106 protein-coding genes and 1 tRNA gene (1 of these 107 running past the window's edge) are annotated in these 112727 nt (G+C 72.2%); 64 read left to right on the top strand and 43 right to left on the bottom strand.

Going from position 1 to position 112727, the window contains the following annotated elements; all coding sequences use genetic code 11:
• From zwf to tkt, 4 genes are all read right to left on the bottom strand, one after another.
• Positions 1-970, bottom strand: partial view of a glucose-6-phosphate dehydrogenase gene (gene zwf, locus BGP79_RS09705; protein WP_076695331.1) — the 5' portion only. 581 nt of this gene lie to the left of the window's left edge; the window shows 970 of its 1551 coding nt (coding positions 1-970); the start codon lies at positions 968-970; its stop codon lies off the left edge, out of view.
• Between the two features lie 71 nt (positions 971-1041).
• Positions 1042-2706, bottom strand: coding sequence for a glucose-6-phosphate isomerase (locus BGP79_RS09700; RefSeq protein WP_076694999.1), 1665 nt, complete (start codon positions 2704-2706; stop codon positions 1042-1044).
• On the bottom strand, positions 2703-3860 hold the full coding sequence (gene tal / locus BGP79_RS09695) for a transaldolase (protein ID WP_076694997.1): 1158 nt from the start codon (positions 3858-3860) through the stop codon (positions 2703-2705). The genes BGP79_RS09700 and tal overlap by 4 nt, the downstream gene beginning before the upstream one ends.
• Before the next feature lie 56 nt (positions 3861-3916).
• Positions 3917-6142: a transketolase gene (tkt, locus tag BGP79_RS09690; protein ID WP_083701764.1), complete on the bottom strand. Its 2226-nt coding sequence runs from the start codon at positions 6140-6142 to the stop codon at positions 3917-3919.
• A gap of 409 nt (positions 6143-6551) precedes the next feature.
• On the opposite strand from tkt, the gene BGP79_RS09685 reads away from it, so the two are divergent.
• The 3 genes from BGP79_RS09685 (at position 6552) to BGP79_RS09675 (ending at position 8321) form a co-directional block, all read left to right on the top strand.
• Positions 6552-7520, top strand: a complete 969-nt coding sequence (locus BGP79_RS09685) for a heme o synthase (RefSeq protein WP_083701763.1) — start codon at positions 6552-6554, stop codon at positions 7518-7520.
• 79 nt (positions 7521-7599) lie between these two features.
• A complete protein-coding gene (locus BGP79_RS09680) occupies positions 7600-7833 on the top strand; it encodes a hypothetical protein (RefSeq protein ID WP_143588371.1) in 234 nt (77 codons plus the stop codon).
• Positions 7834-8027: 194 nt separating this feature from the next.
• Positions 8028-8321 (top strand): DUF503 domain-containing protein, encoded by a 294-nt coding sequence (locus BGP79_RS09675; RefSeq protein WP_076694992.1) that lies wholly within the window; start codon positions 8028-8030, stop codon positions 8319-8321.
• A gap of 429 nt (positions 8322-8750) precedes the next feature.
• On the opposite strand, the gene BGP79_RS09670 is transcribed toward BGP79_RS09675, so the two are convergent.
• Genes BGP79_RS09670 through BGP79_RS09660 form a run of 3 tightly spaced genes read right to left on the bottom strand, consistent with a single transcriptional unit; the run spans position 8751 to position 11504 of the window.
• On the bottom strand, positions 8751-9734 hold the full coding sequence (locus BGP79_RS09670) for a heme A synthase (RefSeq protein ID WP_076694990.1): 984 nt from the start codon (positions 9732-9734) through the stop codon (positions 8751-8753).
• Positions 9735-9792: 58 nt separating this feature from the next.
• Positions 9793-10536 carry an ABC transporter permease gene (locus BGP79_RS09665; protein WP_076694988.1) on the bottom strand — a complete coding sequence of 248 codons (744 nt, stop codon included), beginning with the start codon at positions 10534-10536 and terminating at the stop codon, positions 9793-9795.
• Positions 10533-11504 (bottom strand): ABC transporter ATP-binding protein, encoded by a 972-nt coding sequence (locus tag BGP79_RS09660; protein ID WP_076694987.1) that lies wholly within the window; start codon positions 11502-11504, stop codon positions 10533-10535. Before BGP79_RS09660 ends, BGP79_RS09665 begins: the two co-directional genes overlap by 4 nt.
• Positions 11505-11596: 92 nt before the next feature.
• Here BGP79_RS09660 and BGP79_RS09655 point away from each other — a divergent pair, with 92 nt between their 5' ends.
• From BGP79_RS09655 to BGP79_RS09630, 6 genes are all read left to right on the top strand, one after another.
• The gene (locus BGP79_RS09655; protein ID WP_076694985.1) at positions 11597-12487 is read left to right on the top strand and encodes a metalloregulator ArsR/SmtB family transcription factor; all 891 of its coding nucleotides are present in this window, start codon (positions 11597-11599) and stop codon (positions 12485-12487) included.
• 116 nt (positions 12488-12603) lie between these two features.
• Positions 12604-14070: a Fe-S cluster assembly protein SufB gene (gene sufB / locus BGP79_RS09650; RefSeq protein ID WP_076694983.1), complete on the top strand. Its 1467-nt coding sequence runs from the start codon at positions 12604-12606 to the stop codon at positions 14068-14070.
• Between the two features lie 2 nt (positions 14071-14072).
• Positions 14073-15614: a Fe-S cluster assembly protein SufD gene (sufD, locus tag BGP79_RS09645; RefSeq protein WP_233121343.1), complete on the top strand. Its 1542-nt coding sequence runs from the start codon at positions 14073-14075 to the stop codon at positions 15612-15614.
• A complete protein-coding gene (locus BGP79_RS09640; RefSeq protein WP_076694982.1) occupies positions 15614-15955 on the top strand; it encodes a non-heme iron oxygenase ferredoxin subunit in 342 nt (113 codons plus the stop codon). Before sufD ends, BGP79_RS09640 begins: the two co-directional genes overlap by 1 nt.
• 67 nt (positions 15956-16022) lie before the next feature.
• Positions 16023-16784 (top strand): Fe-S cluster assembly ATPase SufC, encoded by a 762-nt coding sequence (gene sufC / locus BGP79_RS09635; protein ID WP_076694980.1) that lies wholly within the window; start codon positions 16023-16025, stop codon positions 16782-16784.
• 5 nt (positions 16785-16789) lie between these two features.
• Positions 16790-17146 (top strand): metal-sulfur cluster assembly factor, encoded by a 357-nt coding sequence (locus BGP79_RS09630; protein ID WP_076695328.1) that lies wholly within the window; start codon positions 16790-16792, stop codon positions 17144-17146.
• Positions 17147-17234: 88 nt separating this feature from the next.
• Here the strand turns inward: BGP79_RS09630 and BGP79_RS09625 are convergent, their stop codons facing one another.
• On the bottom strand, positions 17235-18134 hold the full coding sequence (locus tag BGP79_RS09625) for a neutral zinc metallopeptidase (RefSeq protein WP_076694978.1): 900 nt from the start codon (positions 18132-18134) through the stop codon (positions 17235-17237).
• Between the two features lie 142 nt (positions 18135-18276).
• Between BGP79_RS09625 and BGP79_RS09620 the strand changes: the two genes are divergently transcribed.
• On the top strand, positions 18277-20274 hold the full coding sequence (locus BGP79_RS09620) for an acyl-CoA dehydrogenase family protein (RefSeq protein WP_076694977.1): 1998 nt from the start codon (positions 18277-18279) through the stop codon (positions 20272-20274).
• Between the two features lie 35 nt (positions 20275-20309).
• On the opposite strand, the gene BGP79_RS09615 is transcribed toward BGP79_RS09620, so the two are convergent.
• Genes BGP79_RS09615 through BGP79_RS09605 form a run of 3 tightly spaced genes read right to left on the bottom strand, consistent with a single transcriptional unit; the run spans position 20310 to position 22352 of the window.
• A complete protein-coding gene (locus BGP79_RS09615; protein WP_076694975.1) occupies positions 20310-20972 on the bottom strand; it encodes an energy-coupling factor transporter transmembrane protein EcfT in 663 nt (220 codons plus the stop codon).
• Positions 20969-21682, bottom strand: coding sequence for an energy-coupling factor ABC transporter ATP-binding protein (locus BGP79_RS09610; protein ID WP_076694974.1), 714 nt, complete (start codon positions 21680-21682; stop codon positions 20969-20971). Before BGP79_RS09610 ends, BGP79_RS09615 begins: the two co-directional genes overlap by 4 nt.
• A 19-nt stretch (positions 21683-21701) precedes the next feature.
• Positions 21702-22352: a biotin transporter BioY gene (locus tag BGP79_RS09605; RefSeq protein ID WP_076694973.1), complete on the bottom strand. Its 651-nt coding sequence runs from the start codon at positions 22350-22352 to the stop codon at positions 21702-21704.
• A gap of 99 nt (positions 22353-22451) precedes the next feature.
• Between BGP79_RS09605 and BGP79_RS09600 the strand changes: the two genes are divergently transcribed.
• The gene (locus BGP79_RS09600) at positions 22452-24050 is read left to right on the top strand and encodes an ABC-F family ATP-binding cassette domain-containing protein (RefSeq protein ID WP_076694972.1); all 1599 of its coding nucleotides are present in this window, start codon (positions 22452-22454) and stop codon (positions 24048-24050) included.
• A 54-nt stretch (positions 24051-24104) separates the two neighbouring features.
• On the opposite strand, the gene BGP79_RS09595 is transcribed toward BGP79_RS09600, so the two are convergent.
• Genes BGP79_RS09595 through BGP79_RS09585 form a run of 3 tightly spaced genes read right to left on the bottom strand, consistent with a single transcriptional unit; the run spans position 24105 to position 25739 of the window.
• A complete protein-coding gene (locus BGP79_RS09595) occupies positions 24105-24980 on the bottom strand; it encodes an SURF1 family protein (RefSeq protein WP_076695326.1) in 876 nt (291 codons plus the stop codon).
• Positions 24973-25239 carry a hypothetical protein gene (locus BGP79_RS09590; protein ID WP_076694971.1) on the bottom strand — a complete coding sequence of 89 codons (267 nt, stop codon included), beginning with the start codon at positions 25237-25239 and terminating at the stop codon, positions 24973-24975. The genes BGP79_RS09595 and BGP79_RS09590 overlap by 8 nt, the downstream gene beginning before the upstream one ends.
• Positions 25236-25739, bottom strand: a complete 504-nt coding sequence (locus BGP79_RS09585) for a DUF3099 domain-containing protein (protein WP_076694970.1) — start codon at positions 25737-25739, stop codon at positions 25236-25238. The genes BGP79_RS09590 and BGP79_RS09585 overlap by 4 nt, the downstream gene beginning before the upstream one ends.
• A 108-nt stretch (positions 25740-25847) precedes the next feature.
• On the opposite strand from BGP79_RS09585, the gene BGP79_RS09580 reads away from it, so the two are divergent.
• Positions 25848-26636 (top strand): beta-ketoacyl-ACP reductase, encoded by a 789-nt coding sequence (locus BGP79_RS09580; protein ID WP_083701761.1) that lies wholly within the window; start codon positions 25848-25850, stop codon positions 26634-26636.
• Positions 26637-26688: 52 nt separating this feature from the next.
• Positions 26689-27468 carry an SDR family oxidoreductase gene (locus BGP79_RS09575; protein ID WP_076694967.1) on the top strand — a complete coding sequence of 260 codons (780 nt, stop codon included), beginning with the start codon at positions 26689-26691 and terminating at the stop codon, positions 27466-27468.
• Positions 27469-27471: 3 nt separating this feature from the next.
• On the opposite strand, the gene serB is transcribed toward BGP79_RS09575, so the two are convergent.
• Positions 27472-28449 carry a phosphoserine phosphatase SerB gene (gene serB, locus BGP79_RS09570; protein ID WP_233121341.1) on the bottom strand — a complete coding sequence of 326 codons (978 nt, stop codon included), beginning with the start codon at positions 28447-28449 and terminating at the stop codon, positions 27472-27474.
• A gap of 86 nt (positions 28450-28535) precedes the next feature.
• On the opposite strand from serB, the gene BGP79_RS09565 reads away from it, so the two are divergent.
• The 6 genes from BGP79_RS09565 to BGP79_RS16175 all read left to right on the top strand — a co-directional run bounded on the left by BGP79_RS09565 (position 28536) and on the right by BGP79_RS16175 (position 34988).
• Positions 28536-29321: an ABC transporter ATP-binding protein gene (locus BGP79_RS09565; protein WP_076694966.1), complete on the top strand. Its 786-nt coding sequence runs from the start codon at positions 28536-28538 to the stop codon at positions 29319-29321.
• Positions 29321-30118 (top strand): sulfite exporter TauE/SafE family protein, encoded by a 798-nt coding sequence (locus BGP79_RS09560; protein ID WP_076694964.1) that lies wholly within the window; start codon positions 29321-29323, stop codon positions 30116-30118. The genes BGP79_RS09565 and BGP79_RS09560 overlap by 1 nt, the downstream gene beginning before the upstream one ends.
• Before the next feature lie 13 nt (positions 30119-30131).
• Positions 30132-30956 carry an RNA methyltransferase gene (locus BGP79_RS09555; protein WP_076694962.1) on the top strand — a complete coding sequence of 275 codons (825 nt, stop codon included), beginning with the start codon at positions 30132-30134 and terminating at the stop codon, positions 30954-30956.
• Positions 30957-31048: 92 nt separating this feature from the next.
• Positions 31049-31303 (top strand): type B 50S ribosomal protein L31, encoded by a 255-nt coding sequence (locus tag BGP79_RS09550; protein WP_076694959.1) that lies wholly within the window; start codon positions 31049-31051, stop codon positions 31301-31303.
• Positions 31304-31402: 99 nt separating this feature from the next.
• On the top strand, positions 31403-32479 hold the full coding sequence (locus BGP79_RS09545) for a biotin/lipoate A/B protein ligase family protein (RefSeq protein WP_076694957.1): 1077 nt from the start codon (positions 31403-31405) through the stop codon (positions 32477-32479).
• A 169-nt stretch (positions 32480-32648) separates the two neighbouring features.
• A complete protein-coding gene (locus tag BGP79_RS16175) occupies positions 32649-34988 on the top strand; it encodes an HNH endonuclease signature motif containing protein (RefSeq protein WP_143588370.1) in 2340 nt (779 codons plus the stop codon).
• A 129-nt stretch (positions 34989-35117) separates the two neighbouring features.
• Here BGP79_RS16175 and pepN read toward each other — a convergent pair whose 3' ends face one another.
• Complete coding sequence (gene pepN / locus BGP79_RS09535; RefSeq protein ID WP_076694954.1) at positions 35118-37727, bottom strand: aminopeptidase N; 2610 nt, start codon at positions 37725-37727, stop codon at positions 35118-35120.
• 73 nt (positions 37728-37800) lie between these two features.
• Here pepN and BGP79_RS09530 point away from each other — a divergent pair, with 73 nt between their 5' ends.
• The 3 genes from BGP79_RS09530 to BGP79_RS09520 all read left to right on the top strand — a co-directional run bounded on the left by BGP79_RS09530 (position 37801) and on the right by BGP79_RS09520 (position 41205).
• Positions 37801-39357, top strand: coding sequence for a circularly permuted type 2 ATP-grasp protein (locus BGP79_RS09530; RefSeq protein ID WP_076694953.1), 1557 nt, complete (start codon positions 37801-37803; stop codon positions 39355-39357).
• 79 nt (positions 39358-39436) lie between these two features.
• Positions 39437-40354, top strand: coding sequence for an alpha-E domain-containing protein (locus tag BGP79_RS09525; RefSeq protein WP_076694951.1), 918 nt, complete (start codon positions 39437-39439; stop codon positions 40352-40354).
• On the top strand, positions 40351-41205 hold the full coding sequence (locus BGP79_RS09520) for a transglutaminase family protein (RefSeq protein ID WP_076694950.1): 855 nt from the start codon (positions 40351-40353) through the stop codon (positions 41203-41205). Before BGP79_RS09525 ends, BGP79_RS09520 begins: the two co-directional genes overlap by 4 nt.
• Positions 41206-41258: 53 nt before the next feature.
• Here the strand turns inward: BGP79_RS09520 and glgC are convergent, their stop codons facing one another.
• On the bottom strand, positions 41259-42494 hold the full coding sequence (gene glgC, locus BGP79_RS09515) for a glucose-1-phosphate adenylyltransferase (protein ID WP_076694948.1): 1236 nt from the start codon (positions 42492-42494) through the stop codon (positions 41259-41261).
• Between the two features lie 123 nt (positions 42495-42617).
• Between glgC and glgA the strand changes: the two genes are divergently transcribed.
• Positions 42618-43811, top strand: a complete 1194-nt coding sequence (glgA, locus tag BGP79_RS09510; RefSeq protein WP_076694947.1) for a glycogen synthase — start codon at positions 42618-42620, stop codon at positions 43809-43811.
• Positions 43812-43890: 79 nt separating this feature from the next.
• Here glgA and BGP79_RS09505 read toward each other — a convergent pair whose 3' ends face one another.
• Together BGP79_RS09505 and BGP79_RS09500 are read right to left on the bottom strand one after the other, a co-directional pair.
• Complete coding sequence (locus tag BGP79_RS09505; protein ID WP_076694945.1) at positions 43891-46005, bottom strand: acyl-CoA dehydrogenase; 2115 nt, start codon at positions 46003-46005, stop codon at positions 43891-43893.
• Complete coding sequence (locus tag BGP79_RS09500) at positions 46002-46715, bottom strand: TetR/AcrR family transcriptional regulator (RefSeq protein WP_233121338.1); 714 nt, start codon at positions 46713-46715, stop codon at positions 46002-46004. The genes BGP79_RS09505 and BGP79_RS09500 overlap by 4 nt, the downstream gene beginning before the upstream one ends.
• A 62-nt stretch (positions 46716-46777) precedes the next feature.
• Here BGP79_RS09500 and BGP79_RS09495 point away from each other — a divergent pair, with 62 nt between their 5' ends.
• From BGP79_RS09495 to BGP79_RS09480, 4 genes are read left to right on the top strand one after another with little or no spacing between them, the layout of a single operon-like run.
• Complete coding sequence (locus BGP79_RS09495) at positions 46778-48142, top strand: acetyl-CoA C-acetyltransferase (RefSeq protein ID WP_076694942.1); 1365 nt, start codon at positions 46778-46780, stop codon at positions 48140-48142.
• A 28-nt stretch (positions 48143-48170) separates the two neighbouring features.
• Positions 48171-49508, top strand: coding sequence for a 3-oxoacyl-ACP reductase (locus tag BGP79_RS09490; protein ID WP_076694940.1), 1338 nt, complete (start codon positions 48171-48173; stop codon positions 49506-49508).
• Positions 49508-50428 carry a MaoC/PaaZ C-terminal domain-containing protein gene (locus BGP79_RS09485; RefSeq protein ID WP_076694938.1) on the top strand — a complete coding sequence of 307 codons (921 nt, stop codon included), beginning with the start codon at positions 49508-49510 and terminating at the stop codon, positions 50426-50428. The genes BGP79_RS09490 and BGP79_RS09485 overlap by 1 nt, the downstream gene beginning before the upstream one ends.
• Positions 50429-50487: 59 nt before the next feature.
• Positions 50488-52053: a glycosyltransferase family 39 protein gene (locus BGP79_RS09480; protein WP_076694936.1), complete on the top strand. Its 1566-nt coding sequence runs from the start codon at positions 50488-50490 to the stop codon at positions 52051-52053.
• 100 nt (positions 52054-52153) lie between these two features.
• Here the strand turns inward: BGP79_RS09480 and BGP79_RS09475 are convergent.
• Positions 52154-52238, bottom strand: a tRNA-Leu gene (locus BGP79_RS09475).
• A 90-nt stretch (positions 52239-52328) separates the two neighbouring features.
• Here BGP79_RS09475 and BGP79_RS09470 point away from each other — a divergent pair.
• Entirely contained in the window at positions 52329-53522 is a 1194-nt protein-coding gene (locus tag BGP79_RS09470; RefSeq protein WP_076694934.1) for an acyl-CoA dehydrogenase family protein, read from the top strand.
• A 44-nt stretch (positions 53523-53566) separates the two neighbouring features.
• On the opposite strand, the gene BGP79_RS09465 is transcribed toward BGP79_RS09470, so the two are convergent.
• Positions 53567-53800 (bottom strand): DUF5703 family protein, encoded by a 234-nt coding sequence (locus tag BGP79_RS09465; RefSeq protein ID WP_076694932.1) that lies wholly within the window; start codon positions 53798-53800, stop codon positions 53567-53569.
• 40 nt (positions 53801-53840) lie between these two features.
• Here BGP79_RS09465 and BGP79_RS16755 point away from each other — a divergent pair, with 40 nt between their 5' ends.
• The 3 genes from BGP79_RS16755 to mshC all read left to right on the top strand — a co-directional run bounded on the left by BGP79_RS16755 (position 53841) and on the right by mshC (position 56488).
• Positions 53841-54149 carry a hypothetical protein gene (locus tag BGP79_RS16755; protein ID WP_076694931.1) on the top strand — a complete coding sequence of 103 codons (309 nt, stop codon included), beginning with the start codon at positions 53841-53843 and terminating at the stop codon, positions 54147-54149.
• Between the two features lie 79 nt (positions 54150-54228).
• Positions 54229-55062 (top strand): undecaprenyl-diphosphate phosphatase, encoded by an 834-nt coding sequence (locus BGP79_RS09455; RefSeq protein WP_076694929.1) that lies wholly within the window; start codon positions 54229-54231, stop codon positions 55060-55062.
• 49 nt (positions 55063-55111) lie between these two features.
• Positions 55112-56488 (top strand): cysteine--1-D-myo-inosityl 2-amino-2-deoxy-alpha-D-glucopyranoside ligase, encoded by a 1377-nt coding sequence (mshC, locus tag BGP79_RS09450; protein ID WP_076694927.1) that lies wholly within the window; start codon positions 55112-55114, stop codon positions 56486-56488.
• Between the two features lie 3 nt (positions 56489-56491).
• Here the strand turns inward: mshC and BGP79_RS09445 are convergent, their stop codons facing one another.
• The gene (locus tag BGP79_RS09445; RefSeq protein WP_076695322.1) at positions 56492-57361 is read right to left on the bottom strand and encodes a PAC2 family protein; all 870 of its coding nucleotides are present in this window, start codon (positions 57359-57361) and stop codon (positions 56492-56494) included.
• A gap of 179 nt (positions 57362-57540) precedes the next feature.
• On the opposite strand from BGP79_RS09445, the gene BGP79_RS09440 reads away from it, so the two are divergent.
• The 18 genes from BGP79_RS09440 (at position 57541) to BGP79_RS09355 (ending at position 78314) form a co-directional block, all read left to right on the top strand.
• Complete coding sequence (locus BGP79_RS09440; RefSeq protein ID WP_076694926.1) at positions 57541-58239, top strand: HAD family phosphatase; 699 nt, start codon at positions 57541-57543, stop codon at positions 58237-58239.
• Positions 58236-59420, top strand: coding sequence for a site-2 protease family protein (locus BGP79_RS09435; protein WP_076694924.1), 1185 nt, complete (start codon positions 58236-58238; stop codon positions 59418-59420). Before BGP79_RS09440 ends, BGP79_RS09435 begins: the two co-directional genes overlap by 4 nt.
• A 77-nt stretch (positions 59421-59497) precedes the next feature.
• Positions 59498-60622 (top strand): tRNA (adenine-N1)-methyltransferase, encoded by a 1125-nt coding sequence (locus tag BGP79_RS09430; protein ID WP_083701804.1) that lies wholly within the window; start codon positions 59498-59500, stop codon positions 60620-60622.
• Positions 60623-60700: 78 nt separating this feature from the next.
• Positions 60701-62422: a proteasome ATPase gene (gene arc, locus BGP79_RS09425; protein ID WP_076694922.1), complete on the top strand. Its 1722-nt coding sequence runs from the start codon at positions 60701-60703 to the stop codon at positions 62420-62422.
• A 40-nt stretch (positions 62423-62462) separates the two neighbouring features.
• Complete coding sequence (dop, locus tag BGP79_RS09420) at positions 62463-64088, top strand: depupylase/deamidase Dop (RefSeq protein ID WP_076694919.1); 1626 nt, start codon at positions 62463-62465, stop codon at positions 64086-64088.
• 4 nt (positions 64089-64092) lie between these two features.
• Positions 64093-64293 (top strand): ubiquitin-like protein Pup, encoded by a 201-nt coding sequence (locus tag BGP79_RS09415; RefSeq protein WP_076694917.1) that lies wholly within the window; start codon positions 64093-64095, stop codon positions 64291-64293.
• Between the two features lie 6 nt (positions 64294-64299).
• The gene (gene prcB / locus BGP79_RS09410; protein WP_083701759.1) at positions 64300-65193 is read left to right on the top strand and encodes a proteasome subunit beta; all 894 of its coding nucleotides are present in this window, start codon (positions 64300-64302) and stop codon (positions 65191-65193) included.
• Positions 65194-65197: 4 nt separating this feature from the next.
• Complete coding sequence (prcA, locus tag BGP79_RS09405) at positions 65198-65929, top strand: proteasome subunit alpha (RefSeq protein WP_076694914.1); 732 nt, start codon at positions 65198-65200, stop codon at positions 65927-65929.
• Between the two features lies 1 nt (position 65930).
• Positions 65931-67415: a Pup--protein ligase gene (gene pafA / locus BGP79_RS09400; protein WP_083701758.1), complete on the top strand. Its 1485-nt coding sequence runs from the start codon at positions 65931-65933 to the stop codon at positions 67413-67415.
• Positions 67416-67478: 63 nt separating this feature from the next.
• On the top strand, positions 67479-68456 hold the full coding sequence (locus BGP79_RS09395; protein ID WP_076694912.1) for an FKBP-type peptidyl-prolyl cis-trans isomerase: 978 nt from the start codon (positions 67479-67481) through the stop codon (positions 68454-68456).
• 51 nt (positions 68457-68507) lie between these two features.
• Positions 68508-68903 carry an FKBP-type peptidyl-prolyl cis-trans isomerase gene (locus tag BGP79_RS09390; RefSeq protein WP_076694910.1) on the top strand — a complete coding sequence of 132 codons (396 nt, stop codon included), beginning with the start codon at positions 68508-68510 and terminating at the stop codon, positions 68901-68903.
• A 90-nt stretch (positions 68904-68993) separates the two neighbouring features.
• The gene (locus tag BGP79_RS09385) at positions 68994-71060 is read left to right on the top strand and encodes a YafY family protein (protein ID WP_076694908.1); all 2067 of its coding nucleotides are present in this window, start codon (positions 68994-68996) and stop codon (positions 71058-71060) included.
• 127 nt (positions 71061-71187) lie between these two features.
• A complete protein-coding gene (locus tag BGP79_RS09380; RefSeq protein ID WP_076694906.1) occupies positions 71188-71442 on the top strand; it encodes a hypothetical protein in 255 nt (84 codons plus the stop codon).
• A 27-nt stretch (positions 71443-71469) separates the two neighbouring features.
• Positions 71470-71799, top strand: coding sequence for a Sec-independent protein translocase subunit TatA (gene tatA / locus BGP79_RS09375; protein WP_076694904.1), 330 nt, complete (start codon positions 71470-71472; stop codon positions 71797-71799).
• A 6-nt stretch (positions 71800-71805) separates the two neighbouring features.
• Positions 71806-72645: a twin-arginine translocase subunit TatC gene (tatC, locus tag BGP79_RS09370; protein WP_233121336.1), complete on the top strand. Its 840-nt coding sequence runs from the start codon at positions 71806-71808 to the stop codon at positions 72643-72645.
• Between the two features lie 78 nt (positions 72646-72723).
• Positions 72724-75831 (top strand): RNA helicase, encoded by a 3108-nt coding sequence (locus tag BGP79_RS09365; protein WP_076694900.1) that lies wholly within the window; start codon positions 72724-72726, stop codon positions 75829-75831.
• Positions 75828-77009: a hypothetical protein gene (locus BGP79_RS09360; RefSeq protein WP_076694898.1), complete on the top strand. Its 1182-nt coding sequence runs from the start codon at positions 75828-75830 to the stop codon at positions 77007-77009. The genes BGP79_RS09365 and BGP79_RS09360 overlap by 4 nt, the downstream gene beginning before the upstream one ends.
• Before the next feature lie 561 nt (positions 77010-77570).
• Positions 77571-78314: a polyprenol monophosphomannose synthase gene (locus BGP79_RS09355; protein WP_076694896.1), complete on the top strand. Its 744-nt coding sequence runs from the start codon at positions 77571-77573 to the stop codon at positions 78312-78314.
• Between the two features lie 93 nt (positions 78315-78407).
• Here BGP79_RS09355 and BGP79_RS09350 read toward each other — a convergent pair whose 3' ends face one another.
• From BGP79_RS09350 to BGP79_RS09330, 5 genes are all read right to left on the bottom strand, one after another.
• On the bottom strand, positions 78408-78755 hold the full coding sequence (locus tag BGP79_RS09350) for an RNA polymerase-binding protein RbpA (RefSeq protein ID WP_076694893.1): 348 nt from the start codon (positions 78753-78755) through the stop codon (positions 78408-78410).
• A gap of 128 nt (positions 78756-78883) precedes the next feature.
• On the bottom strand, positions 78884-79882 hold the full coding sequence (locus tag BGP79_RS09345; RefSeq protein ID WP_076694891.1) for an SPFH domain-containing protein: 999 nt from the start codon (positions 79880-79882) through the stop codon (positions 78884-78886).
• Positions 79879-80346, bottom strand: coding sequence for an NfeD family protein (locus tag BGP79_RS09340; RefSeq protein ID WP_076694889.1), 468 nt, complete (start codon positions 80344-80346; stop codon positions 79879-79881). The genes BGP79_RS09345 and BGP79_RS09340 overlap by 4 nt, the downstream gene beginning before the upstream one ends.
• A 124-nt stretch (positions 80347-80470) precedes the next feature.
• Entirely contained in the window at positions 80471-81937 is a 1467-nt protein-coding gene (locus tag BGP79_RS09335) for a PLP-dependent aminotransferase family protein (protein ID WP_076694887.1), read from the bottom strand.
• A 172-nt stretch (positions 81938-82109) separates the two neighbouring features.
• Positions 82110-83009, bottom strand: coding sequence for an alpha/beta fold hydrolase (locus BGP79_RS09330; protein ID WP_076694885.1), 900 nt, complete (start codon positions 83007-83009; stop codon positions 82110-82112).
• 71 nt (positions 83010-83080) lie between these two features.
• Between BGP79_RS09330 and BGP79_RS09325 the strand changes: the two genes are divergently transcribed.
• A complete protein-coding gene (locus BGP79_RS09325; protein WP_076694883.1) occupies positions 83081-83668 on the top strand; it encodes a YitT family protein in 588 nt (195 codons plus the stop codon).
• Between the two features lie 64 nt (positions 83669-83732).
• On the opposite strand, the gene BGP79_RS09320 is transcribed toward BGP79_RS09325, so the two are convergent.
• Positions 83733-84740: an SAM-dependent methyltransferase gene (locus BGP79_RS09320; RefSeq protein WP_143588369.1), complete on the bottom strand. Its 1008-nt coding sequence runs from the start codon at positions 84738-84740 to the stop codon at positions 83733-83735.
• 117 nt (positions 84741-84857) lie between these two features.
• Between BGP79_RS09320 and BGP79_RS09315 the strand changes: the two genes are divergently transcribed.
• The 4 genes from BGP79_RS09315 to BGP79_RS09300 all read left to right on the top strand — a co-directional run bounded on the left by BGP79_RS09315 (position 84858) and on the right by BGP79_RS09300 (position 91230).
• The gene (locus BGP79_RS09315) at positions 84858-87023 is read left to right on the top strand and encodes a S9 family peptidase (RefSeq protein WP_076694881.1); all 2166 of its coding nucleotides are present in this window, start codon (positions 84858-84860) and stop codon (positions 87021-87023) included.
• Positions 87024-87193: 170 nt separating this feature from the next.
• The gene (locus BGP79_RS09310; RefSeq protein ID WP_076694880.1) at positions 87194-87979 is read left to right on the top strand and encodes a DeoR/GlpR family DNA-binding transcription regulator; all 786 of its coding nucleotides are present in this window, start codon (positions 87194-87196) and stop codon (positions 87977-87979) included.
• On the top strand, positions 87976-88944 hold the full coding sequence (locus tag BGP79_RS09305) for a 1-phosphofructokinase family hexose kinase (protein WP_076694878.1): 969 nt from the start codon (positions 87976-87978) through the stop codon (positions 88942-88944). The genes BGP79_RS09310 and BGP79_RS09305 overlap by 4 nt, the downstream gene beginning before the upstream one ends.
• Before the next feature lie 93 nt (positions 88945-89037).
• Complete coding sequence (locus BGP79_RS09300) at positions 89038-91230, top strand: fructose-specific PTS transporter subunit EIIC (protein ID WP_076694877.1); 2193 nt, start codon at positions 89038-89040, stop codon at positions 91228-91230.
• A gap of 75 nt (positions 91231-91305) precedes the next feature.
• Here the strand turns inward: BGP79_RS09300 and BGP79_RS09295 are convergent, their stop codons facing one another.
• From BGP79_RS09295 to BGP79_RS16415, 5 genes are all read right to left on the bottom strand, one after another.
• Positions 91306-91638, bottom strand: coding sequence for a DUF3140 domain-containing protein (locus BGP79_RS09295; RefSeq protein WP_076694875.1), 333 nt, complete (start codon positions 91636-91638; stop codon positions 91306-91308).
• A complete protein-coding gene (locus BGP79_RS09290; protein WP_076694873.1) occupies positions 91635-92162 on the bottom strand; it encodes an SRPBCC family protein in 528 nt (175 codons plus the stop codon). Before BGP79_RS09290 ends, BGP79_RS09295 begins: the two co-directional genes overlap by 4 nt.
• Positions 92163-92208: 46 nt before the next feature.
• Complete coding sequence (locus BGP79_RS09285) at positions 92209-92868, bottom strand: aspartate/glutamate racemase family protein (protein ID WP_076694872.1); 660 nt, start codon at positions 92866-92868, stop codon at positions 92209-92211.
• A 149-nt stretch (positions 92869-93017) separates the two neighbouring features.
• Positions 93018-93221: a hypothetical protein gene (locus tag BGP79_RS09280; protein ID WP_143588368.1), complete on the bottom strand. Its 204-nt coding sequence runs from the start codon at positions 93219-93221 to the stop codon at positions 93018-93020.
• Between the two features lie 261 nt (positions 93222-93482).
• On the bottom strand, positions 93483-93722 hold the full coding sequence (locus tag BGP79_RS16415; RefSeq protein ID WP_076694869.1) for a hypothetical protein: 240 nt from the start codon (positions 93720-93722) through the stop codon (positions 93483-93485).
• Positions 93723-93800: 78 nt separating this feature from the next.
• Between BGP79_RS16415 and BGP79_RS09270 the strand changes: the two genes are divergently transcribed.
• A complete protein-coding gene (locus BGP79_RS09270; RefSeq protein ID WP_198928460.1) occupies positions 93801-94325 on the top strand; it encodes an O-acetyl-ADP-ribose deacetylase in 525 nt (174 codons plus the stop codon).
• A 94-nt stretch (positions 94326-94419) separates the two neighbouring features.
• Here BGP79_RS09270 and ybaK read toward each other — a convergent pair whose 3' ends face one another.
• Positions 94420-94914, bottom strand: a complete 495-nt coding sequence (ybaK, locus tag BGP79_RS09265; RefSeq protein ID WP_076694866.1) for a Cys-tRNA(Pro) deacylase — start codon at positions 94912-94914, stop codon at positions 94420-94422.
• Between the two features lie 67 nt (positions 94915-94981).
• Here ybaK and BGP79_RS09260 point away from each other — a divergent pair, with 67 nt between their 5' ends.
• Positions 94982-96094 (top strand): low specificity L-threonine aldolase, encoded by a 1113-nt coding sequence (locus BGP79_RS09260; RefSeq protein WP_076694864.1) that lies wholly within the window; start codon positions 94982-94984, stop codon positions 96092-96094.
• A 154-nt stretch (positions 96095-96248) separates the two neighbouring features.
• On the opposite strand, the gene BGP79_RS09255 is transcribed toward BGP79_RS09260, so the two are convergent.
• Positions 96249-98645 carry a CAP domain-containing protein gene (locus BGP79_RS09255; protein ID WP_076694863.1) on the bottom strand — a complete coding sequence of 799 codons (2397 nt, stop codon included), beginning with the start codon at positions 98643-98645 and terminating at the stop codon, positions 96249-96251.
• A 438-nt stretch (positions 98646-99083) separates the two neighbouring features.
• Between BGP79_RS09255 and BGP79_RS09250 the strand changes: the two genes are divergently transcribed.
• Positions 99084-100781: a thiamine pyrophosphate-binding protein gene (locus tag BGP79_RS09250; protein WP_076694861.1), complete on the top strand. Its 1698-nt coding sequence runs from the start codon at positions 99084-99086 to the stop codon at positions 100779-100781.
• A 27-nt stretch (positions 100782-100808) separates the two neighbouring features.
• On the opposite strand, the gene BGP79_RS09245 is transcribed toward BGP79_RS09250, so the two are convergent.
• Together BGP79_RS09245 and BGP79_RS09240 are read right to left on the bottom strand one after the other, a co-directional pair.
• Entirely contained in the window at positions 100809-101216 is a 408-nt protein-coding gene (locus tag BGP79_RS09245; RefSeq protein WP_076694860.1) for a VOC family protein, read from the bottom strand.
• A 13-nt stretch (positions 101217-101229) separates the two neighbouring features.
• A complete protein-coding gene (locus BGP79_RS09240) occupies positions 101230-101868 on the bottom strand; it encodes a maleylpyruvate isomerase family mycothiol-dependent enzyme (protein WP_076694858.1) in 639 nt (212 codons plus the stop codon).
• Between the two features lie 141 nt (positions 101869-102009).
• On the opposite strand from BGP79_RS09240, the gene BGP79_RS09235 reads away from it, so the two are divergent.
• The 4 genes from BGP79_RS09235 (at position 102010) to BGP79_RS09220 (ending at position 106036) form a co-directional block, all read left to right on the top strand.
• Positions 102010-103347, top strand: coding sequence for a sugar ABC transporter substrate-binding protein (locus BGP79_RS09235; RefSeq protein WP_076694857.1), 1338 nt, complete (start codon positions 102010-102012; stop codon positions 103345-103347).
• Between the two features lie 72 nt (positions 103348-103419).
• The gene (locus BGP79_RS09230; RefSeq protein WP_083701755.1) at positions 103420-104376 is read left to right on the top strand and encodes a carbohydrate ABC transporter permease; all 957 of its coding nucleotides are present in this window, start codon (positions 103420-103422) and stop codon (positions 104374-104376) included.
• 58 nt (positions 104377-104434) lie between these two features.
• The gene (locus BGP79_RS09225) at positions 104435-105361 is read left to right on the top strand and encodes a carbohydrate ABC transporter permease (RefSeq protein WP_083701754.1); all 927 of its coding nucleotides are present in this window, start codon (positions 104435-104437) and stop codon (positions 105359-105361) included.
• 6 nt (positions 105362-105367) lie between these two features.
• Entirely contained in the window at positions 105368-106036 is a 669-nt protein-coding gene (locus BGP79_RS09220) for an alpha/beta fold hydrolase (protein ID WP_076694853.1), read from the top strand.
• On the opposite strand, the gene BGP79_RS09215 is transcribed toward BGP79_RS09220, so the two are convergent.
• On the bottom strand, positions 105990-106343 hold the full coding sequence (locus BGP79_RS09215) for a VOC family protein (RefSeq protein ID WP_076694851.1): 354 nt from the start codon (positions 106341-106343) through the stop codon (positions 105990-105992). The genes BGP79_RS09220 and BGP79_RS09215 overlap by 47 nt on opposite strands.
• Positions 106344-106432: 89 nt before the next feature.
• Between BGP79_RS09215 and BGP79_RS09210 the strand changes: the two genes are divergently transcribed.
• The 3 genes from BGP79_RS09210 to BGP79_RS09200 all read left to right on the top strand — a co-directional run bounded on the left by BGP79_RS09210 (position 106433) and on the right by BGP79_RS09200 (position 108002).
• Complete coding sequence (locus tag BGP79_RS09210) at positions 106433-106690, top strand: type II toxin-antitoxin system Phd/YefM family antitoxin (RefSeq protein WP_076694849.1); 258 nt, start codon at positions 106433-106435, stop codon at positions 106688-106690.
• Entirely contained in the window at positions 106687-107079 is a 393-nt protein-coding gene (locus tag BGP79_RS09205; protein WP_198928459.1) for a PIN domain-containing protein, read from the top strand. The genes BGP79_RS09210 and BGP79_RS09205 overlap by 4 nt, the downstream gene beginning before the upstream one ends.
• Before the next feature lie 467 nt (positions 107080-107546).
• Positions 107547-108002 carry a hypothetical protein gene (locus tag BGP79_RS09200; RefSeq protein WP_076694847.1) on the top strand — a complete coding sequence of 152 codons (456 nt, stop codon included), beginning with the start codon at positions 107547-107549 and terminating at the stop codon, positions 108000-108002.
• Positions 108003-108273: 271 nt separating this feature from the next.
• Here BGP79_RS09200 and BGP79_RS16610 read toward each other — a convergent pair whose 3' ends face one another.
• From BGP79_RS16610 to BGP79_RS09180, 5 genes are all read right to left on the bottom strand, one after another.
• Positions 108274-108420: a hypothetical protein gene (locus BGP79_RS16610; RefSeq protein WP_158067169.1), complete on the bottom strand. Its 147-nt coding sequence runs from the start codon at positions 108418-108420 to the stop codon at positions 108274-108276.
• A gap of 20 nt (positions 108421-108440) precedes the next feature.
• Positions 108441-108737, bottom strand: a complete 297-nt coding sequence (locus BGP79_RS09195; RefSeq protein WP_076694846.1) for a hypothetical protein — start codon at positions 108735-108737, stop codon at positions 108441-108443.
• 65 nt (positions 108738-108802) lie between these two features.
• Positions 108803-109171: a DUF6573 family protein gene (locus BGP79_RS09190; RefSeq protein ID WP_076694844.1), complete on the bottom strand. Its 369-nt coding sequence runs from the start codon at positions 109169-109171 to the stop codon at positions 108803-108805.
• 455 nt (positions 109172-109626) lie between these two features.
• Entirely contained in the window at positions 109627-110658 is a 1032-nt protein-coding gene (locus BGP79_RS09185; protein ID WP_076694843.1) for a DUF4192 family protein, read from the bottom strand.
• A 451-nt stretch (positions 110659-111109) separates the two neighbouring features.
• On the bottom strand, positions 111110-112432 hold the full coding sequence (locus BGP79_RS09180) for a ParB/RepB/Spo0J family partition protein (RefSeq protein WP_076694841.1): 1323 nt from the start codon (positions 112430-112432) through the stop codon (positions 111110-111112).
• Positions 112433-112727 lie beyond the last annotated feature (295 nt).

Below are 112727 nucleotides of genomic sequence, written 5' to 3'. Positions count from 1 at the left end.
CGCCCTGCCAACCGCCGGTGTACTGGCCGAGCGCGGAATGCGCCCCCAGGTCCTCCGGCAGCCGCACCGCGGCGAGGATCTTCTCCTTCTCGGCCCGCAGGTGCTCGGCGTCGAAGGAGATGGGCTCCTCCATCGCGGTGAGCGCGAGGAGCTGCAGCAGGTGGTTCTGGATCACGTCCCGGGCCGCGCCGACGCCGTCGTAGTACCCGGCACGGCCGCCGATGCCGATGTCCTCCGCCATGGTGATCTGCACGTGGTCCACGTACCGGGCGTTCCAGAGCGGCTCGAACAGCTGGTTCGCGAAGCGCAGCGCCAGGATGTTCTGGACCGTCTCCTTGCCCAGGTAGTGGTCGATCCGGAACACCGCGTCGGGCGGGAACACCCGCTCCAGGACGTCGTTCAGCTCGCGGGCCGACTCGAGGTCGTGCCCGAACGGCTTCTCGATCACCACTCGCCGCCAGCCGGTCTCCTCGTCGGTGACCGCGCCGTCGGCGCCGTCGTCGTCGGCGAGAGTGGCCTTGCCCGCGAGACCGCGTTCGGAGAGCTGCTGGCACACCTGCTCGAAGGAACCCGGCGGGATCGACAGGTAGAACGCCGTGTTGCCGCGGGTGCCGCGACTGCGCTCGAGGTCGGTCAGGGTGTCCTTGAGCCGGTCGAAGCCGGCGGGGTCGTCGAAGGCGCCCTTGACGAAGCGGATGCCGGCGGCCAGTTGCTGCCACACGTTCTCGTCGAACTTCGTGCGCGAGTGCTTCTGCACCGACTCCTTGACCAGGCCGGCGAACGTCTCGTCGTCCCAGTCCCGGCGGCCGAAGCCGACGAGCGCGAAGCTCGGCGGCAGCAGCCCCCGGTTGGTCAGGTCGTAGATGGCCGGGAGCAGCTTCTTCTGCGCCAGGTCACCGGTGACGCCGAACAGCACGAGCGCGGACGGACCCGCGATCCGGCTGATCCGGCGATCCCGGCTGTCCCGCAGCGGGTTGCCGTTCTCCCCGCCGGTGGAGCGCCGGTCGACACCGACGTCCTCGGGCGTGTCCGTCCTGATGCTCATCGTGCTCCGTGTCCTTCCGAGGGATCGGTCGCCGTGCCCGAGCCCAGTCCGTCCACGACCTGGCGCAGCTGGGCGACGCCGGCCGCGCGGTCGGTCAGGTTCAGCCGCAGGACCGGGCGATCGTGCTCGCCGAGCACCTGGGCGTCGCCGGCGGCCTGCGCCGTGATCAGCTGACCGAAGGTGTACGGACGGTCCGGGATCGCGACGTCGTCGGCGGGCTCGGTGGTGGCGGTGATCTGCAGGTACACGCCCTGCGCGGGCCCGCCCTTGTGGTACTGGCCGGTCGAGTGCAGGAACCGGGGACCCCACCCGAAGGTGACGGGGCGGCCGGTCACCGCGGCCAGGGTGTCGCGGACGTCGGCGAGGTCGCCGTAGGCGAGCCGGTCCAGGTAGGCCATCACGGCGAGGTAGCCGTGCGCGGGCAGCGCCGTCAGCAGGGCACCGAGCGCGTCGGCCACGGTGGTGGCGTCGCCGAGGAGGGCGGCGTCGCCGCGGACCTCGATGGCGCCGTCCGTGTAGGCCGGGTCACCCGCGTCGGGCCGGGAGTCCAGCATGCCGCGTGCGGCCACCTTGGCGGACTCGACGTCGGGCTGGTCGAACGGGTTGATGCCGAGCAGGCGGCCCGCGACCGCGGTCGCGTACTCGAAGGTGAGCATGAGCGCGCCGAGCGAGCCGGAGACCGCCACCTGGTCGCCCGCGGGGGTGCCGGAGGCCGTCTCGTCGTCGCTCACGAGCCGGACGACGAGCACGTCGTCCGCGCCGGAGGTCACCTCGGGGGAGTCCGGGCCGGCGACCACGGGCAGCACACCGCGGCCCAGCTTGCCGGTCGACTCGGCGATCAGCTGCTCCGCCCAGTCGGCGAAGCCGGTGATGCCCGAGCCCTCGTCGACGAGCACGATCTTGTCGCGCAGCGGGCTGGTGCCGCCGAGCGCGGCACCGAGCTGGAGCCCGATGTTGTCGTCGGTGTCCTCGCGCAGGTGCTCACCGGCCTCCTCGGCCTCGTCGAGCAGACCCTCGATGTCGACGCCGGCCAGGCCGGAGGGGACGAGGCCGAACGCGGTCAGCGCGGAGTAGCGGCCGCCCACGGCGGGGTCGGCGTTGAAGACGTGCCGGTACCCGGCGGCGCGGGACGCCTCGTCCATGGGCGAGCCCGGGTCGGTGACGACGACGATGCGGCTGGCCGCGTCGATGCCGGCGTCGGTGAACGCCTGGACGAAGGCGCGGCGCTGCGAGTCGGTCTCCACGGTGGAGCCGGACTTCGAGGAGACCACGAGGGCCGTCTCGGTGATCCGGTCGCCCAGGGCGGTCGCCACCTGCTGCGGGTCCGTCGCGTCGAGCACCGTCAGATCCACGCCCGCGGTGCGGGTGATGACCTCGGGCGCGAGCGAGGAACCGCCCATGCCGGCGAGCACGATGTGGGTCACGCCGTCCGCGGCGAGCTCCTCGCGCAGGGCGAGGATCTCGGGGACGAGCGGGCGGGAGGTCTCGCCGAGGGACACCCAGCCGAGTCGCTTGCTCGCCTCGGACTCCGCGTCCGGGCCCCACAGGGTGGCGTCCTTCGCGGTGATCTTCGACGCGATCTGCTCCTGCACCAGGGTCGGCACGTGCGCCTGGACGGCGTCGGCCGCGGCCCCGGAGGCCTGGAAGCCGAGGGAGCTCATCGCGTTCCCTCCGAGCGCGAGCCGACCTCGGCATTCGCGCTGGTCTTGCCGGCTGCGCCGTCGAGGGCATTCTTGACGGTCTCCAGCAGCTCGCCCCAGCTGACCTCGAACTTGCTGACGCCCTCGTCCTCGAGCACCTTGACGACGTCGTCGTACGAGATGCCGAGCTTGTCGATGGCGTCCAGGGTCGCGTTCGCGTCGTCGTAGGTGCCGCGGATGGTGTCCCCGGTGACCTCGGCGTGGTCGGCGGCGGCGTCGAGCGTCTTCTCCGGCATCGTGTTCACGACGCCCTGGGTGACCAGCTCGGTGACGTACAGCGTGTCCGGCAGGTTCGGGTCCTTGACGCCGGTCGAGGCCCACAGCGGCCGCTGCGGCTTCGCGCCCGCGTCCGCGAGGGTCGCCCACCGCTCGGTGGCGAACTGCTGCTCGAAGATCTGGAACGCCAGGCGGGCGTTGGCCAGGCCGGCCTTGCCCTTGAGCGCCTTCGCCTCGTCGGTGCCGACGGCGTCGAGTCGCTTGTCGATCTCGGTGTCCACGCGGGAGACGAAGAAGGAGGCCACCGAGTGGATGGTGGACAGATCCTTGCCGTTCTCCTTCGCCTGCTCCAGGCCGGTCATGAACGCGTTGATGACGGCGCGGTACCGCTCGAGGGAGAAGATCAGGGTCACGTTGACGCTGATGCCGGCGGCGAGCGTCTTCGTGATCGAGTCCAGGCCCTCGAACGTGGCCGGGATCTTGATGTGGACGTTGTCGCGGCCGACCTTCTCGGACAGCCGGGCGGCCTCGGCGACGGTCTTCTCCCCGTCGCGAGCCATCCGGGGGTCCACCTCGAGGGAGACCCGACCGTCGACGCCACCGGTCGCGGCGGCGACCGGGGCGAACAGGTCGCACGCCTCGGCGACGTCGGACGTCGTGATCTCGAAGACGGCGGTCTCCACGTCGGCGCCGGCAGCGGCCAGCTCCTCGACCTGCTGGTCGTAGGCCTCGCCCTTGGCCAGTGCCGAGGCGAAGATCGTGGGGTTGGTGGTCACCCCGACGACGTTCTTGCTCTCGATCAGCTGGCGCAGCGAGCCGTCGTTGAGTCGTTCGCGGGACAGGTCGTCCAACCAGATGGATACACCGGCGTCGGACAGTGCCTGGGTCTGGGCAGTCATCGTTTCATCTCCTTGTCGAAGACCCGGCGGCTCGGCCGGGTGAGTCGGTGGTGGTTTCAGCCCTCGGAGGGCGCGTCGCCCTGGGCGACGTCACCGGGCTGGGCCCGCTCGCCCGAGGTGCCGGTGTCGGCGGCGACGTTCAGGGTCGTGGCGGTGTCGGAGGACGCGGAGTCCAGCGAGTCGTGGGCGGCCGAGACGACCGCGTCCGCGGTGATGCCGAATTCGCGGAACAGCGTCGTGAAGTCCGCAGAGGCGCCGAAGTGCTCGAGCGAGATCGCCCGGCCGTGGTCGCCGATCAGGCCGCGCCAGCTCTGCTGGACGCCGGCCTCGACGCTGACCCGTGCTCGCACGGAGGACGGCAGCACCGACTCGCGGTACTCCTCGTCCTGCGCGTCGAACCACTCGAAGCACGGCATCGAGACGACGCGAGCGGCGACGCCCTCGGCCTGCAGCTTCTCGCGGGCCTCGACGGCCAGCTGCACCTCGGAACCGGTGGCCAGCAGCAGCACGTCCGGCGTCACCGTGGCACCGTCCCTGCTGGCCTCGGCCAGGACGTAGGCCCCGCGGGCCGTGCCCTCGGCCGAGCCGAAGGTGTCGCCGCTGGCGTCGCCGTCGCCGCGCTCCCAGACCGGCAGATCCTGCCGGGAGAGCACGATGCCGGCCGGGTGATCGGTCAGGCCGGCGATGGCACGCCAGGCGTGAGCCACCTCGTTGGCGTCCGCGGGCCGGACGACGTCCAGGCCGGGAATGGCGCGCAGCGAGGTGAGCTGCTCGACGGGCTGGTGGGTCGGGCCGTCCTCGCCCAGGCCGATCGAGTCGTGGGTCCACACGAAGATCGACGGGGCGCCCATCAGCGCGGCCAGCCGCAGCGCGGGGCGCTGGTAGTCGCTGAAGATGAGGAACGTGCCGGCGAACGGCCGGGTGGGGAAGTGCAGCGAGATGCCGTTGACGATGGCCGCCGCGGCGTGCTCGCGGATGCCGAAGTGCAGCACCCGCCCGTACGGGTTGCCCTGCCACATCCTGGTCTGCCGGCTCTCGGGCACGAACGAGGGCGCGCCCTCGATGGTCGTGTTGTTGGACTCGGCCAGGTCGGCCGAGCCGCCCCACAGCTCGGGCATGACCTCGCCGAGCGCGGTGAGGACCTTGCCCGACGCCTTGCGGGTGGACACGGCCTTGCCGGCCTCGAAGGACGGCAGCGCGTCGTCGACGCCGTCGGGCAGCTCGCGGGCGGAGATCCGGTCGAAGAGTGCGGCCTGCTCGGGGTGGGCCGAGCGCCACGCGTCGTACGTCGTGTTCCAGGCGGCGTGCTCCTCGGCGCCGCGCCGGGCGACCTGCCGGGCGTGCTCGAGGACCTCCGGCTCGACCTGGAAGGTCTTCTCCGGATCGAAGCCGAGCAGCTCCTTGACGGCCTTGATCTCATCCTCGCCGAGGGCCGCGCCGTGGGCCTTGCCCGTGTTCTGCAGGGTCGGGGCGGGCCAGCCGATGATGGTCCGCAGCGCGATGATCGAGGGCTTGCCCGTCTCGGCCTTCGCGGCGGCGAGGGCGTCGTGCAGCGCCTGCGTGTCCTCGACGTACTCGCCCGTGGCGGTCCAGTCGACGCGCTGCACGTGCCAGCCGTACGCCTCGTAGCGGCCGAGGACGTCCTCGGAGAAGGCGACGTTCGTGTCGTCCTCGATGGAGATGTGGTTCTGGTCGTAGATGACCACGAGGTTGCCGAGCTCCTGGGTGCCGGCCAGCGAGCTCGCCTCGGCCGTGACGCCCTCCTGCAGGTCGCCGTCGGAGGCGATCACCCAGACGGTGTGGTCGAACGGGCTCTCACCCGGAGCGGCCTCGGCGTCGAGCATGCCGCGGACGCGACGCTGCGAGTAGGCGAAACCGACGGCGGAGGCAAGACCCTGGCCCAGGGGACCGGTGGTGATCTCCACACCCGCGGTGTGCCGGTACTCGGGGTGGCCCGGCGTCTTCGAACCCCACGTGCGCAGCTGCTGCAGGTCCTCGACCTCGAGGCCGTACCCGCTGAGGAACAGCTCGAGGTAGAGCGTCAGGGAGGTGTGCCCGGCGGAGAGGACGAAACGGTCGCGGCCGATCCACTGCGGGTCGGCGGGATCGTGACGCATCACGTTCTGGAACAGCATGTAGGCGGCCGGTGCCAGGCTCATCGCCGTGCCCGGGTGACCGTTGCCCACCTTCTGGACCGCATCAGCGGCCAGCACCCGGATCGTGTCCACCGCCCGCCGGTCGAGATCGTTCCACTGCAGGGGCTGAGAGCTTGACGTCGGCACGAAGACCGCCCTTCTGTTCGGGGGATGCCGGTCGTCGCCGTCCCCTCGGGGAACGGCATCGACCGGAACGCTTGCTTGACCTGGCCCGCGGCGACCACCGGTGGTCGATCCGGCCACCTGGGAGAGGCTTCGTCGCCGCGGTGGACCTGTCTTCCACCTTAGCCCGCACGAAACCTCATCGTCAGGCTGCTGCGTCACGATGGCGAGCGTTCGTCACGAATCGCTGCCGGCCGGTCCATGCCGAGGTCGCTGGCCCGGTGGGGACCTCGACGCCGGTACACTGGAGAGGAACGCGCGCGTCCTCGTGACGGCGCGTTCCGCGACCGCCGCCCCGGGTCCTGGACCCGGGCGCCGCACGTACTGGGACTGGGTGAGGACTTCGTTGAACACCGCTGACGCGCCGTCGTCGATGCCGGAGCCGGCTCTCGCGCCGGAGGAATCGGGGGGACGCTCCTCGTCCACCGGCACGACGCCACGGAATCCGGTGCTGCGCAAGCTGCGCGCGTACGTCGCGCTCACCAAGCCCCGCGTGATCGAGCTGCTGCTGGTCTGCACGCTGCCGACGATGATCTTTGCGCAGGGTGGCCTCCCACCCCTCGGCTTGATCGTGACCACGATGATCGGCGGCGCGCTGGCGGCCGGTGCCGCGGGCGCCTTCAACTGCTACATCGACCGGGACATCGACCGCGTCATGAAGCGGACCGAGAAGCGTCCGCTGGTGACCGGTGAGGTCACCGATCGGGAGGCGCTCGTCTTCGCATGGGTGCTCGCAGTGGCCTCCGTGGTCCTGCTCGGCGTCGGCGCCAACGCGCTCACGGCGTTCCTCGGCGTCGTCGCCATCGTCTTCTACGTCGTCATCTACTCGCTGCTGCTCAAGCGCCGCACCCCGCAGAACATCGTGTGGGGCGGAGCGGCCGGCTGCATGCCGGTGCTGATCGCCTGGGCCGCCGTCACGAACACCCTGTCCTGGTCCGCCTGGATCCTGTTCGCCGTCATCTTCCTCTGGACGCCGCCGCACTACTGGCCGCTGTCCGTGAAGTACGGTGAGGACTACCGGCGCGCCAACGTGCCGATGCTCGGGGCGATCGCCGGGACCGCGACCGTATCCGTGCAGGTCGTCCTCTACGCCTGGGCCATGGTGGTCTGCTCGCTGCTGCTCGTCCCCGTGGGCGGGGCCGGCTGGGTCTACCTCGTCACCGCCGTCCTCGCCGGTGCCTGGTTCCTGGCGCAGAGCCACCGGCTGCACGCCGACGCGATGGCCGGCCGCGCCACCCCGAAGGGCACCATGAAGGTGTTCCACGGCTCCATCAGCTACCTGACGCTGCTCTTCCTCGCCGTCGCGATCGACCCCTTCATCGGCGGCGCCGTCCTCGGCTGAGGCCGACCCGTCCCGCTGTTCGAGGGACACGCCGCGCGCCCTGCCCGTGGATCGGGCCGCCGCGGAGTAGACCGGGTGCATGAGTGCGATGCTGCTGGAATCCGTCGACCCGACCATGCCGTCCGCCTCGTTCGCCGAGACGCCGGACGGCGCCTGCACGCTGTGCTGGGCGGAGATCACCGACGACCACGGCTTCGACGGCCTGTGCAGCGCCTGCCTCACGGACGCCTGCTCCGACTGCCTGGCGGCGCTGACCGGCGACGAGGGCGTGGACGACGGCCGCTGCCACGCCTGCGTGGACGCGGCGGCCTGATCCTTTCGGGGCGCTGCTGTGCTGCTGGTCTCGATGGGGTGGTATCAGGGCGTCAGCTGGACGGGTCCGGCCCGTCCTCGGTGTCGTCCTGATCGTCGGGGTTGGTCGTCATCTTGCGCGACATCGCCGGACGTCGTGAGTGCCGGTGGCCGACGCTCCGCTCGTCGTCCGCTGCCCGGCCTAGCATGACCGGTATGTGGATCGGGTGGATCGAGTTCGACCTGCTGCTCGGCGACGTGCACTCCCTCAAGGAGAAGCGTTCCGTCGTCCGGCCGCTGGTGGCCGAGGTGCGTCGCCGGTTCGACGTCTCCGTCGCCGAGGTCGACCACCAGGACCTGCACCGCCGCGCCGGCCTCGGCGTCGGGCTCGTCGGGGCGGATCGGGCCCATCTGGTCAGTGTGCTCGACGGCGTCGAGCAGTTCGTGGCCTACCGCCCGGAACTCGAACTCCTCGAGGCGCGACGCCGACTGATCAGCTCCGAGGACTGACCGTCATCGTCCCGACTGGGCGCGCCCGCCCGACGTCATTGCCCCCACTGTGAGTCCGTCACTCTTGCCCGTGAGCCCGGGTCTTTGACCGGGGCGGCCGGGCGTAACTGACGGACTCGCGAGGCACACGGCGCGAAACCGACGTACTCGTAAGTCAGCCAGGGGAGCGCGCCGCTATCCTGCCTGAGTCAGCGGTGCGCGCCCGAATACAGGGCTCTTTGAGCGTGGCTTTCGGGCGTCAGGCGCTAACTCATGAGATGGGCGGGGCGCTTTCGTGCGGTAACCGCTAACTCGCGGGAGGGGAGCGGCGCTTTCGGGCGTTAGGCGCTAACTCACGGGTCAGTGACGGCGCTTCCGAGCGGAAACCGCTGACTCACGGGAGGGGAGCGGCGCCGACGGCGGGAACCGCTCCCGCCCGCCGGGCCGCCGCTACCGCGTCGACAGTGCCGTGTCGCGCTGCACCGGCGAACGCACCGGCCGCGCCCTGACCTCGTCGACGATGTTCGTGGCGGCCGCGACGGCCAGGCACGCGCCGAGCATGTGCAGCGCGACCAGCAGGACGGGCAGGCCGGTGAAGTGCTGGGTGAAGCCGATGGCCGCCTGCAGCACGGTGACAGCGTCGGCAATCAGCAGGGCACGACGAAGGCGCGGGCTCACCTCGGGCCGGCGGAAAGCGAGGACCGTCGCGATCACGAGCGAGGCGACCAGCAGGTACACCGGGAACGCATGCAGCCGGGTGACGATGTCGGGGTCGAAGGGGTGCCGGATGGCCCCGTGGTCGCCCGCGTGCGGCCCCGTGCCGGTGACGATGGTGCCGAGGTAGACGGCGATGCCGGTGAAGACGGCGATCGCCACCGCGAGCTGGCGCAGCGTCCGGCCGGCTCCGGATGCGGGCCGGGCCACGCCCCGTTCGGCGTCCCGCACTCTCCCGGTCCGCTTGACCAGGACCGTGGCCGTCGCGACCATGACGGCCGAGACGATGAAGTGCAGGCCGACGATCCAGGGGTTCAGGTTCATCCACACGCTGATGCCGCCGATCACCGCCTGCGCCGGGATGCCGGCCAGCAGTCCGACCGCGAGCCGGAAGATCATCGGCTGACGCCGCCGCAGCCGCCACACCCCCACGAGCGTCGCGATCGCCACCGCGGTGAGCACGAACGTCAGCAGGCGGTTGCCGAACTCGATCACGCCGTGCACCCCCATCTCGGGCGTGCTGATGAACGAGTCGGCGGTGCAGCGTGGCCATGTGGGGCACCCGAGACCGGAGGCGGTCAGCCGGACGGCTCCACCGGTGACGACGATGCCGATCTCCGAGACGAGGGACGCGATCGCGAGGGCGCGGACCGCGGGGGTCACCGCGGGACGGTCGTCCTCGGCCGGGTGATCGGCGACGGCGGGCTGCTGGGTGGTCATCGGGTGGAACCTTCGGGTCGGGGTCGTTCGGGAGGGAGGGCGAGGGGCCGGGACGCGGTCAGTCCCAGCGGAACCAGCGGACGGCGGCGAGCGACGCGGCGACGGTCCAGACCAGCAGCACGAGCAGCGGCCCGACGTCGAGCGCGCCCGTGGTCAGCGCCGTCCGCAGCGCGTTGCCGAGAGCGGCGGAGGGCAGCGCGTCGACGACGCCGTTCAGCCAGCCGGGCAGCCGCCCCGTGGGCAGCAGCAGGCCGCCGGCGCCGGCGAGCAGCACCCACAGCAGGTTGGTGATGGCCAAGGTCGCCTCGGGTCGCACGGTACCCGCGACCAGCAGGCCGAGCGAGGTGAAGCAGGCGGCGCCGAGCACGAGCAGCACGACGGCGATCAGCAGCCCCGCCGGGTCCGGTCGCCAGCCGAGCAGCAGGGCGACCGCCCCGATCACGACGGCCTGCAGGATGAGGACGGCGAGGACGGCGATGGCCTTGCCGGCGATCAGCCCGCCCCGGCCGAGCGGCGTCGTGGACAGGTAGCGCAGCACCCCGTAGCGGCGGTCGAAACCGGTGGCGATGCCCTGCCCGGTGAACGCGGTGGAGACGACGCACAGGGCGAGCACGCCCGGCGTCGCGAGGTCGACCCGGCGGGATCCGTAGCCGTCCAGCAGGTCGACGAACGTCAGACCGATCAGGGCGAGGAGCGGCAGCACGACGGCGAGCAGCAACTGCTCCCCGTTGCGGAGCATGCTCACGGTCTCCCAGCGGCCCTGCGCGGCGACGCGGGTGCCGAGGCCGGCGGGGGCGCTCATCGGTCTGCTCCCGCGGCCGCGCCGCCGGCGAGTTCGAGGAACACGTCCTCGAGGGTGGGCGTGGAGAGGGTCAGCCCGGCGGGCATCACGTCGCGGGCGGCGAACCAGGCACCGATCGCCGCCAGGTCGGCCGGGGTCAGGGCGCCGTCGAGCACGTAACTGCCGGGAGAGACCTCGGCCAGGGCGACACCGTCGCGCCCGGCGAAGGTGCCGGCCAGACCGCTCGGCGCCTCGAATCGCAGCCGGCCGGTCCCGGCCGAGCGCGCCGAGTGGTCCTGCAGCAGCTGCGGGACGGTGCCCTCGGCGACCGATCGCCCGGCGTCGATGATGTAGACGTAGTCGGCCAGCCGCTGCGCGTCGTCGAGCAGATGGGTGGTGAGCACGATGCCGATGCCGTCCCGGCGGAGCTGGTCGATGAGTTCGAAGACGACGGTGCGGGACTGCGGGTCCAGCCCGGCCGACGGCTCGTCGAGGAAGACGACCTCCGGCCGGCCGACGAGCGCGGCCGCGAGCGCGACCCGCTGCTTCTGCCCGCCGGAGAGGCGACGGATGCTCGTCCGGTCGAACGCGTCGATGCCGAGCCGTTCGACGAGGTCGTCGACCGGCAGGGGATCGCGGTAGAGGCGGGCGAGGTGCTGCAGCAGGGGGATCGGTCGCCAGGACGGGGGCAGGCCGCCGTCCTGGAGCATGACGCCGACGCGGGCCCGCAGATCCGGACCGGCGATCTCGGGGTCGGTGCCGAGCAGCGTGACGGCTCCGCCCTGACGGGTGGCGAGGCCCTGTGCGCACGCGAGGGTGGTGGTCTTACCGGCGCCGTTGGTGCCGAGGAGCACGGTGACCTGCCCGAACGCGGCCTGCAGGCTCACGTCGTGGATCACGCGGAGCATCCGGCCCTCCAGGGCAGGCACCGGGCCGACATCCTTGACCAGGTGGTCGACGACGAGGGCGGCGGTACTGCGGTCGGGCACCGCCCCAGTCTACCGGGGCGGCACGGGGCCGCCCGACCGGTCTGAGGACTGCCTTACTGGCTTCACGGAACAAATTACGAAATGATCATGTTGTGCAACACGTGCAGTCCGAGACCGTCGTTCCCTCGCTGCCGGCCGACCGGCCGGCGTCGTCGGCGCGTCCGGACACCGCCGCGCCCGTCACGACGCCGTCGAGCGCCACCCGGGGGTTCTCCGGGACGCAGGGCTTCGCCGGCTCGCCACACGGGCGTCGCGGACCGGCCGGTTCGACGCACGGCACCGGCACCGCGTCGACGGGGACCACGCTCCCGGAGACGGAGTCCCGCACCCGCGACCGGGTGCTGCAGATGGTCCTCGAACTCGGGCCCGTCAGCGCCGCCGACCTCGCCAAGCGACTCGGCCACACCCCCACCGCCGTCCGGCGCCACCTGGACGGCCTGCTCTCCGACGATCTCATCGAGGTCAAGCTCGTGCGCAGCCCCGGCACCCGCGCCGGGCGGCCCGCCCGGCAGTTCGTGCTCAGCCGCGCCGGCCAGGCCACCCTCGGGGACGACTATCTCGGCATCGCCCGCATCGCGATGCGCGAACTCGACCGGATCGGCGGCGAGGCGGCGGTCGACCGGTTCATCGGCGACCGCGTCGACGACCTCGGCCGCCGGCTGGCCCCCGCCGTCGACGCGGCGGGTGACGACATCGCCGACCGCGTGCGCGCGCTGGGCGCCGCCCTCGCCGACGAGGGCTTCGCCGGCTCGTCCACCACGGTCAACGCCGGCCCCATGACCGTCATGCAGTTGTGCCAGGGGCACTGCCCCGTGCAGGAGCTGGCCGCCGAGTTCCCCCGGTTCTGCGAGGCGGAGACCGAGATGTTCGCCGGGCTGCTCGGCGTCGACGTCCGGCGTCTGTCGACGCTCGCGGCCGGCGGCCACATCTGCAACACCCACGTCCCCACCGGGCGGGCGGCGGTCCGCGTCGCCCCCCGATGACGACGACGGATCCAGCACCGCGGACCACGCGCGGTGAGCAGTCTCACGCCGAGCCGGGGCCGTCCCCGGCACCGACGGCGACGAGGATTGAGAAGCTAGCAGGAGGAGGAAGGTCGATGACGGAGCAGATGGCCCGTGACCGCACGGGCGAGCGCGACACCACGATCACCGAGGTGCTCGAGAAGAACCCACAGCTGAAGGGTCTGGGCGCCTACGAGTACGGCTGGGCCGACACGGACACCGCGGGCGCTTCGGCACGCCGCGGCGTCGACGCGGACGTCGTGCGCGACATCTCGGGCAAGAAGAACGAGCCCCAGTGGATGCTGGACCTGCGGCTGAAGGGTCTGAAGTACTTCGACCGCAAGCCGATGCCGCTGTGGGGGTCGGACCTCTCGGGCATCGACTTCGACAACATCAAGTACTTCGTCCGGTCCACGGAGAAGCAGGCCGGCTCCTGGGAGGAGCTGCCCGAGGACATCCGCAACACGTACGAGCGCCTCGGCATCCCCGAGGCCGAGCGGAACCGGCTCGTCGCCGGCGTCGCGGCGCAGTACGAGTCCGAGGTCGTCTACCACCAGATCCGCGAGGACCTGGAGCAGCAGGGCGTCATCTTCATGGACACCGACACCGCGCTGAAGGAGCACCCCGAGTTCTTCGAGGAGTACTTCGGCACGGTCATCCCCGCCGGTGACAACAAGTTCGCGTCGCTGAATACCGCGGTGTGGTCCGGTGGGTCCTTCGTGTACGTGCCCAAGGGCGTGCACGTCGAGATTCCGCTGCAGGCCTACTTCCGGATCAACACCGAGAACATGGGCCAGTTCGAGCGGACGCTGATCATCGCCGACGAGGACTCCTACGTCCACTACATCGAGGGCTGCACCGCCCCGATCTACCAGTCGGACTCGCTGCACAGCGCCGTCGTCGAGATCATCTGCAAGAAGGGCTCCCGGGTCCGGTACACGACCATCCAGAACTGGTCGACCAACGTGTACAACCTGGTGACCAAGCGGGCCATCGCCCACGAGGGCGCCACCATGGAGTGGATCGACGGCAACATCGGGTCCAAGGTCACCATGAAGTACCCGGCCGTCTACATGGTCGGGGAGCACGCCCGCGGCGAGACCCTGTCCATCGCCTTCGCCGGCGAGGGTCAGCACCAGGACACCGGGTCGAAGATGGTGCACATCGCGCCGAACACCTCGAGCTCGATCGTCTCCAAGTCGGTCGCCCGCGGCGGCGGCCGGGCGGCGTACCGCGGCCTCGTCCAGGTCCGGGAGGGCGCCAAGCACAGCAAGAACTCCGTGGTGTGCGACGCCCTGCTCGTGGACACGATCTCCCGCTCCGACACGTACCCGTACATCGACATCCGGGAGGACGACGTCACCCTCGGTCACGAGGCGACGGTGTCCAAGGTCAGCGAGGAGCAGCTGTTCTACCTGATGTCCCGCGGCATGCCCGAGACCGAGGCGATGGCGATGATCGTGCGCGGCTTCATCGAGCCGATCGCGCGGGAGCTGCCGATGGAGTACGCGCTCGAGCTGAACCGGCTGATCGAACTGCAGATGGAAGGGTCCGTGGGCTGAGGATGGCCGAGACGAACACCACCGATATCACCACCGAGAACGACATCGACACGGAGGCGGCCGAGCAGGTCGACGGCGTCGAGGTCGGGGATGCCCGCGTGGCGATCCCCGGCATGAGCCTGGAGGGCGAGAAGCTCGCCGACGACGTGGTCCTCGCCGAGGCCGGCGAGGGCACGGCCGTCACCGGGGACGAGGCCGCCGTCGTCGACGGCACCGCAGACCAGGGCACCGACCCGTCGTTCGGGACGGACTCCGCGCCGCTGGCGGAGGAGGATCACGGCACCGAGCAGCACGGCGCGAAGAAGCACTCCCACGGGGGCGGTTACGGCATCCCCGACTCGTCCCGCGCCGGACGGCTCACGTCCTACCGGGTCGAGGACTTCCCCGAGCTGACCGGCCGCGAGGAGGACTGGCGGTTCACGCCGCTGCCCCGCCTGCGCGGTCTGGAGAAGGCCGAGCTGACCGGGCCCGCCCCCGAGGTCGTCGTGACCGGGCGCCGGACCGACGTCGTCGTCTCCGGCTCGGACGCCGACCCGGACACCGCGGCGCTCGACGCTGCGGTGCTCGACGCTGCCGTTCTGGACGCTGCTGTTCTGGACTCCGTCCGGGTCGAGACCGTGGGCCGTGACGACACCCGCATCGGCATCGGCGGGGTTCCCGAGGACCGGGTCTCCGCCAACGCGTGGAGCGCCTTCACCGAGGCCACCGTGCTCACCGTGCCGGTCGAGACCGAGGTCGCCGGCTACCTGCACGTGCAGGTCACCGGGTCCTCGCTCGACCCGGCCGCCTCCCACCTGGTCATCGACGCGGAGCGGCACTCCCGTGCCGTCGTCGTGCTCGACCACCAGGGCTCCGCCACGCTCGCGCAGAACGTGGAGATCCGGCTCGGGGACGGGGCGGACCTGACCGTCGTGTCCCTGCAGGGCTGGGCCGACGACAGCGTGCACGTGAGCTCGCAGCAGGCCCGCGTGGGCCGGGACGCCCACCTCAAGCATGTCGCGGTCAGCCTCGGCGGCGACGTCGTGCGGCTCACCCCGTCCACCCGGTACGCCGGTCCCGGCGGCGACGTCGAGATGTACGGCCTGTACTTCGCGGACGCCGGGCAGCACCTCGAGCAGCGGCTCTTCGTCGACCACGCGCAGCCGAACTGCAAGTCGCGGGTCACCTACAAGGGCGCGCTGCAGGGCAAGGACGCGCACACCGTGTGGGTCGGCGACGTGCTGATCCGGCCCGAGGCCGAGGGCACCGACACCTACGAGATGAACCGCAACCTGGTCCTCACCGACGGCGCCCGCGCCGACTCGGTGCCGAACCTGGAAATCGAGACGGGCCTGATCGAGGGTGCCGGCCACGCCAGCGCCACCGGCCGGTTCGACGACGAGCAGCTGTTCTACCTGATGGCCCGCGGCATCGACGAGGCCACCGCACGGCGGCTCGTGGTGCGTGGCTTCCTCAACGAGATCGTCCAGCAGATCGGCGTCGCCCAGATCGAGGAGCGCCTGATGGCGGCCCTCGAGGACGAACTGAACGCCGGGAATCTCTGATGCCCGCCGGTGAGCTCGTCGCCCGCGCCGAGGACATCGCGTCCGGTGCCGCGGTGCGCGTGCTCGTCGGCGGCTACCCCGTCGTCGTCGCCCGCGACTCCGACGGGGATCTGCACGCCCTCGCCGACACCTGCTCCCACGGGCAGGTCTCCCTCGCGGAGGGCGACGTCGAGGGCTGCGCGATCGAGTGCTGGGGCCACGGCAGCCAGTTCGACCTGCGCACCGGAGAACCGTTGAGCCTGCCGGCGTACGAGCCGGTGCCGGTCTTCGCCCTCGCGATCGAGGACGGCGCGGTGTGGGTCGACACGGCCACCATCACCAACGACGCCGCGCTCACCTGAGACATCCGGGCCCCGCGCCCACCCAACGCCACTGAACCACCGAGACATCAAGGAGACAGCGAACCCCATGTCCACTCTCGACATCCGGGATCTGAAGGTCAGCATCGAGACCGAGCAGGGCACCAAGGAGATCCTCAAGGGCGTGAACCTGTCCGTGACGACCGGTGAGACGCACGCCATCATGGGTCCGAACGGTTCCGGCAAGTCCACCCTCGCCTCGACCATCGCCGGCCACCCCCGCTACCACGTCGACGGCGGCTCGATCACCCTCGACGGCGAGGACGTCCTCGCGATGAGCGTCGACGAGCGCGCCCGCGCCGGTCTGTTCCTCGCCATGCAGTACCCGGTCGAGGTGCCGGGCGTGACCATGACGAACTTCCTGCGGACCGCCAAGACCGCGATCGACGGCGACGCGCCGTCCCTGCGGACCTGGACCAAGGAGGTCCGCGAGGCGATGGGCCAGCTGCGCATCGACGCCGACTTCGCCCACCGCAACGTCAACGAGGGCTTCTCCGGCGGCGAGAAGAAGCGTGTCGAGATCCTCCAGCTCGAGCTCTTCAAGCCGAAGTTCGCGATCCTCGACGAGACCGACTCCGGCCTCGACGTGGACGCGCTGAAGGTCGTCTCCGAGGGCGTCAACCGGGCCCAGGCCGCCGGCGGCATGGGCACCCTGCTGATCACCCACTACACCCGCATCCTGCGCTACATCAAGCCCGACTTCGTCCACGTGTTCGTGGACGGCCGGGTGGCCGAGGAGGGCGGCGCCGAGCTCGCCGACCGCCTCGAGGACGAGGGCTACGACCGCTTCCTCACCCCGGCGGGGAAGTGACCGGCATGACCGAGACCCCGGCCACGCCCGCCGCTCCCGCCGCTCCCGCCTCCCAGACGAGCCTGGAGGACGTCGAGGAGGCGCTCAAGGACGTCATCGACCCCGAGCTCGGTGTCAACGTCGTCGACCTGGGCCTGCTGTACGGCCTCAAGTACGCCGACGACGGCGCCCTGCTCATCGACCTGACGCTGACCACCGCGGCCTGCCCGCTGACCGACGTGCTCGAGGAGCAGGTCGGGCAGGCGCTGGACAGCATGGTCGACGAGTGGCGGCTGAACTGGGTCTGGATGCCGCCGTGGGGTCCGGACCGGATCACCGAGGACGGCCGCGATCAGATGCGGGCCCTCGGCTTCAACATCTGAGACCGACGCACGAACGACGACGCCCCGGTGCGGTCCCTGGACCGCCCGGGGCGTCGTCGTGTCCGGGGCCGGGACGCCCGGACCGGCGCTACAGCTGCGAGGCGCGGAGCGTGTCGCAGCGGGTGATGTCGCCGGTCTGGTAGCCGGTCGTGAACCAGCGCTGCCGCTGCTCGCCGGTGCCGTGCGTGTAGGTCTCGGGCTGGGTGTAGCCCTGGGCCTTCGTCTGGATCTTGTCGTCGCCGATCTTGCCCGCCGCGTCGAGTGCCTGCGCGAGCTGCTGCTGCGAGATGGGATCGAGGGAGACGGGACCGGAGTTCTGGTCGCTGGAGGCGTGCCGAGCCCACAGGCCCGCGTAGCAGTCGGCCTGCAGCTCCACCCGGACGGCACCGGACTCCGCGCCCTGCGGGTCCCGCTGGGCATAGTCCAGGGTGCCGAGCAGGTCCTGGATGTGGTGCCCGAACTCGTGGGCGACGACGTATTCCTCGGCGAGCGGGCCGCCCTTCGTGTCGAACTGCTGCTGGAGCAGGGAGAAGAAGCTCAGGTCGAAGTAGGCCGTCTTGTCGGTGGGGCAGTAGAACGGCCCGGTGGAGCTGGACGCCGTGCCGCAGCCGGTGCTGACCCGGTTGGTGAACAGCTGCGCCTTCGGCCGGGTGTAGTTCACGTCGTACTTCGGCAGGTAGGCCGCCCAGAACTGGTTGAGGCTGTTGACGGTGGCCACGACGCGGCAGTCGCTGCGCTGGTTGGCCTGCTGGCCCGTCTGGCAGGAGGAGAGCGACGAGCTGACGGCGCTGGGCTGGTCCTGCGCGGGCGCGTTGTTGGTGCCCTCGATGTCGCCGGGGTTGAGGCCCAGCATGACGGCGATCAGCGCGATCACGAGCCCGCCGATCCCGCCGCCGGCCACCAGGCCGCCACGGCCGATCCCGCCGCCCCCGCCGCGGGAATCACTGACCTGGGACGGGTCCAGCTGGGACCCCGCATCGAAGCTCATGAGCACACCCTAGTGGGCAGGCAGCGGCCCGGCACCGGTACCGGCCTCGCGCCCTCCCGTGCCCTGTCGCGCACTGTCGGTCCGTGCGTAGCATGGGGCCACGCCGGCGATCCGGGCCGGCCCCGAGGGAAAGGGGCACGCCATGGGCGTGCAGACCCAGCGATCGTCCCAGGACGGACACGACCAGCGCGGCCCGGGTGAGCAGAGCCCGGACGGCGAAGCACCGGTCACCGAGAAGCGGGCCCGCGCCGTCGCGGAGGCGGCCCGGGAGACCCGCTGGGACCGGCCGAGCTTCGCCCGGGGCCTCTACCTCGGCCACCTCGACCTCGGGCTGATCCACCCGTTCCCCACGGGAGACCCGCGCGCCGACGAGGAGGGCGCGGAGTTCCTCGCCCGGCTGCGGGTGCTGTGCGAGCAGCTCGACGGGCAGCTGATCGAGCGGGAGGCACGGATCCCGGACGAATACCTGCGCCGGCTGGCCGAGCTCGGCATGTTCGGCATGAAGATCCCCCGCGAGTACGGGGGCCTCGGCCTCAGCCTCACCGTGTACGGGCGGGCGCTGACGCTGGTCGGCTCCGTGCACCCGAGCCTCGGCGCCCTGCTCTCGGCCCACCAGTCCATCGGCGTCCCGGAACCCGTCAAGGTGTTCGGCACCGAGAAGCAGAAGCAGCGGTTCCTGCCGCGCTGCGCCCGGGGCGCCGTCACGGCGTTCCTGCTCACCGAGCCCGACGTCGGATCCGACCCGGCGCGCCTGGGCACCATCGCGACGCCCACCGGGGACGGGGACTACCTGATCGACGGCGTCAAGCTCTGGACCACCAACGGGGTGATCGCCGACCTCGTCGTCGTGATGGCCCGGGTCCCCCCGCACACCGATGCCACCGGCGAGCACCCGGGCGGCATCAGCGCCTTCGTCGTCGAGACGGACGTGCCGGGTCTCACCGTGGAGCACCGCAACGCCTTCATGGGCCTGCGCGGCATCGAGAACGGCGTCACCCGGTTCCACCGGGTCCGGGTGTCGGCGGCCGACCGGCTCGGGGCCGAGGGGCAGGGCCTGAAGATCGCGCTGACGACGCTGAACACCGGGCGGCTCTCCATCCCGGCGATCTGCACCGCGGGCGCCAAGTGGTCGCTGAAGATCGCGCGCGAGTGGTCCGGGGCGCGCGTGCAGTGGGGCCACCCGGTGGGGGAGCACCAGGCGGTCGCCGGGAAGGTCGCGTTCATCGCCGCCACCACATTCGGCATGGAGGCGACGTGCGAGCTCTCCGCGCGGCTCGCCGACGCCGGGAGCCGGGACATCCGCATCGAGGCGGCCCTGGCCAAGCTGTGGTGCAGCGAGATGGCGTACCGGATCGCGGACGAACTGGTGCAGATCCGCGGCGGGCGGGGGTACGAGACGGCGGCGTCGCTGGCCGCCCGCGGGGAGCGCGCGGTGCCCGCCGAGCAGCTGCTCCGTAACACCCGCATCAACCGGATCTTCGAGGGATCGACCGAGATCATGCACCTGCTGATCGCCCGGGAGGCCGTCGACGCGCACCTGAGCGCCGCCGGCGACCTGGCGAACGTGGACGCGGACCTGGCCGCGAAGGCGCGCGCCGCCGTCGGTGCCAGCGGCTTCTACGCGTCCTGGCTCCCGCGCCTCGTCGTCGGGGACGGCACCCTGCCGACCGGGTTCCGTGAGTTCGGGCCGCTCGCCCGGCACCTGCGCTATGTCGAACGCAGCTCGCGACGCCTCGCGCGGCAGACGTTCTACGCGATGGGCCGGTGGCAGGCCGGGCTGGAGAAGAAGCAGGTGTTCCTGGGCCGGATCGTCGACATCGGCGCCGAACTGTTCGTGACGGCTGCGGCCTGCACGTGGGCGAACCAGCTCGAACGGACCCGTCCCGATCGCGGGCCCGGCGCCGTCCGGCTCGCCGACGCCTTCGCCGCGCAGTCCCGGATGCGGGTCGAACGCTTCTTCGACGAGCTGTGGCAGCACACCGACGACGGCGACGCCCGCCTGGCCGCCCGGGTCCTGGCCGGTGACGTCACCTGGCTGGAGGAGGGCATCATCGACGCCTCGGAGGGCACCGGCCCGTGGATCGCGGACGCGTCCGACCACCCGAGCCGAACCGAGAACCTGCTGCGGCACGTCGACTGACGACGCTCGTCGTCGTCACCGGTCTCCGGTCGCCGTCAGGTCCGGTCGGTCGGTGACGACTCGTCGGGTTCCGGGTCGCCGAGTCCGCGCGCCGCCAGTGCGAGCCCGGTGCGCTGGGCGTGGTCGACGGTCCGCAGGATCACCGGCAGGGTCCGGGCGCGTATCGAGTGCTGCAGACCGCGGGCGACGGCGGCGTCCCGGGCGTCGTCGAAGGCCCCGGCGATCCACGTGATCGACCGGAGCACGATCAGGGTGGTGAGGGCGAACCGGTCGGGGTCGGCGCCGAGCCGGCGCAGGGGGCGCACGGCGGTCACGACCCCGTCGAGCAGCCGCCCGGTGGGGGTCGTGGCGGTGAGCAGCTGGGCGGCCGTCATCGCGGCGAGCAGGACGGCGACGACGGCGACGGCCTGCGCGACGCTCGCGGTGCTGCCACCGCCGGCGAGCACCTGGTACGCCCCGATGATCAGCAGGATCAGCCAGCCGGCGCGGACGGGCGCGAGCACGCGTCGGGCGGGCACCCGGGACAGGCCGGCGACCAGCAGCACCGCGGCGAGCAGCACCAGCGCGGACACCGGATCGCGTGCCAGGACCGCGGCGATCGAGACCAGCACCATCGCCACCGCCTTGACCCGCAGTCGTGCCCGGTGGACGGGGGAGTCGCCCGGCCAGTACGCGCCGAGCTCGCGGGCGGCGCTCATGCGGCTGTCCCGGACGGGCCCGGCCGGAGTCCCTCGTCGCAGCGCCGGCGGTAGAACGCGACGGCGGCCGGCCCCGCGTCGTCGGCGATCACCCGACCGCCCTCGAGCACGAGCACCCGCTCGCACGAGGCGGCCAGATCCAGGTCATGGGTGCTGAGCAGCACCTGCTGATCCAGCCCCTCCAGGGTGCGCCGCAGCAGCAGCGTGTTGCGTAGGTCCAGTAGGGTGGACGGCTCGTCGAGCACGAGGACCGCGGGGTCGACGGCGAGGACGACGGCGAGGGCGCCGAGCTGCCGTTCTCCGGCGGAGAGGTCGAAGACGCTGCGGTCCGCCAGGTCCGTCAGGCCGAACCGGGCCAGCACCTGGTCGGCTCGGGTGGCCCGGTCGCGGCGGGGGACCGAGCGGCGCAGGGAGAGGACGACGTCCTCGCGCAACGTCGGCATGATCAACTGGGCCGCCGGGTCGGTGAAGACGAAGCCGACGCGGGCGCGCACGGCCGCGGGTGAGGCCCGGGTGTCCAGGTCGTCGACGCGCACGGTTCCGGCGGTCGGCTCCTGCAGGGCATCGACCAGTTTGAGCAGTGTGGACTTGCCGGAGCCGTTGGCGCCGATCACGGCCACCCGCCGCTCCGTCAGGTCGAGCGTGAGCGGGTGCAGCAGCACCCGGCCGCCGACCTCGACGGTGGCGGCGTCGAAGGCGATCCGGGTCATCGCCGGGTCGGTGACCCGCTCACCGCCGCGGCCCGAGCAGCGCCGGGAACGCGCGGTGCACGGTCAGGGCGACGGCCACGGCCACGGCCCCCTTGAGCAGGTCCACGGGCAGGAATGCGACGTCGGCGGTCACCGCGGCCGGGAAGGCGAGCCGCGCGTTGAGCATCAGGCCGGCGATCCCGGCCGGATGGACGATCAGCACCGTCCCGGCCAGGACGGCCCCGAACAGGGCGAGCGCGCGCAGGGCGGGGGATCGGGGCCCCCCGCGGCGCAGCACGAGCGCGGCGAGCGCGCCCGTCAGGGCGGCAGCGAACGGGAACGCGATCAGGTAGCCGGCCGACGGTCCGGCGAGGACGGCCAGGCCACCGCGGAAACCGGCCAGGATCGGCAGCCCGGCCAGACCGAGCAGCACGTAGAGCCCGACGGCCGCGAACGCGCGGGTGGGGCCGAGGAGCAGCGCGGTGAGCATGATGGCGAACATCTGCAGGGTGATGGGCACGCCGGCGACCAGCGGAATGGCCGGGGCGAGGGAGGCTGCCGCCACGAGCGCGGTGAAGACGCCGATGAGGGAGAGGTCACTGGCGTCCCACCGGCGTCGCGCGCGCCGTCGCGGCTGCTGCGCGGCAGATCCGGTGTCCGGAGTGGGACGTCGGTCACGAGTCGCGGGCATGGGGGCACTCCAGTGGCTAGAATGGATCGGCTCTCTCAGGCATCGTGCCACATCCAAGGATGCGACCGCCGAGCCACCGTCAAGTTGGGACTTTCATCTGTGATCAGCGTTCAGGACCTGGAACTACGAGCCGGAGCTCGCCTGCTCATGGAGTCGGTGACGTTCCGCCTCGATGCCGGCGACAAGATCGGCCTCGTGGGCAGGAACGGCGCCGGCAAGACGACCCTGACCAAGGTGCTCGCCGGGCAGTCGCTGCCCGCCGGCGGCACCGTCACCCGTTCGGGGCAGATCGGCTACCTGCCGCAGGACCCGCGCTCCGGTGATCCGGACCAGCTCGCGCGCAACCGCATCCTCTCGGCCCGCAACCTGGACGACGTGATCACGCGCATGCGCAGGGCCGAGACGGACATGGCGAGCGAGAAGGACGCCGTCCGCGACAAGGCCATGGCCCGCTACGGCCGTCTCGAGGCGGAGTTCCTCGCCGGCGGCGGCTACGCGGCGGAGGCCGAGGCCGCATCGATCGCCTCCAACCTCTCCCTGCCGGACCGTATCCTCGCCCAGCCGCTGCGCACCCTCTCGGGTGGTCAGCGTCGCCGCGTCGAGCTCGCGCGGATCCTCTTCTCCGGCGCGGACACGATGCTGCTCGACGAGCCCACCAACCACCTCGACGCCGACTCCATCACGTGGCTGCGCGACTTCCTGTCCGCCCACCAGGGCGGCCTCCTGATCATCAGCCACGACGTGGGACTGCTCGAGCAGACGGTCAACAAGGTGTTCCACCTGGACGCGAACCGTGCCGTGATCGACGTCTACAACATGGGCTGGAAGACGTACCTGACCCAGCGGGAGACCGACGAGCGCCGCCGGCACCGCGAGCGGGACAACGCGCAGAAGAAGGCCCAGGTCCTCATGGACCAGGCCAACAAGATGCGCGCCAAGGCGACGAAGGCGGTCGCGGCGCAGAACATGGCCAAGCGCGCCGAGAAGCTGCTCGCCGGGATCGAGGGACCGCGCGTCGCCGACCGGGTGGCCGCCCTCCGCTTCCCCGAGCCCGCGCCCTGCGGGAAGACGCCGCTGACGGCGGAGCACCTGAGCAAGTCCTACGGCTCGCTGGAGATCTTCACCGACGTGGACCTGGCCATCGACCGCGGGTCCCGCGTCGTGATCCTGGGGCTGAACGGCGCCGGGAAGACGACCCTGCTCAAGCTCCTCGCGGGCACGGAGGATCCGGACACCGGGGGCATCGTCCCCGGGCACGGCCTGAAGCTCGGCTACTACGCGCAGGAGCACGAGACGCTCGACGTGAACCGCACGGTGCTCGAGAACATGCGCACCGCGGCCCCGGACATGAAGGACGCGGAGGTGCGCGGCGTCCTCGGCTCGTTCCTGTTCTCCGGTGACGACGTCTCCAAGCCGGCCGGGGTGCTCTCCGGTGGCGAGAAGACCCGGCTCGCGCTGGCGACCCTGGTCGCCTCCTCGGCGAACGTGCTGCTGCTGGACGAGCCCACCAACAACCTGGACCCGGCCAGCCGCGAGGAGATCCTCGGGGCCCTGCGCAACTACGCGGGCGCGGTCGTGCTCGTCACCCACGACGAGGGCGCGGTGGAGGCGCTGAACCCCGAGCGGGTCGTGCTGCTGCCCGACGGCATCGAGGACCACTGGAACGCCGACTACCAGGACCTCGTCTCCCTGGCCTGACGCACCGGGTACCGGGCTCGGGCCGGCGCGGGAGCGGGAGCGGCGGCGCTGCCGTCAACGCCAGCCGGCGGCGTCGAGCAGCGCGTCCTCCTCGTCCTCGGCGGTGGTTCGGGTGCGGCGCCGCGGGCGCTTGCGGATCGCACCGGAGCGCAGGTGCGCCGGGATGTCCTCGTCGTCGTCGAGCCCGCCGTTGCGGTTGACCCACGCCTGCTGGCGGGCGGCGTAGCCGAGCCCGACGAAGCCGAGCAGGCCGAACGCGAACCATTGCATGGCGTAGGAGAGGTGCGGCCCCTCGTCCAGGGACGGCCGCGGGAACGCGGTGGGGGACGTGGCCGGTGCCGGCTTCTCCTCGTCCAGGGCCCCGTAGGCGCCGGTGGCCAGCGGAGCGCCGAGCGCGCCGTCGACCTGCGCCGCATAGGTGGTGAGGTCGATCGAGGCGAGCTGCCCCGCGGGCGCGCCCCGGTCGAGCGGACCCTCGGCGTGCTTGAGCCGGGCGACGACGTCGACGGTGCCCGACGGCGGCGCGGGGACGGCGGAGGGATCGCCGTTGCTGCCCAGCGGCAGCCACCCGCGGTCGATCACGACGATCGGGCCGTCGGTGGTGCGGAAGGGCACGAGTACTTCGAACCCGGGCAGGCCGTTCAGCGGCCGGTTGCGCACCACGCGGGTCTGGTCGGCCAGGTAGCGGCCGGTCATCTGGACCGGCGTCCACTCCCGGGCGGAGTCGAACTGCCGGAACTGTCCGGCGGCCTGGGCGAAGGGCAGCGGGGTGTGGTCGTAGTTCTGCTCGATGGTGTCGATCGCGGCGACCGTCTCGGTGCGGCGGTCCAGCTGCCAGTGACCGAGGAACGCGCAGACGATCGCGAACAGCACGGCCAGGCCGAACCAGCCCAGCCACTGCGGGGAGAAGAGGAAGCGGTACTCACGCACGCGCGTCACCGGTCCCGTCGGCCCCGTCCAGCGGCAGCGTCTCGCGCCACAGTCCGCGTTCGGTCAGGTAGGTCTGCAGCCAGTCACGGTGCTCGCCGCAGGCGAGCCACTCCTTGCGCCGCTCGGGTGGATGGATCCGCGGGTTGTTCCAGCGCAACCGCCACCGGGCGGACGCCCGGCAGCCGCGTCGCGAGCACTGCGGTGCCTCCGGCCCGGCGGGGCCGGTCGACCCGGAGAGACTGCCGAGCAGGTCGGTCATGCCGGCGGTCCCGGCCGGTACCCGCCCCGGTGATGGTCCGGGTGCTGATCCTGCGGTGGCCCGCCGGCCCCCGGCTCGCCGTCGTCGGGCGCGGCCGCGTGGGATCCGGAGCCGGCGCGCGGCGCGTCGTCCATCACCTCGCCGTCGAGCACCTCGTCCTCGACCCGGTCGGGGCCCCGGGTCAGAGCCGGGCGCGCGGGCTCCGTGACGGTCGACGAATTGCCGTTGCTGACGTCGACCGTGCCGCCGGCATTGGCGATCACGACGGCGACCCACGGGAGGATGACCGCGCCGGCGATCATGACCCAGCGCAGCCAGTCGTCGAACACGAACGCGAGCACGATGCACACCAGGCGGATGCCCATCGAGATGGCGTACCGGATCATGCGCCCGTTCATGTCCGCGGTGTGGGACTGCTGGGCATCGGTGATGGTGTGGACGTCGGGGGTGCCGGAGCGGCGATGCGATCCGCGGCTCTCGGAGTGATTCTGCGTCATCATGTCTCGTCTACCGATCATTCTCCCACCGTGGACGCACGGGCGGAAACGACGCCCGCGGCGGCGCCCCCGTAGGATCGGAGGGATTGTTTTCCAGCTGCGGAGGTACGGATGTCACAGGGTGAGCAGGCGACGAGCGGTCAAGCGACGAAGGAGCAGTCGACCACAGCGCAGTCGACGACAGCGCAGGCGCCGAGCGGGCGCAGCGTGCTCGTCACGGGCGGAAACCGCGGCATCGGCCGGGCCATCGCCGAGGAGTTCCGGGCGAACGGGGACCGGGTGGCCATCACCTACCGCAGCGGCGAGCCGCCCGCCGGCTTGCTCGCCGTGCAGGCGGACGTGACCGACGCGGCGTCCCTCGACGCCGCATTCACCACGATCGAGGCCGAGCACGGCCCGGTCGAGGTGGTCGTCGCCAATGCCGGCATCACCCGCGACACCCTGCTGCTGCGCATGTCCGAGGAGGACTTCACCTCCGTCCTCGACACCAACCTCACCGGCGCCTTCCGCGTGGTCAAGCGGGCCGCCCGTGGCATGATCCGGCTGCGGAAGGGCCGGGTCGTGCTCATCTCCTCGGTCGTGGGCCTCTACGGCTCGCCGGGGCAGATCAACTACGCCGCGTCGAAGGCCGGCCTGGTCGGCATCGCCCGCTCGCTCACCCGCGAGCTGGGCTCCCGCAACATCACCGCCAACGTCGTCGCCCCCGGCTTCGTCACCACGGAGATGACGGCGGAGCTGCCGGAGAAGCAGCAGCAGGAGTACAAGGCGTCCATCCCGGCCGGCCGGTTCGCCGAGACCGAGGAGGTCGCGAAGGTGGTCCGCTGGATCGCCTCGGACGAGGCCGCCTACATCTCCGGCGCGGTCATCCCCGTCGACGGCGGCCTCGGTATGGGCCACTGACGGCCCGATCCTCCGACACCCCCTCGCACCCGCCCACCCCAAGGAGCACCCCGTGACCGAAGAGCACCCCGCCACCCCGACGGATTCCCAGACCGGCGCCCTCGCCGGCAAGACAGCCATCGTCACCGGTTCGTCCCGCGGCATCGGCGCCGAGGTGGCGCGCCTGCTGGCCGCTCAGGGCGCGAGCGTCGTCGTCAACTACCGGCAGAAGGCGCCGCGCGCCAACAAGGTCGTCGCCGGCATCGAGGCCGCGGGCGGTCGCGCCGTGGCCGTCGGGGCGGACCTGACCGCCGAGGGCGGCGCGCAGGCCCTCGTCGACGCGGCCCGCGAGAACTTCGGCAGCCTCGACCTGCTCGTCCTGAACGCCTCCGGCGGCATGGAGGCGGACCTCGGCGAGGACTACGCCATGCGCCTGAACCGCGACGCCCAGGTCGGCATGCTCGAGGCCGCGGTGGCCGCGATGCCCACCGGCTCCCGCGTCGTCTTCGTCACCAGCCACCAGGCGCACTTCATCGAGACGGTGCCGACCATGCCCGAGTACGAGGCGGTCGCCCGGTCCAAGCGGGCCGGCGAGGACGCCCTGCGCGAGCGGCAGCCGGACCTGACCGGCCGGGGCATCAGCCTGGTCGTCGTCTCGGGCGACATGATCGAGGGCACGGTCACCGCGACCCTGCTGGACCGGGCCCGTCCCGGCACCCTCGACGAGCGGCGCAGCGACGCCGGCAAGCTGTACTCCGTCGAGGAGTTCGCGGCCGAGGTGGCGAGGATGGCCACCGCGGACGTGCCGACCGGCTACACGGAGTACGTGGGCGGCGCCGAGCACATGAAGTAGGGCTCAGAAGCCCGGGAAACCCGCGAGCGCGCCGACGGCGTCGAGCCGCGGGAGGTTGAGCTGGGCGTCGGCGGCGTGACGCAGGGCCGGTTTGGCGTTGTAGGCCACCGCGAGGCCGGCCGCGGCGAGCATGTCGAGGTCGTTCGCGCCGTCCCCGACCGCGATCACGTGGTCGGGAGCGATGTCGCCCGCCGTCGCCCACGCGCGCAGGCTCGCCGCCTTGACCGCGCGGTCGACGACGTCGCCCTCGACCCGCCCGGTCAGCACGCCGTCGCGCACGCCGAGCCGGTTCGCCCGGTGGTGGGTCAGATTCAGACGCTCGGCGAGCGGGGCCAGCACCTGGGTGAACCCGCCGGAGACGGCCGCCACGTGGTGACCGCCGGCCAGCAGGGCCGCGACGAGGCGCTCGGCGCCGGGGGAGAGGCGCACGAGGGCGACCACCTCGTCGATCACCCGCACCGGGAGCCCGGCCAGCGCCTCGACCCGAGCGTGCAGGGACTGGGCGAAGTCGAGTTCCCCGCGCATCGCCGCATCCGTCACCGCGGCGACCTCGGCCTCGCGACCGGCGTGTGCGGCGAGCATCTCGATCACCTCCTGCTGGATCAGCGTCGAGTCGACGTCCATGATCAGCAGCAGCCGCCCGCCGTCGTGCAGGGCGTCCGGCACCACCGCGAGGTCGACGCCGGGCACCGCCTGGGCCACCGGGTCGGGGCGCAGCACGGACCGGAGCATCGCGGCGGCGGCGGGGGCGTCCTCCAGCTCGCCGAGCGGCCAGCGCGTCCAGGCGTACCCGGTGCCGTCGGCGTCGTCGGGCCGGCCGCCGTGCACCGGCGCGGGCAGGTCGAGCCCGGTCTCGGCCACCGCACGCTCGACCAGAGCAGCGGCGCGCTGCAGGGGGACGGCGGGGCCGTCGGTGGGGTCGGTACCGGCGTGCGCCGGGGTGGTCGGGGCGAGGGCGATCACGGAGAAGGCGGGAGACACACCCGGGAGTCTAGCCAGCGGGTGCGGCCGCCCGGGCGGCGTCCCGCGTCGTCGAACGCCGTCGGCGTGACCTAGGCTCTTGACCCATGGGTGATGTGCTGGAACTGGACGCGGTGACCATCGTGCGGGGCGAGAAGACCCTGCTGGACGCCGTGGACTGGGACGTCTCCGACGGGGACCGGTGGATCGTGCTCGGCCCCAACGGAGCCGGGAAGTCGACGCTCCTGCAGATCGCCGGCGCCCGGATGCACCCGACGTCGGGAACCGCCGAGATCCTCGGTGAGCGGCTCGGCGCCGTGGACGTCTTCGAGCTGCGCCCGCGGATCGGCATGACGTCGGCGCTGCTGGCCGGCCAGATCCCGGCCGACGAGAGCGTCGTCGACACCGTGGTCACCGCGGCGTGGGGCGTCACCGGGCGGTGGCGCGAGCGCTACGAGGGTTTCGACGAGGACCGCGCCCGAGAGCTGCTGGGCGAGTGGGGCATGGGCACCCTGGTCGACCGGCGCTTCGGCACGCTGAGCTCGGGGGAGCAGAAGCGCGTCCTGATCGCGCGGGCCCTGATGACGGATCCCGAACTGCTGCTGCTCGACGAGCCGGCCGCGGGCCTGGACGTCGGCGGCCGGGAGGACCTGATCGGTCGCCTCGCGGACCTGCTGGCCGACCCGTACGCGCCGGCCATCGTCATGGTCACCCACCACGTCGAGGAGATCGCTCCCGGCTTCACCCACGCGCTGCTCCTGCGCGACGGCGCCGTCGTGGCGGCCGGGCCGCTGGACGAGGTGCTCACCAGCGAGAACCTGAGCGAGACGTACGGCGTCGATCTGCGGCTGACGCGCGACGGCGATCGCTGGCACGCGGTCGCCGCCCGCTGATGGGCATCCTCGAGTCCGCTCTCATCGTCATCGCCGGCCTGTGGGCCGGCGCGATCAACTCGATCGTCGGCTCCGGCACGCTGGTCACGTTCCCCGTGCTGGTGGCGCTGGGCATCCCGCCGGTGACGGCGACGATCTCCAACGCGATGGGCCTCATCCCCGGCAACGCCGCGGGAGCGCTGGGGTACCGGGCCGAGCTGAAGGGCATGGGCAGGCTCGTGGCCCGGCTGCTGCCGGCGTCCCTGCTCGGTGGCATCACGGGCGCCACCCTGCTGCTGCACCTGCCCGAGTCGGTGTTCGAACTCGTCGCCCCCTTCCTCATCGTCATCGCCCTCGCCTTCGTCATCCTGCAGCCCCGCCTGCAGGCGTGGGTGCGCCGCCGCGCGGAGGCACGCCGGCAACCCGCCGCGGGTGAGGAGGGCCTGCACCAGCCGCCCGTCCTGTACGTGCTCGTGTTCCTCGCCGGGATCTACGGCGGCTACTTCGTCGCGGCCCAGGGCATCCTGCTGGTCGGCATCCTCGGGGTCTTCATGGTCGGCAGCCTCCAGGCCGCCAACGCGATGAAGAACGTGCTGGTGCTCGGGGTCAACATGATCGCGGCGATCTCCTACCTGATCTTCGCGTTCGGTCGGATCGACTGGTGGGCGGTGCTGCTCATCGCCATCGGCTCCACCGTCGGCGGCCTCGTCGGGGCGCGCATCGGCCGGCGGCTCAAGCCCGTGGTGCTGCGGAGCGTCATCGTCGTGCTCGGCCTGGTCGCGCTCGGCGTGATGATCGCCCGCCTCGTCACCGGCTGAGGGGGCGACCGTCATGAGCGTCGTCCGGATCACCGACCCGGCGGATCCCCGGGTCCACGACTACACGAACCTGACGGACGCGGCCCTGCGCCGGCGCCGCGAGCCGGTCGAGGGCCTCTACATCGCCGAGAGCCCCACCGTGGTGCGGCGAGCGCTGGCCGCGGGACACCGGCCGCGGTCGTTCTTCCTCGCCGACGCGTGGCTGGACGACCTCGGGGACGTCCTCGACGCCCACCCTGAGGCGCCCGCCTACGTGGGGGCGCCCGCGGTGCTCGAGGCGATCACGGGCTTCCACCTGCACCGCGGCGCGCTGGCGGCCATGCACCGACCCGAGCCGGTGCCGGTCGACCGCCTGCTGGCCGGCGCACGCCGGGTCGCGGTGGCGGAGGACATCGTCGACCACACCAACCTGGGGGCGGTGTTCCGGTCGGCCGCCGCGCTCGACGTCGACGCGGTGCTGCTCTCCCCGCGGTGCGCGGACCCGCTGTACCGGCGCTCGGTCCGGGTGAGCATGGGCACCGTGTTCCAGGTGCCGTGGGCGCGGCTGACGGCGTGGCCGGACGGTCTCGCGTCCCTGAAGGACGCGGGATTCGCGACAGCGGCGCTGGCGCTCGACGATCGAGCGCAGGACCTGGACGTCGCCGTCGTCGACGGCACGCCACTGCCGCAGCTGGACCGCCTGGCCCTCGTCCTGGGCACGGAGGGGGCCGGCCTGAGCACGGACGCGATCGCGGCGTGCGACGCCGTCGTGCGCATCCCGATGAGCGGGGGAGTCGACTCGCTCAACGTCGCTGCTGCCGCCGCCGTGGCGTTCTGGCACACGCGCCCGATGCGGTAGAGTGGAGCGCTGGCCCGTGCTTCGGCGCGAGTCCCCACGAACCATTCAGGGTCTGGCCAAATCCAGCCCCGCACAGCGAAGGTATCGAACCCATGAAGACTGAGATCCACCCCCAGTACCAGGCCGTCGTGTTCCGCGACCTCGCCTCCGGCACCTCGTTCCTGACCCGCTCCACCGTGGGCTCGGACAAGACCACCGAGTGGGAGGACGGCAAGACCTACCCCCTCATCGAGGTCGAGATCTCGTCGGCGTCGCACCCGTTCTACACGGGCAAGCAGCGCATCATGGACTCCGCCGGCCGCGTGGAGCGCTTCAACCAGCGGTTCAAGAACTTCGGCAAGAAGTAAGCACCGCAGCAATGCTCGTCGCGGGCCCGCATTCCGGAAGGGATGCGGGCCCGTCGTCGTTGACACCCGGAGAACGCATCCGGCGATGAAGGAGAGGTCATGACGGACGGAACGCCCGCGCTGAAGCACGGGGAGTACAAGGTGCCCGGGGGCAAGCTCGTCGTCGTCGACCTGCAGGTGGTGGACGGCCGGCTGGCCGACGTGTCGATCAGCGGCGACTTCTTCCTCGAGCCGGACGACTTCCTGCCCGTGCTCAACGGGGCGCTCAAGGGGCTCGACGAGAACGCCGCCCCGGCGGCGCTGACCGCTGCTCTGGACGCCGTCGTCACCGAGGACACGCTCCTGCACGGCTTCTCCACCGGGGCGATCACGGTCGCCGTCCGGCGGGCCCTGGGACGCGCCACCGGGTGGGCGGACCACGAGTGGGAGATCATCACCGACGCGGCCTTCCCCACGCTGACGCACGTCGCGCTCGACGAGGTGCTCACCGAGGAGGTCGGCAAGGGCACCCGGCGCCCGACGCTGCGTTTCTGGGAGCTCGCGGAGTCGCCGAACGTGTTCATCGGCAGCTTCCAGTCGCTGCGCAACGAGGTGGACCCCGAGGGGGCGCGGGCGACCGGCACCCACGTGGTGCGGCGCATCACCGGGGGCGGTGCCATGTTCACCGAACACGGCAACGCGATCACCTACTCCATCTACGTGCCGCAGACCCTCGTCGACGGGCTCAGCTACACCGACTCCTACGCCTTCCTCGATTCCTGGGTGATGGCGTCGCTGGAGAAGATCGGGGTGACGGCGTTCTACCAGCCGATCAACGACATCGCCACGCCCCAGGGCAAGATCGGCGGGGCCGCGCAGAAGCGGCTGGCCAACGGGGGACTGCTGCACCACGTGACGATGTCCTACGACGTCGACGCGGACAAGATGGTCACGGTGCTGCGGATCGGCAAGGAGAAGCTCTCGGACAAGGGCACCCGCAGCGCGAAGAAGCGGGTGGATCCGCTGCGCCGCCAGACGGGCATGACCCGCGAGGCGATCATCGACGTCATGGCGCAGACCTTCATCGAGCGCACCGGAGCGGTGCGCGGTGCGGTGACCGAGGAGGAGCTGGCCGAGGCGCAGCGCCGCATCGACACCAAGTTCGGGACCGAGGAGTGGCTCACGCGCGTGCCGTGAGGGCGGTCCGGTCCGGACCGGTCGACGGCAGCGTGGCGCAGCTTTCGCGACGAACCATTCGGTGGGACCGCGGGCCGTGTTCTCGCTGAGGTCGAGGCTCGCGAGGCGCTTGATTTCTCCAGGTCCGATGGCCGCGCGTTCTGTCGGTGGTGGCTGGTTGAGTGAGGTCATGGAAGCCCTCGCGGGTTCGTCGCTCCTCACGCAGCCACCGACGCCGATGGCTACGGCGGCGACGTTGCCCGGCCTGGAGACCATTCGGCCGTCCACATCTCAGCTCGTTTCGACGGACCCCGAAGCATCGGCCGACGACGTTTCGCGCCTCACCGGGGTGGTCACCAGGGGCGCGGGCGCACTGTCCGCCTCCGCACCGCGCGGCGGTTCAGGCGATGGTCCCAACCCGGCGCCGACGATCGAGGTCACCGCTTCCTCGGCCGTGCTTGACCGCGTTGATCGATCGGCCGTGAGTTCTGTCGGTGGCGGCTGGTTGAGTGGGTTCATGGAAGCCCTCGCGGGTTCGTCGCTCCTCACGCCGCCACCGTCGCCCGTGGCTGGGCCGGCGACATTGCCCGGGTTGGAGACGGTTCCGCCGTCGGTGTCTTCGGAGTGTCCCGCTATCCCGGAGGTATTTCCCGACGACATGTCCCGGGCCGTCGGGAGGCTGACCAGCGATGCGGGCGCAACGTCCGCCTCCGTACCGCGCGGGCGTTCGGGCGATGGTCACGGCCCGGCACCGACGACGGATGTCACCGCTGCCTCGGCTGCCCTCGACCGCGTTGATCGATCGCCCGCGAGTTCTGTCGGTGGCGGCTGGTTGAGTGGGGTCATGGAAGCCCTCGCGGGTTCGTCGCTCCCCACGCCACCACCGTCGCCGGTGGCTGCGCCCGCGACGTTGCCCGGGCTGGAGACGGCTTCGCCGTCCACATCTCAGATCGTTTCGACGAACCCCGAAGCATCGGCCGACCATGTTTCCCACGTCACCGGGTCGGTGGTCCGTGTCGCGGGCGCCGTCACCGCCGCCGGGCTCACCGTGACGGATTCGATCGCTGCCCTGGAGGACGTCCGACGGATCGAGTCGTGGGCCGCGTGGGCCAAGCACCGGCTCGCATCGGCGGCGATCGAGGCGGCGGAGAAGGACCACGAGCGCTGGCTGGCCGCCTCGTCGACCGCCGCGATCGATGTCGACGGTCCTGGTCTGACACGCGCTGAGCGGCTGGCCGTCGGCGAGCGGAGCGGCGTCGCCGAGGTTGCCTGCGCACTGCGCGTCAGCGAGGGAGCGGTGCACACTCTGGTCAAGCGCGCCGAGGCATTCACCGGTCTACTGCCGCTCACCGCCGACGCGCTGCGGGATGGGTCGATCACCGCCACGGCCGGGATGTTGATCGCGGACGAGATCAGCGAGTACGCCGACGAGCTCCCCGCGGTCACGGACGCGACGACGGTCGATCGTCTGACCGCCGCGATCAGGGCTACCGAGGCGGGCCTGCTGTCTGCCGCAGCGCGGGGTCGGACGAAGGCGGAGCTCGAGGCGCGAGCACGGCGGATCAGGCAGCGCTGCCACCCCGCGTCCTTCGCCGAACGGGAACGGGCGGCACGTGCCGACCGGTGCGTCCGCGTTCGGCCCGATCGGGACGGCATGGCCCGGCTGACCGCGCTGCTCCCGTCCGCGGTCGCCTACCGGATCGACGGCCGACTGTCGGCGATCGCCCGGACACTCCAGGCCTCGGTCTCAGCCGACGATCGCGCGCGAGGCGCCTCGGCCGGCCTCGAGTCGGTCGATGACACCGGCTCTGGATCACCCACGATCGGCCAGCTGCGTGCCGACGTTCTCGTCGACCTGCTTGCCGGAATTCAGCGGATGATCGACGATCCTGGCTCCTCCCGCGGCACCCGCACCGCTGCGGGCTCGGCGTTCTCTGCCGCGGCCGCGGGTGACGACTGCTTCGACCCCGTGCCGCACGTGTTGCTGACGGTACCGGCCGAGACGCTGGCCGGCGGTGATGACCCCGGCTGGCTGGGCGCGTTCGGCCCGATCGCCGCTGCCGACGCTCGTGAGCTGGCCTCGCGAGCCACCTCCTTCATGATCGGCGTCACCGGTGCGGAGTCAGCAAAGGATCAGGGCGCGTGTGCGGTCGAGGACGGGACGGACGCCCGCGTGGTTCCCGTCCTGGCGACGAACGGCGCTCAGTACCGCATCCCGGTAGCGCTCCGACGCGCGTTGACCATCCGGGACGGGACCTGCCGTTTCCCGGGTTGTCGCCGATCGGCCGTGGGGTGCGATGTCGACCACGTCGTCGCCTGGTCCGACGGCGGTACCTCGGTCGCGGAGAACCTGGCCCATCTGTGCCGCAAGCACCATGTGCTGAAGCACCACTCGGCGTGGTCGGTCAGCGCCGGGCCACCGGGAAGCCGATCCACGGACCGAGCACCGACCTCCGCGAGCCACCTGACGTGGACCTCGCCCTCCGGTCGCCGCTACGAGACCGAACCGGACGACCCACCGCCGTTCTGATCCTGGAGTCATCGGCGTTGGGGAGTCGCCGTGCTGATCTTCGGCGAGAAGGACCGAGGGCATTGCCAGCCGCCGGCCCCGGCGGCGTCCCGTCATAGGACCTCCCGACGCGGCCCGCCGGCGCCGCCGTCAGCTCGCTGCGGCCTGCGCCTGGAGGGCCCGGAGCAGGCCGTCCCGCTCCTCGATGATGATCCGCCGAAGAGCTCCCGGTGCCTCCGGGTGGGTCTCCAGCCACCGTCCGGCCAGCACCGCCACCGGGTGGTCCTCCGGGGTCGTGCCCGGCGTCAGGTCCTGCACCGGCGGGAACAGCCCGCGCACCAGTCGCGAGGCCATCTCGATGCTCCGGCTCTCCCACCACCCGATCACCGAGGCGAAGTAGGGCTCGACGAAGGGCTCCGCCGTCGCCGCATCCGTCAGGGCGAAGCCCCGCAGCGACGCCGACAGCAGCTCGTTGGACAGGGCGTCGTCCCCGGTCACGCTGTCCCACACCCGCTGCTTGACGCTCGCTCCCGGGCGGGCGCTGCGCGCGGTGAGCGCCTGACGACGGCCGTCCGCCGTCTCGTCCCGGGCCAGCTCCGCGGCGATCCGGTCCTCGGACACCGCGTCCCGGGCCGCCAGAGCCACCATCATGCTCCAGCGCAGATCCTGGTTGTCGGCGAGCGACGCCAGAGCAGCGGAGCCGGGCGCAGGACCGGAGTCGGCCGCATCAGCGCCTGTGCCCGCCAGTGCCGTCAGCAGCTCCTCCTGCCCAGCCCCGTGCGCGGCGGCCACCGCGAACAGCCGGGCGAAGGTCAGCGACCCCGACCCACGCACCTGCTCTGCGAGCGCGTCCAGCAGCACCTCGAGCAGGTCGGAGCGCCGCGCCGGCGGCGTGTACCGGAGCACCGCCGTCAGGGCCTGCGAGAACAGCATCTGCCGCACCCCGTCGTCGGTCTCCGCCGCCCCGGCCCGGGCGACCGTGCGCACGAACCGCTCAGCCGGCAGCGCTGCAGTCCGGGTCATCGCCCACAGCGCCGACCAGCACACCGTGCGCGCCATCTCGTCGTCGACGTCCTCGATCCGCTCCAGCACCGTCGCCAGGCTCACCGGGTCCAGCGCCACCGTCGCATAGGTCAGATCCCCGTCGTTGGGCAGCAACAGCGCCGCATCCGCGGCCCCCGGCACCGCCACGTCCACGGTGGCGTCCACCAGCTCCGCCTGAATCCGCGCTGCCGCCTCCAGCCGACCGTCCGCCCTCTCCCGGTACACCCCGACCACCAGGGCGTGCGGCCGCAGCGCCGTCTCCCCGGTCACGGGGTCGCTGCCGGACTGGCTCACGCGCACCGTGTCCCCCGAGGAGGGCCGTTCCACGAAGAGCGTGCTGATGCCCGAGGTCTGCAGCCACGCCCCTGCCCACGCCCCCATGTCCCGCCCCGACGCCTCGCTCAGCGCCGCCAGGAAGTCCGCGAGGGTCGTGTTGCCCCAGGCGTGCTCGCGGAAGTACGCCCGGGCTGCGGCGTCGAACGCGTCCCGGCCCACGAACGCCACCAGCTGCTTGAGCACCGAGGCGCCCTTGGCGTAGGTGATGCCGTCGAAGTTCTGCTTCGCGGCGTCGAGGTCGACGATGTCCGCCACGATCGGGTGGGTGGTCGGCAGCGCGTCCTGCACGTAGGCCCACGCCTTCCGCCGGTTCGCGAACGTCACCCACGCACTGGGGTACAGCCCCGTGTCCACGAGCGAGGCGGATCCCATGAAGTCCGCGAAGGACTCCTTCAGCCACAGGTCGTCCCACCAGCGCATGGTCACGAGGTCCCCGAACCACATGTGGGCCATCTCGTGCATGATGACGTTCGCCCGGCCCTGGTACTGGATCTCGGTGGCCTCCGTGCGGAACACGAACGCCTCCGTGAACGTGACCAGTCCGGGGTTCTCCATCGCCCCGAGGTTGTACTCGGGCACGAAGGCCTGGTCGTACTTCCCGAACGGGTAGGGCACGGCGAACCGCTCCTGGTAGTGGTCCAGCCCGGCGCGGGTGACCTCGGCGATCCGGTCCGCGTCCAGGTGCTCGGCCAGCGACGCCCGGCAGAACAGCGCCAGCGGCACCGCAAGCGGCCCGTCGGCGGTCGTCACCGTGTGCTCGTCGTCCACCCGGTGGTAGGGCCCGGCGAGGATCGCTACGAGATAGGTGGAGATCGGCTCGGTCGCCGCGAAGTGCCGCACGGAGGTGCGGGAGGACGTGTCGGCAGTGCCGATCTCGACGCCGTTGCCGCGCACCTCCCAGTCCGCGGGGGCGTCCACGTGCAGCGTGAACCGCGCCTTCAGGTCCGGCTGCTCGAACACCGGGATCCACCGGCAGCAGTCCGCGGGCTCGTTCTGGGTGTAGAGGTACGCCCGGCCGTCCGCGGGGTCGACGAACCGGTGCAGGCCCTCACCGCTGCGGCTGTAGAGCCCGGTGGCCCGCACCACCACCGTGTTCCGCTCCGCCAGATCGGAGAGGTGGATCCGCTGGCCGTCGACGACGTCGGCCACGGCGAGGTCACGGCCGTTCAGCGTCACCTCCTCGACCGAGGCCCCGATGAAGTCGAGGAAGGTGGCCGCCCCGGGGGTCGCGCAGCCGAAGGAGACCGTGCTGCTCGTGCCGAAGGTCGTCGCCCCGTCCCGGGCGGCCCCGGTCAGGTCCAGGTGCACGTCGTACGCGTCGACGGTGATCAGGGCGGAGCGGGCGGCGGCCTCGTCGCGGCTCAGGTGAGGAGAGGGCATGCGCCCATTCAAACACCGGCGCCGAAACGCGCCGGTGATGAGATCGACATCGATCCGTGGCACGCTGTGGACCATGTCCGACCTGTTCGACGACTACGGCCCCGCCACGGCCCGGACCCGCGCGTACGACGAGATGTTCGACGCCGGGCAGACCGTGCGTGCCGCCTACCGGCAGGTCGAGGACGTGCTCGGCGGACTCACCCTGCACGACGTCTCCGCTCGCGCGGACTCCATGGCCCGCACCTTCCTCGACCGCGGCGTCACCTTCGACTACGCGGGGGAGGAGCGGCCCTTCCCGCTGGACATCGTGCCGCGCGTCATCCCCGCCGCCGAGTGGGACGTCCTCGAGCGCGGCGTCGCCCAGCGGGTCCAGACCCTCGAGGCGTTCCTCGACGACGTGTACGACACCATGGCGGTCGTCGCCGACGGCGTCGTTCCCCGGTCGCTGATCACCTCCAGCTCCCACTTCCACCGCTGCGTCGCCGGCTTCCGGCCGCCCGGCGGGGTCCGGGTGCACGTCTCCGGCATCGACGTGGTGCGCGACGACGCCGGCAACTTCCGGGTGCTCGAGGACAACGTGCGCGTGCCCAGTGGCGTCTCCTACGTGATCGAGAACCGCCGCGCGATGGCCAAGGGCCTGCCCGAGGCCTTCAACCAGCAGGACATCCGCAGCGTCGACGAGTACCCGCGCCGGCTGCTGCAGGCCCTGCGGAAGACGGCCCCGTCCTCCGTCGCGGACCCGACCGTCGTCGTGCTCACCCCCGGCGTCTTCAACTCCGCCTACTTCGAGCACACCCTGCTCGCGGGCCTGATGGGCGTCGAGCTGGTCGAGGGCCGCGACCTCGTGTGCCGCGCCAACCGGGTCTACATGCGCACCACCGCCGGCGAGCAGCGGGTGGACGTCATCTACCGCCGGGTCGACGACGCCTTCATCGACCCCCTGCAGTTCCGCTCCGACTCCCTCCTCGGCTGTCCCGGATTGGTCAACGCGGCCCGCGCCGGCAACGTCACCATCGCCAACGCCATCGGCAACGGAGTGGCCGACGACAAACTGATCTACAGCTACCTGCCGGACCTGATCCGCTACTACCGGGGCGAGGAGCCGATCATCCCGAACGTGGACACCTTCCGGCTTGGTGAGGACGCCGCCCGCGAAGAGGTGCTGGACCGTCTCGACGAGCTCGTGGTCAAGCCGGTCGACGGCTCCGGGGGCAAGGGCATCGTGATCGGCCCCGCCGCCACCCGGGAGGAGCTGGATGCCCTGCGCACCCGCATCCTGGCCGACCCGCGCGGGTGGATCGCGCAGCCGGTGCTGCAGCTCTCCACCGTGCCGACCATGGCGGGGGACCGGTTCGGGCCCCGGCACGTGGACCTGCGGCCCTTCGCCGTCAACGACGGCGACGACGTGTGGGTGCTGCCCGGCGGCCTGACCCGGGTGGCCCTGACGGAGGGCTCCCTCATCGTCAACTCCAGCCAGGGCGGCGGGTCGAAGGACACCTGGGTGGTCGGCGACGGTCCCGCCCCGGCGATCACCCACGAGCCCGCGGCCCGGCCCGCCCGGGAACGGGTGTCGGTGTGGCCCATCGAGAGCAACGCCCGGGACCAGGACGAGGCCCAGCAGCAGCAGTGACCGGAGCTGCCGCCCGGACGGACACACGTCGGGGCGGTGCAGCGCACGAGTCACAGGACGAGAGAGAGAAGGAGGCGGGATGCTCAGCCGGATCGCGGAGTCGTTGTTCTGGATCGGACGGTACGTCGAGCGCGCCGACGGGACCGCGCGCATCCTCGACGTGCACCTGGAGCGGATGAACCAGATGAGCACCGACGACCAGGAGATGGTCGCCCGCCGGCTGCTCGCGGTGATGGGGGCCGGGCACGGCGACGAGGGCATCGGCATCGGGCCGCTGCTGGACGCGCTGGCCTACGACCGCAGTTCACCCGCCTCGATCGCCGGCGCCCTCGGCGCGGCCCGGGAGAACGCCCGGCGCGCCCGCGAGACCGTGTCCTCCGGTGTCTGGGAGTGCCTGAACACGACGTGGTACGGCCTGAACCAGCACCGCAAGGACGTCGTCGGCACCTACCGGTTCTGCACCTGGGTGGGGGAGCGGACGGCGATGGTGCGCGGCCTCGCGGACCTGACCATGAGCCACGACGAGAGCTGGGAGTTCATGGTGCTCGGCCGCAGCCTGGAGCGCGCCGACATGACGGCGCGCATGCTCTCCACCCGCGACGTCGCCAACTCGTGGGTGACGATGCTGCGGTGCGCCGGGGCCTACGAGTCGTTCCTGCGCAACCAGCGGGCCGCGTTCGGCGACGAGGAGGCCGCCGAGTTCCTGCTGCTGGACCGGTTGTTCCCCCGCTCGATCGTCTACGCCCTGTCCGAGGCGGAGACCGCGCTGGAGCGGCTCGACCCGTCGAACCAGCGAATCGGCTTCCTCGACGACGCCCGCCGCCTGGTCGGCCAGGCCCGGTCCTTCCTCGAGTTCCACCAGACCGCGGACCTGCTGGACGAGCTGCCCGAGCACATGGACCGGGTGCAGCAGGCCTGCGCCCGCGCCTCCGACGCCATCTCCCGGAAGTACTTCTCCCGGTCCGAGAGTCTGGAATGGGTGGGGGAACTGTCATGACGCGCCTGCGGATCTCCCACGCCACCACCTACGACTACGTGCGGCGGGTGTCGCTCTCCTACAACGAGGCGCGCATGTCGCCGCTGACCGATCCCCACCAGGTGGTGCTCGAGTCGTCGCTGACCGTCGGGCCGGAGCAGGCCGCGGTCGAGACCTACCGCGACTACTGGGGCACCCGGGTCACCAGCTTCGACATCACCAGCCCGCACGACCGGCTGGCGGTGCTCGCCGAGGCGACCGTCGAGGTGCACCGGGGTCGCGGTCCCGGGGACGTCGACGCCGAGCCGGTCGGCTGGGACGAGCTGCGCGCCCCGGCGACGCAGAACCGGTTCTCGGACTGGCTGCCGCTGACGCCGCTGTCCGGCCCGGGGGACGAGGTGATCGCCCTCGTCCGCGACGAGGTGCGCGGGCTGGACCCGCACGAGGCGTCGATGGCCGTCTTCGCGTGGATGCGCGGCCAGATGAGCTACGTGCCCGGCGCCACGCACGTGCACTCCAACGCCGAGCACGCCTGGACCGCCCGGAAGGGCGTGTGCCAGGACCTCGCGCACCTGGGCGCCGGCGCGCTGCGCAGCCTCGGGATCCCCGCCCGCTACGTCTCCGGCTACCTGCACCCCCGCCCGGCGGTGGGCATCGGCGAGGAGGTCGTCGGCGAGTCCCACGCGTGGGTCGAGTGGTGGGACGGCGCGTGGCGCGCCTGGGATCCGACGAACACCGGGCCGGTCGGGGACCTGCACGTCGTCGTCGCTCGCGGCCGGGACTACCGGGACGTGACCCCGCTCAAGGGCATCCTCTCCGGCGGGGGCGGGTCGACGCTGTCGGTCCGGGTCGCCGTCACCCGGCTGGCCTGACCCGCACGGGTCAGGCCAGCCGGCTCAGGCGGTCCGAACTGTGCCGGATCGGCTCAGCCGACGGTGACGCCCTTGCTGACGACGGTGATGCCGGAGTCGGTGACCTTGTAGCCGCGGGAGCGGTCCTGCTCGGCGTCGACACCGACGGTCGCGCCGTCCTCGAGCCGCACGTTCTTGTCGAGGATCGCCCGCTTGACGACGGCGCCCCGGCCGATCACGACGTTGTCCATCAGGACCGACCCCGAGACGCGGGCGCCGTCGGAGACGAAGACGTCGGGGGAGAGCACCGAGCCCTTGACCAGACCGCCGGTGACCACGGTTCCCGGGCCGACAATGGAGTCGTAGGCGACGCCCCAGTCGGGGTTGCGTCCGCGCACGAACTTGGCGGGCGGGGAGATGGCCTGTCGGGTGTAGATCGGCCAGTCCATGTTGTACAGGTTGAAGATCGGCAGCGGCGAGATCAGGTCCATGTGGGCGTCGTAGAACGAGTCGATCGTCCCGACGTCGCGCCAGTAGCGGCGGTCCCGTTCGGTGGAGCCGGCCACGGAGTTCTCCGTGAAGTCGTAGACCGCGCAGTCGTTCCGGTCGACGAAGTGGGGCACCAGATCCCCGCCCATGTCGTGCTTGGTGTCGAGCCGCTCGTTGTCCTCCCGCAGGGCGTCGACGAGGGCGTCCGCGGTGAACACGTAGTTGCCCATCGAGGCGAGGAAGCTGGTGGGGTCGTCCGGCAGGCCCTCGGTGGTCGGCGGCTTCTCGACGAACCGGGCGATCCGGGATCGGTCCTGCGGGTCGGTCTCGATCACGCCGAACTGGGAGACCTGGTCCAGCGGCTGGCGGACGGCGGCCACGGAGGCGGAGGCCCCGGAGGCGATGTGCGCGTCCACCATCTGGGAGAAGTCCATCCGGTACACGTGATCCGCGCCCACGACGACGACGATGTCGGGCCGGGCATCGTGGATGAGGTTGAGCGACTGGTAGATCGCGTCGGCGCTGCCCTGGAACCAGCTCTTGCCGACGCGCTGCTGCGCGGGCACCGAGGCGACGTAGTTGCCCAGCAGGGTCGACATGCGCCACGTCTCGGAGATGTGCCGGTCGAGGCTGTGCGACTTGTACTGCGTCAGCACGACGATCTGCAGGTAGCGGGAGTTGACCAGGTTGGAGAGCGCGAAGTCGATCAACCGGTAGCTGCCGCCGAACGGGACCGCCGGCTTCGCCCGATCCATGGTCAGCGGCATCAGGCGGTTGCCCTCGCCGCCGGCCAGCACGATCGCAAGGACTTTGGGGCTCATGAGGGCATCACTGACCTTTCGGGACGTACAGCTCGCCGAGCAGGCTGATGCGCGAGGCCCCGACCTGCGGCGTCGGTGAGACTCACACTAGAGGACACCGCCGACAGGCACTACCTTGGCACTGTGCGCATCGACATCGTGAGCAAGGAGTTCCCCCCGGACATCTACGGCGGTGCCGGGGTCCACGTCGCGGAGCTGAGCCGCGTGCTCGCCTCCCAGGTGGACCTGCACGTGCACTGCTTCGGTGCCGCGCGGGACACCGACTTCCACGGCGCCACCGTGCGCGCCTACCCGAATCTGCCCGAGCTGAACGACGCGAACGCCGCCCTGCAGACCTTCGGCGTCGACCTGGCCATCGTCCCCGGCACGGCCGGGGCGGACCTCGTCCACTCCCACACCTGGTACGCCAACCTGGCCGGGCACCTCGCGAAGCTGCTGAACGGTGTTCCGCACGTGCTCTCCGCCCACAGCCTCGAGCCGCTGCGCCCGTGGAAGGCCGAGCAGCTCGGCGGCGGGTACGCGCTCTCCTCCTGGGCGGAGAAGACGGCGTACGAGGCGGCCGACGCCATCATCGCCGTCTCCGCCGGGATGCGCGCCGACATCCTGCGCTGCTACCCGGACGTCGACCCGGAGCGCGTGAAGGTCGTGCACAACGGCATCGACGTGAGCCTGTGGGAGCCGGACCTCGAGACCGACGTGCTCGAGGCCTACGGCATCGACCCGCACCAGCCCTCCGTCACCTTCGTCGGCCGCATCACGCGGCAGAAGGGGGTGCCCTACCTGCTGCGGGCGGCCAAGCTGCTGCCGCCGGAGGTGCAGGTGATCCTGTGCGCCGGCGCTGCGGACACCCCGGAGCTCGGCGCGCAGGTCAACCAGCTGATCACGGAGCTGAAGGCCGAGCGCGACGGCGTCGTGCTGATCGAGAAGATGCTGCCCCGCCGCGAGCTGATCCAGATCCTCTCCCACACCACCGCGTTCGCATGCCCCTCGGTGTACGAACCGCTCGGCATCGTCAACCTCGAGGCCATGGCCTGCGGGGCCGCGGTGGTGGCGAGCGCGACGGGCGGCATCCCCGAGGTGGTCGAGGACGGCGTGACCGGCCGGCTCGTGCCGCTCGAACAGGTCCAGGACGGCACCGGCACCCCGCTCGACCCCGAGGGCTTCGTCCGGGACTTCGCGGCGGCCCTCACCGAGGTGGTCGCCGACCGCGACGAGGCCCGCCGGATGGGCGAGGCTGGGCGCCGGCGTGCGCAGGAGCACTTCTCGTGGGAGTCGATCGCGCGCACCACGATGGACGTGTACCGCAGCGTGCTCTGAGGCGTCCGACTCAGGACAGGGCGACGGCCCCGGACGCTGATCCGTCCGGGGCCGTCGCGGTGTCGGGGACCCAGCAGCGTCAGGCGCCGCGCTTGCGCGACTCCCGCGCGTACAGCACCTTCTCGTCGACCGGGGCGTCCCCGTTCGCCCGCTGCTGCCGCTGGTACGCCCGAGCCTCGTCCTGCCGGTGCGCCTCCGCGCCGGAGGAGATGTCGGCCCGCAGGTGCGCCTGGTCGTAGCCGAAGGCGTCCACGAGGTCCTGCGCGTGGGGCCGCAGCCGCGCGAGCAGCCGGTTGACGTACCCGGAGAGAGTGCGCGCCCGCTGCATGGAGATGCGCCCGTGCATCAGGTACCAGCCGAGGTTGTCCTCGATCAGGGTGAGCCCGAACAGGTCCCGCACCCAGGTGAGCACGGTGCGGGTGCCCGGGTCCTCGATCGAGGCGAGGGCGGCGCTGAAGGCCTCCCACTGGAGCAGTTCGCCGTGGGCGCGGGCCGCCTCGATGAGCTCGTTCTGGTGGGAGTTGAAGACGGACGCGGCCTTCTCGGCCGGCAACTTCCGTGCCGCCCGCAGGTGCTGGGCGACCTCGGCGACCATGTCCTCGACGCGTCCGGTCAGCAGCGCCCGCTGGGCGCCCTCCTCGCGCAGGGCGTTGACGGAGAGGCGCTGGTCCCCGCGGTCGGAGAAGAACTGCACCGCCTGGCGCAGACCCGACCGGCTGAAGGTGCGGTCCGCGACCTGCCCGACGGCGTAGCGCGCCATGGCCCCGAAGTCGATGCCGCGGAAGTCGTTGGCGTAGTCGGTCAGCAGCCGCTTGGCCACCAGCTGCAGGAGCACGTTGTTGTCGCCCTCGAAGGTGGCGTACACGTCCAGGTCGGCGCGCAGCCCCGTCAGCCGGTTGGCCGAGAGGAAGCCGGCACCGCCGCACGCCTCGCGGCATTCCTGCAGGGTGTCCAGCGCGTTCCAGGTGGAGAGCGCCTTCAGGGCGGCGGCGAGCGTCTCGAGGTCCTGGCGGTCCTCGTCGGTGTCGTGGGCGCCCGAGAAGACATCGTCGAACCGGGCGAGCAGCTCCTCGTGGGCGAAGGAGCCGGCGTACGTGCGGGCGATCCGGGTGATGAGCCGGCGCTGGTGGCGCTGGTAGTCCATCACCACCTCCTCCTCGCCCGTGCCGCTGCCGAACTGGCGGCGCTGGTTGGCGTACGTGACGGCGATCTGGAGGGCGACCTTGCTCGCCGCGACGCTCGCCCCGTCCAGGGAGACGCGCCCCTGCACGAGGGTGCCGAGCATGGTGAAGAACCGCCGACCCGGGCTCGCGATGGACGAGCTGTAGGTGCCGTCGGCGGCGACCGCGCCGTACCGGTCGAGCAGGTTGAACCGCGGCACCCGGACGTGGGTGAAGTGCAGGCGGCCGTTGTCGATGCCGTTCAGGCCGCCCTTGTGGCCGTCGTCCTCGCCGCCGATGCCGGCCAGGAACGCGCCGTCCTCGTCCCGGATCGGCACGTAGAGCGCGTGCACACCATGGTTGACGCCGCCGGTGACCAGCTGCGCGAACACCACGGCCGCCCGGCCGTGCAGCGCCGCGTTGCCCAGGTAGTCCTTCCACGCCGCCCGGAAGGGGGTGTGCAGGTCGAACTCTTCGGTGGCCGGGTCGTAGGTGGCCGTCGTGGCGATGGACGCGACGTCGGAGCCGTGCCCCGTCTCGGTCATGGCGAACGCGCCCGGGATGGTCATGTCCATGATGCCGGGCAGCCAGGCGTCGTGGTGGGCCTCGGTGCCCAGGTGCATGACGGCGGAGCCGAACAGGCCCCACTGCACGCCGGCCTTGATCTGCAGGGACGGATCGGCGACGACGAGCTCCTCGAAGCCGGCGATGTTGCCGCCGTGATTGTCCTCACCACCGAGCCGCGCCGGGAACGCCCGGTGCACCGTCTGCTCGGAGACCAGGGTGTGCAGCTGGCCGAGCACGCGCTCGCGGTGCTCGGCCCACGGCTGACCGTCGATCTTGTGCAGGTCCTCCCGGGCGGCGAGGGCGCGCGCCTGTCGGCGGACGTCCGCCCAGCGGCCCAGCAGGACCGTCTCCAGGGCCGGCACGTCGACGCCGGGCGCGTCCTCGAGCGAGGCGGTGCGCGCGGGGCCGGGCGACGGCGCGGTGGCGGGGCGGCTCGCCGTGGCGGGGGTGGTGTCCACAGTGGTCATCGGTGTTCCTTCGGGGTGGGGGAGGTGGCCTCGACGGTGGAGGGAGGAGTGGGGGACGGACGGGTGCCGGGCGGGCTCATGACGCCGTCGAGCAGCCAGCCGGTCAGCAGGTCGGCGAAGTCCTCGAGATCGGGCTTGTCCGGCCCGTCCGGGGTGGCCAGCCACTGCTCGCCGGCGTTGCGGACCAGCCCGATGGCGGCCGTCGACCAGAACGCGAGCACGGGGGAGGCGTCCTCGGCCGTGCGCCGGCCCTCGAGATGGCGGCGCATGGGCTCGGACATCAGCGTGGAGACCGCGCTGAAGAAATGGTGGATGTGGGCCCCGGCGGTGGGGCCGCCGGTGACGAACGCGTAGACGTTCGGCGACGCCGCCGCCAGGCCCAGGTAGGCGCGGACCATGCCGTGCACGCCGTCCAGCGGGGACTGCGCGCTCGCGGCGGCCTCGTGCAGCTCCTGCTGCAGACGGCCGAGCACCCGCTCGGCGACGGCCTGCTGCAGGCCGGCCTTGTCGCCGAAGTAGCGGTAGAACACGGACTTCGAGGTGCCGGCGGCCGCGGCGATCTCGTCCATCGACGCCTCCGGCCCCAGCCGGTGCACGGCCCGGCGGGCCAGCCGCACCAGCTCCACGCGGCGCGCGGTCCGGTGCGCACGCCACCGGCGGGAGCGGCCATCCGGTTCGGGAGGCGCAGGGCGCAGTCCGGTCGAGTTCACGGTACCCAGCGTATCAGGTACGCTGGGTACCGGTAACCACCTCGATGGAAGGACGGGCACCCATGCCCCAGGACGCTCCCGGCACCACGACGCCGGCCACCCCCAGCACCTCCACCCCCTCCGCCCCGTCTGCTCCCCGGCGCGCCGTCGTCGTCGGCGGCAACCGGATCCCCTTCGCCCGCGCCAACGGCCCCTACGCCAGGGTCTCCAACCAGGACATGCTGACGGCCGCGATCGACGGGCTGGTCGCCCGCTTCGGGCTGGCGGGGGAGCGCATCGGTGAGGTCGCCGCCGGCGCCGTGCTCAAGCACTCCCGCGACTTCAACCTCACCCGTGAGGCGGTCCTCGGCTCGGCGCTGGACCCGGCCACCCCGGCGTACGACCTGCAGCAGGCCTGCGCCACCGGTCTGGAGACCGTCGTGGGCCTCGCGAACAAGATCCGACTCGGCCAGCTCGAGTCCGGCATCGCCGGTGGCGTGGACAGTGCCTCCGACGCCCCGATCGCGGTCAGCGAGGGGCTGCGGCAGGTGCTGCTCGAACTCGGTCGCGCGAAGACCACCCAGCAGAAGCTGGCCGCCGCGCTCAAGCTGCGCCCGCGTGATCTGACGCCCAACGCGCCCTCGACGGGGGAGCCGCGCACCGGCCTGTCGATGGGCGAGCACCAGGCCCTGACGACGGCGCTGTGGGAGATCAGCCGGGAGGCGCAGGACGAGCTGGCGCTGGCCAGTCACCGCAACCTCGCCGCCGCCTGGGACCGGGGCTTCTTCGACGACCTGGTCACCTCCTACCGGGGCGTCACCCGCGACACCAACCTGCGCGCCGACAGCAGCCTGGAGAAGCTGGCGAAGCTCTCCCCGGTGTTCGGGAATTCGCTGCCCACCCCGGCGACGATGACCGCCGGCAACTCGACGCCGCTCACCGACGGCGCCTCCGCGGTGCTGCTGGCCTCCGAGGACTGGGCCCGGGCGCACGACCTGCCGATGCTTGCAGACGTGGTCGACGCCGAGGCCGCCGCCGTGGACTTCGTCAACGGGGCCGAGGGCCTGCTGATGGCCCCGGTGTACGCCGTGCCGCGCCTGCTCGCCCGCAACGGGCTGAGCCTGGCCGACTTCGACTACTACGAGATCCACGAGGCCTTCGCCTCCACGGTGCTCTCCGCGCTCGCCGCGTGGGAGGACCCGGAGTACTGCCGGACGCGCCTCGGCCTGGAGGCGCCGCTCGGCTCGATCGACCGGAGCAGGCTCAACGTCAACGGCTCCTCGCTGGCCGCCGGACACCCGTTCGCCGCGACCGGCGGGCGCATCGTCGGCTCGCTGGCCAAGCAGCTCGCGGAGACGGCCGCCTCGACCGGGCGCCGCACGCGCGGCCTCGTGTCGGTGTGCGCCGCCGGCGGCCAGGGCGTCGTCGCCATCCTCGAGTCCCACTGACCGGCCCCGGACACCCGGAAGGAGCGTCATGACCGACACCTATCTCACCCTCGTCAACGCCGCCCCGCTCGCCGGTGTGGCGAAGCGGCTCGGGCTGCCCCGGCCCGTCGAGCTGCGCCGGTACCGCCCCGGCGCTCCGCTCGTCGACGGGCCGGTGCTGCTGGTCGGCTCCGGCGCGGGCGCCCAGGAGCTGGCCGACGAGCTGCTGGGCTGGAGCCTCGACGTCGTCCGGCACCACCGGCCGAAGCAGCGGCTCGGCGCGATCGTCCTCGTGCTCGACGACGTCACCGACCCCACCGCGCTCTCCGTGCCGGTGCTGGCCGCCGGTGAGGCGCTCCGGGACCTGCGCCCGGGAGGCCGGGTCGTGACCCTCTCCCGGCCGGCCGGCGACACGACGGACCCGGCGATGGCCGCGGCCCGCCGGGGCGTCGAGGGGCTGTTGCGGTCCCTGGCGCACGAACTGCGCGGCGGCGCCACCGGCAACGGCATCCTGATCCGCGACGGCCTGCCCGTCACGGTCACCTCGGTGCTCGGCGCCCTGCGGTTCCTGCTCTCGGGTCGGAGCGCCTTCGTGGACGGGCAGTTCCTCACCGTCGTCGACGGGCAGGGCGCCCCGGACCCGGACGCCGACCGGCCGCTCACCGGCAAGGTCGCCGTCGTGACCGGCGCCGCCCGCGGCATCGGCGCCGCGATCGCCCGGACGCTGCACCGGGACGGCGCCCACGTCATCGCCGTCGACGTCCCGGCCGCGGGGGAGGCGCTGGCCGCCGTCGCCAACGAGCTCGGAGGAACCGCCCTGCAACTGGACATCACGGCTCCGGACGCCGGCGAGCGGATCCTCGCCCACGCTCGGGACCGGCACGGCCGCCTCGACGTCGTCGTGCACAACGCCGGGATCACCCGGGACAAGCTGCTGGCCAACATGGACGCCGCGCGCTGGAACGCGGTGATCGCGGTCAACATCGCCGCGCAGCTGCGGATGAACGAGCAGTTCCTCGCCTCCGACGTGTTCGGCGCCGGCGGGCGGATCGTCAGCCTCGCCTCGACCAGCGGCATCGCCGGCAACCGCGGCCAGACGAACTACGCCGCCTCCAAGGCCGGCGTGATGGGCATGGTCGCGGCGACGGCCGGGCTGATGCCGGCCGGGGCCACCGTCAACGCGGTGGCACCGGGGTTCATCGAGACCGAGATGACGGCGCGGATCCCGTTCGCGACCCGCGAGGTCGCGCGACGGCTGAACAGCCTGCAGCAGGGCGGCCGCCCGACGGACGTCGCCGAGGCCATCGCGTTCCTCGCCAGCGACGCCGCGGGTGGCATCACCGGGCAGACGCTGCGCGTGTGCGGGCAGAACCTGGTCGGCGCCTGATGGGGGCACCGGATCGGGTGGAGGACCTGGCGGTCCTGCCGTCGCTCGCCGGGATCTACGCCCGCCAGGTGCCCTCCGCCCTGGTGGGGGCGCTGCCGGCGGGGCCGCTGCGGCGCGACCGCACCGTCGGATCCCTCCCGGGCGTCGCCTACCGCGCGTCCGGCGTGCGCCCGGATGCGGCACGGCTCACGGACTTCGCCCACCTGACCCGGGCGCCCGGCTCCGACGTGCTGCCCGCCGGGTTCGTCCACGCCACCGTGTTCCCGGTGGCGATGGCGCTGATGGCCCGCAACGACTTCCCGCTCCCGCTCGCCGGCCTCGTCCACCTGCGCAACCGGTGGACGCAGCGGCGCCCGCTCACCCTCGCCTCCGTGCTCGGCGTGACGACGTGGGCGGAGGACCTGCGGCCGCACCGGTCGGGCACGCTCGTCGACGTCGTCAGCGAGATCCGCGACGAACGTGACGGCGCGGACGGCGCGGCCGTGGCCGTCGACCGCTCCACCTACCTGGCTCGCGGGCGGTTCCTGTCCGGGTCGGACCGGGCCGAGGGCGCGGACCGGACCGCGTTCACACCGCCGGTGCCGACGGGCCGGTGGCGCCTCGGCGCGGACGCCGGACGGCGCTTCGCCGAGGTCAGCGGGGACTGGAACCCGATCCACATCAGCGCACCGACCGCCCGGCTGCTCGGCATGAAGGGCGCGATCGCGCACGGCATGTACACCGCGTCGCGGGGGCTGGCCACGATCCGGCTGCCGGAGGCGTACGCGTGGGACGTCAGCTTCGCCGCCCCGGTGGTGCTGCCGGCGACGGTGGCGATCCGCGTGGACGGGACCCCGCAGGACGCGGACGGCGCCCGGTTCACCGGCTGGGATCCGCGGTCGGGCCGGCTGCACCTGACGGCGACGGTGACCGCGGGCTGAGCCCGGAGCGCACCGTGTTAGATTGACGCCGATCATTCGCCCCGGCGTCAGGACGGTCCATGGCCACGGCAACCGCCTCCCGCGTCGCCGGGCACGCTCGGCGCGGCGTCGGCGTGGACCACGTGCTGGCGACCGTGCTCGCGCTCGTGGCCGGCCTCGTCAGCGCAGTGCTCTCCTGGGTGCCGTCGTTCTGGACGGACGAGGCGGCGTCGATCGCCAGTGCCGACCGCCCGCTCGGGGAGATCGGCGCCCTCATCTCCTCGATCGACGCCGTCCACGCCGTCTACTACGTGGCCCTGCACGCGTGGATCCCGGTGGTGGGGGAGACCGAGGTCGGCATCCGGGCGCTGAGCGTCGGCGCGATCGTGCTGGCGACGGCCGGGACCTACTGGCTCGGCCGGCTCACGGGCGGTCGCCGCCTGGGCGTCGTGGCCGCCCTGGTGTTCGCGGTCCTGCCGCGGGTGACGTGGGCGGGCATCGAGGCGCGTCCCTTCGCCCTCGCGCTGGCCGCCGCCGTCTGGGCCACCGTCCTGATGGTCGCGGCGACGCGCCACCGCCGCGCCGGCTGGTGGATCGCCTACGCCGTCGTCGCCGGTCTCGCCGTCGCGACCAACATCTACGCCGCCCTCCTCGTCGTCGCCCACGGGGTCAGCCTGCTCCTGCTCCGCGTCCCGCTCGGTGTGCTGCTGCGCTGGCTGCTCGCCGCGGTCGCCGCCGCCGTCCTGAGCTCACCCATCCTGCTGCTCGGCGTCACCGAGCGCGGACAGATCGCCGAGAACCCGATCGGTGTCGGGGAGTGGCTGCGCAACGTCGTGGTCAACCAGTGGTTCCTCGGGGGCACGCCCACCGGGGTGACGCCCGAACGGGGCACCCCGGTGTGGCAGGCCGCCGCCCTCGCCGCCGCGGCCCTGGGCTGGGTGCTGATCCTCGTCGGCGTCGTCAGCGCGCTCCGGCAGCGGTCCGGCGGCCGGACGCGGGTGGTCCTCGCGTGGGCCGCCCCGGCGCTCGTGCTGCCGACCGCCGCGCTCGGGGCCTCGCTGCTGCTCGCGAGCCCGATCTACAACCCGCGCTATCTGACCTTCACGAGTTTCGCGGTCGCGCTGCTGATCGGCGCCGGTCTGCTCGCGCTGCGCCGCCGCTGGCTGCGCGTCGTCGCCGTCGCCCTGCTCGTCGTCGCGGTGGCGCCGGTCTGGTGGTCGCAGCGCACGCCCGACGCCAAGAGCGGCAGCGACTACCGCGCCGTCGCCAATTACCTGGCGGCGCACGCCGCGCCCGGGGACGGGGTCTACTTCAGCCCGCGCGAAGTGACGTCGGACGCCCTGACCGGTGCGCCGACGCGGCGCATCGCGGTGGCCTACCCGGCCGACTTCGCCCGCCTGACCGACATCACCCGGGCGGTGGACGCGACGGACAGCGACACCATCGACGACCTGTCCCGGCCGCTCGCGGCGGAGGGGGACCGGCTGCGCGCGGAGAGCCGGGTGTGGGTGGTGCGGCGCGTCGACGCCTCGCCCGCGCAGCGGGACGCCGACGACGCCGTGCTGCGTGCCGCCGGGCTGAGCGGGGGCCGGGTCGTCTTCTCCGGCGGTCTCGACCGGATCACCGAGTACACCCGCACGCCCTGACGGCACGAGTTCGGCGCGAGGCCCGCACCCGGGCCCGGGAACGCGAGAAGCCCCGGACCAGTGGTCCGGGGCTTCTCCCTGTCGTCCAGCGGGACGCTCGTGCGCGGAGGGGGACTTGAACCCCCACCCTCTATGCGAGGACTAGCACCTCAAGCTAGCGCGTCTGCCTATTCCGCCACCCGCGCGAGTGGTGCTCCGCAGCGCGGAGCAGCGTCAGAAACTCTAACACGGATGCGCCCGGCGTCCCGCATCGGGGCCCTCGGTACGCTGGGAGGATGACCGCTTCCGCTGCTCGCGACGACGTCGACGCCACCGCCCCCGACGTGGGAGAACGTCCGCTCACCGACGAGCTGCTCGCCCGCGTCCACGACCGTGCCGCGGGCTACGACGAGGCCAACGCCTTCTTCGCCGAGGACCTGGCCGACCTGCGCGCGGCCGGCTATCTCGGCCTGTGCTCGCCCGCGGCCTACGGAGGTGCCGGCGCGACCCTGCGGCAGACCAGCGACGCGCAGCGGCGGCTCGCCGCGGCCGCCCCCGCCACGGCCCTGGGCATCAACATGCACCTGGTGTGGACCTCCGTCGCGCGGATCCTCGCCGATCGGGGCATCGACACCCTGGACTTCGTGCTCCGCGAGGCCGCCGCGGGCGAACTGTTCGCCTTCGGTGTCTCGGAGCCCGGAAACGACCTGATGCTGTTCGACTCGGTCACGACGGCCCGGCGCGAATCCGACGGCGGCTACCGCTACACGGGCCGGAAGATCTTCACCAGCCTCTCCCCGGCCTGGACCCGGCTCGGCGTGCACGGCCGCGAGGAGACCCCCCACGGCCCCCGACTGGTGTGGGGCTTCCTCGACCGTGCCGACGGCGGGACCCGGTCGCTGGGGGACTGGAACACGCTCGGGATGCGAGCGAGCCAGTCGCACACCACCGAGCTGGAGGACGCGCGGGTGCGGCCGGACCGCATCGTCGCGACCCTGCCGGTCGGTCCGGTGCCGGACCCGCTGATCTTCGCGATCTTCGCCGCCTTCGAGGTGCTGCTGGCCAGCGTCTATGCCGGCATCGCGGAGCGCGCGGTGATCCTGGCGATCGAGGCGGCGAGCCGGCGCACCTCTCGGCGCTCCGGGGCGGCCCTGGATCAGGATCCGGACACCCGGTACCGGATCGCGGAGGCGCAGCTGCTCGTCGACGGCATGCTCGCGGATCTGACCGCGACCGCGCAGGACGTGGATCGGCAGGTCGACCACGGGCCGCGGTGGTTCTCGCGTCTGTCGGGGGTCAAGGTGCGCGTCACCCGGACCACGCGGGAGGTCGTCGACCTGGCCCTCGCCGCCGGCGGCGGTGCGCAGTTCACCCGGACCTCGGAGCTGTCCCGGCTCTACCGGGACGTGGCGGCGGGCGCCTACCACCCGTCGAGCGACTCGTCCGCGCACGCGACCATGGCGACCGCCCTGCTGGGCCCGCTCGCCTGAGCGGGCCGCCCGCGTCGCGATCGCCCGGGCAGGACGACGGAGGGTCAGGCGGTGCGCTCGATGCGCATCACCTTGCGCCGCAGCCAGTACCGGCGAGCACCGCCCATGTAGAGGCGCGTGCGCTCCAGTTCCCACTTGCCGTACTCGGCGTGCTCGGTGAGCATCTGACGTGCTTCACCCCGGGTGGCCTGCGACGGAACACTGAGCACCAGGTACTCGTACTGCCGTGCGAAGTCCCGCTCGCGCTTCACCGAGGTCCCACCAATTTGTTGCCTCATGGCACCCCATTTTCATTCCGGAACCGATAACGTCTAGGACATGAGCATTGATCCGCGTGTCGCCCTGCAGTCCCTGGTTGCTGCCTTCGAGGAGCACCTCGCTGCGTCCGCCGCGCGACGCGGAGACGACGATCCCGCGGTCGAGTCGGCGCACCTGGCCATCGCCGATGCCTTCGAAGTCTACGAAGATGCGCTCTACGACATCTACAACGAGGTCACCCCGCTGGTCATCTACGAGGACGACGGTGACGACGACAGCGACGACGACGATGATGACGACGACCTCGAGGACGACGAGGACGACGACGAGGATGAGGACGACGTCGAGGAGAACCGCGACCGGGTCTGACACATTCCCGCTCGCGCTCCCGTCCCCAGGGGGCGGGACCGATTCGGCCGGCCGAGCCCGGAGCACCTAGAGTCGGATCGTGACGTGGATCGAAGCGGCCATCCTCGGGCTCGTACAAGGACTGACCGAGTTCCTTCCCATCTCCTCCAGTGCGCATCTGCGCATCGTGGGGGAGTTCCTGCCCGGCGCCGCCGACCCGGGTGCGGCGTTCACCGCGATCACCCAGCTGGGCACCGAGACCGCGGTCCTCGTCTTCTTCTGGCGTGACATCGTCCGCATCGTCCGGGCCTGGGCCGGTTCCCTCGTGGGGCGCGTGCCGCGCAACGATCCCGACGCCCGGATGGGCTGGCTGGTGATCCTCGGCAGCCTCCCGATCGGCATCCTCGGCGTCCTGTTCCAGGACTCGATCGAGACGACCTTCCGCAGCCTGTGGATCGTCGCCGTCATGCTGATCGTCTTCGGCGTCCTGCTCGCCCTCGCGGACATCTACTCGCGTCAGCAGCGGACCCTCGACCAGCTGACGTGGCGCCACGGCATCCTCTACGGCCTCGCCCAGGCACTCGCGCTCGTCCCCGGCGTCTCCCGCTCCGGCGGCACGATCACCGCGGGCCTCGCGATGGGCTACACCCGTGAGGCCGCCGCCCGGTATTCCTTCCTGCTGGCCATCCCGGCCGTCTTCGCGAGCGGGCTGTACCAGCTCGCCAAGGTGGTCAAGGGCGGTGGCGACGGCGGCGTGTACGGTGCCGGGCCGACGGCTCTGGCCACCGTCATCGCGTTCGGCGTCGGCTACCTCATCATCGGCTGGTTCCTGCGCTACGTCTCGACCCGCAGCTACCGGCCTTTCGTGCTGTACCGGATCGCTCTGGGCGCCGTCCTGATGATCCTGCTCAGCACCGGTCTGATCGCCGCCTGACGCGGCGTCCGACACCCGCCCTCACCCCGCGTCCACCCCGAGGAGAAGCATGCAGTCCTGGCCCACGCCCGGCCTCACCCCGCTGGAGCCCATGCCCGGATCGGTGCACCTCTACGACACGGCCGCCCGCGCGGTGGTACCCGTCGAGCTCGCGGAGGAGAGCGGCCGCGCGGTCGCCGGCCTCTACGTGTGCGGCATCACCCCCTACGACGCCACGCACCTCGGCCACGCGGCCACCTACCTGGCGTTCGACCTGCTGATCCGGCAGTGGCGGGACACCGGCGCCGCCGTCACCTACGTGCAGAACGTCACCGACGTCGACGACCCGCTGCTCGAGCGCGCGGAGGCCACCGGGGTGGACTGGCAGGACCTCGCCGTCGAGCAGACCGACCTGTTCCGCACCGACATGACCGCACTGCGCGTGCTGCCGCCGGATCACTACATCGGCGCCGTCGAGGCGGTGCCGTGGATCGTGCCCGCCGTCGAGGCGCTGGTCACCGCCGGTATCGCGTACCGGGTACCCGGCACCGGCGGGGAGCCCGACGGCGACGTCTACTTCGACGTCGAGGCCGCCCGCTCCACCGGCTGGCGCATCGGGGCCCTCGGCGGCTACGACCCGGACCAGCTGCTGGCCTTCTTCGGTGAACGCGGCGGTGACCCCGACCGGCCCGGCAAGCGCAACCCGCTCGACGCCCTGCTCTGGCGGGTGGCCCGCGAGGGTGAGCCGCAGTGGCCCGGCGGCGTGCTCGGTGCGGGCCGGCCGGGCTGGCACATCGAGTGCTCGGTGATCGCCGAGCGGTTCCTCGCGACGCCCTTCACCGTGCAGGGCGGCGGCAACGACCTGATCTTCCCGCACCACGACATGAGCGCCGGCCACGCGCAGGCCCTCACCGGCCGCCCGCTCGCCCACCACTTCGCCCACACCGGCATGGTCGGGTTCGAGGGGCACAAGATGAGCAAGTCGCGGGGCAACCTGGTGCTCGTCTCCCGGCTGCGCGAGGCCGGGGTGGACCCGGCCGCGATCCGGATCGCCGTGCTCGGCCAGCACTACCGCTCGGCTTGGGAGTACACGGACGCGCTGCTCACCGTGGCTCAGGACCGGCTGGCCCGGTGGCGTGCCGCGGCGGCCGTCGCGGACGCCGCGACCGGTCCGCTGCGCGGTGACGTGGACGACGCCGACACGCGCCTCGTCGAGCGGCTGCGGGACCGGCTGCGCGACGACCTGGACACCCCGGGTGCCCTCGCCGCCGTCGACGCGTGGGCCGCGACGGTCCTCGGCGCTCGGGACGACGCCGCGATCGACGGCGATATCGACCACGGATCCGACACCGCCACCGACACCGGCACGGCCGGCGAGCCGAGCCTCGGCCGGCGCGCGGTGGACGCGCTGCTCGGGGTGGACCTGGCGCCGGAGACCGCGAGCTGAGGCTCAGCGCTCCTTGCCGCGCCGCTTGAGGTAGCGCTCGAACTCGCGGGCGATGGACTCACCGCTGGCCTCGGGCAGTTCGGCGGTGTCCTTCGCCTCCTCGAGCTGGTGCACGTAGGCCTGGATCTCCGGGTCCTCCGTCGCCAGCTCGTCCACGCCTCGCTCCCAGGCCTCGGCGTCCTCCTTGAGTTCGGCGTCGCCGACCACCGGGATGTGGACCAGCTCCTCGAGCCGGTTCAGCAGCGCCAGCTGGGCCTTGGGGGACGGCGCCTGGGCGACGTAGTGCGGGACGGCCGCCCACAGGGAGACCGTGGGGATCCCGGCCAGCTCGGCGACGCCGCCGAGCACCCCGAGGATGCCGGTGGGCCCCTCGTACGTGGACGGATCCGCGTTCAGCTCCTCCTGCAGGGCCGCGTCGTCCGTCGACACGGACACCGGGATGGGCCGCGTGTGCGGCACGTCCGCCAGCAGGGCGCCGAGCAGGACCAGGTAGTCGACGCCCAGGTCCGTGGCGTGCGCCATCAGGTCGGCGGTGTAGGCGCGCCACCGGTAGGAGGGTTCCACGCCGTGCACGAGCACGACGTCGAGATTCGAGTTCGGCACCGAGACGGTCGAGAGCCACGTCGTCGGCCACTGGATGTGCCGTTCGGCCCCGGTGCGCACCACCATCGGGCGGGTGAACTGGAAGTCGTAGTAGGAGTCCGAGTCCAGGGCGGCGACGCGGGAGGCGGCCCACCGCTCGTCGAGGCGATTGAGCGCGTCACTGGCCGCGTCGCCGGCGTCGTTCCAGCCCTCGAACGCGGCGATCATCACGGTGACCCGGTCCCGGCCCGCGGCGTCCTCGCCCGTGCGGACGCCGAAGATGCTGGTCAGCGACTCTCCGGCCCGCGTCGACGCCGTCCCCTCCGTCGTCTCGTCCGCGCCGGGCACCTCGGCTCCGTCCTCGGGCTTCTCGTCATAGGAACTCACTCGTCCAGCGTAGTCCCGGCATCCGGGCGGGACGTGTGACACACGTGGGCCGCCCGACGGCGCCGTCCTCGTAGACTGGAGGCATGGCCGCCCCCACCGATCCCTTCCGTCTGCGCGCTGTCCTCTGGGACATGGACGGGACCCTGGTGGACACCGAGCCCTACTGGATCGCGGCCGAACGTTCGCTGATGGACCGGCACGGCCTGCGGTGGACCATGGAGGACTCCGAGGCGATGGTCGGGCAGGCGCTGCCGCGGGTCGCCGCCGCCATGCAGGTCCGCGGTCTCGACCTGCCGATCCGTACCATCCTCGACACCGTGATCGGCGACGTGCTCGCCGCCGTCCGCCGGGAGATCCCCTGGCGACCCGGGGCCCGCGAGCTGCTCGACCAGCTGCGCGACGCCGGCGTCCCGTGCGCGCTCGTGACCATGAGCGAGGCCGTGCTCGCCCGCGCCGTGGCGGACCAGCTGCCGGCCGGCACCTTCGACTTCCTCGTCACCGGTGACATGGTGACCCACGGCAAGCCGCACCCCGAGCCCTACGAGCAGGCCCTCGAGCGGCTGCGCCGCACCGCGCCGGAACTGCCGACCCCCGCCGTCATCGCGCTCGAGGACTCGATCCCGGGTGTCGAGTCCGCCCGCTCCAGCGGGGTCACCACGATCGCGATCCCGCACGTCGTGCCGGTCCCGCACCACCCCGACGTGCAGCAGTGGGAGACCCTGGCCGGCAGCACGGTCGACGACCTGCAGCGCGCCCTGCGCGCCCGGGCCGCCCTCTCGTGAGCGGCGCCGGCACGCCGCCGCCCGCCGACGGCACCGGGAGGACGAAGGCCCGCAGCGAGGGCATCCCGCTCGGCCGGATGTTCTCCGTCCCCGTGTTGCTCTCGTGGTCATGGTTCCTGATCGCGGCGTTCATCGTCATCAGCTTCGGTCCCGTGGTCGCCTACCAGTTCCCCGGCATCGGCGCGGGTGCCTGGTTCGTCGCGCTGGCCTACGCGGTGCTGCTCCTGCTCTCCGTCCTCGCCCACGAACTCGCGCACGCCCTGAGCGCCCGCGCGTTCGGCTGGCCCTCGTCCCGGATCGTGCTCACCCTGTGGGGCGGGCACACGTCGTTCGAGTCGATGCCGACCAGTGCGGGGCGGTCCCTCGTGGTGGCCCTCGCGGGACCCGCCGCGAACCTGGCGCTGGCCGGGGTGGGTTCCGCCGTCACCTTCGCCCTGCCGGCCGGCACGGTGGCGTGGCTGCTCTCCTCCGTCTTCACCGTCGCCAACCTCTTCGTCGGCGTGTTCAACGTGCTGCCGGGGCTGCCGCTCGACGGCGGCCGGATCGTCGAGTCCGCGGTGTGGCGGGCGACCGGGGACCAGGACCGCGGCACGGTCGCGGCCGGCTGGGCCGGACGCATCGTCGCCGTCCTCATCCTCGGTGTCGTGCTGTGGCCCCTGTTCACCGGCCGGGGCCTGCCGAGCCTGTCCACCCTGGCCATCGGCGTGCTCGTGGTCGTCTTCCTCTGGGCCGGCGCGAGTGCCGCGATCCGCAGCGGCCGGCTGAAGCAGCGGCTCGGCGCCATCAGCGCCGGGCGGCTCGCCCGGCCCGCCACCGGGGTGCCGGCCACCGCGTCCGTCGCGCAGCTGAGCGCGCTGGCCCGCGACCTGCGCACCGGGCCCGGCACCGAGCTGATCCTGGTCGACGACCGCGGCGTGCCCGTGGCCGTCGCCGACCGGGACGCGGTGGCCGCCGTGCCGTTTGACCGGGCGGCCACGACCGGCGCGGTCGCCGTCGCGCGGCCGCTCGCCCCCGGCGCCGTCGTGCCCGTGGCCTCCGAGGGCCACCAGCTCGTCCAGTACCTGGCCCGCCTGGCCGGGTCCGAGTACGCGGTGATCGACGCGCGCGGCGTCGTCACCGGCCTGCTCACCCAGGGCGCTGTGCTCACCGCCCTGCAGGGGCGCACCGACCCCTGGTCATGAGCACCGCCCCGACCGCCGCCCTGTCGGGCGACGCCCGTTCCACGCCCGTCACCGGGCACCCGCACCTTCCTCAGGAGATGACGATGACCGACGCCACCACCGGCGCCGCCGCCCGCCGCGGCCCCTTCCGGGACGGCGAGCGCGTGCAGCTGACCGACGAGAAGGGGCGGATGAGCACCATCACCCTGACCGCCGGGCAGGCGTTCCACACCCACCGCGGGGTGCTCGAGCACGAGAGCCTGATCGGCGCCGACGAGGGCACCGTCGTCACCAACTCGGCCGGGAACCGCTACCAGGCGCTGCGCCCGCTGCTGAAGGACTTCGTCCTCTCCATGCCGCGCGGTGCCGCGGTGATCTACCCGAAGGACGCGGCCCAGATCGTCACCATGGCCGACATCTTCCCGGGCGCCCGGGTCGTGGAGGCCGGCGTCGGCTCCGGCGCCCTGACCATCTCCCTGCTGCGCGCCGTCGGCGACACGGGCCGGGTGCACTCCTTCGAGCTGCGCCCGGAGTTCGCCGACGTCGCCCGCGGCAACGTCACCACCATGTTCGGCGCGGACCACCCGGCGTGGCAACTGACCATCGGGGACCTGGCCACCGAGCTCGGCGTGCAGGAGGAGCCCGGCAGCGTCGACCGGATCGTCCTGGACATGCTCGCCCCCTGGGAGTGCATCGACGCCGCCGCCACCGCCCTGGCGCCGGGTGGCGTGCTGATCACCTACATCGCGACCGTCACCCAGCTCTCGCGCGTCGCCGAGGCCGTGCGGGACGACGGGCGCTTCACCGAGCCCGAGTCCTGGGAGACCATGGTCCGCGGCTGGCACGTCGAGGGACTGGCCGTGCGGCCCGACCACCGGATGGTCGCCCACACCGCGTTCCTGCTGATGACCCGGCGGCTCGCGGACGGCTCCGAGCGGCTCGCGCCCCGTCGGCGGGCCTCCAAGACGGACTACACCGAGGCGGATCTGAACGCCTGGACCCCGGGCGCGGTGGGGGAGCGGCCGGTCTCGGACAAGCGCCTGCGCAAGGTCGGCCGGGACGCGAGCCGCCTCGCCGAGCGGGCGCGGGAGGCGGGCGCCGGCGCCGGGCCGGCCCCTGCTGTGAACACGGCCGCGGGCACGGCCGCGGAGGACGCCGGGAACGATGACGGTGCTGGTCACGGGCCCGTCACGGATGCCGTGGGGGACTCGACGACGAACTAGGGTGGAACGCAGGACCGGCAGGCCGCGCCGACCGCGCGGGCGCTGTCCGGTTGTGGTGCTGCGAAGGAGGTCACGGCCATGTCCGAGCCCACATCGACGAATTCCCCGGGAGCCGGCGACGCCGCCGGCCGTCAGCTGGCGGTGCTGCGCGACAAGCTGCGGCTGCTCGACCGTCAACTCGCCGGGGCCACCGCCCAGAACGGCACCCTGGTCAAGGCCCTCGAGGCCGCCCGGGACGAGATCGTTCGGCTCAAGGGTGCCCTGGAGCGCGACGGCGCCGCCCCGTTCGGGTTCGGCACCGTCATCGCGATCAACCCCGCCCGGCCCGCCGAGACGGCCCGCGGGGTCGCCGTCGCCGCCGAGAGCGTCGACATCGTCAACGCCGGCCGGAAGGTGCGGGTGGGCGTCTCGCCGCTGGTCGGCATCGGCGCGCTGACCGTCGGGCAGGAGGTGCTGCTCAACGAGTCCCTCACCGTGGTCGGGGCGCTCGGCTACGAACGCGCCGGCGACGTCGCGACCGTCAAGGAGCTGATCGGCGGCGACCGGGCGCTGGTGGTCGGCCGGTCCGACGACGAGAAGGTCGTCCGGCTCTCGGGTGGACTGCAGGGCGCACCCCTGCGCGTCGGCGACGCCGTGACCGTCGACTCCCGTCTCGGCTACGCGCTGGAGAAGATCACCCGCAGCGAGGTCGAGTCCCTCATCCTCGAGGAGGTGCCCGACATCTCCTACACCGACATCGGCGGGCTCGGGCCGCAGATCGAGCAGATCCGCGACGCCGTCGAGCTGCCCTTCATGCACCCCGACCTGTACCGGGAGCACGGCCTCAAGGCGCCCAAGGGCATCCTGCTCTACGGTCCGCCCGGATGCGGCAAGACGTTGATCGCCAAGGCCGTGGCGCACTCGCTGGCCGCCCGCGTGGCCGAGCGCCGCGGCTCGGACGTCACGAGCTACTTCCTGAACATCAAGGGCCCCGAGCTGCTGGACAAGTACGTCGGGGAGACCGAGCGGCACATCCGGCTGATCTTCGCCCGCGCCCGGGAGAAGGCCTCCGAGGGCAACCCCGTCGTCGTCTTCTTCGACGAGATGGACTCCCTGTTCCGCACCCGCGGCACGGGTGTCTCCTCCGACGTCGAGACCACGATCGTGCCCCAGCTGCTCAGCGAGATCGACGGCGTGGAGCGGCTCGACAACGTCATCGTCATCGGCGCCTCCAACCGTGAGGACATGATCGACCCGGCCATCCTGCGGCCCGGTCGGCTGGACGTGAAGATCAAGATCCACCGGCCCGACGCCGAGGCCGCCGCCGAGATCTTCGGCAAGTACCTCACCCCCGCCGTGCCGCTGCACGAGGAGGACCTCGCCGAGCACGGCAGCGAGCGCGACGCCACCGTGGAGGCGATGATCCAGCGCACCGTCGAGGCGATGTACGCGACGGACGCCACCACCGAGTACCTCGAGGTCACCTACGCGAACGGCGAATCCGAGGTGCTCTACTTCAAGGACTTCAACTCGGGCGCCGTGATCCAGAACGTCGTCGACCGGGCCAAGAAGAACGCGATCAAGGATCTGCTGACGACGGGGCAGAAGGGGCTGCGGATCGAGCACCTGCTGCGCGCGGTGACGGACGAGTACCACGAGCACGAGGACCTGCCCAACACCACCAACCCCGACGACTGGGCCCGGATCTCCGGCAAGAAGGGGGAGCGGATCACCTACATCCGCACCATCGCCCACGCCAAGACCGGCCAGTCCCGGGGCCGGGCCGTGACCACCGCCACCGACACCGGGCAGTACCTGTGATGCTGTCTCGTGCCCGAACGCGCGGCACCCCCGGCCGCGGATGACCGTCCACCGCATCATGGGCAGCGAGACCGAGTTCGGTGTCCTCGCCCCCAGCGCCCCCGGCGCCGAGTCCACGGTCCTCGCGACCCGCGTGATCAACGCCTGGGCGGACCTGAGCGGGTTGAACACCCGTGCCATCTCCTCGGCCGGAGGAGCGGGCTGGGACTACTCCGACGAGGCGCCCCTGGCGGACGCGCGCGGCTGGATCCAGTCCCGGGCGTCGGCGGACCCGAGCCAGCTCACCGACGAGCCGGACGTGCTCACGGCCGAGCAGGTGGCCGCCGTGGGCGCGGACGAGGGGGAGGACGACGGCACCGACCCGATCACCGACGGCATCCTGATGAACGTGGTGCTCGGCAACGGGGCGCGGCTCTACGTGGACCACGCGCACCCGGAGTACGCCGGCCCGGAGGTGACGAATCCGCTCGACGCGGTGCGCTGGGACGCCGCCGGCGACGCCGTGGCCCGGGCCGCGACGGACCGGATCACCGCCACCGGGGGTACCCCGATCCAGCTGTACAAGAACAACACCGACGGCAAGGCGGCCTCCTACGGCAGCCACGAGAACTACCTGATGCCCCGGGAGGTGCCGTTCGGCGCGATCGTCGCCGGGCTGGTGCCGTTCTTCGTCAGCCGCCAGGTGGTCTGCGGCTCCGGCCGGGTCGGCATCGGCGTCGACGGGTCCACGCCGGGGTTCCAGCTCAGCCAGCGGGCCGACTTCTTCGAGGCCGAGGTCGGCCTGGAGACCACGGTGCGGCGCCCCATCATCAACACGCGCGACGAACCGCACGCCGTCGCCGAGCGGTTCCGCCGGCTGCACGTGATCATCGGGGACGCGAACCTCGCCGAGGTCTCCGGCTACCTGAAGTTCGGCACCACCGCGCTCGTGCTGTCCATGATCGAGGCCGGCACCGCCCCCGCCGTGCAGGTGCTCGAGCCGGTCCGCGCCCTGCAGACCATCAGCCACGACCCGACCCTGCGCGCGACCGTGGCCCTGGCCGACGGCCGGACCGTCACCGGCCTGGACCTGCAGCGGATCTACCTCGACGCCGCCCGCGAGCACTGCGCCCGCACCGGCGCGGACACGGATCCGATGACGGCCGACGTGCTGGACCGCTGGACCGCCGTGCTCGACCTGCTCGCCGCCGACCCGGCGTCCGCCGCCGACCAGCTGGACTGGGCCGCGAAACTCGCGCTGCTCACCGCCTACCGGGAGCGGGACGGCCTGGCGTGGGACGACCCGCGGCTGGCGCTGGTGGACCTGCAGTACTCCGACGTGCGCACCGGTCGGGGCCTGTACCACCGGCTCGTGGCCGGGGGACGGATCCGGCGGCTGCTCGACGACGACGCCGTCGCCGCGGCCGTGACCGACCCGCCCGAGGACACCCGTGCCTGGTTCCGCGGGCAGTGCCTGCAGCGGTTCTCGTCCCAGGTCGTGGCCGCCAACTGGGACTCCGTGGTCTTCGACCTGCCGGGGGCCCGACGGCTCGTGCGGATCCCCACCAAGGAGCCGCACCGGGGCACGCGTGCGCTGACCGAGTCCCTGTTCGCGCAGAGCACCGATGCGGCCGACTTCGTCCGCCGGCTGGGCACCGGCCCGGAGCCCGGTGGCGTGGCACGATAGAACCATGAGCGAACAGCAGCGTGCCTCCGCGGCCTCGCAGGATCAGCAGACCGAGGACGCCGTCGATCCCACCCCGCCGGGCGGCGCGTCCAGCCCGAGCGCCGCGACCTCGGGTGTGGACGACCTGCTCGACGACATCGACGGTGTCCTGGAGGCCAACGCCGAGGAGTTCGTGCGCGGATTCGTGCAGAAGGGCGGCCAGTAGGCGTTCATGGAGCACATGGGCCGGTACGGCGGAGCAGAGTACGGCACAGCACAGCACGGCGGTACGGGGACGGGCGTGGGCTTCGACGCCGCGAGCGCCGGGACCGGCTCCTCGTTCAGCGCCTGGCTGCAGGCCTCGCACCCGGATCTGCTGCCCTACGGCCGGACCCCGCTGGGCGCCGTCGCGCCCCTCGGCGGGCCGGACGCCGGTTCCCTCGCCCCGCACGGCACCACGATCGTGGCCATGACGTACGGCGGGGGCGTGCTGATGGCCGGTGACCGCCGGGCGACCATGGGCAACGTCATCGCCAGCCGCCACATCGAGAAGGTCCACCCCGCCGACTCGTACTCCGTGCTCGGCGTCGCCGGCACCGCGGGCATCGCCCTGGACGTGACGCGCCTGTTCCAGGTGGAGCTCGAGCACTACGAGAAGATCGAGGGCACCCTGCTCAGCCTCGAGGGCAAGGCCAACCGCCTCGGCGCCATGGTCCGGGACAACCTGCCCCGTGCCGTCCAGGGCCTGGCCGTGCTGCCGCTCTTCGCCGGGTACGACACCACCCGCGCCGTCGGGCGCATCTTCTCCTACGACGTCACCGGCGGGCGGTACGAGGAGATCGAGCACCACACGGTCGGCTCCGGCTCCGCGTTCGCCCGGGGTGCGCTGAAGAAGCTGTGGCGCCCGCACCTGACCGAGGAGGAAGCGGTCCGCGTGGCCGTCGAGGCCCTGTTCGACGCCGCCGACGACGACTCCGCGACCGGTGGCCCCGACGCCATCCGCCGCCTGTGGCCCGTGATCATGACGGTCGGCTCCGCCGGGCACCGCCGCGTCCCCGGGCACGAGCTCGCCGAGGTCTGCGAGGCCGTGCTCGCCGCCCGCTCCAGCGCCGGACGGGAGGCCTGAGCCCGTGACACAGCCGTTCTACGTCTCGCCCGAGCAGCTGATGAAGGACCGGGCGGACTTCGCCCGCAAGGGCATCGCCCGCGGCCGGTCCGTCGTCGTGCTCTCCTGCGCCGAGGGCATCGCCCTGGTCGCCGAGAACCCCTCGCCCTCCCTGCACAAGGTGGGGGAGATCTACGACCGGATCGCGTTCGCCGCGGTCGGCCGGTACAACGAGTTCGAGTCGCTGCGGCAGGCCGGGGTGCGGTACGCCGACCTGCGCGGCTACGCCTACGACCGGGAGGACGTCACCGCGCGCGGCCTGGCCAGCGTGTACACCCAGTCCCTCGGCGCCGTCTTCACGACCGAGGGCAAGCCCTTCGAGGTGGAGCTCGCCGTGGTGGAGGTGGGCGCGGTGCCCGACGAGGACCGCCTGTTCCGGCTGCTGTTCGACGGCTCGATCTCCGACCAGCGCTCCTTCGTCGTGATGGGCGGAGCCGCGGAGACCGTCAGCGGGATCCTGGCCGACCGCCACGACCCGGGCGCGACCTTCGCCGGCGCGGTCGGCACCGCCGTCGACGCCCTGCGCCGGGCGGGCGAGGACGGCGAGGAGAGCACGGCGGCCCGGGATCTGCCGGCCGAGCAGCTCGAGGTGGCCGTCCTGGACCGCGACCCGATGACGCTGCGCGGCAGCCGGCGTGCGTTCCGGCGCCTGAGCACCGAGGCGTGCGCGGCGCTGCTGGCAGGGGAGCGGGTCTGACGTGCAGCGACGTATCTTCGGCGTGGAGACCGAGTTCGGGCTCTCCTACTCGCCCCGGGGCGGCTCCCCGCTCTCCCCGGAGGAGGTGGCGCGCTACCTGTTCCGCAAGGTGGTGCACTGGGGTCGCTCGTCCAACGTGTTCCTCGCCAACGGCGCGCGCCTCTACCTCGACGTCGGCTCCCACCCGGAGTACGCGACGGCCGAGTGCGACGACGTCGAGGACCTGCTCGCGCAGGATCTCGCGGGTGAGCTGATCCTCGACGACCTGTGCCGGGAGGCGGAGGAGCGGCTCGCCGCCGAGGGGTACCACGGCTCGGTGTACCTGTTCAAGAACAACACCGACTCGGCCGGCAACTCCTACGGCAGCCACGAGAACTACCTGATCCCGCGCACCACGTCCTTCACCCGGCTCGCGGAGATCCTCATCCCGTTCCTCATCTCCCGCCAGCTGGTCGCGGGTGCCGGGAAGGTGATCACCGGGCCGGCCGGCGCGACCTACGCGTTCAGCCAGCGGGCCGATCACATCTGGGAGGGCGTCTCCTCGGCGACCACCCGGTCCCGCCCGATCATCAACACCCGCGACGAGCCGCACGCCGACGCCGAGCACTACCGGCGCCTGCACGTGATCTCCGGGGACTCGTCGATGAGCCAGAGCACGACGCTGCTGAAGATCGTCAGCGTCGACCTGTTGCTGCGCATGATCGAGGACGGCGTCATCATGCGCGACCTGCGCCTGGAGAACCCGATCCGCAGCATCCGCGACATCTCGCACGACCCGACCGGCCGGCACCTCGTGCGACTGGCCGACGGCAGCACCATCAGCGCCCTGGACCTGCAGCGCTACTTCTGGCGGAAGGCCACCGACTACGTGGCGACGGCCGGCGCTCACCACGACCGGGTGGAGTTCGCCCTCGACCTGTGGGACCGGGCCCTGACCGCCGTGGAGACCGGCGACACGAGTGGCATCGACACCGAGATCGACTGGGCGATCAAGAAGAAGCTGATCGACGCCTACCGGCAGCGCAGCGGGCTGCCCCTGGACGCACCGCGCATCGCGCAGCTGGACCTGACCTACCACGACATCAACCGCGGCCGCGGGCTGTTCCACCTGCTCCAGGCCCGCGGGGCCGTCCGCACCCTGATCGGCGAGGAGCGCGTCAAGTCCGCGATCGACGACCCGCCCGCCACCACCCGCGCCCGGCTGCGCGGCGACTTCGTCCGCGCCGCCGTCGCCGCCGGCCGCGACTACACCGTCGACTGGGTGCACCTGAAGCTGAACGACCGCACCCAGCAGACGATCCTCTGCAAGGACCCCTTCAAGTCCGAGGACCCCCGCGTCGAGGAGCTGATCGCGGCGATCCGGACGTCCACGCCGGAGCCGGCGACGGACGCCGACAGCGGTACTGGTGCCGGTGCCGGTGCCGGTGCGATTCCGGCCCCGGGGTCCGGTGGTGCAGGCAATACCCAGACTGGTCCGCTACCGTAGACGGGCGCGCGGTCGTCCCGAGGGGCGTGCCGTCGAACCCGACCCCGTTCCGAGGATTTTCCTGTGCGCCGACTGTTCGCCCTGTTGATGATTCCCCTGCTGCTCCTGCTGGCCGGCTGCTCCGGCTCCGGTTCCGACGGGTCGACGTCATCGTCCGCCGCCGCCGCGTCCGGCAACCCGCTGGACTCGATGAAGGTGACCAGCTCCGAGGACAAGAAGGTCCCCGGCCTCGACTTCGCCAAGCCGCTGATCTCCAAGGACGCGGCCGCCAAGGTGATCAAGGAAGGTGACGGGGACACGGTCAAGGCCGGTCAGTCCGTCAGCTACGTCGGCGCCGTGATCAGCGGATCCGACGGCTCCGTCCAGAACGAGACCTTCACCACCGGCAAGACCGAGAGCCTGCTGCTCTCCGACTCGGTCAAGCAGCAGAACGAGGTGCTCTACAACGCCCTCGTCAACGCCAAGGTCGGCTCCTACGTCGCCTTCGCCGCGCCCGCCCAGACGCCGACCGCCTCGCCGAGTGCCGGTGCCAGCGGTGGCGCCAGTGCCAGCGCGAGCGCGACGCCGACCGCGTCGAACGTCATCGTGCTGAAGCTGCAGTCCGCGAAGAACATCCCGACGCGGGCCGCCGGGACCGCCGTCGCGCCCAAGGCCGGCCTGCCGACCGTCAAGCTCGCCGCCAACGGCGCCCCGACCGTGACCGTGCCGAAGACGAAGGCGCCGACGAAGCTCGTCGCGCAGGACCTGATCACCGGCAAGGGCACGAAGATCAAGGCCACCGACACGATCACCGTGCAGTACCACGGCGTGAAGTGGTCCGACGGCTCCGTGTTCGACTCCAGCTGGAAGAACAACAGCCCCGTCACCTTCCCGCTCACCGGCGTCGTCAAGGGCTGGACCCAGGGTCTGACCGGCAAGACCGTCGGCTCCCAGGTGCTGCTCGTCGTGCCGCCGAGCCTCGGTTACGGCAGCCAGGCCGGCTCGCCGCTGCAGAAGGAGACGCTCGTCTTCGTCGTCGACATCCTCGACGTCGCCTCCTGACGCAGGCCCTTCCTGTCCCTTTCCCATCCCTTCACACGACTGGAGACCGACGTGTCCTTCGGCAAGCGCGAGTACGACCGAGTCAAGCCCGAGATCGAGTTCCCCGACCACGCGGCGCCCGCCGACCTGGTGATCGAGGACCTCATCCCCGGTGACGGGGCCGAGGCCACGCCCGGCAGCACCGTGAGCGCCCACTACGTCGGCGTCGCCTTCTCCACCGGTGAGGAGTTCGACTCGTCCTGGAACCGCGGCGCGCCGCTGGACTTCCGGCTCGGCGTCGGTCAGGTCATCGCCGGGTGGGACGAGGGCATCGCCGGGATGAAGGTCGGCGGCCGCCGCCGGCTCGAGATCCCCGCGAACAAGGCCTACGGCGACCGGGGCGCCGGGGGAGCCATCGCCCCGGGCGAGTCGCTGATCTTCGTCGTCGACCTGGTCGACGTCCGCTGAGACGACGGCGCGTGCCCTGACACGCACACCGACACGGCGCCGCGGCGTCCGGCTCCGGCCGGACCCGCGGCGCTGTTAGCGTAGTCGACTGTGGCACCCAAGCGGACCGAGCGACTGCTCAACCTCCTGATCGCCCTGCTGGAACGCAGGCAGGGGTACTCGAAGGAAGAGCTGCGCCGGGTCATCCCGCCGTACGCGACCGCCGGGGACGAGGCGTTCGAGCGGATGTTCGAGCGGGACAAGGCCGACCTGCGAGACCTCGGGCTTCCGCTCGAGTCGTTCAGCGACGACTCCTACTTCGACGCGGACCTGCACACCGTGCGCTACCGCATCGACCCCCACCGGTACCGGCTGCCGGCGGTCCGGTTCAGCACCGACGAGTCCGCGGTGCTCAACCTGGCCTCCCGCATGTGGCAGCAGGCCTCCCTCTCCTCGGCCGCCGGCCGCGCGGTGCGCAAGCTCTCCGCCCGCGGCGTCGACCCCGACCGGGACGTGCTGCTCGGCGTCGAGCCGCGCATCCGGGCCACCGAACCCGCCTTCGGGCCGCTCCTGGACGCCATCGTGCGCCGCCGGCCGGTCAGCTTCGGCTACCAGCGACCCGAGGCGGACGCCCCCCGCACCCGCCGGCTCCAGCCCTGGGGCATCGGCAACCGGTTCGGCCACTGGTACGTCGTCGGCCACGACGAGGACCGGGACGCCGAGCGCACCTTCCGGCTCTCCCGGATGACGACCCCGGTGGTGACCCGGCCGGGCAGCTATGCCATCCCCGCCGGCTTCACCGTCGCCGACGCGCTGGCCACCCTCGTGCAGCGGGCACCGAGCGAGACGGCCACCATCGCCGCCCGGCCGGGCACCGCCCTGTCACTGCGCCCGCCCGCCGGGGCAGGGCCCGAGACAGACGCTGCCGAACCCGCGCCGGGGGATCCGGACTGGGAGCGGTTCACCGTGCCGTACTCGGACACCGAGATCCTCGCGGAGGAGCTCGCCGGGCACGGCCCGCACGTGCGGGTGCTCGACCCGCCGACCCTGCGCGAGGCGGTCCTGCGGCGGTTGCGTGCGGCCCGCGAGCTCGCCGACCGGACGGCCGTGCCACGGCTGGACCGCGACGCGCCCTCCGTGCCGCGCACACAGCGGACCTCCCGCGACGACCTGACCCGGCTGCTCGACCTCGTCCCGTACCTGATGGAGCACCCGGGCGCCGACCTGCCCACCACCGCGCGCCTGTTCGACATCACCCCCGACCAGCTGGTCAAGGACCTCGAACTCCTCTTCGTCTGCGGACTGCCCGGCTACGGGCCGGACCAGCTGATCGACGCCAGCTGGGAGGAGGGGGCCATCTACATCGGCAACGCCGACGAGCTGAGCGAACCCGTCCGGCTGAGCGTGGACGAGGCGGGCGCCCTGATCGTCGGCCTGCAGGCCCTGGGCGCCGTCCCCGGCATCGGGCAGCGTCCCGCGGTCGAGTCGGCCCTGGCGAAGATCTCCTCCGCGGCCTCCGACGCGATCGACCTGACCGCCTCCCTGCACGCGGACGTCGCCGGTGACGGCAACGGCATGCTGCCGACCCTGCAGCGCGACGTCCGGGACGGACGCCGGGTGGTCCTGGACTACCTCGTGCCGCACCGGGACGAGGTGACCCGGCGCAGCGTCGACCCGTGGCGCCTGTTCTCCGCCAACGACATCTGGTATCTGCAGGGGTGGTGCTACCGCAGCGGCGGCGTGCGGAACTTCCGGCTCGACCGGATCCGCGCCGTCGTCCCGGACGGCGACGCCCTGGTCGACCGGCAGCGCATCGCCGAGCACGACCGCCCGGACGCCGAGGTCGAGCTGTTCACCCGGTCCGACGACGACGTCGAGGTCACCGTGCTGCTCTCCCCGCGGGGACGCTGGGTGGCGGACCACTTCGACGCCGAGGCGGTCGTGGAGGCCGGCGGCGGGCCGGGGGCCGGCGAAAGCGGGACCGGCGGGACCGAGCCGGGCAGCTGGGACGGCTGGTTGCTGGCCCGTCTGCGGGTCGGCACCACGGCGTGGCTGCCGGGGCTGTGCACCCGGGCCGGCGGGGACGTGCGCGTGCTGGCCCCCGACGACGTCGCGGGCGCCTGTTCCACCTGGATCGACGACGCCCTGGCCGTCGCCACGGCGGCGCAGCCCTCCTGACCCACCCGCGCCCCGTGGCCCGTTCGCCGGGCGTTCACCCGGGGGACCGGAACCGGCCATCGGGATCCGGCACCGTGAACGAAGGGCGATTGGGGCCCGCCGGACGCCGCCGCCTACACTGGCGACCGTGCCGTGGTGGTTCTGGATCCTGCTGTGGGGAGCCCTGCTCCTGGCGTCCGCCGCGGCCCTGGCCCTGGCGTGCTGGCGGGTGATCCGCACCGGCCTGGCGCTGGTGCGCGAGGTCGACCGTGCGGCGACGGCCCTGTCCGTCGCCGGGTCGTCCGACACCGGGCCGACCTCCCGATCGCCCGACGCAGCATCGTCGGTCGCGGCGACCGACGGGCCGGGCGTCGCCCCGCCCGCCACCCGCGATCTGGCATAGCATGGAGACCGAGGAAAGGACCTACCCGTGCGCATCTTCGAGAACCCGTGGCTCATCGTCATCCTGGTGGTGGCTGCACTCCTGCTCTTCGGCGCACCGAAGCTGCCCGGCATGGCCCGCAGCCTCGGTCAGTCGATGCGGATCTTCAAGTCCGAGGTCAAGCAGATGAAGGACGACGACGCTCCTCACGGAACTTCCGCTCCGACGTCCGCTCCGCGTCCTCCCGCCGAGGCCGGCCAGCAGCTCACCCCGCCGGCCACCAACGCCGCGCCCACCGGCACCGTTCCCACGCAGCACGACCCGGTCCGTGACCCGCAGGGCCCGGCCAGCGGCACCGGCGGCAGCGCCACCCACTGACCCGCGGTGACACCGAGGACCCGCCGCCGGTCCAACCCGGAGGGCCGGATGGCCCTGCGCGACCACCTGCGGGAGGCGCGCAACCGGCTGATCGTCTCGCTCGTCGCCGTGCTGCTCGGCGCCGTCGCCGGCTGGTTCCTGTACCAGCCGGCGTTCGAGCTGCTGCAGCGGCCCATCCAGAACATCTCCGCGCACGACGGCCGCACCGCCCTGATCAACTTCGAGGGTGTCGCCTCGTCGCTGGACATGCAGGTCCAGGGCGCCGTCTTCATCGGCATCCTCCTCACGTGCCCGGTGTGGCTCTTCGAGATCTGGGCGTTCGTCACACCCGGCCTGACGCGGGCCGAGCGCCGGTACGCGATCGGCTTCCTCTCCGCGGCCGTGCCCCTGTTCGCGCTCGGCGCCTTCATGGCGTGGACGGCGCTGCCCGGCGTCGTCACCATCCTGACGCAGTTCACCCCGCCCGGATCCACCAGCAACATCATCCGCGCGCAGGACTATCTCGTCTTCGTGATGCGGATGATCCTGGTGTTCGGCGTCGCCTTCGTGCTGCCGGTGCTGCTGGTGGGCCTGAACATGATGCGCATCCTGCGCGGCAAGCAGATCCTCAAGGCCTGGCGCATCACCGTGTTCGGCATCTTCGTGCTCGCGGCCATGGCCGCTCCGGGTGCGGACGCCCTGTCCATGTTCTACCTGGCGCTGCCGCTCGTGCTGCTCTACTTCCTCGCCATCGCGCTCTGCATGATCCTGGACCGCCGCCGCGACCGGCGGGATGCCCGGACCTCGGACGTCATCGACCTCGGCGCCGACACCGCGACCCCGCGCGAGCGCCTCGGCGAACTCTGAGCGCAGGCTCCTCGTCCTCACAGCGGGGCTCTTACCAGCCGTGCCGGGACGGCGCCGCGACGCTTGTAGGCTGAGGACATGTCCACGCCGTCCGAACGGTACGCGGCTGCCCGGGAACGGAACCAGTACGCCAAGACCCGGCTCGCCGCCTTCGAGCGGACCCAGTCCTTCGACCTCGACGAGTTCCAGCGCCAGGCCTGCCGCTGTCTGGAAGCCGGCCACGGCGTCCTCGTCGCCGCGCCGACCGGCGCCGGCAAGACGGTCGTCGGCGAGTTCGCCATCCACCTGGCGCTCGAGGACGGCCTCAAAGCCTTCTACACGACGCCGATCAAGGCGCTGAGCAACCAGAAGTATGCCGAGCTCGTCGCCGTCCACGGCCCCGATCGGGTCGGGCTGCTGACCGGCGACACCAGCATCAATCCCGAGGCGGACGTGGTGGTGATGACCACCGAGGTGCTGCGCAACATGCTCTACGCGTCCTCCTCGACGCTCGACGGCCTCGGGTACGTCGTGATGGACGAGGTCCACTACCTCGCCGACCGGTTCCGCGGTGCCGTGTGGGAGGAGGTCATCATCCACCTGCCCGACAGCGTGCGCGTGGTGTCCCTCAGCGCCACCGTCTCGAACGCCGAGGAGTTCGGCGCCTGGCTGGACACCGTGCGCGGCGAGACCGACGTGATCGTCTCCGAGCACCGGCCGGTGCCCCTGTGGCAGCACGTCATGGTCGGGGACCGGATCGTCGACCTGTTCGCCACCCCCACCAGCTTCGACGCGGCGGCGATCGCTGCACCCGCAGGCGAGAGCACGGGCGAGAGCGCAGGGGAGAACGGCGGCGAGAACGGGTCCCGGGGCAGCGGGGCCGACCGTGCCGACCGGGACGACGCGCGGGGCCGCGACATCAAGGACGGCCGCCACCGTTCCAGCGGCGGACGCCCCTCGTCGAAGGCGAAGGACCGGCGTCGCACCGAGGCCCTGCGGCAGCAGGAGCAGCGCGCCCGGGCCGCGGCCACCCGCACCGAGCAGCAGGACAGCGGGATCACCGTCAACCCCGAGCTGAACCGGCTGGCCCGGACGGAGAGCCGGGTGCCCCGGCAGGCGCACCGCGGGCGCGGCCGCCGCCCCGACCGGCCGCCCGTGCGGGAGTCCGTGCGCCGCGCCTCCCGGCCGGCCATGATCCGGCAGCTGGACCGTGAGGCGCTGCTGCCGGCGATCGTCTTCATCTTCTCCCGTGCCGGGTGCGACGCCGCCGTCCGCCAGTGCGTGGACGCGGACCTGTGGCTGACCACCCGCGCCGAACAGCGTCAGATCCGCGAGGAGCTGGACGAGGCGGTCCGGGAGCTCTCACCCGAGGACCTCGAGGTGCTCGGCTTCTGGACCTGGCGCGACGGGCTGATGCGGGGCATCGCCGCCCACCACGCCGGCATGCTGCCGCCGTTCAAGGAGGTCGTCGAGCGCCTGTTCGGCGCCGGCATCGTCAAGGTCGTCTTCGCCACCGAGACCCTGGCCCTCGGCGTCAACATGCCGGCCCGCTCCGTGGTGCTGGAGAAGCTCGAGAAGTTCAACGGCGAGGCCCACGTGCCCGTCACCGCGGGGGAGTACACCCAGCTGACCGGGCGGGCCGGCCGCCGCGGCATCGACATCGAGGGCCACGCGGTGGTGCTGTGGCAGCCGGGCACGGACCCGTCCGCCGTCGCCGGTCTCGCCTCGCGCCGCACCTACCCGCTGAACTCGAGCTTCCGGCCCACCTACAACATGAGCATCAACCTGATCGCCCAGTTCGGGCGGGACACGGCGCGGGAGATCCTCGAGTCCTCGTTCGCGCAGTTCCAGGCGGACCGCTCCGTGGTGGGCATCGCCCGGCAGATCCGCAGCCGCGAGGAGTCCCTCGCCGGGTACGCCGAGTCGATGCGGTGCCACCTCGGCGACTTCTCCGCGTACGCGCGGCTGCGGCGGGAGCTCTCCGACGCGGAGCAGCGGGCGGCCTCCACCCGCACCCGCCGCACCCGGGATGCGGCGATGGCGTCCCTGGACCGGTTGCGGCCCGGCGACGTCATCGAGGTGCCCACGGGGCGCAGCGCCGGCTTCGTCGTCGTGATCCGGCCCGAGACCAACGGGTACGAGCCGCGCACCACCGTCCTGACGCTGGGCCACCAGGTCCGCCGCATCACGGCGCAGGACCTGCACGGCGAGGTGCGCACCGTCGGCTCCGTGCGGATCCCCCAGCACTTCGACGCACGGAACCCCCGCGAGCGTCGGGATCTCGCCTCCTCGCTGCGCAACGCGCTGCACGACCAGCGCCCCGAGCGTGGGGGCCGGCACGCCACTGCCGCCGCCGACGACGCGCAGGAAGCCCGCATCGCCGACCTGCGCCGTCAGGTGCGCTCACACCCGTGCCACGGGTGCAGCGACCGCGAGCAGCACGCCCGGTGGGCCGAGCGCTGGCACCGGCTCGACCGGGAGACCGAGGGGCTCAAACGGCAGATCAAGGGCCGAACCAACACCATCGCCCGCACCTTCGACACCGTGTGCGACGTCCTCGCCGGGTACGGCTACCTGACGGACGCTCCCGTGCCCGAGACCGAGGACCCGGAGGCGAGCCGGCACATCGGGGAGCTGCTGCTCGACGGCACCGACCCCGCGCCCGACGGGGACCGGACCCCCGGGCCCCTGCGGATCACCCCGGACGGCAGCCGCCTGCGCCGCATCTACGGGGAGAAGGATCTGCTGATCGCCCTGTGCCTGGGCGACGGGGTCTTCGACGCCCTCGATCCGGAGGAGCTCGCCGCCCTGGCCAGCGTGCTCGTGTACCAGGCCAAGCGCGAGGAACGAGGAGTGCGCCCCACCATGCCGACACCCGCCCTGGAGGACGCCGTGCGCGGCGTCGTCCGCCGCTGGTCCGAACTGACCGACGTGGAGGAGGCGGCCGGCCTGCCCGAGACGAGTGAACCGGAGCTCGGCCTGGCCCGGCCGATGATCGCCTGGGCGCGCGGACGCACGCTCCAGGAGGCGCTGCGGGGCACCGACCTGGCGGCCGGCGACTTCGTGCGCTGGTCCAAGCAGGTGATCGACCTCCTGGACCAGCTGGCCGGAGTACCCGAGATCCCGACGCGCCTGCGCAGCCGGCTGCGCTCCTCGATCGACCTCGTCCGGCGCGGCGTGGTCGCCTACTCGGCGGTGGCCGCATGAGCCGCACCCTGTACCGCAACGGCGCGATCTACTCCACCCACGACCCGTTCGCGACCGCCCTGCTGGTCGACGGTGCGACCGTCGCGTGGCTCGGTTCCGAGGAGGCCGCCGACGGGATGGCCGGCGGCGACGTCACGGTCGTCGACCTCGCCGGCGCCCTGGTCACTCCGGGCCTCTACGACTCGGCCTTCGCCGTTCCCGGCGACCCCGGCGACGCCGTCGACGCGTCCGCGCTCGGCGCCGCCGCGACGGCCGCGGGCTGTGTCGCGATCACCCTGCGCGCGGCCGCCGGTACCGGGTTCGACGCCGTCGCGCCCGTGCGCGCGCTGGCCGCCGAGGCGGAGAACCCGGCCTCCGGGCTGCCCGAGGCCCGCGTGTGGGCCGCGGGAACCCTGCGTGAGCCGCGGGACGCGGAGGAGCTGCACGACGCCGTCGGGCCGCACCTGGCGGGCGTGGAAGCCGCACCGGACGACCGCGACGACGCCGCGGCCCTGACCGCCCACCTCATCGCCGCCACGCGCGCCGGTCTGTCCACCGGATGGGCCGTCGGCGCGGCCGCCGAGCTGGACGCGGTCCGCGCCGCCCTGCCGGCCGCGGCCGCCGAGGGCGCGCCGCTGCGCACGGCCGGGGTGCACCTGGCGGTCTCCGTCGACCTGGACGCCGAGGACCGATCCGTCCTCGCGCGGCACGGGGTGACCGTGCTGGTGACCCCGTCCGCCGGCACGCCGCTGCGGACCCCGCTGGCCGGTCTCGCCGCCGACGGCGTCCCGCTGGTGCTCGGCAGCGCCGCCTGGGACGGTGCCGGTGGTGACCCGGTGTCGCCGTGGGCGCTCGTGCGCGCGTGCGTGCAGCACCCCGATCCCGCCCAGCGGCTCTCGTCCCGGGCGGCCTTCCTCGCGCTCAGCCGCGGTGGCTGGCGCGCCGCGCACGCCGCCCACCCGCTGCTCGGCCAGCTCGTCCCGGGTGCTCCGGCCAGCTGCGCCGTCTGGGAGGCCACCGAGTTGATGGTGCAGACCCCGGACAGCACGGTCGCGGCGTGGAGCACCGATCCCCGGGCCCGGACGCCGCTGCTGCCGGCCCTGGACACCGGCAGCGATCCCCGGTGCCTGCGCACGCTCCGTGAGGGGCTCGTCGTCCACGACGACGGCACGCTTCAGACGGTCCCGCAGGGTAGCTGAGCGGGCCGCTCGGGAGCCGTCGGCGGGTCGGTTCCAGCACCGTCGGAGCCCGGTCCGACACCGTCGGAGGAGCCGCGGAATCCCGTGTGCGACACACCGGCACGACACGCCGCGACTTGGCCGCGGCCGGCGATCCGTGGGATTCCCCTCCTCCCGCGGCACACCGGGGCTGACCAGTGACGTCGGGCTTCGCCGCATGTCACGGGCCGATTGACACGTCGATGCCAACCCGTAATATCGGTGCACAGGGCTGTCGTACAGCGGCGGCCACAGCCGGCAGGCGGGCGTGCATCCGCGCCGTTCTCCGCGTACCGGCACCAACGGGCAGGTCCCGGCGTCAGCAGAAAACAGGTCCCTCGAGAGCCGACTTCGACGGGGGCCTGGCCCGAAGGCGTCGGGGCCTGCCCGCCGCCGTTCCCGCTGCCGCCGGTCCCGGGCGGACCACCGCCGCGAGGGCCACGCGATGTCGTATATCCTGAGTGGTCCCGCCCGATTCACGGCGGATCCGACCTCTTCCTCGACACGCCCCGAGACCGCTGACCGGGGCAGGCAGGACTGCCCGTGCGCGTACTGACGATCATCCCGACCTACGACGAGAAGCTGTCGCTGCCGACGACGCTCTCCCGGCTGCGGGCCACGGTCCCCGACGCGGATGTCCTCATCGTCGACGACAACAGCCCCGACGGCACCGGGGTGATGGCCGACGGGTATGCCGCCGAGGACTCCCGGGTGCACGTGCTGCACCGCAAGGGCAAGGAGGGCCTCGGCGCCGCCTACCGGGCGGGCTTTGCGTGGGGTCTGGAGCGGGACTACGAGGTCCTCGTCGAGATGGACGCCGACGGCTCGCACCGGCCCGAGGACCTGCCCCGTCTGCTCGCGGCGGTCGAGGACGGCGCCGACCTCGCCGTGGGGTCGCGCTGGGTGCCCGGCGGCTCGGTCGTCAACTGGCCGCTGCAGCGCAAGGTGATCTCCCGGGGCGGGAGCTTCTACGTGCGCACCATGCTCGGCCTGCCCTACCGGGACGCGACCGCGGGTTTCAAGGCGTTCCGCGCCTCGACTCTGCGCCGGATCGACTACGCGTCCGTGCAGTCGGCGGGCTACGTCTTCCAGGTCGACCTGCTGTGGCGCACGCACCTGGCCGGGCTGCGGGTCGTCGAGGTGCCGATCACCTTCGTCGAGCGGGTGGCCGGGGACTCGAAGATGAGCGGCGCCATCGTGGCCGAGGCGATGCAGCGGGTCACCGTCTGGGGCCTGACCGCCCGGGCGAGGGTGCTCAAGAACATCGCGGCGTCCGTCAAGCGCTGAGGACCATCCGTCCGGGGATGCGATCCGAACGGACGAGAGGGCCGGGACCGACGATGTCGGTCCCGGCCCTCTCGGTGTCTCCGGTGCGGTGGCTCAGGCGGAGGTCTTCTCGCCGCGCCGCTCGCGCAGGAGACTGAGCCGGTCGGTGAGGATCTGCTCGAGCTCCTCGACGCTGCGGCGCTCCAGCAGCATGTCCCAGTGGGTGCGGATGGGCTTCTCGTTCCCCGGCACCGGCTTCTCGCCGTCGACGAGCAGCGCTTCCTTGCCGGTCTTGGAGATCCAGGTGGGAGGGATCTCGGCCTCGGCGGCGAAGGTCACGAACACCCGCTCGCCGTCCTGGCACCGGTACTCGACACGCTGCCGCGGCGCCGGCTCGACGCCGGCCTCGGTCTCCATGCTCTGTGAACCCAGACGCATGCCGCGCAGGCTGCGGTCACTCATGTTCCATCCTCCGAATCATCGCGGGTGCCCCGTGTGCTCCCGCCGTGGGCGGTGCCGGCGCACTCCACGGTGGTCAACGCGTGCGTGCGCCCTTCTGTTCCCGGGGCCAGCCGTCCAGTATACCGAACTCAGGCCTGCGGCGGCGTCGTCGGGGCCGAAGAGCCCGCACCGGACGACGTCGCGTGGCTGGACGTGCCGTTGCCCGAGCCGTTGGCACGGGTCGCCCCGAACAGGGAGGACCCGTCGCCGCCCATCGCGCCGCCGATGCCCTTGAGGGCCTCGCTGACCTCCGAGGGGATGATCCACAGCTTGTTGGAGGATCCCTCCGCGAGCTTGGGCAGGGTCTGCAGGTACTGGTAGGCGAGCAGCTTGGGATCGGCGTCACCCTTGTGGATCGCGTCGAACACCTTCTGGATGGCCTGGGACTCGCCGTCGGCCCGCAGGATCGCGGCCTTCGCCTCGCCCTCGGCCTGGAGGATGGCGGCCTGTCGCTGGCCCTCGGCGGTGAGGATCTGCGACTGCTTGGTGCCCTCGGCGGTGAGGATCGCGGCGCGGCGGTCACGCTCGGCACGCATCTGCTTCTCCATGGAGTCCTGGATCGACAGGGGCGGCTCGATGGCCTTCAACTCGACGCGGGAGACGCGAATGCCCCAGCGCCCGGTCGCCTCGTCGAGCACGCCGCGCAGCTGACCGTTGATCTGGTCGCGGGAGGTCAGCGCCTCCTCCAGGTTCAGGCCGCCGACGACGTTGCGGAGCGTCGTCGTGGTCAGCTGCTCGACCGCCTGGATGTAGTTGGCGATCTCGTACGTGGCCGCCCGCGGGTCGGTGACCTGGAAGTAGACGACCGTGTCGATCGAGACGACGAGGTTGTCCTCGGTGATCACCGGCTGCGGCGGGAAGGAGACCACCTGCTCGCGCAGGTCGATCATCGGCAGCAGCCGGTCGACGAAGGGGATCAGCAGGCTCAGGCCCGGCTGCAGGGTGCGCTGGTACTTGCCGAGGCGCTCCACCACGCCCGCGCGGGCCTGCGGGACGATCCGCACGGACCGCACCAGGACGGTGATGACGAACACCAGCACGACCACCAGCAGGACGGCGACGACGACGCCGCCGATCGACTCGTTCATCGGGAGGAACTCCTGTTCTCGGGGTGGGCCACGATGGCCGTGGCGCCGCTGATCCGGTGGACCCGCACGGGGCTGCCGACCGGGATGGCGGTCCCGTCGGAGCTGCGCGCCGTCCAGGTGTCACCGCCGATCTTGACCAGTCCGGTGTGCTCGCCGACGGGTTCGATCACCACCGCCGGCTCCCCGATCAGGGAGTCGACGTTCGTGCGCTGGCCGATACTCGACTGACGCAGGTGCGACAGGGCGACCGGCCGGACGACCACGATGAGCAGCAGCGCGGCGATGCAGAAGGTGAGGATCTGGACGACCAGGTTGTCGGTGACGAGCGAGACGCCCATCGCGACGAGGGCTCCACCGGCGAGCATGATGAAGAAGAGGTCGAGGGTGATCATCTCGATCAGCGCCAGGACGAGGACCAGGGCCAGCCACACGACCCATGTGTTCTGAGCGATCCATGCGAGCATCGGGCGTCCTCACCTGTGAAGCGTCATCGGCGAACCGGCGGCATCGTCGATACCTCCATTGTGCGTGCTGACCAGCCGCTCCGCCACTGTTCCGCCCTCAGCGCATCGCGCGTCCAGCGTGCGTTCAGACGACCGGGGCCGCGGGTGAGGCGGCGCCGCGGCGGCGTGAGGGGGAGCCCTCCTCGACCCGCCGCACGGCCGCCGCCAGCGCCGTGAGGGCCGGTTCGATCTCGGGCACCGGCACGACGGCGGGTACCCGGATGAACCGCTCGAAGGCGCCGTCCAGGCCGAAGCGCGGCCCCGGCACCAGGGTGATGCCCTCGGCGCGGGCGGCGAGGGTGAGGGCCGAACTGGACAGGTCGCCCAGGCCCACCCAGAGGGAGAGGCCGCCGGGGGCCGGCGGCAGCGTCCAGCCGGGGAACCGTGCGGCGAGGCCGGCGAGCAGGGCGTCCCGCTGGGCCCGCAACTGGGCGAGCCGCGCGTCGACCATGGTGCGCTCGTCCCGCAGCAGCACCGTCGCGGTCAGCTGTTCGAGGATGGGCGTGCCCAGGTCGATGCTGCGCCGCTGCAGCCGGATGCTCTCGAGCAGATCCCGGCGGCCGCGGATCCAGCCGACGCGCACGCCGCCCCACGCCGTCTTGGACAGCGACCCGATCGAGACGACGTTCTCCCCGTGGGCGGCCAGCGGCGTGCGGGGCCCGCGGTCCAGGTCCAGCATGGCCGTCGTCTCGTCGGCGATGACGACGGTCCCGGCACCGCGGGCGGCGATCGCGATCCGGGCCCGGTCCTCGTCGCTCAGGGAGCTGCCGGTGGGGTTCTGGAAGTCGGGCATGAGGTACGCCAGGGGCGGTCGGTGCGCGCGCATCAGGCCGACGACGGCCTCCACGTCGGTGCCGTGGACGTCGACGGGAGCGGCGATGAGACGAGCGCGCAACGATCGGAAGGTGTCGATGGCATGGGGGTACGTCGGCTGTTCGATCAGCACCCGGCCGCCGGGCAGGTGGATGTGCTGGGCCACCAGGCGCAGCCCGTGCTGGGCGCCGAGGGTGATCATCACCTGATCCGGTGCGGTGGGCACCCCGCGCTCCTCGAAGTGCCGGGCGACCGCCGCGCGCAGCTCCGGTAGGCCGCCGAGGTCCAGGCCCGCCTCGGGCATGTACCCGGGCAGCACCTCCAGCGCCTGGCGGTATGCGGCGGCGAGGCCGGCATAGGCGGGCGGAGCCGACTGCGTCAGGTCCCAGCGGAACGGCCGGCCGTCGTCGTCGGCGGTGGGTGCGGTCGCGGGCTCTCCGCGCGACGGCTCCGGCGTCGCCCCCTGCAGCGACAGGACGCTGCCGGACCCGCGCATGCTGGTGAGGTAGCCGCCGGCGCGCAGGGCCGCGTACGCCCCGGCGACGGTGGTGCGGCTGACGCTCAGCGTCGATGCCAGCTCGCGTTCGGCGGGCAGGCGCGTGCCCGACGGGAGGCGGCCGTCCAGGAGCAGGAGCCGGATCCGGTCCGCGAGGGCCCGGTAGGCCGTGCCCGCCGCGCCCGTCGACCGCCACGGGCCGAGCTCGCGCTCGAGGCGCTGCGCGGAGTAGGCGAGGGACATCGGGCATCCTCAGAGGTGGCGGAAACGGTGGATTCGAGGGTCCGCTGCGATTGGACCGGTCGAACGAGGCCAATCATACGGGCCTGTACCGGTCGCGGTGACGACGCGGACCGGTGGCGGTCGCGGCGGCGTCGTCGGCCGTCGGATGCGCGTTCAGCCGGCCGGTGCCAGTTCAGTCGGCCGGTGCCGGCGGCGTCGGTTCGAGCAGGGCGGTGACGGCGGCGTCGACGACGTCGCCGACCAGTGCCGGTTCCACCAGGTGGACCCAGTGCCCGGCCGCCTTGCCGGCGAGGTCGAGGTGCCGCACACGATCGGTCAGCAGGGCGAGGGCGGGAGCGTCGACGGGCCGGTCGCTGCGCAGGTACACGGTGGGCACGTCCATTTCGCGCCACTGCCGGATCGAGTCGAGGGCGAGTACCGAGAGCCAGAACTCGCGGATCACCCGGTCCTCGGCCGCGTCGACACCGGCCATCACCTGCCGGTAGGCCGGCCCGTCGACGTCGCGCTCACCCCACGACCCGCGCATCGAGGCGGCGAAGGCGGCGCGCAGCTCGTCCGGTGGCAGCCGCTCCAGTGCGGCGGCCCGCTCCTGCTTGCGCCGGCACTCCTGCGGGTCGGTCGGCAGGTTCGCGTCGATCAGGACGGCGCCCCGCACGCTGGGGAGCAGGCGGGCGACCTGGAGGGCGACGACGCCGCCCGCGCTGTGGCCGACGACGACCCGTGGCTCGGCTCCGACCTCCTCCAGGAGCGCGGCGATCGCCGCGGCGGTGCCGGCGACGTCGAGTCGCGGCACGGTCGCGCCCCGCGCCCGCGACCGCCCGGTGCCGGGCAGGTCGAGGCGGAGCACCGTGCGGTGGTGGGCGAGCCGCCGGGCGAGGGCGTCGAGCTCGTCGGCGCTGCCGGCGGTCCCGGGCAGCAGCAGCACCTGGCCCGCGATGGCTGAGGCATCCGCCGGCTCGTCGATCAGCAGCAGGCCGTCCTGCCGCCGGCGAGGCGAGGGCACGGCGACATCCACCTCGGGGTCCGGGGTCGAGGCTCCTCGGGCGGAGTCGCTCGGCGGCGTGGTGGTCACGGTCGGTTCGTCCCTTTCTCGATGTGGCGTCGTGTGGCCACCATCGCACCACGTCGTGATAGGACAACGAGGTGAGGACGACAGGGCGGGTCATCGTGTTGCTGGCCGGGCTCGCGCTCTACGGGATGGCGATCGGCCTGATGATCCGCTCGGAACTGGGCGCGAGCCCGTGGGACGTGCTCGCCCAGGGCGTCTCCCGCCGCGTCGGCCTCACCTTCGGGATCGCGGCCATCCTCGTCAGCGTCGCGGTGCTGGTGTGCTGGATCCCGCTGCGGGTGCGTCCCGGCTGGGGCACGCTGGCCAATGCGGTGCTCGTCGGACTCTTCGCGGACGCGACCCTCGCCCTCGTCGCACCGACCGGCGTGTGGCTGCAGCGCACGGGCCTGCTGGTCGGCGGCGTCGTGCTGCTCGCCTTCGCCACCGCCGTCTATCTGCGGCCCGGGCTCGGCCCGGGGCCTCGCGACGGGCTGTTCACCGGGCTGGTCCGGCGGACCGGACTGCCGGTGTGGGCCGTGCGCGGGTCGCTCGAGGTCGTCGTGCTCGTCGTCGGGTGGCTGCTCGGTGGCACCGTCGGCATCGGCACGGTCGTGTTCGCCGCGGCGGTCGGTCCGCTCGTGCACGTGTTCCTCGGCTGGCTCCGCGTCGACGTCCAGCACTGACCCGCGGTTCTGACCGCCGTCGTGACGGTGCCGGCGCCTCGCCTCGCTGTCCGGCGCCCGGACGTCAGTCGGTCGGGTGCGCCTGCGGTCGCAGCGTGTGCACGGTGACCCGGGCGGTCACCCGGATCGGCGTCGAGACGTCCGCCAGCCGTCCGGCCAGTTCATCCGCGCTCGCATGGTGACCCGCCGGCCCCATGAACGCGGCGTCGGCGGCGTCCGCGGTGGTGAGGTCCAGGGGCACGTCGACCTCCCGCTCGTCGACCACGGTGAAGTGACCGGTCAGGGCGTGGTGCAGCCGTTCCTCCTTGCCCGGTTCGACCGCGAGCATGCCGGTGAGCTCCCGCAGCTCCGCCAGGTGGCCGGGCCGGGGCGTCACCAGGACGAGGACGCCGTCGGGCGTGAGGACGCGGGCGAACTCGGGGAGATTGCGGGGGGCGAAGACCGCGAGCACGACGTCGACCGCGGCATCCCGGACCGGCAGGGGCCGCCACGTGTCCCACACGAGCGGCAGCGCGGTGGGTGCGGCGCGGGCGAGGCGTCGCAGTGCGACGGGGGAGAGGTCCGTACCGATCGCGGTGACACTCGCCGGCCCAGCCTCGGGGCCGGTCCCGGCCTCGGTTCGGGAGTCGGCATCAGTGGATTCGGAGGCGAGCGCGGGCTCGGCGGTGAGCGCGTCGAGGACGGCGGCGAGGTAGTAGCCGGTGCCGGCCCCGGCGTCGAGCACCGCGACTGCCGATGTCCCGCCGCGGGTCGCCGCGTCCGCCACCGCCTGCGCGACCGGCGCATAGTGCCCCGCGCCGAGGAACCGGTCGCGGGCCTCGACCATGGCCGCGGTGTCCGGGGTGAACCGGGTACCCGCGCCGGTGAGCAGGTTGACGACCCCCTGCCGGGCGGCGTCCCAGTGATGACCCTCCGGGCAGGTCAGTCCGCCGACGCGGGAGCGCCGGGCGCTCGCGGTGAGCCCTTGCGCTTCACACACGGGGCATCGCAGCAGGTCGACCGCGCGGACCAGCGACGCCGGCAGCGGGTCGGCCTGCGGTTCCGGAGGTGGCACAGGGTCATCGGCGGTCACCGGTCCATCCTAGGAAGGGCGACGCAGGTCGGTCCGTCGCCGGCTCGGCGGCCACACGACGGTCGACCCGCGCGGTCACGTGATCCGCATCACCGCGGATCTCAGTAGGCTGATCGAATGCGCCCAGAACAGATCGAGCTGCTGGTCACCCCCGGCACGCCCTCCATCCACCCCGACGGCACCCGCGTCATCGTCGCGACCTCCCGGCCCAGCCTGGCCGCCGACGCCTACGTGGGTCAGCTCCTCTCCCTCCCGCTCGCGGGCGGAGCGGAAGGCCCGCACGCTACCGCTCGACGCGGAACCACCCCGCACCGCCTCACCCAGGGCCGCCACGACACGACCCCGCGTTTCAGCCCGGACGGTCGGCTGATCGCCTTCCTCCGGACGACCGGCGGACCGGCCCAGCTCGCCGTCGTGTCCGCCGACGGCGGGGAGCCGCGCGTCGTCACCGACCGACTGCTCGGCGTCAGCGACTTCGCGTTCAGCCCGGACTCCCGGCACGTGGTGATCGTCTCGCGGGAGCCCGAGACGGGCCGCTACGGCTCGCTCGACGGGGTCGGCGCGACAGCCGAGGACCCGCGGCTGATCACCGGACACCGCTACCAGGCCAACGGTCTCGGCTACACCCGGGATCGGCCGGCCCAGCTGTTCCTGCTCGAGCTGCCCGACCTGGACGCCGAGCCGCCGGTGGAGCCCGTCGGGCGCGCCAAGGAGGCTGCGAAGAAGGACGCCGACACGTCCGCCGAGAAGACGGCCGAGACGGCCGAGACGGCCGAGGAGACCACCGGAAAGGACGCCGGGAAGGCAGCGGAGAAGGCTGAGCACCTGCTCGTCCCGGAGGCCACGCAGCTCACCGACGGCAACGCCGATCACCAGGCTCCGGTGTTCGCCCCCGATGGGCGGACCATCTACTTCGTCGCCGCCCTGCACGCGACGCAGGACACGGACCTGCGCACGGGCGTGTACGCCACCGACGTCGACGGCAACGGGCCCTGGCTCGTCACCGCCGGCGCGCCGGACCTCGGCGCCTCCTCCGTGGTGCCGACGCCCGACGGCCGCCACCTCTACGTGCTGGCCGGCGACACCGGGCCGGAGGGTCAGGACTTCGTCGCCCGCAACGCGGCCGTGTACCTGCTCGAGACGCCCGCCGGCCCCGACGCGACCGGCGGCACCCCGCGCCGGCTCACGGACCCCGAGACGATGGACCCCTCCGGCGGCGACGGGCGGCTCGTGCCGACCGGGGACGGCGCCGTTCTGGTCGTCGTCAACGCCCGGGGCCGCGGTGAGGTCGTGCGCGTGGACGGCGGTGTCGACAGCGGTGTGGACGGCGGTGCCGTGCGCACCCTGCACAGTGCCGAGGACGTCGTCACCGGCGTGGCCGCGGCGGCCGGCCGGATCGTGGTCGCCGTCAGCGGCCCGGAATCCGCCGGCGATCTCGCCGAGGTGGGTCAGGACGAGCTGCGGCCGCTGACCGACCTGAGCGCGCCCCTGCGTGCCGTCACCGACGTCGTGGTGCCCGTCGAGCGCACCATCACCGCCGCGGACGGCTACCCGGTGCACGGCTGGGTGCTCACGCCGGCGGGCCCGGGCCCGCACCCGGTGCTGCTGAACATCCACGGCGGCCCGTACGCCCAGTACGGGTGGAACCTCTTCGACGAGGCGCAGGTGTACGTGGAGGCCGGTTATGCCGTCGTGATGTGCAACCCGCGCGGTGCCGCGGGGTACGGCCAGGAGCACGGCCGGTCCATCCGGCAGGCGATGGGCACCGTGGACGCCACCGACGTGCTCTCCTTCCTCGACGGCGCGGTCGCGGCCGATCCGGCCCTGGACGGCACCCGCGTCGGCATCATGGGCGGCTCGTACGGCGGTTTCCTCACCGCCTGGCTGATCGCGCACGACCACCGGTTCGCCGGGGCCATCGTGGAGCGCGGCTTCCTCGACCCGGACGGGTTCGTCGGAACCTCGGACATCGGCTCGTTCTTCGGGCACGAGTACGTCGGCCGGGACCCCGAGGCGATGCGCGCGCAGAGCCCGCACGCCGTCGCCGACCAGGTCCGCACCCCCACGCTCGTGCTGCACTCCGAGCAGGACCTGCGCTGCCCGCTGCCGCAGGCCCAGCGGTACTTCGAGCGACTGCTCGACGTCGGCGTCGAGGCCCAGCTGCTCATCTTCCCGGGGGAGAACCACGAGCTCTCCCGGTCCGGCACGCCGTGGCACCGCAAGCAGCGTTTCGACGCGATCCTCGACTGGTGGGCCCATCACCTGCCGATCACGGCCGCATGACCTCACGCCGCTGACCTGCGGCCCTATTGAACCTTACGTGGGTTCGTCTGTGTTTGTTTGGTTTTGCTTGACACTCACAGATGAACCCACGTACGGTGGTGCCTGCCACACCCTGTGAGCGGGGTCACCCGCTCGTGCGGCTTCCCATGACAGGCACGAAAGGGAGCGGGATGTTCGCCGAGGAGCGTCAGCTGCGCATCGCGCGCTGGGTCACCGATTCCGGGCGCGTCAGCGTCGGGGAACTGGCCAGCGCGTTCGATCTGACGCAGGAGACGATCCGCCGGGACCTCAGCCTGCTCGAGACCGAGGGCGTGCTGCGCCGGGTCCACGGGGGAGCGGTGGCCGCCAGTAGGGTCAGCCTGGCCGAGGCGTCGCTGCCCGAACGCCAGAACCGCAACGTCGACGCCAAGGCGCGCATCGCGGAGGCCGCCCTCGCCCTGGTGCCGTCCTCCGCCACCGGCTCGGTCGTCCTGGACGCGGGCACGACGACGACGGCGCTGGCCGCCCAGCTCGGGCCCGCCTGCGCGAGCCGCGCCTCCGCCCTGCTCCTGATCACCAACGCCCTGCCGGTCGCCACCGCCCTGACCGGTGCGGCCAACATCGACCTCGAGATCCTCGGGGGACGCATCCGGCCCACCACGGGTGCCGCCGTCGGGCCCGCCGCCGTCGAGCGGATGAGCCGCCTGCGCCCCGACATCGCCTTCCTCGGCACCAACGGCATCGACGCCGCCTTCGGGCTGAGCACGCCCGACGCGCAGGAGGCGTCGATCAAGAGCGCGTTCGTGCGCAGCGCGCACCGCATCGTCGTCCTCGCGGACGCCACCAAGCTGGGCGTCACGGCGCTGGTCCAGTTCGCCGAACTCGACGCCGTCGACACCCTGATCACCGACATCGAGCCGACCGGGACCCTCCGGGAGGCGCTGCACGAAGCGGAAGTCGAGGTCCTGGTCGCATGATCATCACATTCACGGCGAATCCGAGTCTGGATCGCACCATCGAACTGCCCTCCGCTCTCGCCCGCGGCGAGGTGCAGCGCGCCGTCGCCGCCGGTCAGCAGCCGGGCGGCAAGGGCGTCAACGTCAGCCGCGCGCTGGTGGCCTCCGCCGAGGAGTCCCTGGCACTGCTCCCCGGCGACGACGACGACCCGGTGGTCGCCGCCCTGCGCGCCGAGGGCATCCCGCACCGCACCCTGCCGATCGGCCAGGCGCTGCGCAGCAACGTCACCGTCACCGAGCCGGACGGGACGACCACGAAGATCAACGAGCCCGGGCCCACGCTCACCGCCGCGCAGCGCGTCGAGTTGCTCGCCCTGGTCGCCGCCCACAGCGCGGGAGCGTCCTGGCTCGTGCTCGCCGGGTCCCTGCCGCCGGGCCTGCCGGGGGACTTCTACGTCGAGGTGATCCGGGAGGTGCGGTCCCGCTGGGGAGCGCAGGCTCCGCGCATCGCCGTCGACTCATCCGGCGCTCCGCTGGCCACCGTGCTCGCGGCCGGCCCCGACGCGGCGCCGGACCTGATCAAGCCCAACGCCGAGGAGCTCGCCGAGCTCACCGGCGTCGGGCACGGCGACAGCCTCGAGTCCGACCCGGAGGAGGCCGCCCGCGCGGCCGCCGGCCTGGTCGAACAGGGCGTCGGCACGGTCCTGGCCACGCTCGGCTCGAAGGGTGCCCTCGTCGTCACCGCCGAGGAGTCGTTCCGGGTCACCCACCCGCCGGTCACCGCCCGGAGCACGGTCGGCGCCGGCGACTCGTCCCTGGCCGGCTTCCTCATCGCCAGCACGCGCGGCGCCGACCTGGCCGGGTGCGCCCGGCAGGCCGTCGCCCACGGCGCGGCCGCGGCCTCCCTGCCCGGATCCACCGTGCCCACTCTCGAGCAGACGACCCCTGACGCCGTCGTGCTCACGCCGTTCGCCCGCAGCATCTGACGCAGTCCCTGGAACAGCAGTACCTCGTGCGCCACCTCGCGCAGCACCGCCTGAAACGTCACCCGACGGGTGCCAACCACAAGGAGAGATGACATGTCATCGATGATCATTCCGGAGCTGGTCACTCTGGACCAGGATCTCGGCGGGGACAAGTCCGCCGTCATCCGGCACCTGGCCAGTTCCATCGTGTCCGCCGGCCGCGCCGACGACCTCGACGGCCTCTACGGTGACGCGTGGGCCCGCGAGTCGAAGACCGCGACGGGCGTGCCCGGCGGGATCGGCATCCCGCACTGCAAGTCGGCCCACGTGACGACGCCGTCGCTGGCCATGGCGCGGCTGCCGCGCGGCGTGGACTGGGGGGCCAACGACGGCCCTGCCGACATCGTCTTCTTCATCGCCGCGACCGAGGGGGCGGACCAGGCGCACCTGAAGCTGCTCGCGAAGCTCGCCCGGTCCCTGATCAAGAAGGACTTCACGGCGGCGCTCCGGGCCGCGAAGACCCCGCAGGACGTTGTGGACCTGGTGGAGAACGCGATCAGCGACCAGCCGGCCGCCGCGGCCACGCCGACGTCGGCCGGGGCCGGCACCGGGGTGACCGAGGCCGTCGCCGACGAGCGCCGTGCCAACGCCGGCGCCGACGCGACCGGGGCCACGGCTGCCGGCGCTGCCGGTGCCGCTGCGGGCGCGGGGACGGCGGCTGCTGCGGGTTCCGGTGCGGGAGCTTCCGGCGGGTCCGGGGGGCGCAAGTCCCTCGTCGCCGTCACCGCGTGCCCCACCGGTATCGCGCACACCTACATGGCCGCCGACTCGCTGCAGGCCGCGGCCGACGAGATGGGGGTGCCGCTGCAGGTCGAGACCCAGGGCTCGGCGGGGGCGACCCCGCTGCCCAAGCAGGTCATCGACGACGCCGCGGCCGTGATCTTCGCGGTCGAGGTCGACGTCCGGGACAAGGGCCGTTTCGCCGGCAAGCCCGTCATCCAGGGCCCGGTCAAGCGCGGCATCGACGAGCCGAAGCAGATGATCGAGGAGGCCCTCGCGGCCGCCGACAACCCGAACGCCCGCCGGGTGGCCGGCGCGGGTGACGCGTCGGGCGCGGTCGAGGACGACGGCGCGGGGGAGAGCCTCGGCGCCCGCACCAAGCGCGTCCTGCTCACCGGTGTCAGCTACATGATCCCGTTCGTCGCCGGCGGTGGTCTGCTGATCGCCCTCGGCTTCCTGTTCGGTGGCTACGACATCACCAAGTTCGCCGACGACATCGTGCTGAAGAACCAGCTGTGGAACCTGCCCGTCGGCGTGGAGACCCACAGCCCGCTGGCCTTCCTCGGCCCGTTCGGCATCTACCTCGGCGCCGTGCTCTTCAAGATCGGCGCCCTGTCCATGGGCTTCCTGGTCCCGGCGCTGGCCGGCTACATCGCCTACGGCATCGCGGACCGGCCGGGCATTGCACCGGGCTTCGTCGCCGGTGCCGTCGCCGGGTTCATGGGCGCCGGCTTCCTCGGCGGTCTCGTCGGCGGCGTGCTCGCCGGTGTCGTCGCCCACTGGCTGGCCGGACTGCCGGCACCGCGGTGGCTGCGCGGTCTGATGCCCGTCGTGATCATCCCGCTCGTCGCCTCGATCGTCGCCAGCGGCCTGATGTTCATGGTGCTCGGCGGCCCGATCGTGGCGCTGACCCAGTGGCTCAACACGACCCTGACCGGCATGAGCGGGGCAGCGGCCGTCGTCCTCGGCATCGTCCTCGGCCTGATGATGGCGTTCGACCTCGGTGGCCCCGTCAACAAGGTGGCCTACTCGTTCGCCGTCGCCGGTCTCGGTGCGGGCAACGTCGTCTCCAACCCGGCGCCGCTGGAGATCATGGCCGCCGTCATGGCCGCGGGCATGGTTCCGCCGCTGGCCCTGGCGCTGGCGACCACGCTGGACAAGAAGAGCTACAGCCTCGCGGAGCGGGAGAACGGCAAGGCGGCGTGGCTGCTCGGGGCGTCCTTCATCTCCGAGGGCGCCATCCCGTTCGCGGCGGCCGACCCCCTGCGCGTCATCCCGGCCTCGATGGTCGGTGCCGCGGTGACGGGCGCCATGGTGATGGGCTTCGGAGTCACCTCCCAGGCTCCCCACGGCGGGATCTTCGTCTTCTTCGCGATGAACAACCCCCTGCTGTTCATCCTCTCCATCCTCGTCGGCACGGCGGTCTCGGCCGCGGCGCTGATCGCCCTCAAGCGGGTGGGCAACCGCCGGCGTGAGGACGACCGCGACGAGGTGGTCAGCCCCTCGCGGCAGACCGCGGCGGTCTGACCCGCACGTCCCACCCACACGAACGGGCGGTGACTCCCTGAAGGAGTCACCGCCCGTTCGGCGTCCCGCGCCGGGCTACTTCTTCAGGGGATCGTTGCCCCAGTTCATCAGCGAGTAGCGCCAGCGCGTGTGCTCGACGTCGCCGTCCGGGCGCTGCGCGGCGTGCCGCTTGACGTAGCCGACGACCTTGACCATCTGGTCCCAGTCCCCGTCCGTCAGGTCGGCCTTCTTCGCCTTCAGGATCCTGACGATGTGGCGGCCGCTCTCGTGACCGGTCGACTCGCCGCCGCCGTCCTTCTGGCCGACGTCCTTCGCCTCGTCGGTCCTCAGCCACCGCTCCAGTTCCGAGGCCGTCATGTTGACGGCCTCGCCGAAGTCCTTCCAGGTACCCTCGCGGTCCTCGCTCACGCGTGCTCCTCCCGTTCCGTGTCGGTGTCGGTGCCGGTGCCGGTGCTCCGGCCTCCACTCCAGCCACGTGTCGCGGCGACCGCCAACTGCTCCAGGCCCTTCTCGAAGTCCCCGCCGAGGATCCTGTCCATGGGCACGATCCGGGCGAGCAGGGCCCAGAGGCCGCGGTTCCGACCGGTCATGGTCCAGGTGACCCGCGTGCTCCCGGCGCCGGCCGCGTCGAAGGTGAACGTCGTGTGATTGACGGCCTTGAACGGCTTGATGAACTCGACCGTCAGGCCGATCCGGGTGTGCGGATCGGACTCGGTGATCTCCATGGAGCCGGCCCCGGCCTTGCGGTCGCCACGCCAGGCGTAGCGAGCGCCGACGCCGGCGGTGGGTCCGGAGTAGGTGCGCTCCAGCTGCGGGCCGACGCCCTCGAACGGGGACCAGGCGGTCCACCGGTGGAAGTCGTCGACGAAGGGGAACAGGGTCTCGGCGGGCGCGTCGACGACGCGGCTGCGGGAGATCGCGAAGCTGCTCATGCCGGTCAGTGTAGAAGGTGGGTGCCCGGGTCGCCCGCGATGCGACTCAGACCAGGTGCGCGTGGTTCTGCCGGGCCGCGACACCGGAGGCGAGCATGGAGCCGGCCGCGATCACCGCGTCGATGACCGGCAGTTCCAGCCGGCGGCGCAGTTCGGCGGCCATCCCGATGCTCGAGAGCCCGGTGGTGCCGAGCACGATGACGTCGGCGCCCGCGTCCGCCAGCAGGTGCGCGTCGGTGATGGCGTCGATGACGCCCGTGGGCGTGAGGTAGTCCGCGGGACGGTGGGAGGCCCCGGCGCCGTCGATGACGAGCATGCGGTCCCCGATGGCGTCGGCGATCACGGTGGGGGCGTTGCGGCTGAGCCCCAGGACGCCGACGGTGCCACCGAACGCTGCCGCCGCCGCGGCAGCCGCGGAACCGGCGCCGACGACGGGGATGTCGACCAGCGACCGGGCGATCTCGAGGCCGGGATCGGCGGCACAGCTGATGACGATCGCATCGACGTCGGGCGCGAGTTCGACGGCGAGGCGGACGACCTTGGGTATCGCCGCGGCGAGGGAGGCGTCGTCGAACACGCCGTCGGGCTGGTCCTCGATGGCACGGGTGACGACCTCGAAGCCGAAGGTGTTCTCGAGTGCGGCGCCGTGGCTGTCGAGCAGGCGGGGATCGGTGGCCGTGACGGCGCGGATCAGTCCGACCTTCATGATGGCGTCTCCTGGGGTGGCTCGGGTGGGGACACCACTCACGCTAGGAGGCGCATGTTTCGCCCGGATGTGCGCCGCATGACGATCCGCTGTGGGGTGCGGATCACACCAGGGTGCGGATCACACCGCCCCGGAGACGTCCCCGGATGTCAGGACGCGGTGCTGAGAGCGCTTCGCGGCTCGCGCGTCGGACGCTCCGGGATCCGCCGCTGCGCGGCCTCCTTCTCGGCCCGCGCCGCCATCCGGGTCAGGAAGCGGTGCCGCTGCCACACGACCACGACCACCGCGAGCAGCAGCAGGGCGATGAATGCGGGAACGGAGAACGTGACGAGCGTGCTGACCATGACGTCCATGCCGTGGACGCTACCGAGCGGCGACGCCGGAGTGGGCGGCGGGAGGGTGACGATCGGATTGCACTTCGATCACGACGCGGCGGAGCGCTGATCCGGCCATGCGTGCGTGGTCCGGCGGCGCCTGCCGACGTGGTCCGGTGACGCCTGCGGACCGCCGACAGCGCGCCCTGATGACGCCCCGGCGACAGGTGACACCTCCGGTGAGAAAGCTGGGTGTGAGAGCCCGGCGCGCGTCCGCTCCTGTGGCGCAGGTGCGCCCGATCAGGTGGGGTCGGTGCCGCCGTCGGGCTCGTCGCTGTGCTGCTGACCCTCGTGGTGGCCGGCCGTGGGGCCGCCCACCTGCTGCTCGGCGTTGGTGACGGTGGCGGAGGCGTCCGGGTCGGATCCGTCCTCGGAGTCGGGCCGCCCGGCGCGCTCCGTGTCGTCGGTACTGCCGACCTGCTGGCGCAGCACTTCGGCGTCGGTGAGGTGCTCGTCCGGGGTGGGGTTCTCGCTGCTCATGGTGCCAGCGAACCACCGGGACGGCGGCCTGACAAGGGTCACCGGTGGCCCGGCGACCCGTGTGCCACGATGACGGGCATGGACATCGAGCTGGCGCAGGGCGACATCACGACCTGGGCGGTCGACGCGATCGTCAACGCCGCCAACCACACGCTGCTCGGCGGTGGCGGGGTCGACGGAGCGATCCACCGGGCCGGTGGCCGGGCGATCGTCGACGAGTGCCGGCTCCTGCGGGCGGACCACTACCCGGAGGGGCTGCCGACCGGCGAGGCCGTCGCCACCACCGCGGGCGACCTGCCGGCGCGCTGGGTGATCCACACCGTCGGACCCACCTGGGCCAGGACGAAGGACAAGTCGGACCTGCTGCGCTCCTGCTACCGGACCAGCCTGGCCGTCGCGGACGAGGTGGGGGCGGGGAGCATCGCGTTCCCGTTGATCTCCGCCGGCGTGTACCGGTGGCCGGAGGAGGACGCGATCGTCCAGGCGCTGACGACGCTGCGGTCCACGCCCACGGCGGTGCGAACAGCCACGCTGGTGCTCTACGACGAGGCGACCTACCGGCTCGCAGAGCAGGTGGCCGCGCGGCTCGGCGAGCAGGGCTGACGCGCTGGCATCAGCGCCGGCTCGGTCAGCTCGGCCGGTACAGTCAGTCGGCTCGGTGCGGTCGGTTCAGTTCGGTCGCGCCGGTTCGGCCGGTTCAGTCCGCGGCGATGGTGGCGACGCTCGCGCCCGTCAGCGTCACCAGGTCACCCGGTGCGAGTTCGACGTCGAAGCCGCGCCGCCCACCGCTGACGAGGATCGTGGCGTGGGCGAGGGCACCGGCGTCGAGCACGGTCGGCAGCGCGCGCCGCTGCCCGAGCGGGGAGATGCCGCCGGCGACGTACCCCGTGACGCGTTCGGCGTCCTTGACGTCGGCCATCCGCACCCGTTTGGTCCCCAGCGCGGCGGCCATCCGTTTGAGGTCCAGCGTGGAATCGACCGGGACGATGCCGACGCCGAGGCCGGCACCGGCGTCGACCAGGAGGGTCTTGAACACGCGCGCCGGCTCCACGCCGAGGGCCTCGGCGGCCTCGAGCCCGAAGGACGGGGCTGCCGGGTCGTGCTCGTAGGGCCGCTCGGTGAACGGCACACCGGCGGAGGCGAGCACGCGGGTGGCGGGCGTGCCGCCCGTGCTGTTCCCGTGCCGCGTCATCCGGTCACCGTACCGCGACGTCGTCTCGCGGCCCCGGACCGCTGCACCGCCGCGCTAGCCTGAGCCGATGACCGATGACGCGCGCACCCGGATGTGGACCGCCAGTCGCCGGGCCACCCGGATCCTCTCCGGGGAGCGCCCCCTGACCATGGCCGAGCGGCTCACCGCGCTCGCCGCAGCCCCGCTCGCGGACGGTCGCCCCGACGCGTACGGCGACGGCGTCGTCGAGGTGCTCGAGCGGCGCGTCGCGGACCTGCTCGGCAAGCCCGCCGCCCTGTGGTTCCCCACCGGGACGATGGCGCAGCAGGCGATGCTGCGGGTGTGGGCCGACCGGGCCGGCACGCCGCGGGTGGCCCTGCACCCGGCGCACCACACCCAGGTCCACGAGGAGGATGCCGGTCGGCTCCTGACCGGGCTCGATCCCGTGTTCCCGACCACCGAGCCCCGGCACCCGACCGCCGCCGAACTGACGGCGACACCCGGGCCGCTCGCCGCGGCCGTGCTCGAGCTGCCCCTGCAGGAGCTCGGTTACCTGCTGCCCACGTGGGACGAGTACGCCGCGTTCACCGACGCCGCCCACGACCGCGGCATTCCGGTACACCTGGACGGCGCGCGGCTGTGGGAGTCGACCCGGCACCTCGGGCACCCGCTGGCCGAGATCGCCGCCCGGGCCGACTCCGTCTACGTCTCCTTCTACAAGGCGTTCGGCGGGCTGTCCGGGGCGGTCGTCGCGGCGGAGCCGGACGTCGTCGAGGCGCTGCTTCCGTGGCGGGTGCGGTACGGCGGCAACGTGTACATGCAGTTCCCGGCCGTGCTCGCGGCGCTCGACGGTCTCGACGCGCGGCTGGACCGGCTCGACGCGTGGGTGGACCACGCCGTCGTCGTCGCCCGCGCCCTCGCCCAGCTGCCCGAGCTGCACCCCACCCCGTTCCCGCCGCACATCGAGCAGTTCTCCGTCCGCGCGGACGTCCCGGCCGACGCCCTGAACGCGGCGGTGCTCGCGGACCTGGAGGCGACGGGGGAGCGGTGGGTGCACGGGTGGGACGACGACGGGAACGGCGGTGCCGCCGGCGAGGTCACCGTCGGCGACGCGGGCCTGGCGTGGTCGGCCGACGACGTCGTCACTGTCGGCCGGCGGATCCTCGACCGGGCCCTCGCGACGGACCGATCGGCGTCGTGACGGCGTTCGCGAACCTCGCCATCGGCGTCGGTCCGGCGGAACAGGCACGATGTCGTCACCTTCCGTCGCGGGTGACGGCGAATACCCCGGGGACGCCGCTGGCCGGCCACCCCGGGTGGGGTGACCGGCCAGCGGTAGGGGTGGCTGCGGTGGCTCAGCCGATCATGAAGAACCGCCAGCCGCTGCCGATCCAGGTGCGGGCGCCGAAGCCGCCACCGGTCTGCAGCGGGTAGGCCCACTGACCGCCGGCCGGGTCGATCCCGAGGACGACGTTGCGGCCGTTGAGGCTGTGTGCGTAGTAGGCGTACCCGCCCCACCCGGAGCCCACCACGGGACGGGTCTGGCTGAGGATGGCCCCGCGCCCGTCGGTGCGATAGACGAGCATCTGACCGCGGCTGTTGCGAGCGAGCAGGTCGGGGGTACCGTCGTTGCCCCAGTCGGCGATGACGAAGCCGTACCCGTTCCATCCGGTCCCGATCTTGACCCCGCTCCGGATGGCGCCGCCGGCCGGGTTGTCGTACCGGTAGAGGACGCCGGTGGTGTTGGATCGGGCGACGATGGACGGGCGAGTGGCGCCGGGCGTGACCCTGCCGACGGCGACGGTCATGGGCTGCCAACCCCGTCCGATGACGCTCATGGTGAATCCGCCCGTCCGGTTGCCCCGGTAGAGCCGCATCTCGCCGTTGTTCCACTGGGCGACGATGTCGGGCACGCCGTCGGCGTTCCAGTCGGTGTTCACGACGGTGGTCGCGCTCTGCCAGCCGTTGCTGATCAGGGTGCGAGCGGTGGTGTGCTGGTGGTAGTTCCACAGCGCACCAGACGGGTCGACGGCGATCACGTCGCTGCCACGCAGCGTCGGCACGGCCGGCGGCGCCGGAACCGGGGTCGGCGTCGGAGTCGGGACCGGCGTCGGGGTCGGAACCGGTGTCGGAGTCGGAGTCGGCGTGGGGACGATGACGGGTCCGAGCGGGGCGGTGGTCGCGGACCGCTCGGTGACCGCGGAGTAGCCGTCCAGGGCGGTGACCTCGACCATGAGCCGGTGCCCCAGATCGGCACTGGTGGTCTGGCGTTCCGCCTGCGTGGTCGCAGGACCGGACTTCACTCCGTCGAGATACCACTGATAGCGCAGACTCACGGTGGTCGGCCAGTCCCCACCGTCCGCCCGCAGGGTCCCGAGCCCGGTCGTGTCACCGATGATGGCGGGCGTGCGGGTGTTCCACACCAGGGCGACGGGCTTGACGATGCCGGTGCTGTCGGCGGTGACGGTGGCGGAGAGCCTGTCGAGCTTCGACGCGGTGATGCGGACGCCGATGACACCGCCGACGTCACTGCTGGTCAAGGTGTACGAGGCGCCGGTCGCCCCGTCGATGGGGGTGCCCTTCGTCGACCCGTACCACTGGTAGGCGAAGGTCGTGCCGGTCTCCCACGTACCCGGATCGACGGTCACGGTCCTGCCGACGGTCAGGTCCCCGGTGACGGTGGGGTCCACCGTGTGACCGACCACCTCGGGAGGAAGGATGGGTGCGGTCGGGCTGGAGGTGTACGCCTTCGCGAGGTCGCCGTAGATGCCGGTCTGGCGGACGCTGATGCGATGGTCGACGTCAGCGGTGGTGAGCCGGTAGCTGGAGTCGGTGGCGCCGTCCACGTCCACGCCGTCCCGCATCCACTGGTAGGTGACGACGACCTCGGTGGGAGACCAGTCCGCGATCGGAGCGGTGAGCGTGCTTCCGGCCTGCTGGTTGCCGCCGATGGTCTCCCAGTTCGTGGCGACGGGCTGACCTGGGGCGATCGGCGGGCTGGACAGGTTCAGGTCAACGGGCCGATAGCCCGGGGCGACGGCCGTGATGCGGAGCTGAACGGTCTGGGCGACATCGGCGTCCCCGAGCGTGTAGGACGGGCCGACCGCCCCGGCGATCGGGGTCCGGTTGCGGTACCACTGGTAGGTCAGGAGGGCAGGGGTGTCCCACTCTGTCGGCGAGATCGTCGCCGTCAGGGTCATCCGGGCCTGCGGCTTGCCGTCGATGGACGCCGTGCCGATCGTCATCTCCGGCTCGGCAAGGTAGGCGAAGTACTCCTCCGGGGTGTCGAAGACGTTGGTCGGGAGATTCCTGTACGTGTAGAAGTCGGCCATCGCCAGGGACGTGAAGCCGGGACTGGTCGTGTAGCCGATGCCGACGACATTGGAGGAAGCGTCCGACATGTGCGCGGTGGTACCCGAGTAGGCCGCCCAGATGTCGACGGCGTCCTGACCGGACGTGGTCCGCCACAGGCCCAGATTCTCCGCGTGCGCGTCGACCTGGCCCACCACCCGCGGATCCGTGCCGGCGTACGGGTTCTCGTCCGGGAACTCCATCTGCGAGGCGGTCGTGATGCCGTCCTGGGCGACCGCCCCGGCGGCGGCACCGAGCTTGACCTTCGGCAGCCCCCTGGAGGCGCGGAAGGCGTTGATGCCGTTGAAGAGGTCGGTGACCTGCTGCTTATAGGCCGCCGACGGGCCGGTGATCGGCCCGGTCGCGGTGTCCAGGGTGGCCGTCGTCGTGGTGTACGTCATGTTGCGGGCTGGAGCTGCCGAGGCGGTGGGTGCGGTAGCCAGCCCGCCGGCGCCGAGCGCCAGGGCGAGGGCCGTGGCCAGGGCAGCACGGACCGCAGTGGAGTGAGACCGGATAATGATGGGTTGTCGCTTTCTCGTCACGGACCGCCGACCTCCCCCAGTCGGTGGCCGCGTGTCGCGCCCTCATCATGCATCATCAGGGCCTTCCCCGGTAGTACTCAGCCGCAGGTCGGACGGCGTGTCCGACCGGGTGACGTCGACGCCGTCGGGGGCGGCGACGCCACCCGGTCGCCGAACAGCACTCGGGGAGGCCCGCGTTCCGACATCCCGACGAGCCGACTCGAGCGGAGCGGGCCGCTCGCGAGTGGCTACGGTGGTGATGGACCGAGCACCCGACGATCGTGCTCCACCCCGACTCGACCACAGAAAGCCGCCCTCATGACCTCCGTGTCCGCACGTCTTGCCACCGTCCTCGCCGACCACGTCGACCAGGCCTTCGCGCTGATGGGCAACGGCAACGCCTGGTTCCTCGACGCCCTGCGCACGACGGACATGCGGATCACCGCGGTGCGTCACGAGACCGCCACCGTCGCTTCGGCGGACGCCTACCACCGGGTGTCGGGGCGGATCGCCGTCGCGACGACGACCTACGGGCCCGGTTTCACGAACGCGATGACGTCCCTCGCCGAGGCCGCCCAGGCCCGCACCCCGCTCGTCCTCGTCACCGGCGCCGCGCCCACCACGGGGCAGCGCCCGTGGGACGTGGACCAGACCGCCCTCGCGGCCGCCGTCGGCGTCCCGACCTTCACGCTCGACGCCGAGGCACCCGGCCGCATCGCGGTGCAGGCCCTGCATCACGCCCGGGCGCACCGCGTCCCCGTGGTGCTCGCCCTGCCGTACGACCTGGTCAACGCCCCCAGCGACGAGAGTGAGGACGTCGCCGCGCTGCCGTTCCTGCTCCCGCCGTCGCCGCCGGAGGATGCCGTCGTCGCGCGCATCGCGGAGCTGCTCGAGGGGGCCGCGCGTCCGCTGATCCTCGCCGGGCGCGGGGCGAAGGCCGCCGGCGGGGACCTCGGGACCCTCGCCGACCGCCTCGGTGCTCTGACCGCGTCGAGCGCCCCCGCCCGGGGGACCTTCGCCGGCCGGGCGTACGACCTCGGCGTCGCCGGTGGCTTCGCCTCCACGCGCTCGGCGGAACTGATCCGCGCGGCCGACGTGGTGCTGGTCGTCGGCGCCGGCCTCAACCAGTTCACCACCGCCTTCGGTCAGGCCTTCGCCGCCGACGCCCGGGTGGTGCAGGTGGACCTCGCCGACCACGCGCTGCACGCGGCGGTGACCGACGTCGTCCGCGGTGACGCGCAGGTCGTCGTGCGGGCGCTGCTCGACGAGCTCGGCCCCGGGCAGCAGCCGGCGCAGCCGTGGGGCGGCGCCGCGGAGGCCGCCCGGGACGGACGGCTCACCTTCGACCGGGAACCGGGGGAGCAGGCCGCGCCCGACGGCCGGCTCGATCCGCGCAGCGTGATGCGGCGCCTGGACGAGGTGTTGCCGGCGGACCGGGTCGTCGTCTCCGACGGCGGTCACTTCATCGGCTGGGCGAACGCCTACCTGCAGCTGCCCGCCGCGGACAGCATCACGCTCGTCGGGACCGCCTTCCAGTCCATCGGGCTCGGCCTGCCGTCGGCTCCCGGTGTGGCTGCCGGCCGGCCGGACGCGACGGTGGTCGTCGTGACCGGCGACGGCGGTGGCCTGATGGGGCTGCCGGACCTCGACTCCCTGGCGCGGACCGCGGCCAGCGCCCTCGTGCTCGTCTTCAACGACGCCGCGTACGGCGCGGAGGTGCACCAGTACGGCTCGCAGGGGCTCGACCAGGGCATCATGCTGATCGACGAGGTGGACTTCGCGCACGTCGCGGCCGGCCTGGGCTGCGAGTCGGCGGTCGTGCGGACCTTCGCGGACCTCGACGCGGTCGAGGCCTGGGTGGCCGGCGGAGCGCGCGGCACCTTCGTCGCGGACCTGCGGATCTCCCGCGACGTCGTCGCCCCCTACATCCTCGAGATCATCGAGGCGACGCTGAAGGCGCCGAAGCCGGGGGACCCGGCGTCGACGGACGCGGCCGGCGCCCTCGCGGAGGCCTGAACGCGGCTGCGGGCCCATTCCGGCCGGCTATCCGCTGTCCGGTCCCTCCGCCACGATCTCCACTTCGACGCCCTGGCCGTTCTCGAGGAACAGGGCGGTGTGGTCCGGGCCGCCGGCGTGCGGGTACCGGTCGGCGAACAGCTCGTGCCACCCGTGCTCGCCGGCCTCCCGGCGCAGCGCGTCGAGCGCCGGCCGGTCGGCGATGCGGAAGGCCAGGTGGTTGAGCCCGGCGCGGAGTCGATCGTGGGGGCCGGTCACGTCCGGCGACTGCTCGAGCACGAGGTAGACGCCGGACTCGTGGCGCCAGATCCGGCCGCGCGGCCAGTCCGGGTCGTGATCCGCGGCGAAGCCGAGCGCGGGCAGCAGCCACCCGAAGGACGGCTCGGCCGCCGTCAGGTCATCGGTCCACAGTTCGACGTGGTGGAGCGGGTTCACGGGCGGGAACCGGTCAGCCGCGTCGCGCCGTGAGGACGGCGACGCCGGGCCCGGTCAGGTCGGAGAGCGCAGCCGGCCGGCCCGCGACCGCCAGCAGCAGCGCCTCGGCCGGACCGTCGATGCGGGGCGCCGTGGTCGAGCCGTGCGCCCAGTTGGCGTCGGTGGCGATCAGGCGCAGATCCTCGACGTGCCGCCGCGACGGCAGCGTGGGCGCGGTCAGCGCGAAGTCCAGCGCCGGGACCGTCCGCTCCGCGGGCACGTCGCGCGGCAGGCCGAGCGGCCGGCGGATGTCCTGGTGGTGGATGAGGGCGTCCGTCAGACCGACCGCCCCACCGAAGGTGGCCGTGATGCCCCGCGGGGTGAGCCGGCGGGCGAGCAGGTCGATCAGCTGGGCCGGCTGGTGTCCCGCGTACCGGTGCAGGGCGACGTCGTTCATCCGCGGGAAGGAGAGGCGACCGCGCGCGATCGTGCCGAGCAGGCCGACGGGGGAGAGCCCGTCGAAGGAGATCACGTGGGCGACGACGTCGCGCACGGTCCACCCGGCGCACAGCGTCGGTGCCTGCCACTGCTCCGGGGTCAGGGTGCGCAGGAGTGCCAGCAGGTCGGTGCGCTCGTCGTGGGCGAGGGCGATCAGATCAGGGGAGGCAGCCATGGCCCGAGCCTAGCGTTGAGGCATACGATCCAGTCGGCCGTGGACTCGATGGTCAGCATGATTTGAATCTCGATAATCGAGACGTAGTCTGAGGCCAACGACGGCGCCGATGCAGCGGGGCCGCATTCAGGAAGGCCGTCGATGTCCACTCTGCGCAGGATCGCCGCCACCGTCAGTATCACCGTCGCCGCATCACTCTCGCTCGCCGGTTGCGCCGGCTTCGGCGGGGGAGGCGGCGGCAACGACGCGGGGGGAGGAGGGGCGTCGAGCGGTGGGACGCCGACGGGCAACATCACCTTCACCACCTGGGCCAGTAAAGCGGAGCAGACGTCCTTCGAATCCCTGGTCAAGAAGTTCCAGGGGGAGCACCCCGGCACGACCATCAAGCTCAACGTGGTGCCCTACGAGCAGATGTTCTCCAACATCGACGCCCAGCTCTCGTCCGGCGACGCGCCGGACGTCTTCCGGGTCGACTACGGCAACCTCGGCGTCTACTCGAGCCAGGACCAGCTGCTGGACGTCTCCAGCTCGTTCTCCGCGGACGAGAGCAAGCAGTTCACCCCGGCCATGTGGGAGGCGGTCTCCCACGACGGCAAGCCCTACGGCGTGCCGCACCAGACCGACGTCTCGGCCCTCGCCGTCAACACCGACATGCTGCAGAAGGCGGGCATCGACCCGGCGTCCCTGCCGAAGACGCAGGACGACGCGTGGACGTGGGACGAGTTCCAGGCCGTGGCCACCAAGCTGCGCGCGAACCTGCCGGCCAACAAGTACCCGTTCGTCGACAACTGGCAGCTGGCCGGAGCCACCCGCTGGCTGAGCTGGCTGTTCCAGGCCGACGGCAAGCTGCTGCAGGACGACCAGAAGACCCCGGCCGTCAACTCGGACGAGGGCCGGCGGGCGCTGGATCTGACGAAGAGCTTCTTCGCCAAGAAGTGGGTGCCGCCCACGAGCTCGATCAAGTCCCCGACCTACGCCGACTCCCTGTTCACCGAGGGAACGACCGCCATGGCCTTCCTCGGCTCGTTCCTCATCCCGGACATGAACAACCTCGCCAAGTTCAAGTGGACCGTCGTGCCGATGCCGAAGGACAAGCGCGCGGCGACCGACCTGGGTGGCAACGCGGTGGTCGCGACGAAGGCGACCAAGAACCCGCAGCTGGCCGCGGCGTTCCTGAAGTTCCTCGTCCAGCCCGACAACATGGCCGCGTTCTGCGGGGCCACCAACGAGCTGCCGACCCGCACCGACCTGGCCGGCAGCAAGGTCACCTACAAGGTGCGGCCGGACGTGATGCCGGTGTTCGTCGACCAGGCGGCCACCATCCAGCCCAGCGACGTCAAGCAGATCACCTCCCCGGTGATGGCCGCCGCCAACACGGCGCTGCAGGACCAGCTCGACGCCGCGTTCGTCGGCAACCAGTCGACGCAGGACACCCTCGACAAGCTCACCTCCGCCATCCAGAAGGCGGCCGACAAGTGATCGCCGGTCGGCGCGGCCACCGGCGCACGCGGCCGCGCCCCGGCGTGGGCGTGACGTCGTGAGCCCGGTCGCATGAGCGCGCTGGCAGGGGAGCGGCGCACCGCCGTCGTGGTCCCCGAGCGCGTCAGCCGACGGCAGCCCGGCGGACGACACGTGGGCCGCCGGCTGAGCGCCCAGCTGGCCGGCTGGACCTTCCTCGGGCCCAACCTGGTGCTGCTGGTCGCGTTCCTCTTCGTCCCCATCATCTGGGCCGCGGTGCTCTCGTTCCAGCACTCGCGCGGCTTCGGGACGCCCACGTGGGCGGGAATCGCCAACTACACGCAGATGCTCAGCGACGCCGTGTTCTGGCAGAGCGCGTGGAACACGCTGGTGTTCACCGTCTGCACCGTGCCGGTGGAGATCGCCGGAGGACTGGGGCTGGCGGTGCTGTTCAACTCGGTGCTGCCGGGCCGGACGGTGTTCCGCACCATCATCGTGCTGCCCATGGTGATCTCGGGCGTCGCGTCCGGCCTGATCGCGACGATCATGTTCTACCAGTCCAACGGATTGATCAACAAGATCCTCACGGCGGCAGGGCTGCCGACGGTGTCGTGGCAGTCCGCGCCCGTCCCGGCCATGTTCTCGGTCATCGTCGTCTCGATCTGGCTGCGCCTGGGCTTCAACATGATCATCTACCTGGCCGGGCTCCAGTCGATCTCCCCGCAGCTGTACGAGGCGGCGCGGATCGACGGGGCCACGCGCTGGCAGCAGTTCCGTTCGGTCACCGTGCCGCTGGTGGGGCCGTCCACCTTCTTCCTGCTGGTGATGAACGTGATCGCCTCGTTCCAGGTGTTCGACGTCATCTTCGTCATGACGGGCGGGGGACCGGGCAACGCCACCTCCGTGCTGGTCACCTACGCCTACCGCAACGGCTTCCAGATCCGGGAGCAGAGCTACGGCGCGGCGATCGGCATCGTCATCCTGATCATCACCCTGGCCTTCACGGTGATCCAGTGGCTGTCCAGTCGCAGCCGGGACCTGGTGGAGTGATGGGCGCGCGGATCGCCGAGCGCCCGTCCGAGCGAACGAACGTCGGCAGGAGAAGACCATGACGGCAGGAGCGGCCGACGGCGCCGTGCAGGCGACGGTCGCGCAGGTCGCCGTCGACGACGCGCAGGACACCGAGGCGGCGACGGAGCGGCGGCGGCGCCCGCCGTCGGAAGCCCGACGCGGTGTCGCGTGGCGGGTGCTGATCGCGGCGGTGGTCGCCGTCATCGTGATCTTCCCGCTGTACTGGATGCTCGTGGTGGCCTTCTCGCCGCGCGGCGAGGTGTTCGAACCCGGGCTGCACCTGTGGCCGAGCACGTTCACGTTCGAGAACTTCGCCGGGATCCTCGCGGACTACCCGGTGGTCACCTGGTTCGGGAATTCCCTCGTGATCGGGGTGATCGTCACGGTGGTGACCGTGGCGGTCAACCTGCTCGCCGGGTACGCGTTCGCGCGGCTGCCGTTCCGCGGCCGTTCGGCCATCTTCCTGCTGTGCCTCGCGACCATGATGATCCCGGTGCAGGCGATCATGGTGGCCCAGTTCCGGTTGATCTCCGGCCTCGGGATCTTCGGCACCTTCTGGGGCGTCATCCTGCCGGCGGCCGCCGCGGCGTTCGGCATCTTCCTGGCGCGCCAGTTCTTCCTCTCCATCCCGGAGGAGCTGATCGAGGCGGCGCTGGTCGACGGCGCCGGGCGGCTGCGGATCTTCCTGCAGGTGGTGTTGCCGTTGAGCCGGCCGCTGATCGCCGTGCTGACGCTGCTGACGTTCCTCGGGGCGTGGAACGACTTCGCGTGGCCGCTGATCGCGCTCAAGGACAACGAGCTGTTCACCCTGCCGATCGGGATGCTGTACCTGAAGAACCAGACGACCCCGGACTACAACTCGATCATGGCGCTGGCCCTGATCTCGGTGATCCCAATGGTGCTTCTGTTCCTGCTGTTCCAACGGTACTTCGTCCAGGGCTTCTCCCGGGCCGGCATCCGCTGAGGCTCGATCCCGCCGCGTCGTCCTGACGCTGGTCGAGGCGCGCGCCCTGCTTCGATCCCGGGCTGGCGGCGTCGGATCTATCCGGACCTGCCGGGCATCGGACGCACGCCCGCGCCGCCGTCGATCGCCGATGCCGACGACGTCCTGCTCGTCGGGCACTCGGCCGGCGCGTACTACGCACAGGCCCTGGCGCATCGGATCACCAGCCGCGTTGCCGGCCTGGCTCTGGTCTGTCCCTTGCTTCCCAGCACGCACGACGTGCCCGCCCACGTGCCGGTGATCGCCGACAACGCGCTCGGTGACGCGGAGTTCCGTGACTACTTCGTGGTGCAGACGCCGGCGATGCTGGCCCGATACGAGCAGTTCGTCGCGCCGGCGGCCGCACTGGTGGATGCGGCCGCGATGGAGCGCATCGGGCAACGCTGGGAGCTGACGACACCGGCGGGGGAGACCTGTGCCGGTCCGGTGCTGCTGGTTGCCGGGCGCCAGGACGCGACGGTCGGCTGGGCGGCGACGGTGGAGCTGCTCGAGGTCTACCCGGGGGCGACCCTGGCGGTGCTCGACGGCGCCGGGCATGCGCTGCCGCACGAGCAGCCCGGCGTCCTGGCCGCCCTGGTGCAGGACTGGCTCAGGCGGGTTGCCACAGCTCGATCCGGCGACCCTCCGGGTCGGTGACCCAGCCGAACCGGCCGACGCCGTCCATCTCCTGCGTCTCGTCGGCGACGTCGGCGCCTTTCTCCCGCAGCTGGGCGAGCATCGCGTCCAGGTCGCGGACCCGGAGGTTGAGCATGGCCTGCTGGCTGGGGGAGCCGAGGTAGTCGGTGTCGGCGGGGAAGGCGGCGAACACCGTGGGCCCGGCCGCCGGGTTCCACTGGCCGTACTCGTCGAACTCCATACCGAGGACGTCGCGGTACCAGGCGGTCAGCGCCTCGGGGTCCCGCGCGCGAACGAAGTAGCCGCCGATGCCGAGGACGTGTTCCATGGCCTCAGTGTGCCAGTGACGTGCAGTCGCGACGAGCGGTTGTTCCTGGACATCTTCCGCCGTGTGGCAGAAGTGCTACGATTGCGCGCATGCCGACGATCGCATCCCGAGATCTGCGGAATCACACGGCCGACGTGCTGCGCCAGGTGGCTGACGGCGACCGGGTCACGATCACGGTGCATGGCCGCCCGGTGGCGGAGATCACCCCGGTGCGGACCGACCGGCCGGTGTTCCTCACCCGTGCCGACGTCCTGGATCTCCTGACCACGAACCGGGCCGATCCCGGACTGACCGCGGACCTGGCGGAGCTGGCGGGGGAGACGACGGACGATCTGGGGGCACTGTGACCGCCCTGCTGGACACCAGCGTCCTGATCGCCAGCGAGTCCGGCCGGCTCCTGGACGTCAATGCCATTCCGGAGCAGTCGGCCATCTGTGTCATCACGATCGGTGAATTACACGCCGGCGTACTGGCCGCGTCCGACACGGAAACCCGCGCACGGCGGCTGGCCACCCTGCAGGCGGCGTCCGTGGTGGAGCCGTTGGCGATCACCGCCGTCGCCGCACGTCACTGGGCCGACCTGCGAGTTCGGCTCGCAGATGCGGGCCGTCGGGCAAAGGTCAACGACCTCTGGATCGCCGCGGTGGCCGCAGCCAACGGACTCGCCGTGGTCACTCAGGACGATGACTTCGACTCCATCGAGGAGGTCGGCGGTCCCGCCGTCATCCGGGTCTGAGCGGATCTTCGGCACTCTGCTGAACGCCGATAACCGACGTTATGTCATCCTGATACTTCGAGAACCTGAATGAGCGCGCGCTCCGCGCTGTTACACGCGCGTCGAGTCCTTAGTCATCTCTTGAGCGGCCCCGGCCCACCGCCTCCATCTTGTGCCGTGCGCCTTTACCTGACCGAGACCTCAATCTTCGGCAACGAGGACCCGCATTCGCTAGCTCGTTACGCAAAGAGTGCCAATTTTCACCATATCGCGGTGGATCAAACTATTGAGTCTTCTGGCGCTAGAGGGGAATCCCTTAGATTAACCCAACTTTCTCTTCAGACAGCCCGTCTTGTATGGACAATCCTACTCGGCCGTGACAAGTTAGTTACCCATTTGCGCCTGGACGATAGTGCTGAATGGAGGCGAAGATGAAGCGTCCCATCGACTTTCTAGGAGCGATTACCATGAGTAGCACAACGCACCGCATGAGTAGGACCGCCCGTCGCGTCGCCATTTCCGCCGTCGTCGCCTGCGCCGGCCTCGTCGCCACCGCGATGCCGGCCCAGGCCGCCGACACCGGAGTGTTCGACGGCAACCCGGTCACCTGCACGCGCAACATCAACATCGGCGCCGCTGAACCGGTCATCGCGACGGACGGCCGGGTGGTCGGCTACTCGCAGATGCGTTGGTCGGACAGCTGTCAGGCCAACTGGATCCGGGCCTGGACGGCGAACGGTCAGGTGACCACCATGCAGAGCCTCATCTTCCAGAACCAGCCGACCAGCCCGAACCGGAAGTACTCGAAGTCCGACGACTGGGCCGCGCTGCACTGGACCATGTACATCCGCGCCGGTGTCACGGAGCGGATGTGCGGCAGCACCAAGATCTGGGACACGCGCACGCAGAACTGGGCGTACTCCGCCAACTACTGCCGCGTGTAACTCCTGGTCGACGACGCGCGCCGCTCCCGCGCGTAGCTAACACCGGCGGGGCTACTAGCAGTCTTAGTAACCGCAGTCAGGCGAGTGCGGCGATCGTCGATCCTTACCGGCGCACCGTAGTGATGTCACCGTTGCCGCGATCAGTATTGCGATTCAGCGTCATGACCGGCAGACAAGCGGTGACCCGGGAAATGCGAGAGGGCCGGCACAGTGTTACCTGTGCCGGCCCTCTCTGTTTTCCTCGCCAAAGGAAATCTAGGGGTGGTGCTCATCAGTCGAGGTTGGCCGGGGGGTATATCAGGTCGACGACGGAGTCGATGCCTGGTCCGTTGGTGTCGTGATGGGCGATCGCGTCCTCGAGCGGGGTGTGTTCGATGATGGCGACCGGTGTCATGGGTTGGATCAGGTCAGCGCTCATACCCCACTGTACCGAGTGCGTCAGACAGTCGCCTGGGCTCGAGCGGGGTGGCGGATGATGCCGGCCTGATCGTCGTCTTCGATGTGCACGGTGACGGTGTGCCCGGTCGCGCGGATCCGTGCGGCGGTGGTCTCGATCAGGAACACGGGAGCACCGCCGGGCGCGCTGGTGCCGGCGGACCAGGCCGTGGGGCCGGCGTGAGACCAGCCGCCGGCGGTGAGGACGTCGACGACGTCCTGGTCGGTGATGTCGTCCCCGGTGATGGTCGTTCCCGTGCCGGGGGTGTGTTCGATGGTGAGCTGGTGCGCGCGCATCATGAACCTTCTTCGTCGCGGGTCCGCCGGTGGGGCTGGGCCGCCCTCTCGGGCGGCCCAGCGGTGGTCTAGTCGTCGAGGGGATCCATCAGGGTGATGACCGGGGCGGGGGTGTCGCCGGGTCCGCAGCGCATCACGATGGGGAAGGTTTCCCCGGTGGCGGGCTTGGTGTAGGTGAAGGCGCGGCGGTCACCACGCGGGCCGGTGCGGGCCTGCTCGACGGCTTCGTTGAGGAGCATCCGGATGTTCAGCTCCTGGGCGGCGCCGCTGGTCTCACGGATCACCCCGATCCACACGGCACGGGTGACGGCCACGGGGTAGGCGAAACCGAACCGCTGGGCGTACTCGGTGATGTCGATGAGGACACCGTCGGCGAGGGCCTGGGCCCGGGTGTAGGAGTGGATGATCTCGGCGTTGTCGAATGGGTTGTCGGTCATGGTCTTCTCTCCTTGGCGAGGTGGGGAACGGTCCGGTACCAGCCGCCCGGCCCTTGCTCTTCCCCATCGTTTTTCCGGCTGGCGAGCTTGCGAGCTGCGGCCGACGGAAAGCCGGTCAACCCGCAAGGGCGGCGGGGGAACGATCCGGTGCGGCGATGGGAGCGACGCAGGAGCGCGTCGTGCCGGATCGTGGCGGAGCCGGCCCCGGAGGGGCTTGACCGGCTTGGAGCGGCCGCGATAATCCGCCAGGACAGCCGGACAAACGGGGTTCCCGTCGACGGGTGCAGCGCCAGCGGAGGCCGGCGGCGGGGCGGGACAGTCCGAGCGCAGCGAGGCCCGCGTGCCGGTCCGAGCGCGCGAGGACCGGTGCCCTGGCCCCGGCGTGCTGTTGGCCGGGGCCAGCCGCCCTAGGTGGTGAGCCCGGCCGGTGACCGGACCCACCACCAGCGGGGGGCTCAGCCGCGCCGGTAGGCGGTGGCCCGGTTCTGGGCGACCCGGAGGACGGTGCCGCTGTCGCAGGCCTTGGCGACGAGGCGAGCCAGCTCGTGGGTCGGGTCGGCCTGCCGGGCCAGATCGGCCCACGCGGCCGCGTCCGTCCCGGCACCCTTGGCCCACGCGAACGTGGCGAGGACGGCGAACAGGCCCGCCCGGTGACTGGCCGGGGTGAGCTTGAGCGCCTGCAGGATCACAGCCTCGGCCGCGTCGACGCGCTCCCAGTCCGGGCGGGTCTGACCCTCCATGAGCAACGCCCACGCGGTGGCGAGGTCCTGCCCGCGGGTGCCACCGAACGCGTCGGCCATCAGCCAGTCCCGCAGCGCGGCCCGCTCGGTGTAGGCCGCGAACCGGGCGGCGGCTTCCGCGTCGATCGTCTCGGCGGCCAGCAGGTCGGCGAGCAGGGACCGGGCGGCCTGTACGTCCTCGTGGTCCTCGTCCGCGTTCGGTGGGGCGGTCAAGGACCGTGCGGCCCGGCCGATCCGTGCCCCCTGCACGGTCGGGCCCTCGTAGGCCGGGGCGCTGACCGGGTCCCGCTCCGCTGCCCCGTGCTCGACGCGAGCGGTGATCCCGGCGGTACTGCCGGTCACCTCGGACCACATCGACCACACGCCCAGGTCCGGGACGATGGTGCGCCGCGCGGCGGGGGTGCAGTGGAACAGGCGGAACAGGTCGATGCCCTCCGAGTTGACCGCTTCGGTGACGGCGTCGGTCAGGCCGCCGAACCGGTCCACGTCTTCGCTGTAGAGGGCGACCATCAGCCGGTCCAGCGGGCCGCCGGTGGTGATCGTGTCCACCACGAACAGGGCGAACGCTCGGACGGTGTTCTCGTCCTCGACGTACTGAGGCAGATCCAGCCGCAGACTCGGACCCAACTCGGTCCCGTGCCCGGTCATCCCCTGGACCAGCAGCGAGTCGGTCGGGCGACGCCCGGAGGTCAGTTCCATCAGGGCGAGCAGGTCGGCGTGGGTGCGGACGGTGATGGGCTTGGTCATGTCGTGCTCCTTTGGCGAGTCGGGGCTGGGACGGAACCAGCCGCGTCCCTCTCTCCCATTTGTTTTTCCGGCTGGCGAGCATGCGAGCTGCGGCCGACGGAAAGCGGGTCAACCCGTAGGGCGGCGGGGGAGAGAATCTGCCGGCGATGTGAGCGACGCAGGAGCGCGTCGGCAGAATCTCGGAGGAGCCGGCCCCGACGAAGGAGGGGCTTGAACCGCTTGGAGCGGCCGCGATAATCCGAAGGACAGCCGGAAAAACAAGGGGGCACCGACGACGTGCCGGAGCTTGCGACAGGCCGGCGGCGGTGACTCATTCGCCCGAGCGCAGCGAGGACCGCTTCCCGGTTCGAGCGTGCGAGGACCGGGCCCCGGCCCCGGCACGCTTCACGCCGGGGCAGGCACGCCCTGGTGGTGGACCCGGCCGCTCGACCGGACCCACCACCCGCTGCGGCTACTTGGTGTCGGCCATGAGTCGTTCGACGTCGGCGGGCGTGTATCCCCAGCTGATCAGGGCGGTCAGGTACTCCCCCGCCCCGGAGGGCCGGTTCCGCCACGAGCCGCGATCCATGTCGGCCTCGATGCACCCGATCACCGCGGCGAGGGCCACCATCGTCGGGTCGGTGGTTCGCTTCGCGGCCCACGCGGGGCCGTCGTCGCCCTTGGCCATCCGGATCGACTCGACGATGTTGTGGCCGACCTGGTAGGGGTGCCCGGTGATGCGGGCGGCGATGAATCGGGCCGCGTCTTTGGGCGGGGTCTTGCGGGAGAGCAGGGTGGACACGAACTCGCGGCGGACGACTTGGGCGGCTTCCATGGCGCGGTTGTTCTCCACCACGGCCCGGCGTTCGGCCTTCTGCTCCTCGGTCATCCCGCCCCCGGCAGCCCCGTAGTCGCCGCTGGTGCGGCGGCGGCTGTAGCCGCAGGACTTCCAGTCCAGCACCGCGTAGGAGTGCACGACCTCCCCGGACCAGTCGGTGCCGACGTAGACGGCGTTCGCGTCGTCCTCGGTCAGGGCGACCGGCCCGGTCGGGGACGGCTTCGCCAGCTCGGCCACCGCAACCGCGTCCCCGTCGTAGCCCCACGCGGCGGGGTTGCGGTCCAGAATCGTCAGACCCCGCTCCGTCGCCGTGGCCTGCGCGGTCGCCACGAGCGCGGCACGCTCACGGGACGCCTTCAACCGGGACGCCTCGTGCGCCAGCGACTCCGGGGACCGGAGGGCAACAGCGGTCAACTGCTCCTGCGCCTCGACGTCGCCGTCGAACTGCGCGAGGACGAGGGCCTGATCGACGGTCAGTCCCGTGGCCAGCGCCTCCGTGGCGGTCGCGTTGGCCTTCACAGCCAGCGTCGTCTCGACGGTGGTCTTGGCGACGCCGATCCGCTTGGCGATCCGGGTCGGGGACACCCCGAGCAGGCTCAGCTGGTGGATCGCCTCCGCACGATCCGTCTCGGTCAGCCCGGTCCGCTGGTCGTTCTCCACAACCTGCCTGGCCAGCCGATCCGCCTCTTCCGGGGTGGCGACCAGATGCACCGGGATGGTGGCCTGTCCGGCCTCGACGGCGGCAAGAGTGCGCCGCTGGCCCATCAGCACCTTCACCGTCCCGTCCTCGCCCCGGTGGGCGACCACCGGCACGAGCACGCCGTGCTCCCTGACGGAGGCGACGAACGCGGGCGTCAACCCCGCGTCGGCGCGGACGTTGGTGTCCACAGTCAGCGTGGACGGGTCCAGCTCGACGAGCGCGGGCGTCGTGGTGCTCTGGGTGGGGTTCTCGGACATGTCGTGCTCCTTGGCGAGTGGGGGCTGGGACCGGAGCCAGCGGCGTCCCTCTCCCCCGTCGTTGTATGCCTGCTGGCGAGCTTGCCGAGCGGCGGCCGACGGAGCCCCGGTCCACCCGAAGGGCGGCGGGAGGAGAGAATCTACCGGCGATGTGAGCGACGAAGGAGCGCGTCGGCAGAATCTCGGCAGGAGCCGGCCCCGGAGCGCCAGCGGAAGGGCTTGACCGGGGTGGAGCGGCCACGAAAATCCGCAGGACAGCAGGCACACCACAAGAAGAGCCAGGCGACCGGGGCGG

Source organism: Tersicoccus sp. Bi-70, from assembly GCF_001968825.1.
In the GTDB taxonomy this organism is placed as follows: Bacteria; Actinomycetota; Actinomycetes; order Actinomycetales; family Micrococcaceae; genus Tersicoccus.
The sequence above is the reverse complement of the archived record's forward strand: the minus strand, read 5'-3'. Positions and strand labels throughout refer to the sequence as shown.

Coding starts and splice junctions, on each gene's coding strand:
- BGP79_RS09700 (WP_076694999.1), bottom strand. CDS start 2,706: ATGAGCTCCCTCGGCTTCCAGGCCTCCGGGGCCGCGGCCGACGCCGTC.
- tal (WP_076694997.1), bottom strand. CDS start 3,860: ATGACTGCCCAGACCCAGGCACTGTCCGACGCCGGTGTATCCATCTGG.
- BGP79_RS09685 (WP_083701763.1), top strand. CDS start 6,552: ATGCCGGAGCCGGCTCTCGCGCCGGAGGAATCGGGGGGACGCTCCTCG.
- BGP79_RS09680 (WP_143588371.1), top strand. CDS start 7,600: ATGAGTGCGATGCTGCTGGAATCCGTCGACCCGACCATGCCGTCCGCC.
- BGP79_RS09675 (WP_076694992.1), top strand. CDS start 8,028: ATGTGGATCGGGTGGATCGAGTTCGACCTGCTGCTCGGCGACGTGCAC.
- BGP79_RS09670 (WP_076694990.1), bottom strand. CDS start 9,734: ATGACCACCCAGCAGCCCGCCGTCGCCGATCACCCGGCCGAGGACGAC.
- BGP79_RS09665 (WP_076694988.1), bottom strand. CDS start 10,536: ATGAGCGCCCCCGCCGGCCTCGGCACCCGCGTCGCCGCGCAGGGCCGC.
- sufB (WP_076694983.1), top strand. CDS start 12,604: ATGACGGAGCAGATGGCCCGTGACCGCACGGGCGAGCGCGACACCACG.
- sufD (WP_233121343.1), top strand. CDS start 14,073: ATGGCCGAGACGAACACCACCGATATCACCACCGAGAACGACATCGAC.
- BGP79_RS09640 (WP_076694982.1), top strand. CDS start 15,614: ATGCCCGCCGGTGAGCTCGTCGCCCGCGCCGAGGACATCGCGTCCGGT.
- sufC (WP_076694980.1), top strand. CDS start 16,023: ATGTCCACTCTCGACATCCGGGATCTGAAGGTCAGCATCGAGACCGAG.
- BGP79_RS09630 (WP_076695328.1), top strand. CDS start 16,790: ATGACCGAGACCCCGGCCACGCCCGCCGCTCCCGCCGCTCCCGCCTCC.
- BGP79_RS09625 (WP_076694978.1), bottom strand. CDS start 18,134: ATGAGCTTCGATGCGGGGTCCCAGCTGGACCCGTCCCAGGTCAGTGAT.
- BGP79_RS09620 (WP_076694977.1), top strand. CDS start 18,277: ATGGGCGTGCAGACCCAGCGATCGTCCCAGGACGGACACGACCAGCGC.
- BGP79_RS09615 (WP_076694975.1), bottom strand. CDS start 20,972: ATGAGCGCCGCCCGCGAGCTCGGCGCGTACTGGCCGGGCGACTCCCCC.
- BGP79_RS09610 (WP_076694974.1), bottom strand. CDS start 21,682: ATGACCCGGATCGCCTTCGACGCCGCCACCGTCGAGGTCGGCGGCCGG.
- BGP79_RS09605 (WP_076694973.1), bottom strand. CDS start 22,352: ATGCCCGCGACTCGTGACCGACGTCCCACTCCGGACACCGGATCTGCC.
- BGP79_RS09590 (WP_076694971.1), bottom strand. CDS start 25,239: ATGACCGACCTGCTCGGCAGTCTCTCCGGGTCGACCGGCCCCGCCGGG.
- BGP79_RS09585 (WP_076694970.1), bottom strand. CDS start 25,739: ATGATGACGCAGAATCACTCCGAGAGCCGCGGATCGCATCGCCGCTCC.
- BGP79_RS09580 (WP_083701761.1), top strand. CDS start 25,848: ATGTCACAGGGTGAGCAGGCGACGAGCGGTCAAGCGACGAAGGAGCAG.
- BGP79_RS09565 (WP_076694966.1), top strand. CDS start 28,536: ATGGGTGATGTGCTGGAACTGGACGCGGTGACCATCGTGCGGGGCGAG.
- BGP79_RS09560 (WP_076694964.1), top strand. CDS start 29,321: ATGGGCATCCTCGAGTCCGCTCTCATCGTCATCGCCGGCCTGTGGGCC.
- BGP79_RS09555 (WP_076694962.1), top strand. CDS start 30,132: ATGAGCGTCGTCCGGATCACCGACCCGGCGGATCCCCGGGTCCACGAC.
- BGP79_RS09550 (WP_076694959.1), top strand. CDS start 31,049: ATGAAGACTGAGATCCACCCCCAGTACCAGGCCGTCGTGTTCCGCGAC.
- BGP79_RS09545 (WP_076694957.1), top strand. CDS start 31,403: ATGACGGACGGAACGCCCGCGCTGAAGCACGGGGAGTACAAGGTGCCC.
- BGP79_RS16175 (WP_143588370.1), top strand. CDS start 32,649: ATGGAAGCCCTCGCGGGTTCGTCGCTCCTCACGCAGCCACCGACGCCG.
- pepN (WP_076694954.1), bottom strand. CDS start 37,727: ATGCCCTCTCCTCACCTGAGCCGCGACGAGGCCGCCGCCCGCTCCGCC.
- BGP79_RS09530 (WP_076694953.1), top strand. CDS start 37,801: ATGTCCGACCTGTTCGACGACTACGGCCCCGCCACGGCCCGGACCCGC.
- BGP79_RS09525 (WP_076694951.1), top strand. CDS start 39,437: ATGCTCAGCCGGATCGCGGAGTCGTTGTTCTGGATCGGACGGTACGTC.
- BGP79_RS09520 (WP_076694950.1), top strand. CDS start 40,351: ATGACGCGCCTGCGGATCTCCCACGCCACCACCTACGACTACGTGCGG.
- glgC (WP_076694948.1), bottom strand. CDS start 42,494: ATGAGCCCCAAAGTCCTTGCGATCGTGCTGGCCGGCGGCGAGGGCAAC.
- BGP79_RS09505 (WP_076694945.1), bottom strand. CDS start 46,005: ATGACCACTGTGGACACCACCCCCGCCACGGCGAGCCGCCCCGCCACC.
- BGP79_RS09495 (WP_076694942.1), top strand. CDS start 46,778: ATGCCCCAGGACGCTCCCGGCACCACGACGCCGGCCACCCCCAGCACC.
- BGP79_RS09490 (WP_076694940.1), top strand. CDS start 48,171: ATGACCGACACCTATCTCACCCTCGTCAACGCCGCCCCGCTCGCCGGT.
- BGP79_RS09485 (WP_076694938.1), top strand. CDS start 49,508: ATGGGGGCACCGGATCGGGTGGAGGACCTGGCGGTCCTGCCGTCGCTC.
- BGP79_RS09480 (WP_076694936.1), top strand. CDS start 50,488: ATGGCCACGGCAACCGCCTCCCGCGTCGCCGGGCACGCTCGGCGCGGC.
- BGP79_RS09470 (WP_076694934.1), top strand. CDS start 52,329: ATGACCGCTTCCGCTGCTCGCGACGACGTCGACGCCACCGCCCCCGAC.
- BGP79_RS09465 (WP_076694932.1), bottom strand. CDS start 53,800: ATGAGGCAACAAATTGGTGGGACCTCGGTGAAGCGCGAGCGGGACTTC.
- BGP79_RS16755 (WP_076694931.1), top strand. CDS start 53,841: ATGAGCATTGATCCGCGTGTCGCCCTGCAGTCCCTGGTTGCTGCCTTC.
- mshC (WP_076694927.1), top strand. CDS start 55,112: ATGCAGTCCTGGCCCACGCCCGGCCTCACCCCGCTGGAGCCCATGCCC.
- BGP79_RS09440 (WP_076694926.1), top strand. CDS start 57,541: ATGGCCGCCCCCACCGATCCCTTCCGTCTGCGCGCTGTCCTCTGGGAC.
- BGP79_RS09430 (WP_083701804.1), top strand. CDS start 59,498: ATGACGATGACCGACGCCACCACCGGCGCCGCCGCCCGCCGCGGCCCC.
- arc (WP_076694922.1), top strand. CDS start 60,701: ATGTCCGAGCCCACATCGACGAATTCCCCGGGAGCCGGCGACGCCGCC.
- dop (WP_076694919.1), top strand. CDS start 62,463: ATGACCGTCCACCGCATCATGGGCAGCGAGACCGAGTTCGGTGTCCTC.
- BGP79_RS09415 (WP_076694917.1), top strand. CDS start 64,093: ATGAGCGAACAGCAGCGTGCCTCCGCGGCCTCGCAGGATCAGCAGACC.
- prcB (WP_083701759.1), top strand. CDS start 64,300: ATGGAGCACATGGGCCGGTACGGCGGAGCAGAGTACGGCACAGCACAG.
- BGP79_RS09365 (WP_076694900.1), top strand. CDS start 72,724: ATGTCCACGCCGTCCGAACGGTACGCGGCTGCCCGGGAACGGAACCAG.
- BGP79_RS09360 (WP_076694898.1), top strand. CDS start 75,828: ATGAGCCGCACCCTGTACCGCAACGGCGCGATCTACTCCACCCACGAC.
- BGP79_RS09350 (WP_076694893.1), bottom strand. CDS start 78,755: ATGAGTGACCGCAGCCTGCGCGGCATGCGTCTGGGTTCACAGAGCATG.
- BGP79_RS09345 (WP_076694891.1), bottom strand. CDS start 79,882: ATGAACGAGTCGATCGGCGGCGTCGTCGTCGCCGTCCTGCTGGTGGTC.
- BGP79_RS09340 (WP_076694889.1), bottom strand. CDS start 80,346: ATGCTCGCATGGATCGCTCAGAACACATGGGTCGTGTGGCTGGCCCTG.
- BGP79_RS09335 (WP_076694887.1), bottom strand. CDS start 81,937: ATGTCCCTCGCCTACTCCGCGCAGCGCCTCGAGCGCGAGCTCGGCCCG.
- BGP79_RS09315 (WP_076694881.1), top strand. CDS start 84,858: ATGCGCCCAGAACAGATCGAGCTGCTGGTCACCCCCGGCACGCCCTCC.
- BGP79_RS09310 (WP_076694880.1), top strand. CDS start 87,194: ATGTTCGCCGAGGAGCGTCAGCTGCGCATCGCGCGCTGGGTCACCGAT.
- BGP79_RS09305 (WP_076694878.1), top strand. CDS start 87,976: ATGATCATCACATTCACGGCGAATCCGAGTCTGGATCGCACCATCGAA.
- BGP79_RS09300 (WP_076694877.1), top strand. CDS start 89,038: ATGTCATCGATGATCATTCCGGAGCTGGTCACTCTGGACCAGGATCTC.
- BGP79_RS09290 (WP_076694873.1), bottom strand. CDS start 92,162: ATGAGCAGCTTCGCGATCTCCCGCAGCCGCGTCGTCGACGCGCCCGCC.
- BGP79_RS09285 (WP_076694872.1), bottom strand. CDS start 92,868: ATGAAGGTCGGACTGATCCGCGCCGTCACGGCCACCGATCCCCGCCTG.
- BGP79_RS09280 (WP_143588368.1), bottom strand. CDS start 93,221: ATGGACGTCATGGTCAGCACGCTCGTCACGTTCTCCGTTCCCGCATTC.
- BGP79_RS16415 (WP_076694869.1), bottom strand. CDS start 93,722: ATGAGCAGCGAGAACCCCACCCCGGACGAGCACCTCACCGACGCCGAA.
- BGP79_RS09270 (WP_198928460.1), top strand. CDS start 93,801: ATGGACATCGAGCTGGCGCAGGGCGACATCACGACCTGGGCGGTCGAC.
- ybaK (WP_076694866.1), bottom strand. CDS start 94,914: ATGACGCGGCACGGGAACAGCACGGGCGGCACGCCCGCCACCCGCGTG.
- BGP79_RS09260 (WP_076694864.1), top strand. CDS start 94,982: ATGACCGATGACGCGCGCACCCGGATGTGGACCGCCAGTCGCCGGGCC.
- BGP79_RS09255 (WP_076694863.1), bottom strand. CDS start 98,645: ATGACGTACACCACGACGACGGCCACCCTGGACACCGCGACCGGGCCG.
- BGP79_RS09250 (WP_076694861.1), top strand. CDS start 99,084: ATGACCTCCGTGTCCGCACGTCTTGCCACCGTCCTCGCCGACCACGTC.
- BGP79_RS09240 (WP_076694858.1), bottom strand. CDS start 101,868: ATGGCTGCCTCCCCTGATCTGATCGCCCTCGCCCACGACGAGCGCACC.
- BGP79_RS09235 (WP_076694857.1), top strand. CDS start 102,010: ATGTCCACTCTGCGCAGGATCGCCGCCACCGTCAGTATCACCGTCGCC.
- BGP79_RS09230 (WP_083701755.1), top strand. CDS start 103,420: ATGAGCGCGCTGGCAGGGGAGCGGCGCACCGCCGTCGTGGTCCCCGAG.
- BGP79_RS09225 (WP_083701754.1), top strand. CDS start 104,435: ATGACGGCAGGAGCGGCCGACGGCGCCGTGCAGGCGACGGTCGCGCAG.
- BGP79_RS09215 (WP_076694851.1), bottom strand. CDS start 106,343: ATGGAACACGTCCTCGGCATCGGCGGCTACTTCGTTCGCGCGCGGGAC.
- BGP79_RS09210 (WP_076694849.1), top strand. CDS start 106,433: ATGCCGACGATCGCATCCCGAGATCTGCGGAATCACACGGCCGACGTG.
- BGP79_RS09200 (WP_076694847.1), top strand. CDS start 107,547: ATGAGTAGGACCGCCCGTCGCGTCGCCATTTCCGCCGTCGTCGCCTGC.
- BGP79_RS16610 (WP_158067169.1), bottom strand. CDS start 108,420: ATGAGCGCTGACCTGATCCAACCCATGACACCGGTCGCCATCATCGAA.
- BGP79_RS09195 (WP_076694846.1), bottom strand. CDS start 108,737: ATGATGCGCGCGCACCAGCTCACCATCGAACACACCCCCGGCACGGGA.
- BGP79_RS09190 (WP_076694844.1), bottom strand. CDS start 109,171: ATGACCGACAACCCATTCGACAACGCCGAGATCATCCACTCCTACACC.
- BGP79_RS09185 (WP_076694843.1), bottom strand. CDS start 110,658: ATGACCAAGCCCATCACCGTCCGCACCCACGCCGACCTGCTCGCCCTG.
- BGP79_RS09180 (WP_076694841.1), bottom strand. CDS start 112,432: ATGTCCGAGAACCCCACCCAGAGCACCACGACGCCCGCGCTCGTCGAG.